Below are 113,222 nucleotides of genomic sequence, written 5' to 3'. Positions count from 1 at the left end.
GCTCCGCGACGCGCTGGTCCTCGTACGTACGGGAGGCCGCGCCCTGGAGCAGCGCCTTGGTCTCGATCACGGCATCGCGCGGCGCGGCCAGCAGCGCGCCGGCCAAGTCCCGCACGGCACCGTCGAGTTCTCCGGTGGGCACGACAAGGTTGGCGAGGCCGATACGTTCGGCCTCCGCCGCGTGGACGAAGCGCCCGGTGGCGCAGATCTCCAGCGCACGCGCGTAACCGACCAGACCGGTCAGCGGGTGCGTACCGGTGAGGTCGGGGACAAGGCCGAGGCTGGTCTCGCGCATGGCGAACTGCACATCCTCGGAAACGACCCGGAGATCGCAGGCGAGGGCGAGCTGGAAACCGGCGCCGATGGCGTGGCCCTGTACGGCGGCGATGGTGACGAGGTCGCTGCGCCGCCACCAGGTGAACGCTTCCTGGTACTCGGCGATGACCGCGTCGAGCTCTTCGTCGGAGCCACGTGCGAGGTCGAGGAAGGAAGGCTCACCGTCGAAGCCCTCGGGGCTGAACGCCTGCCGGTCCAGGCCGGCGGAGAAGGACTTGCCCTCGCCGCACAGCACCACGACCCGCACGTTGCCAGGAAGAGACCGTCCGGCTTCTGTCAACGCCCGCCACAGAGCGGGAGACTGGGCGTTGCGCTTGGCCGCATTGGTCAGGGTCACCGTGGCAACGGCGTCCTCGACGGTGAGTCGTACGCCGTCCTTGTCGAGCACAGAGTCGAGCGAAGCCATGTGGCGCCTCCGGTTCGGGTGGCAGTCGTGCGGTCAGTAAGTGACTGCACAGTAACCACCCGGGCGATCCTGCGATCGACCGGGTGACCACCGCCCAAAAACCGATGGGCCGGGCCCGCCCGAGGCGGTCAGGCCGTAGTGGCCTTCTTGCCTCGTGTCGCCCCGCCGCGTCCCCGCAGCGTGACGCCGGACTCGCTGAGCATCCGGTGTACGAATCCGTAGGAGCGGCCGGTCTCTTCGGCCAGCGCCCGGATGCTCGCACCGGAGTCGTACTTCTTCTTCAGGTCTGCCGCGAGCTTGTCGCGCGCGGCGCCGGTTACCCGGCTGCCCTTCTTCAGAGTCTCGGCCACCCGTGCCTCCTCAAGGAAGTGCGCTCTGGACTCTCATGATCACCCCTTCCCGGCTTCCTGGCCACCCATTCGGCAAGGTCCGTACAACAACGTTTGCCCGTGAGGAACCGTCCGCCGTAATCGGAGTGCAGGATTCCGGCTCTTCTCCGTCATAGGTTCGGACGAAGATCGCGGGAAAGGGGCTGGTCAGCGCGGTGGGTGGGGCGGCTGGACGCAAAGGGCCCGCCCCAGAAGGGGCGGGCCGCAATCCGGTGCATGACACGCCGGGGTACGAGAGGCTCTCACTCAGATGAAGGATCACCCGTAAGCCGAATGATCCAGTGGAAGTGGATCAGGCCCGCCAGAGCCGGGACCGGACGGGACCGGACGGGACCGGACGGGGTCAGGCGAGGGCCACGAGGTCCTTGTAGTCCGGGCCCCACAGGTCCTCCACGCCGTCCGGCAGCAGGATGATCCGCTCCGGCTCCAGCGCGTCGACCGCGCCCTCGTCGTGGGTGACGAGGATGACGGCGCCCTTGTACGTGCGCAGGGCGCCGAGGATCTCCTCGCGGCTGGCCGGGTCGAGGTTGTTCGTCGGCTCGTCGAGGAGCAGGACGTTCGCGGACGAGACGACGAGGGTGGCCAGCGCGAGACGGGTCTTCTCACCGCCGGAGAGGACCCCGGCCGGCTTGTCGACGTCGTCACCGGTGAAAAGGAACGAGCCGAGCGTCTTGCGGACCGCGACCAGGTCGAGGTCGGGCGCCGCCGAGCGCATGTTCTCCAGGACCGAGCGCTCCGGGTCGAGGGTCTCGTGCTCCTGGGCGTAGTAGCCCAGCTTGAGGCCGTGGCCCGGGATGACCTCGCCGGTGTCGGGCTTCTCGGCGCCGCCGAGCAGGCGCAGCAGGGTCGTCTTGCCCGCGCCGTTGAGGCCGAGGATGACGACGCGCGAGCCCTTGTCGATGGCCAGGTTGACGTCGGTGAAGATCTCCAGCGAGCCGTACGACTTGGACAGGCCCTCCGCCATCAGCGGGGTCTTGCCGCAGGGCGCCGGGTCCGGGAAGCGCAGCTTGGCGACCTTGTCGGAGACGCGTACCGCTTCGAGGCCGGACAGCAGGCGCTCGGCGCGCTTGGCCATGTTCTGCGCGGCGACGGTCTTGGTGGCCTTCGCACGCATCTTGTCGGCCTGCGAGTTGAGGGCGGACGCCTTCTTCTCGGCGTTCTGGCGCTCGCGCTTGCGGCGCTTCTCGTCGGCCTCGCGCTGCTGCTGGTAGAGCTTCCAGCCCATGTTGTAGACGTCGATCGCGGAGCGGTTGGCGTCCAGGTAGAAGACCTTGTTAACGACCGTCTCGACGAGGTCGACGTCGTGGGAGATCACGATGAAGCCGCCGCGGTAGGTCTTCAGGTAGTCCCGGAGCCAGACGATCGAGTCGGCGTCGAGGTGGTTCGTGGGCTCGTCGAGGAGCAGGGTGTCGGCGTCCGAGAAGAGGATGCGGGCCAGCTCGACGCGGCGGCGCTGACCACCGGAGAGGGTGTGCAGGGGCTGGCCGAGCACGCGGTCGGGCAGGCCCAGCGCGGCGGCGATGGTGGCGGCCTCAGCCTCGGCGGCGTAACCGCCCTTGGTGAGGAACTCCGTCTCCAGGCGCTCGTACTTCTTCATCGCCTTCTCGCGGGTGGCGCCCTGTCCGTTCGACATGCGCTCCTCGTTCTCGCGCATCTTGCGCAGGACCGAGTCGAGGTCGCGGGCGGAGAGGATGCGGTCGCGGGCGAGGACGTCGAGGTCGCCGGTGCGCGGGTCCTGCGGGAGGTAGCCGACCTCGCCGGAGCGGGTGATGATGCCGCCGGCGGGGGTTCCTTCACCGGCGAGGCACTTGGTGAGGGTGGTCTTGCCCGCTCCGTTGCGGCCGACGAGACCGATGCGGTCGCCCTTGGCGATACGGAAGGAAGCGGACTCGATGAGGAGGCGGGCGCCGGCGCGCAGCTCGATGCCGGAGGCGGTGATCAAGGAAAAACTCCAGGGCGGTATGGACGGCGGAAGGGACGGACGGAGAGATTTCTTCGACGCCGTCTAATGCACAAGGAGAGATGCCATAGACCCAGTCTAACGGTCGCCCGCAACTACTTTTCTGGCGCGGCCTCCGCCGCCGGGCCGGGCATTGTTCCGTCACCGGGCCGGGTGTTGCGAAGCGGTGTGCGACCGGGCGCGATCCGGCCGAGATCGTCCACGGCGACCAGTTCGGTGGTCCAGGAGGCGGCGGCGCCGCAGGGCTGCGCGACCAGCAGCGCACCGCCGGTGCGGGCGGTGCGGCGGGCGTCGAAGGCGCAGCCGGGCGCGGCGGGCAGCACCCAGCGCAGGTCTCCGTCGACGGTGCGGTACGCCGCGATGCGCTGCGGGGTGACGACCGCGAGCATTCCGGTCCCGGGGCCGAGGGGCTGGAGGACACCGGTGGCGCGGCCGGGCCCGCCGGCCGCGAGCCGGTGGGCGAGGCCGGGGACGGCGCGGTGCCAGCGGACCGTACGGCCGGTGGTGCGGGCGGTGTCGGTGACCAGCCCGTCGCTCCACAGGGCGAAGGCGTGGCCGGACGCCGGGCGCACGGCGAGAGGGCGGCGCCCCAGGCGGGTGTGCGTCCAGTGCCGCCGCCCGGTCCTCCCGTCGTACGCCTCGACCGCCTCGCCCGTGATGCGCAGGGCGGGGTCGGGGCGGGCGGCTGCGCTGTGAGCGGTGAGCCGGTCGCCGTACGGGGCGGGCCGGGCCTGGTGGGCGGCGGTGACCAGCGGCAGGGCGAGTGCGGCGGTGGCGAGGGTGAGTGCGATGCGCAGGGCGCGGCCGGGTGGGACACGGGAGGCTCGCGGGGGCCGGGCGGTCGGCGTACGGGGATTCGCGGAACCGGGGCCGGCACCAGCCGGCGCGGCCGTTGGCGTGCTGGCAGTCACGAGTCCCCCTAGCGGCGCCGCCCATGGTCAGGGACAGAACGTAGCCGCGGGCGCCGGGGGCGGGGCGGCGGGCCCGGCCGACACGGCGGGACGGGGCGGCCGCGCCCCTCGTTCGGCCCTGTCCGTGGCGCTGCGGGCGAGGGACGGAAGCGGATCGACCGGAGATCACCTCGGATCGGCCGAACGCCTGCGCCCGGCGAGAAGTCGCGTTGTCAGTGGCCGGTGCGAGACTGAGATCCACGTCACACTCCGCGCATTCGACGAGAGGATGAGGTGATCGGCATGGCCGGTGCACCGAGCATGTACCCCACGGTTCTCTACAAGGACGCCAAGGCCGCGATCAGGTTGCTGAAGGACGGCTTCGGCTTCCGGGAGGTGGCGCTCTACGAGAGCGAGAGCGGCTACGTCGAACACGCGGAACTGGCCTACGGCAACGGTGCGGTGATGGTGGGGTCGCACGGCCGGGAGGGCGTCTTCGCCAAGGCCATGGCGGACGCGGGCCCGGTGGGTGTGTACGTGGTGGTCGACGACGTGGACGCGCATCACGCGCGGGCGGTGGAGCACGGGCTGGAGATCCTGATGCCGCCGACCGACCAGGACTACGGCTCCCGGGACTACATGGCCCGGGACCCCGAGGGCAACATCTGGAGCTTCGGCACGTACACCCCGGCGATCGGCGGCTGACACCGCGAGGGGCCACGGGCGCTCGCCCCTGCCCGGCCTCGGTCCGGTCGCGCGACCGGACCGAGGGCGGACGGGAGCCCGCCGCGCGGGGAGAGGCGCCACCGAGGCCGAAGTGCGGGAGGCGGGGCCCGTCCCGGTGCTACACGCCGCCCGTGTGGACCTGGAACGCCGCCCTGCGGACCGCCTTCGCCAGGGCCGGGTCGGGGTGGGCCGCCGCCAGGGCCACCAGGACCTGGACGGTGCGGGGGTGCCCGATCGCCTGGACCTCCTCCAGCAGCGCCGGGACGGTCGACTGCACCGCCGCGTCCAGGTGGCGTACCAGCAACTGGGTCTCGCCGTGGTCCGCGACGGCCGCGGCCGTGTCGACCCACAGCCACGTCGACTCCTCGCGGGTGAGGGTCTCGTGGGCGTCCTCGGGATCGGCGCCCTCGTACTCCGCCAGCCACAGCAGGGCGTAGGGCCGCAGCGAGCTCTCGTCGGCCGCGGCCCGTACGGCGGACTCCGCCGGGGCGCCGACGACCCGCAGGGCGTCGAAGGCGAGTCCGCGCAGCAGCGCGTCCTGGCCGCGGGCGGCTTCGAGGAGCTCGGTGACGGCGCTGGAGACGGTTCGGGCGGCGAGCCAGGCACGGTATTCGGCGCGCGCCGGGCCCGGCGTCAGGCGGGCGCAGCCGCGCAGCATGTCCTCTGCGGACTGCTCGATGTTCCCCGCCGGGCTCTGCGCGGCGACGCAGATCTGTTCGAGCTTGACCCACACCGCCCAGTTGCCGAGGGCGGTCAGTGTCGCCAGCCCGGGGCCGAGGGTCAGGGCGCCGACCGCGGCCTGGCCTTCCAGGGCCCAGTCGAGGAGCCGGGGAAGGGAGACGGCGGGGGGCGGGGACGAGGGAGTGGGCACCTGGTGCGGCTGCGGTCCGTACGGGACCTCGCAGCGCTCTTCGCGCAGCTCGGCGACGCGCTGTTCGAGCAGGTCGAGCAGGGCCGGCACCTGCACCGGACCCGCCGAGAGCTGAAGGAGGGAGAGCACCTGGGGGACGGCTTCCACGACCTCGGCCACGGCGGCGGCGGCGATGCCGTCGGGCGCCGGGTGGACGATCGACCACGCGTCGAAGAGCGCGACCCAGCCGCGCAGCACGGCCGCGTCGTCACGGTCCCACGCGCGCAGCCGCCAGCCGGGCCGGGTGCGGTCGCCGTGGAGTTCGATGAGGCCGGCGAGCCTGGCCCTGTCCCAGCCCGCGCGCACCTGGGGCGCAGTCAAGTCCAGCTCGGCGCCGGCCTGTTGGACGGCGGCGGCGGAGAGTGCGCCGTCGCGGCCCGGCTCGACGCGGGACGCCGCGCCGCGCGGCGACGGCGAGGCCCAGCGTGCGACCCGTACGGCGTCGGCGAGCACGGCCCTGGCCTGACGGGCCAGTTCGGCGGGGGGCGGGGTGCCCTCGGGGGCCTCGGTGCCGGGCGGGTACGCCGGTTCGTCACGGCCTGGGGTCCGCCCTGAGAAGTCAGGGGGAGGGCAGCGGCGAGGGGTCGCGGGCGGACAAGTCGGAGCCTGGAGTCGCGCGGGGTACGGGACGTCACGGAGAGCAGTCTCTCCGCTCACGCCCCGAAAGCCCAAACGGAATCGAACTTGCCGTTCGTGGACGGCACCTGGCCGGAACCTTTCCCCACCGGAAGGTCCGGATATTCCGGGCGGCGGAAGGGGCGCGGCCTACATCAAGGGGGTGAGGAAGCGGCGCAGAACCTCTTCGTACGTGGCCGGGTCGGCATTCCACATGGCCGCGTGCGGGGCGCGCGGGGTGGTGTGGAGGACGGCCAGATCGGGGAGCAGCCGGACGAGTTCGCGCGAGGTGTGCCAGGGGGCCACGGTGTCGTCCGGCCCGTGGAAGACCAGGGTGGGGACGCGCAGCCCGCCGGGGCCGGTCGCTTCGCGCAGGCGGTCGCCGTGCACTCCGGTGCGGCCCTGCACGGCCCGGACGGCGAGCGGCAGCAGTACGCCCGGCGTGCGCCGGGAGGCCGCCAGGGCTCGCACCGTGGCCTCCCAGTCGAGGACCGGGGAGTCGAGCACGAGGCCGCTGACGCGGTCGCGGAGCGGGGACCGCGTCGCGGCGCGCACGGCCATGGCCCCGCCCGTGGACCAGCCGTGCAGGATGACGCGCTCGGCGCCGCGGCGGACGGCGTAGCGGATGGCGGCGTCCACGTCGCGCCACTCCGAGTCGCCGAGGTGGCCGAGGCCGCCCGGCGGCCTCGGGGCGCCGGCGTCGCCCCGGTAGGCGAGACCGAGGACCGGGAAGTGGTGGGCCCGCAGGAAGGGCATGAGGTTCATGGGGTGTTCCCGGGTGGTGCCCAGGCCGTGAACGGTGATCACCCAGGTGCCGCGGGCGCCCGGCAGGAACCACGCCGGCAGCGGACCGAGTTCGCCGGGCACGTCCACATCGGCGTGCTGCGCGCCGAGTGCGGTGCGCGGATCACCGACGTGGAGCTGCGGGGTGAGCCGTACCCGGGCGCCGGGAGCGAGCGTGCCGCGGGTGACGCGTTCCAGGCGGCGTACGACGGTGTCAGGGGTGTGCGGCACGTTCTCGACCACGGGGCCGACGACCGCGTGGATGCCGGGCCCCTCGATGCCGTACGTGCCGGGGCGCAGGGACGCCAGGCAGCGCCTGAGCGTGATCCGGCCCGCGGCGGTGGAGTGGACGGTGAGCCGGGGATCGGACGGCAGCGGCCGGCCGGCCCCCGCGCTGAGCGCCGCGTCGCCCGCGTAGCGGCCGATCGCGACCGCTGCCGCACCGGCGCCGATGAGTGTGGTGACGGCCGCTGCCGTCGCTGTAGCCGGGCGCACCGCTCCAGTGTCCGCATCCGGCGGGCGCGGGGCCAGTGGGCGGGGGCCGGACGGTTCCGCGGCGGGCGCCGGCAGCGCGGTGAAATGTCAGCCGCGCTGCCCGTAGCCGCGCAGCTTCTCCTGCACTTCGCGCACCTGGCCCTCGGACAGCAGGGACGGTTCCCGGCCGGGCACGGAGGCGGCGGTGAGCCAGAGCCTGCACATCCATTCCAGCTGGGCGGTGCGGTCGTATGCCTGGTCGAGCGTGTCTCCGTAGGTCACGGTGCCGTGGTTCCGGAGCAGGCAGCCCGAGCGGTCGCGCAGGGCGACCAGCATGTTCTCGGCCAACTCCGGCGATCCGTAGACGGCGTACGGGGCCGTGCGGACGGGGCCGCCGAGAGCCGCGGCCATGTAGTGCACCAGCGGCAGCTCGGGCACGAGGGTGGAGACGGCCGTGGCGTGCACGGCGTGGGTGTGGACGACGGCCCCGGCGCCCGTCGCGCGGTAGACCGCGAGGTGCATCGGGAGCTCGCTGGTGGGGGTGAGGCTGCCCAGGACCTGCTTCCCCCCGAGGTCCACCGCCACGGCGTCCTCCGGCCGCAGCCGGTCGTACGGAACCCCGCTCGGGGTGACGAGGACGAGCTCGCCGACGCGTACGGACACGTTGCCCGAGGTCCCGACGACCAGCCCTTCGCGCACGGTCCTGAGTGCCGTGGCCACCAGCTCTTCCCAGGCCCGTTCGATCGCGGTCCGCCGCTGTCCGGTCGTGTCAGCCGTGTCAGTCATGCGGAGATCCTGCCAGCGGGGGCACCGGCCTGCCGGGTGACCAGAATCTCTTCCACGGGCCCCGGGCCGCCAGAGATCGTCGCGAGGGGCCGACGGGCCCCCGAATTGCCCGGTTCGCAGCCCTTCCGGGGCTAAGCGGAATGCGCGGGAGCCGCTTCGGGTCACCACACCGCCCGACCCAGTTCACCTTCCGTTCACTCAGGTTGCCTACGTTCCACGTGCCACTGACGTCAAACGATTGCCTGGGTAAATGGAACACATCACCTTGCTGCTCGCGATTGTGATCGTGACAGCTCTAGTGTTCGATTTCACGAACGGTTTCCACGACACCGCGAACGCGATGGCTACGACCATCTCGACCGGTGCCCTGAAGCCCAAGACGGCGGTGGCCATGTCCGCCGTGCTCAACCTGGTCGGCGCGTTCCTGTCCGTGGAGGTCGCCAAGACGATCTCCGGGGGACTCGTCAACGAGAGCGGCATCACCGTAGAAGTGATCTTCGCGGCGCTGGTCGGCGCGATCCTCTGGAACCTGCTGACGTGGCTGATCGGCCTGCCGTCCAGTTCCTCCCACGCACTCTTCGGCGGCCTCATCGGCGCCACCCTGATGTCCGTCGGCGCCTCCGGCGTCAACGGCGACGTCGTCGTCACCAAGGTCCTGCTGCCCGCGATCGCCGCGCCCCTCGTGGCCGGTCTCGCCGCGCTGCTGGCCACCCGGCTGACGTACAAGCTCGCCGGCAAGGCCGACGAGAAGGCCACCGCCAAGGGCTACCGGGCCGGTCAGATCGCCTCCGCCGGTCTCGTCTCGCTCGCCCACGGCACCAACGACGCGCAGAAGACGATGGGTGTCATCACCCTCGCCCTCGTCACCGGCAACGTCATCGCCCCCGGCTCGAACCCCCCGATGTGGGTCATCGTGTCCGCCGGTGTCGCCATCGCGCTCGGTACGTACCTGGGCGGCTGGCGCATCATCCGCACCATGGGCAAGGGCCTCACCGACCTGCGTCCCCCGCAGGGCTTCGCGGCCCAGACCAGCGCCGCGACGGTCATCCTGGCCTCCTCGCACCTGGGCTTCTCGCTCTCCACCACCCAGTCCTGCTCCGGCGCCGTCATGGGCGCGGGCCTCGGCCGCAAGGGCGGCGTGGTCCGCTGGTCCACCGCCACCCGGATGTTCGTCGCCTGGGGCCTGACGCTCCCGGCCGCGGGCCTGGTCGCAGCCGCCGCCGAGTTCCTCACCGGTCAGGGCACCTGGGGCATCATCGCGGTCGGCGTGCTGCTGGTGGGCGGATCGGCCGTCATCTGGGCCCTGTCGCGCCGCAAGCCGGTCGACCACACCAACGTCACCGACGACGAGATTGGCGAGCCCGCCGGTGTGGTCACCACCGCGATGGCGGCCATCAGCGTGCCGCCCACGGCCGGTGCCCTCGCCGCCGAGGACCTCAAGACCACCATCCCGGCCCCGGCCGGCAGCTCCGCCGAGCCGGCCAGCCCGGCCGCGGTGTAAGGACAGGGACACAGCAGCATGAAGATCGACTGGGCAGCTCTCGGCTCCGTATTCGGCGTGAGCCTCGTGGCCACCGTCGTACTGGTTGGCCTGTTCACCCTGGGCATCGTGGGTCTCTCCAAGCAGGAGAGCGCCTCCGCACAGAGCGGCGGCTCCGCCGTCCTGGCCCGCACCGGCGCGTACGCCTGCTTCGCGCTGTGCGCGGCGGCCGTGACGTACGGGATCTATCTGATCGTCGTCTGACGCGCCGCCCTCAATCCGGGCAAACCGTCACAGAGACCGCCCCGCCACCGGCCCTCAACAGCCGGTGGCGGGGCGGTCTCTGTGTGCCTCAGCACACTCTCCCGTCGCAGGTCAACGGCAAGTTGACGGCGTTCGCGGAGCGTGGTGGACTTCCGGAGCCGAATACGGCGGCACGAGAGGAAGCCCGGTGCGAATCCGGCGCGGTCCCGCCACTGTGACCGGGGAAGACGAAGAGGTCCCCGGAAGCCAGGAACTCTCACCGCCGGTCACGTCGAACCAGGGCGCGGACCCTGAGTGAGGACATACCGCCATGCCCGGCTGCCGTTCAGTCATTCCTGTGAGTACGACCCGTTCGCTTCGAGGCGCATCGGCCTGCTGAGCCATGCGTGCCGATCGCATCTTCGCGTACGGCGCCACCGCCGGTCTGATCGGCGACCTCGTTCTCGGTGATCCTCGCCGTGGGCATCCGGTCGCCGGTTTCGGCCGGGCCGCGGGCGCCGTCGAGTCCCTGCTGTGGCGTGACCACCGAGGGTGGGGCGCGGTGCACACCCTGGTGTGCGCCGGAGGCGCCGCCGCGGCCGCCGCGCTCGCCTCCCGCGCCGTGCGCCGCTCCCCCGCCGCCGCCGTCGCCCTGACCGCCGCGGCCACCTGGGCCGTCGTCGGCGGTACGTCGCTGGGCCGCGAGGCCCGGGCCGTGGGCAGCGCCTTGGAGGCCGGTGACGTCGAGGTCGCCCGCGAACGCCTCCCCCACCTGTGCGGGCGCGACCCGCAGTCCCTGGACGAGCGGCAGATCGCCCGCGCCGTCGTCGAGTCCGTGGCCGAGAACACCTCGGACGCGGTCGTCGGCGCGCTGGTGTGGGGCGCCCTGGGCGGTGTGCCGGGTCTGGTGGCGTTCCGCGCCATCAACACGCTCGATGCCATGGTGGGACACAAATCGGCCAAATACCTCCGCTACGGCTGGGCTTCGGCCCGCCTCGACGACGTGGCCGGCTGGCCGGGCGCTCGGCTGACCGCCGCGCTCGCGGTCGTCGCGGGCGGCGACCCGCGCGGCGCGGTGCGCGCCTGGCGCGCGGACGCCGGCAAGCACCCGAGCCCCAACGCGGGTCCCGTGGAGGCCGCGTTCGCGGGCGCCCTCGGGGTGCGGCTCGGCGGGACGCTCTCGTACGCGGGCCGGGTCGAGCACCGGCCCGTGCTCAACGCCGGGGGCCGGCCCGTCGGCGTACCGGACATCGAGCGGGCGGCGCGGCTCTCGCGCCGCGTCGGGGCGCTCGCGCTGGCGGCGGCCGTCGGGGGGCGGCTGGCGCTCGGGGCGCTGCGGCGCGGTGCGCGCGGTGGCATACGTACAGGAAAGGGACACGCATGAGCGGTTCACTGGGGGGCGGTCTGCTCGTCGCGGGGACCACGTCCGACGCGGGCAAGAGTGTGGTGACGGCCGGGATCTGCCGGTGGCTGGTGCGCCGGGGGGTCAAGGTCGCGCCGTTCAAGGCGCAGAACATGTCGCTCAACTCGTTCGTGACGCGCGAGGGCGCGGAGATCGGCCGGGCGCAGGCCATGCAGGCGCAGGCGGCGCGCGTGGAGCCGACGGCGCTGATGAATCCCGTGCTGCTCAAGCCGGGCAGTGACCGCAGCAGCCAGGTGGTGCTGCTGGGGAAGCCGGTGGGCGAGATGAGCGCCCGGGGGTTCTTCGGGGCGTCCGGGGCAGGGGCGCAGCCGCGATCAGGCGCTGTGTCCGCCGGGAGAACTCTGTACGGGGGCCGCCAGGAAGCGCTGCTCGGGACCGTGACGGACTGTCTGCGGGAGTTGCGGGGCACGTATGACGCTGTGATCTGCGAGGGGGCGGGCAGTCCGGCCGAGATCAATCTGCGGCGTACCGACATCGTGAACATGGGCATCGCGCGCGCGGCCCGGTTCCCGGTGGTCGTCGTCGGCGACATCGACCGGGGCGGGGTCTTCGCGTCCTTCTTCGGTACGACCGCGCTGCTGAGCCGGGAGGACCAGGAGCTGGTGGCCGGCTACCTGGTCAACAAGTTCCGCGGCGACGTCTCCCTGCTGGAACCCGGCCTCGACATGCTGGAGGGGCTGACGGGCCGGCGCACGTACGGTGTGCTGCCGTACGCGCACGGCCTCGGCATCGACGAGGAGGACGGGCTGCGGGTGTCGCTGCGGGGCGCCGTACGGGAGTCGGTCGTCGCCCCGCCGGTCGGGGAGGACGTGCTGCGGGTCGCCGTGTGCGCCGTGCCGCTGATGTCCAATTTCACGGACGTCGACGCGCTGGCCGCCGAACCGGGCGTGGTCGTGCGGTTCGTGGACCGGGCCGAGGAGCTCGTCGACGCCGATCTCGTCATCGTGCCGGGCACGCGCGGGACCGTGAAGGCCCTGGAGTGGCTGCGCGAGCGCGGGCTCGCCGCCGCGCTGGCGCGGCGGGCGGCGGAAGGCCGTCCCGTGCTCGGCATCTGCGGCGGCTTCCAGCTGCTGGGTGAGCGCATCGAGGACGACGTCGAGTCGAAGGCCGGGACCGTGGACGGGCTCGGACTGCTGCCGGTGCGCGTGCGGTTCGCCGTCGAGAAGACCCTGGCGCGGCCGGTCGGGACCGCTCTGGGCGAGCCCGTCGAGGGATACGAGATCCATCACGGGGTCGCCGAAGTACTGGGCGGTGATCCCTTCCTCGACGGCTGCCGGGCCGGTTCCGTCTGGGGCACCCACTGGCACGGCTCGCTGGAGAGCGACGCGTTCCGGCGCGCGTTCCTGCGCGAGGTGGCCGCCGCCGCCGGCCGCCGCTTCGTACCGGCACCTGACACCTCGTTCGAGGCGCTGCGCGAGGAGCAGCTCGACCGCCTCGGCGACCTGATCGAAGAACACGCGGATACGGACGCGCTGCTGCGGCTCATCGAGTCGGGCGCGCCCTCAGGACTTCCCTTCATCGCACCTGGAGCGCCCGCATGAGCACTGCGACCGAGAGCACTTCGAGCACCGAGACCGAGCACACCGTGCTGTTGCTGTCCACCGCCGACACCGACCTGCTGGCGGCCCGCGCGTCCGGCGCCCCGTACCGGATCGGCAACCCGACGCGTATCGACGCGGCGGCCGAACTGCCGGCGCTGATCGAGGGCGCGTCCGTCGCCGTCGTGCGGCTGCTCGGCGGCAAGCGCGCCTGGGAGGACGGGCTCGCCGTCCTGAAGGCGTCGGGGATCCCGACCGTGCTGCTGGGCGGCGAGACGGTGCCCGACGCGGAGCTGATGGCCGAGTCGTCCGTACCGGCCGGTGTCGTCGCGGAGGCGCTGCGCTACCTCGTCGAGGGCGGGCCGGGGAACCTCGTCGAGCTGGCCAGGTTCCTGTCCGACACCGTGCTGCTCACGGGCGTGGGCTTCGCGGAGCCGCAGAAGATGCCCGAGTGGGGCGTCCACGGCACGCGCGCGTACGACGCGGACCGCCCGACGGTCGGCGTGCTCTTCTACCGCGCCCACGAGCTGTCCGGGAACACGTCCTTCGTCGACGTACTGTGCGAGCGGATCGAGGCGCACGGCGCCAACGCCCTTCCCGTGTACTGCGGTTCGCTGCGCAGCGCCGACCCGGAGCTGTACCAGGAGCTGGGCAGGGCCGACGCGCTGATCGCGACGGTCCTCGCGGCCGGCGGCACGCGCGCCAGCGACGCCTCGGCGGGCGGGGACGACGAGGCGTGGGACATCGGCGCGCTCGCGGACCTCGACGTACCGGTGCTGCAAGGGCTGTGCCTCACGTCGTCGCGCGCCACCTGGGAGGCGTCCGACGCGGCGCTGTCGCCCATGGACGCGGCGATGCAGGTCGCCATCCCCGAGTTCGACGGGCGGCTCATCACCGTCCCGTTCTCCTTCAAGGAGCAGGGCGAGGGTGACGTGCCGGTGTACGTCGCCGATCCCGAGCGCGCCTCGCGGGTGGCGGGGATCGCCGTACGGCACGCCCGGCTGGCCCGCAAGCCGAACAAGGACAAGCGCCTCGCGCTCGTCTTCACGGCGTACCCGACGAAGCACTCGCGCGTCGGCAACGCGGTCGGTCTCGACACCCCCGCCTCCGCGATCCGGGTGCTCGACGCCCTGCGCGACGCGGGCTACGGGGTGGAGGGCCACCCCGACAACGGCGACGAGCTCATCCACCGGCTCATCAACGCCGGTGGCCACGACGTGGAATGGCTGACCGAGGAACAGCTCGCCGCCGCGCCCGCGCGCGTGCCGCTCGCGGACTACCAGGCGTGGTTCGACAAGCTGGAGCCGGAACTCCGCGACGGGATGCTGGAGCACTGGGGCGAGGCGCCCGGTCAGCTGTACGTCGACGGGGACGAGATCGTGCTGGCGTCGCTCCAGTTCGGCAACGTCGTCGTGATGATCCAGCCGCCACGCGGCTTCGGCGAGAACCCGATCGCGATCTACCACGACCCGGACATGCCGCCGTCGCACCACTACATGGCGGCGTACCGGTGGCTGGAGAACAGTTTCGGCGCGGACGCGATCGTGCACATGGGCAAGCACGGGACGATGGAGTGGCTGCCGGGCAAGGGCCTCGGCCTGTCGGCGGGCTGCGGGCCGGACGCCGTGCTGGGCGAGCTGCCGCTGATCTACCCGTTCATCGTGAACGACCCCGGTGAGGGCACGCAGGCCAAGCGGCGCGGGCACGCCACGGTCGTGGACCACCTGGTGCCGCCGATGGCGCGCGCGGACACGTACGGCGACCTGGCGAAGCTGGAGCAACTGCTCGACGAGTACGCGCTGGTGAGCGACCTCGACCCGGCGAAGGCGCCCGCCGTACGGGCGCAGATCTGGACGCTGGTGACGGCGGCGCAGCTCCACCACGACCTGCATCTCGACGAGCAGCCGGACGACGACGACTTCGACGAGTTCGTCATGCACATCGACGGCTACCTGTGCGAGATCAAGGACGTGCAGATCCGCGACGGCCTGCACATCCTGGGCGGCGGTCCGGAGGCCGAGGCGCGGGTGAACCTGGTGCTGGCCGTGCTGCGGGCCTCGCAGGTGTGGGGCGGCAAGGCCAACGCCCTGCCGGGGCTGCGCGCCTGCCTGGCCGAGCACTTCGGGCTGGTCGAGAAGGAGCTGCTGGGCGAGCCGGGCGCACCGGTCAAGGTGGCGGACGGGCTGACGGCGCTGGTCGACGGTCCCGCGCGTACCGGCGCGGACGCGATCGACCTGCTGGAGCAGCTGTGCCGGCGGCTCGCGGAGGGCATGGAGGAGCGGCGCTGGGACGCGGCCGAGGCCGCAGGGCTGGTGACCGAGGTCCTGGGCGTCGAGCTGCCGGACGCGGTGGCCGTGCTGCGGTTCGCGTGCGACGAGGTCGTGCCGAGGCTGGCCCGTACGACGGACGAGATCGGCAACATCCTGCACGCGCTGGACGGCGGTTACGTACCGGCCGGGCCTTCCGGGTCGCCGACGCGCGGCCTGGTGAACGTGCTGCCGACCGGGCGCAACTTCTACTCCGTCGACCCCAAGGCGATCCCGTCGCGGCTCTCCTGGGAGGTCGGCCAGGCGCTCGCCGACTCGCTGGTGGCCCGGTACCTGACGGACACCGGCGACTACCCGAAGTCGGTCGGCCTGACCGTGTGGGGCACGTCCGCGATGCGCACCCAGGGCGACGACATCGCCGAGATCCTGGCGCTGCTGGGCTGCCGTCCGGTGTGGGACGACGCGTCGCGGCGCGTGACCGGCTTCGAGATCGTGCCGCTGGACGAGCTGGGGCGCCCGCGCATCGACGTGACCGTGCGGATCTCCGGGTTCTTCCGGGACGCGTTCCCGCACGTGGTGGGGCTGATCGACGACGCGGTACGGGCCGTGGCCGAGCTGGACGAGCCCGCCGACCGCAACTTCGTGCGCGCGCACGCCGACGAGGACACCGCCGAGCACGGCGACCGGCGGCGCGCGACGGCCCGCATCTTCGGCTCGAAGCCGGGGGCCTACGGCGCCGGCCTGCTGCCGCTGATCGACGCGCGCAACTGGCGCTCGGACGCGGACCTGGCCGAGGTGTACGCGGTGTGGGGCGGCTACGCGTACGGGCGCGGCCTGGAGGGGAAGGCGGCGCGCGGCGACATGGAGACGGCGTTCCGCCGGATCGCGGTGGCCGCGAAGAACGTCGACACCCGCGAGCACGACCTCGTCGACGCCGACGACTACTTCCAGTACCACGGCGGCATGGTCGCCATGGTGCGGCACCTGACGGGTGAGTCGCCCGAGGCGTACGTGGGCGACAGCGCGACGCCCGACCAGGTGAAGACCCGGACGCTGGGCGAGGAGACGCACCGCGTGTTCCGCGCGCGGGTGGTCAACCCGCGCTGGATGGCGGCCATGCGCAGGCACGGCTACAAGGGCGCCTTCGAGATGGCCGCCACGGTCGACTACCTCTTCGGGTACGACGCGACCGCCGGGGTCGTCGACGACTGGATGTACGAGAAGTTGTCGAGCGAGTACGTCTTCGACCCGGAGAACCGGGACTTCATGAAGAAGTCCAATCCGTGGGCGCTGCGCGGCATCACGGAGCGGCTGCTGGAGGCGGCCGAGCGCGGGCTGTGGGCCGAGCCGGACGCGGAGACCCTGGAGCGGCTGCGGGCCACCTACCTGGAGCTCGAAGGCGATCTGGAAGGCGACGACGCGTGAGCGGGCCGAAGTGCGTTCCGGGTGCCCTGAACCAGCTTGAAGTGGAGGCTTCCTCTTGAGTACGCCGTACCCCTTTACCGCCATCGTCGGGCAGGACGACCTGCGGCTCGGACTGCTGCTGAACGCCGTCTCGCCCGCCGTCGGCGGTGTGCTCGTGCGCGGCGAGAAGGGCACCGCCAAGTCGACCGCCGTGCGCGCTCTGGCCGCGCTGATGCCCGAGGTGGCGGTGGTCGCCGGGTGCCGGTTCTCCTGCGACCCCGGCTCCCCCGACCCGGCGTGCCCGGACGGGCCGCACGAGGCCGGGGGCGGCGTGTCGCGCCCCGCGCGGACGGTCGAGCTGCCCGTCGGCGCCTCCGAGGACCGGCTGGTCGGCGCGCTCGACATCGAGCGGGCGCTGGCCGAGGGCGTCAAGGCGTTCGAGCCGGGTCTGCTGGCCGACGCCCATCGCGGCATCCTGTACGTCGACGAGGTCAACCTGCTGCACGACCACCTGGTCGACCTGCTGCTGGACGCCGCCGCCATGGGCGCGTCGTACGTGGAGCGCGAGGGCGTGTCCGTGCGGCACGCCGCGCGGTTCCTGCTCGTCGGGACCATGAACCCCGAAGAGGGCGAGCTGCGGCCGCAGTTGCTCGACCGGTTCGGCCTGACGGTGGAGGTGGCCGCCTCCCGCGAGACCGACCAGCGGGTGGAGGTCGTCCGGCGCCGGCTCGCGTACGACGACGACCCGGCGGCCTTCGCCGCGAAGTGGGCCGGCGAGGAGGCGGCGCTGCGGACCCGGATCGTGACCGCGCGGGCGCTGCTGCCCGAGGTGCGCCTCGGCGACGGGGCGTTGCGGCAGATCGCGGCCACCTGCGCCGCCTTCGAGGTCGACGGGATGCGGGCCGACATCGTGATGGCCCGTACGGCGACCGCGCTGGCGGCCTGGGCCGGGCGCACCGACGTACTCGCCGAGGACGTACGGCAGGCCGCGCTGCTCGCGCTGCCGCACCGGCGGCGGCGCAACCCCTTCGACGCGCCGGGTCTCGACGAGGACAGGCTCGACGACACGCTGGAGCAGAACAGCGGCTCGGACGACGACGATCCCGACCCGGACCCCGACGGGCCCGGCGGGGGCGGCCAGCCGCCCCAGGGGGACGGTGACGGTTCACCCGAGACGCCGGACGGGGACGAACCGGGCGAGGCCGAGCCGGAGGCCGGTGAGGGGCAGCACGCGCCCGCCGCGTCGGGCGGCGAGCAGGCCGCCGCGGGCGCCGGGGAGCCGTTCCGTACGAAGACGCTGAGCGTGCCGGGTCTTGGCGAGGGGGCGGCCGGGCGCCGGTCCCGTGCCCGCACCGAGCACGGCCGTACGACCGGGGCGCGCCGGCCCCGGGGGGCGCTCACCAAGCTGCACCTCGCGGCGACCGTGCAGGCCGCCGCGCCGCACCAGCGGGCGCGCGGGCGCAGCGGACCCGGTCTGGTGGTGCGGCGGGACGATCTGCGGCAGGCGACGCGGGAGGGGCGCGAGGGGAACCTCGTGCTGTTCGTCGTGGACGCGTCCGGGTCGATGGCCGCCCGGCAGCGCATGAGCGCGGTGAAGGGAGCCGTGCTGTCGCTGCTGCTCGACGCGTACCAGCGGCGGGACAAGGTCGGGATGGTCACGTTCCGGGGCAAGGACGCCGAGCTGGTGCTGCCGCCGACGTCGTCCGTCGACGCGGCCGCCGTCCGGCTGGAGTCGCTGCCCACGGGCGGCCGTACGCCGCTGTCCGCCGGGCTGCTGAAGGCGCACGACGTACTGCGGGTGGAGCGGCTGCGGGACCCCTCGCGGCGGCCGCTGCTCGTGGTCGTGACCGACGGGCGGGCGACGGGCGGACCGGAGCCGGTGGCGCTGGCCGCCCGCGCGGCCCGGCTGCACGAGGTGGAAGGCGTCGCCTCGGTGGTCGTGGACTGCGAGTCGGGGCCGGTGCGGCTGGGGCTCGCCGGTGAGCTGGCGCGCGAGCTGGGCGGTACGGCCGTCACGCTCGACGAGCTGCGGGCCGACAGCATCGCCGGGCTCGTCAAGGACGTACGGGAAACCAACAGGAGGGCGGCCTGATGCCGCAGGGACAGCCGAGCGTCGTACCGGACGACGGACTCACCACGCGCCAGCGGCGCAACCGGCCGCTGGTCGTCGTGCACACGGGCATCGGCAAGGGCAAGTCGACCGCCGCCTTCGGGCTCGCGCTGCGCGCCTGGAACCAGGGGTGGCCGATCGGGGTGTTCCAGTTCGTCAAGTCGGCGAAGTGGAAGGTCGGCGAGGAGAACGCGCTGAAGGTGCTGGGCGCGAGCGGCGAGGGCGGGTCCGTCGCCTGGCACAAGATGGGCGAGGGCTGGTCCTGGGTCCAGCGCGACGCGCAGCTCGACAACGAGGCGGCGGCGCGCGAGGGGTGGGAGCAGGTCAAGCGCGACCTGGCGGCCGAGACGTACAAGCTGTACGTGCTCGACGAGTTCGCCTATCCCATGCACTGGGGCTGGGTGGACACCGACGAGGTGGTCGAGGTGCTGCGGGACCGCCCCGGGACCCAGCACGTCGTGATCACCGGGCGCAACGCCCCGGAGAAGCTCGTCGGGGCCGCCGATCTGGTGACCGACATGTCCAAGGTCAAGCACCCGATGGACGCGGGCCAGAAGGGGCAGCGGGGCATCGAGTGGTAGCACGTCTCGTCGTCGCGGCGCCGTCGTCGGGCAGTGGGAAGACCACGGTCGCGACGGGGCTGATGGCTGCCTTCGCGGCGGCCGGGCTCGCCGTGTCCCCGCACAAGGTGGGGCCGGACTACATCGATCCCGGGTACCACGCGCTGGCGACCGGCCGCCCCGGACGCAACCTCGACGCGTACCTGTGCGGTACGGAGCTGATCGCGCCGCTCTTCGCGCACGGCGCGGCCGGGTGCGATCTCGCCGTCGTCGAGGGCGTGATGGGCATGTACGACGGGGCTTCCGGGCACGGCGAACTGGCGTCCACCGCGCAGATCGCGAAGCTGCTGCGGGCGCCGGTCGTGCTGGTGGTCGACGCGTCGTCGCAGTCGCGGTCGGTGGCGGCGCTGGTGCACGGTTTCGCGTCCTGGGACCCCGAGGTGCGGATCGGCGGCGTGATCCTGAACAAGGTGGGGTCCGCGCGGCACGAGGAGTTGCTGCGGGAGGCACTGGACGCGTCGGGCGTACCGGTGCTGGGCGCCCTGCGGCGCGAGCGTCAGGTGCGGACGCCCTCCCGGCACCTGGGTCTCGTCCCGGTCGCCGAGCGGCGGGCCGAAGCGGTCGAGGCGGTCGCCGCGCTGGCGGAACAAGTGCGGGCGGGCTGCGACCTGGAGGCGCTGCTGGCCCTGGCGCGCAGCGCTCCGGAGCTGGGCGTGGACGCCTGGGACCCGGCGGGCCGGGTCGGGGGCGCGGTGAGCGGGCGGCCGGTGGTCGCCGTGGCGTCCGGGGCGGCGTTCACGTTCTCGTACGCCGAGCACGGCGAACTGCTCGCCGCCGCCGGCGCAGAGGTCGTGCCGTTCGACCCGCTCCGCGACGAGCGGCTGCCCGAGGGGACGCGTGGGCTCGTCGTCGGCGGCGGGTTCCCCGAGGTGTACGCCCCGGAGCTGTCCGGCAACGAGCCGCTGCGCGGGGCCGTCGCCGAACTGGCGTTGTCCGGGGCGCCCGTTGCCGCCGAATGCGCCGGGCTGCTCTATCTCGCGCGCTCCCTCGACGGGCAGCCCATGTGCGGGGTGCTCGACGCCGAGGCGCGCATGTCGGAGCGGCTGACGCTGGGGTACCGCGAGGCGGTCGCCGTCTCGGACAGTGCGCTGGCCGCCGTCGGAACCCGGCTGCGGGGACACGAGTTCCACCGCACGGCCGTCGAGCCCGGGGCGGGTGCGGCTCCCGCGTGGGGGATGCACCTGCCGGAGCGGCGGGTCGAGGGGTTCGTACAACTGGGTGTGCATGCGAGTTATCTGCATACCCACTGGGCCGCCGAGCCAGGCATGGCCAAGAGATTCGTCGAGAGGTGCACGGGATGAGCGGGTTGAGCGGCATGAGCGGGGCGAGTGGCATGAGCGGGTCGCGCACGAGGCTGACCGGGGTCGGTGTCGGTCCCGGGGACCCCGAGCTGGTGACCGTGAAGGGCGTCAACGCCCTGCGGGACGCGGCTGTCGTGGTCGTACCGGTGATGGACAGCGGCGAGCGGGGCCGGGCCGAGGCCACCGTCCTGCATTACGTCGACGAGTCCAAGGTCGTGCGGGTCGTCTTCGCGCTCAACGAGCGCGAGGACCGCACGCGGCGCGAGGCCGCCTGGGACGCGGCCGGCTCGCGGGTCGCCGAACTGCTGCGGGCGAACGGCTCGGTGGCGTTCGCGACGATCGGCGACCCCAACGTGTACTCGACGTTCACCTATCTCGCGCAGACGATCGCGGGCCTGGTGCCGGGGACCGACGTGGTGACCGTGCCGGGCATCACCGCCATGCAGGATCTGGCCGCCCGCAGCGGGGCCGTACTGACGGAAGGGACCGAGCCGTTGACGCTCGTTCCCGTGACGGCCGGTGCGGCTGTGCTCAAGGAGGCCCTGGAGGGCCCCGGGACGGTCGTGGCGTACAAGTTCGGGCGGCTCGCGGGCGAGGTGGCGACCGCGCTGCGCGAGACCGGGCGTACCGAGGACGCGGTGTGGGGTTCGGCGCTCGGGCTGCCGGAGGAATCGATTCGGCCCGCCGCCGAGCTGGCCGAGGGCGGGTCCCTGCCGTACCTCTCCACCCTCATCGCGCCCGCGCGGCGCGACGGCGGCCGCGGGGGCAAGTTGTGAGATCAGTGCGCGATGCCCACCACCAGCCAGACGAAGGCCACGCCCGCGACGGTGCACAGCAGTGTGGAGCGGGCCGGGTGGGCGTGGTGGGCCTCGGGCAGGATCTCGGCGGCGGCGAGGTAGAGCAGCGCGCCGCCGAAGAAGCCCAGATAGCTGCCGAGAAGTTCCTCCGGAAGGGTGAAGAGCAGAGTGGACGCCGCGCCGGCCACCGGGGCCGCCGCGTCCGCGAACAGCATCGCCACGGCCTTGCGGCGCGCGTTCCCGTACACACTGGTGAGCGTGTACGTGTTGAATCCGTCGGCGAAGTCGTGAGTGACGACGGCGAGCGCGACGGTCGTCCCCATGCCGTCACCGACCTGGAACGCGGCGCCGATCGCGATGCCGTCCATCAGGCTGTGGCCGACCATCGCGCCCGCTGCCGTCAGCCCCACCTGAGGCACTCGTGCTCCCGTCGCCCGGCCGCCGTCGCTGGTGGAGGCGGTTGGCGCCGCCAGGTTGTGCGCGCCGTGCGCCGCCTGGCGTCCGGCGAGCAGCCGCTCCACCAGGTGGGCCACCAGGAAGCCGCCGACGAACAGCAGGAGTGCCTGCGGTACGCCGAACACTTCGCCGCCCGCCGCGTCCATCGCCTCCGGCAGCAGTTCCAGGCCGACGACGCCGAGCATCAGCCCGCCCGCCAGGCCCAGCACGAGGTGGCGGCGGTCGGTGACGCGCAGCGCCACCCAGCCACCGAAGAGCGTCATGAGGAACGCGCCGAGCGCGACGAACACCGCCATGTGCTCTTGCTAGTCGATTGACCCCCCGCTCCGCACATCCGAGTTCACACCCGCTTCACCCCTGAATCCCGAGAGGAACCCCCTGATGGCCGATGCCCCACCGGCAAGGTGACCTTCGTGGGCGCCGGCCCCGGCGCCGCCGACCTGCTGACGTTCCGTGCCGCGCGTGCCATTTCCGACGCCGATGTCGTGATCTGGGCGGCGAGCCTCGTACAGGCCGAGATCCTGGAGCACGCGCGCGAGGGCGCCGAGATCCTGGACTCCGCCGCGATGTCCCTGGAGGACGTGGTGGCGGTGTACGAGCGGGCGCTGCGGGACGGGTTGAAGGTGGCGCGCGTGCACTCCGGCGACCCGGCGCTGTGGGGCGGCACGCAGGAGCAGGTCGACCGGTGCGACGAACTCGGCCTGGACGTCGAGATCGTGCCGGGCGTCTCGTCGTTCTCGGCGGTCGCCGCGATCGCGCAGCGCGAGCTCACGATTCCGGAGGTCGCCCAGTCCGTGATCCTCACCCGGCTCGGCGGCGGCAAGACGCCGATGCCGCCCGGCGAGGAGGTACGGGAGTTCGCGCGGCACGGCACGACGATGGCGATCTTCCTGTCGGCCGCCAGGTCCGGCCAGCTCACGGCGGAGCTGCTGGAGGGCGGGTACCGGACGGACACGCCGGTCGTCATCGCGTACCAGGTCACCTGGCCCGAGGAGTTGGTGCTGCGCTGCACCGTCGCCACGCTGGAGGAGACCGTGAAGGAGCACAAGCTCTGGAAGCACACGCTCTTCCTGGTCGGCCCCGCGCTCTCGGCCTCCGGTACGCGCTCGCACCTCTACCACCCGGGCCACTTCCACGGCTTCCGGCGGGCCGACCGCACCGCGCGGGCGGCGCTGCGCGAGGCGCGCAAGTCCGCGGGGGCGGGCGTCGAGGTGACGGCGGAGCCGGGGGCCGGGAAGTCCGGCTCATGATCACTGTTTTCGGTACGGGCACGGGCGCTCCGCTCTCCCCCGGCGCCCGTACGGCGCTCGACGCCGCCGGGCTCGTTGTCGGCGGGCGGCGCCACCTGGACGCCGCCGGGCTGCCCGACGGCACGGCCCGGGTGGTGCTGGGGCCGCTCGCGCCCGCGCTGGACGCGGTGGCGGAGCACCTCGCCAAGGAGGCGGACGGCGGCGGGGGCGGGGTCGTGGTGCTGGCCTCGGGCGATCCGGGGTTCTTCGGGATCGTGCGGGCTCTGGCGGAGCGGTTCGGTGCGCACGCCCTGGACGTACGGCCGGGCGCGCCCTCGGTTGCGGTCGCCTTCGCGCGGCTCGGGCTGCCGTGGGACGACGCGGTGGTGGTGAGCGCGCACGGGCGTGCGCTGCGTACCGCCGTGAACGTGTGCCGGGCGCACCCGAAGACGGCCGTGCTGACCGGGCCCGGCGCCGGACCCGCCGAACTGGGCGCCGCGCTCGCCCGTACCGGCATCGCGCGCACCCTCGTCGTGGCGTCCGCGCTCGGCGACGCCGACGGGGGCGAGAGCGTCGAGCGCCTCTCCCCCTGCGAGGCGGCGGCGCGCGACTGGCCGGCGACGGTCAGCGTCGTCGTGTGCCTGGACGAGTCACGGGCACTCGCGCCGGCGCAGCGGACGGTCGCCGGGCGGGGCATCGGTCCCGCCCAGTGGGCGCTGCCCGAGGCCGCGTTCGAGCACCGCGACTCGATGATCACGAAGTTCGAGGTACGGGCACTGGCGCTCGCCCGGCTCGGCCCGCGCCTGGGCGACCTGGTGTGGGACATCGGGGCGGGTTCGGGGTCCATGGCCGTGGAATGCGCGCGGCTGGGAGCGGCGGCGATCGCGGTGGAGAAGACCTGCGACGGCGTGGAACGTGTCCGGGCCAATGCCGCCGCCCACGGCGTGGACGTACAGACCGTGCACGGCGCGGCGCCGACGGTGCTGTCCCAACTGCCCGAGCCCGACGCGGTGTTCGTCGGCGGCGGCGGGCGTGAGCTGCCCGCCATCGTGGCGGCGTGCGCGCGCCGCGCGCGGCGCACCGTCGTGGTCGCGCTGGCGGCGCTCGACCGGGTGCCGGCGGTACGGGCGGCCCTGGCGTCCGCCGGGTTCGAGCCCGAGGGCGTACTGCTCCAGTCGTCGCGCCTCGCGCCGCTGCCCGGGGACGTGACCCGGCTCGCGGCCGCCAACCCTGTCTTTCTGCTGTGGGGCCACCGCCCCGCGGAACCGGCAAGTGAAGGAGCAGTTCAGTGATCGGCCTCATCTCCGCCACGGCGGCAGGCGCCGCGGCCCGCGACCGGCTGGCCGCGGCCTGGCCCGGTCGTACGCGGGTGTACGACGGCCCGGTGCGGGAGGCGGTCGGGCGCGCCTTCGCGGAATGCGACCAGCTGGTGTGCTTCCTCGCCACGGGCGCGGTCGTACGGCTCGTCGCCCCTCTCCTCTCGGACAAGGGGTCCGACCCGGGTGTGGTGTGCGTCGACGAGGCGCAGCGCCACGCGGTGTCGCTCGTCGGCGGCCACGGCGGCGGCGCGAACGAGCTGGCGCTCGCGGTGTCGGGCGTCCTGGGCTGCGCCCCGGTGATCACGACGGCCACGGACGCCACGGACATACCCGGACTGGACACCCTGGGCTGGCCAGTCGAGGGCGCGACGGCGGCGGTGACCCGCGCGATCCTGGACGGCGCCCCGGTCACGCTGGACGCGGACGCGGTGTGGCCGCTGCCGCCGCTGCCGGGGAACGTGACCCCGGCGGGCGGGGCGACACGCGTGGCGCCCGGCGCGGGCACCGGCTCGGCGCCGGAGCACGACCGCGCCGCCGGCGCGGAGCCCGCGGAGCCCGCCGTGAGCCTGGCCGAGGCGGCCGCGATCGCCGCCGTGCCGGTGGGCGGGCTGCCCGGCGCCATGGCGGCGACCGTCGCGGCCGGTGTCGTCGCCGAAGCGGCCGTCGCCGACGCGGCGCAGGAGCGGTCGCCGGACGCGCCCGCCGTGGTGCGCGTCAGCGACCGCCTGCTCGGGCTCGGGGAGCGCGAGGTCGTGCTGCGGCCGCCGTCGCTCGTCGTCGGCGTGGGCGCCAGCAAGGGCGCGCCCGCCGACGAGGTGTCCGGGCTGATCGAGGAGACGCTGGCGCAGGCGGGGCTCTCGGTGCCTTCCGTCGCCGCGCTGGCGACCGTCGACGCCAAGGCCGAAGAGGCCGGGATCGTCGAGGCGGCGGCCCGGCTGGGCGTGCCGCTGCGGACGTACGCCGCCGAGGAGCTGGCCCGTATCGACGTGCCGAACCCCTCGGGGGCTCCGCTCGCCGCCGTCGGCACACCCTCCGTCGCGGAGGCGGCCGCGCTCGTGGGCGGCGGTGAACTCCTCGTCCCGAAGCGGAAGTCGGCCCCCGAGGGCCGCGCCGCGATGGCGACCTGCGCCGTCGTCCGCAAGGAACCGCGCGGCCGTCTCGCGGTCGTCGGGCTCGGCCCGGGCGCACGTGATCTGCTGACGCCGCGCGCCCGCGACGAGATCCGGCGCGCCTCGGTGCTCGTCGGACTCGACCAGTACGTCGACCAGATCCGCGACCTGCTGCGACCGGGCACCCGGGTGCTGGAGTCGGGGCTCGGCGCCGAGGAGGAGCGGGCCCGTACCGCCGTCGCCGAGGCACGCGCCGGGCACGCGGTCGCGCTGATCGGGTCGGGTGACGCGGGGGTGTACGCCATGGCGTCGCCCGCGCTGGCCGAGGCGAGCGACGACATCGACGTCGTCGGCGTACCGGGGGTGACGGCGGCGCTCGCGGCCGCCGCGATCCTGGGGGCGCCACTCGGCCACGACCACGTCTCGATCAGCCTCTCCGACCTGCACACGCCGTGGGAGGTCATCGAGCGGCGCGTACGGGCGGCGGCGGAGGCCGACATCGTCGTGACGTTCTACAACCCCCGCAGCCGGGGCCGCGACTGGCAGCTCCCGAAGGCGCTGTCGATCCTGGCGGAGCACCGCGAGCCCACCACGCCCGTCGGTGTCGTACGCAACGCCTCACGACCGGACGGAACAAGCCGCCTCACCACGATCGCCGCCCTCGACCCGGCGACCGTCGACATGATGACCGTCGTGGTCGTCGGCAACACCGCCGCCCGCGAGATCGCCGGCCGCATGGTGACCCCGCGCGGCTACCGCTGGCAGACGGAGGGTTCGTGATGCAGAGGCTTGTCCATCCCATCGAGCAGGAGTCCTTCCGGCGCCTGCGTTCCCGCCTCGACACCTCGCACTTCGCGCCGCTGACGCGGGCCGTCGTGGAGCGGGTCATCCACTCCGCGGCGGACCTGGAGTACGCCACCGACCTGGTCTGCGACGAGCGCACGCTCGAAACCGCGCACGCCGCGCTGCACGCCGGGGCGCCGGTCGTCGTGGACGTGGAGATGGTCGCGGCGGGCATCACCCGGCGCGAGACGGTGTGCCGGCTGAAGGAGGCCGTGGCAGGCCCCGGTCTGACCCGCAGCGCGCACGCGGTCCGGCTGGCGTACGAGCAGGTCGGACCCGGCGCCCTGTGGGTGATCGGGTGCGCCCCCACCGCACTGGAGGAGCTGCTGCTCCTGAACGCCGAACCCGCGCTCGTCATCGGCCTGCCCGTGGGCTTCGTCGGTGCGGCCGAGTCCAAGGCGGCGCTGCGCGACAGCGGGCTGCCTGCCGTCAGCAACGTGTCGGAGAAGGGCGGTTCGGCGGTGGCGGCCGCCGCGCTGAACGCCCTGCTCTACACCCCTGTCACCACCCCCACCCCCCTCACCAAGGAGAACGCGTGACCACCGCGCCCCCCGCACTGCTGATCGCCGGCCACGGCACCCGGGACGACGCCGGAGCCGGAGCCTTCCGTGACTTCGTCGAGGAGCTGGGCCGGCGTCACCCCGAACTGCCCGTCGCCGGCGGCTTCATCGAGCTGTCCCCGCCGCCGCTCGGCGACGCGGTGACCTCCCTGGTCGAGCGGGGCGTCTCGCGCTTCGCGGCCGTGCCCCTGATGCTGGTGTCCGCCGGTCACGCCAAGGGCGACATACCGGCCGCGCTGTCCCGCGAGAAGGAGCGCCACCCGGGCATCTCGTACACCTACGGCCGTCCGCTCGGCCCGCACCCGGGTCTGCTGGCGGTGCTGGAGCGGCGGGTCGACGAGGTCCTCGGCGACCTGGACCGGTCCGAGGTGACCGTGCTGCTGGTGGGCCGGGGCTCGACCGATCCGGACGCCAACGCCGAGGTCTACAAGGCGGCACGACTGTTCTGGGAGGGACGTGGGTATGCGGGTGTGGAAACCGCATTCGTCTCGCTCGCCGCGCCCGACGTGCCGAGCGGGCTCGACCGCTGCACGAAGCTCGGGGCCAGGCACATCGTGGTCCTGCCGTACTTCCTCTTCACCGGGATCCTGCCGGACCGGGTGCGGCAGCAGACGCGGGACTGGGCAGAGGCGCACCCCTCGACGGGGGTCGTCTCGGCTGATGTGATCGGCCCCACCGAGGAGTTGATGGACCTCGTGATGGAGCGCTACCGCGAAGCCGTGAAGGGCGACATCCGCATGAACTGCGACACCTGCGTCTACCGGATCGCGCTTCCCGGCTTCGAGGACAAGGTGGGGGCACCGCAGCAGCCGCACTTCCACCCCGACGACGACGGCCACCACCATCACCACCACCCAGGCAGCCATGCCCACGCCCACTGACGCGGCGTCGGCCGGCGCCGCCGCTCATGATCTGCGGCATCACGGCGACGCCGAGGTGCGGGAAGGCGATCTCACCGATCTGGCGGTCAACGTACGGGCGGACACTCCCCCGGCCTGGCTGAAGGCCCGGATAGCCGCGTCCCTCGACACACTCGCGGCCTACCCGGACGGGCGGGCCGCGCGCGCGGCGGTCGCGGAGCGGCACGGGCTGCCGGTGGAGCGGGTGCTGCTGACGGCGGGCGCGGCGGAGGCGTTCGTGCTGCTCGCGCGGGCGCTCCCGGTGCGGCGGCCCGTCGTCGTACACCCGCAGTTCACGGAGCCGGAAGCGGCGCTGCGGGACGCGGGGCACGAGGTCGGGCGCGTCCTGCTGCGCGAGGAGGACGGCTTCCGGCTCGACCCGGCGGACGTACCCGAGGACGCGGATCTGGTGGTGATCGGCAACCCGACCAACCCGACGTCGGTCCTGCATCCTGCGGACACCATCACCCGGCTCGCCCGCCCCGGTCGGACCCTGGTGGTCGACGAGGCGTTCATGGACGCGGTGCCGGGCGAGCCGCAGGCGCTGGCGGGGCGTACGGACGTGCCGGGGCTCGTGGTGCTGCGGAGTCTGACGAAGACGTGGGGTCTGGCGGGTCTGCGCATCGGGTACGCCCTGGCCGGTCCGGGGACGATCGGCGCGCTGGAACGGGCTCAGCCGCTGTGGCCGGTGTCGGCGCCGGCGCTGACCGCCGCGCAGGCGTGCGTCGGTCCGGCGGCGCTCGCGGAGGCGACGCGGGCGGCGCACCGGGTGGCGGCCGACCGGGCGCACCTGCTGGCCGGGCTGGCGGAGTTCGAGGAGGTGCGGGCGGTGGAGGCGGCCGAGGGCCCGTTCGTACTGGTACGGATGGCCAGGGCCGACGCGGTACGGGTACGTCTGCGGAGCCTTGGCTTCGCGGTGCGGCGCGGGGACACCTTCCCGGGACTCGGCCCCGAGTGGCTCCGCCTGGCCGTACGCGACCGGGCGACGACGGGCCGCTTCCTCCAGGCCCTGGACCAGGCTCTGACGCTGGTGGGGCGCTGAGGCGCTTCTCCTGACCGCCGGTGTGCCGGTTGCGGTCACTTTCGGTCCGTCCCGCGTTCGAGGACCGGGGAGGACCGGGGAGGACCGGGGCAGCACGGCGGGTTCGGGGAGGGGCGGGCAGGGAAAGGTCCACAGGACCCGGCCCCGCTCGCCCCTTCCCCCGTGTCAGGCCCCGCCGTGGGAGCGCCGCTTCCTCGCCAGTGCCAGTACGCCGCCGCCCGCCGCCAGCAGCAGCGCCGCTCCGCCGGCCAGGTACGGGGTGGTCGAACTTCCGCCCGTCTCCGCGAGGTTCGCCTCGGTCGCCGTCTGGGGCTTCACGTCCGGGGCGGAGGGGGCGGAGGGGGCGGACGGGGCGGCAGGGGCCGCGGGCTCGCTCTTGGGTTCGTCCCTGGGCTCCTCCTTCACTGCCGCCGCTTTCGGCGACTGGCAGGTGGCGCCCGCGAGCGTGACCGTGCCCTCGACCTCGGCGACGTTCAGCTTGAGCGGGTTGACCGACACCTTGAGTTCGAGAGCGGTGGCAGCCGCCGTACGTGACGTCGTGTGCGTCTTCGACAGGTCGAGCGTCACCACGCCCACCGCCGGCACGTCGACCCGTGTCGGCCCGCCCGCCGACAGCGTGACCTTCTTCCCGAGCACCGTCACCGCGCCCAGCACGTTCGACTCGGCCACCGGCTGCCCGCCCGCCTCGCACAGCGCCTTCGAGGTGACCTTCTCGACCTCGATGAGCGAGAGCAGCGGCAGCCCCGGAACGTGCACCCTGGCGTGCGCCAGGTTGACGTACCCCTCGGCCTTGTGCGCGTCGGCCGTCGCCTTCGCCGTGGCCACGTCGGCGCGCAGCACGCTCACCGCCCTGCCCTGCTCCACGCCGTCCAACTGGACCGTCAGGGCGGTCTTCTCGGCGTTCCCCGGCGCCTTGACCTCGTTGAGCGCGGCCGTCAGCGGCACGTTGACGCTCTTGTTGAGCAGGGAGACGTCGAGCCCGGTACGGAGCACGACGGCGCTCGCGGTGCCCCCGCCGTCACCGCCGGTGGCGTGCGCCGCCGGGGCGGCGACGAGCAGGCTGGCGGGGCCCGTGGTCAGGGCGAAGGCGGCAGCGGAGGCTACGGACCGGCGCACGGACCGGCGTACGGACCGGGCTGCGGACCGGCGTACGGGCATGCTGAAGAAGGTGCTGTTCAAGGCGGTGGAACCCCCACAAGTGACGCGGCGCCGCCCGGCGCACTCCACGGGGACACGTGGGCGCCGGGGCGGCTGAGACACAGGAATACTTACGCACTTGGAGTGAACGGTCAGCTACCTGGGGTCACTTCACTCCATCGAGGGGTTTCCGATCCCGCATTCGAATTGAACGCCGTACGCGCGCACGTCCGTTCCCGTCGGTCAGCCCGCGACGATCCGGCCGTTCAGCACGATGTGGCGCGGTGCCGCGAGTACGCGCACGTCCGCCCGGGGGTCCTCGTCGTACACCACCAGGTCGGCGGGCGCGCCCTCCTCCAGCACCGGCCGCCCGAGCCACTTCCGTGCTCCCCACGCGGTGGCCGACAGGGCCTCGATCGCGGGGATGCCCGCCTTCACCAGCTCCGCGACCTCGTCCGCCACCAGGCCGTGGGCGAGGGACCCGCCCGCGTCCGTGCCGACGAAGACCGGGATGCCCGCGTCGTACGCGGCGCGGACGGTGTCGTACCGGCGCGCGTGCAGGTCCCGCATGTGTCCTGCCCAGCGCGGGAACTTGGCCTCGCCGCCGTCGGCGAGGTGCGGGAACGTCCCGATGTTGACGAGGGTGGGGACGATCGCGACGCCGCGCTCCGCGAAGAGCGGCACGGTGTCCTCCGTCAGGCCCGTGGCGTGCTCGATGCAGTCGATGCCCGCTTCCACGAGGTCGCGCAGCGACTCCTCGGCGAAGCAGTGCGCGGTGACCCGGGCGCCGAGCCGGTGCGCCTCCGCGATGGCCGCCTCGACCTCGCCGCGCGGCCAGCAGGCGCCCAGGTCGCCGGTCTCCCGGTCGAGCCAGTCGCCGACGAGCTTGACCCAGCCGTCCCCGCGCCGCGCCTCCCGGGCGACGTACGCCACCAGGTCGCCCGGCTCGATCTCGTGCGCGTAGTGACGGATGTAGCGGCGGGTACGGGCGATGTGCCGACCCGCCCTGATGATCTTCGGGAGGTCCTCGCGGTCGTCGATCCAGCGGGTGTCGGACGGCGATCCGGCGTCGCGGATCAGCAGCGTGCCCGCGTCCCGGTCGGTCAGCGCCTGCTTCTCGCTGGTGGCCTCGTCGACCGGGCCGTGCCGGTCGAGCCCGACGTGGCAGTGCGCGTCGACAAGACCGGGCAGCGCCCAGCCCCGCACGACGGAGACATCGGCGTCACGCACACCCGCGGGCCGTTCGTACGTGACGCGGCCGTCCACGGCCCACAGCTCGTCCCGTACGTCGTCGGGCCCCGCGAGGACCCGGCCCTTCACCCGCAGCACCATGCCATCACTCATGCACAGCACTCTACGAGGGGCCGGTTACGCTCGGCCGGGGAAGACCGACCACTGATCCACCGGCGTACACGTGAGGTACGCCTCCCCCCGACGCACCGATCCGAAGACCGAAGAGAGCCCCGCCGTGACACATCCGCTTCTGGACCTGGCCCCGCTGACCGCCGCGCACTTCGCGGCCGTCGAACGCCGGGTCGCCTCGCTGCTCTCCACCGAGCAGGACGTGGTGATCATGCAGGGTGAGGCGCTGCTCCCCCTCGAAGGGTGCATTCGCGGCGGCGCCCGCCCCGGTTCGGCCGCGCTGAACGTGGTGACCGGACCGTACGGGCAGACCTTCGGCAACTGGCTGCGCGACTGCGGCGCGGCCGTCTTCGACCTGACCGTGCCGTTCGACACGGCGGTCACCGCCGAGCAGATCGCGCGGGCGCTCGACGAGCATCCGGAGATCGACTTCGTGTCCCTGGTGCACGCGGAGGCAGCGACCGGCAACACCAATCCGGTCGCGGAGATCGGTGAGGCCGTACGGTCCCACGGCGCCCTCTTCATGCTCGACGCAGTCGCTTCGGTGGGCGCCGAGCCGATGCTTCCCGACGCGTGGGGCGTGGACCTGTGCGTGATCGGGGCGCAGAAGGCGATGGGCGGGCCGGCCGGGGTCTCGGCGGTGTCGGTGAGCGAGCGCGCGTGGGAGCGGTTCGCCGCGAACCCCGCCGCTCCGCGCCGGTCGTACCTCTCCCTCCTGGACTGGAAGCAGCGGTGGATCGACGGCGGCCGCAAGGCGCTGCTGCACGCACCGGCGCAGCTGGAGATGCTGGCGCTGGAGGCGTGCCTGGAGCGCATCGAGGCGGAGGGGCTCGGCGCGGTGCAGGCCAGGCACCTGGCCGCCGCCTCGGCCACCCGCGCGGGCGCGCTCGCGCTGGGCGGGGGCCTGGAGCCGTACGTCCGCACGGCGCGGGAAGCGGCGCCGGTCGCCACGACACTGCGCACGCCCGCCGGGGTCGACGCGTCGGAGGTCGTCGCGAAGGCGCTGGGCGCCGACCCGTCGCTGCCGCTCATCGCGGGCGGCGGGGCACTGTCCAAGGAGATGATCCGGGTCAATCACTACGGAATCGATGCCACACGGGGTGTGGTCCATTCGTCACTCGCCGCACTGGGTGCGGCATTGAGTGAATGCGGCGGGCAGGGTGTCGACTTCGATGCTGCCCGCAAGGCCGTGGCGGAAACCTGGCCCAGCGAATAGATTCCTTGAATTCAATGAACTCCGGATAACGGGAAGCTGCTTTATCAGTGCAGCTTCCCGTTTTCTTCTGCCCGCTTTCCCCGACCGTAAACGCCCGAGTTTCAACAAGGGTTCGCGGGCGTTTTGATCATGTGACTGACCCCACATTCAAAGAGATTTGCCCGGTTATTTCCGGTCAAATCGCCCGCAATTGCAGTGTGCTCGCGCTAAGTGCGGTCTCGCGCGATAACACAGAAAGAGCCCTCACCCAACCCCTTCCGACGATGCGCTTTTTGAATTTGCTCGGTAAATTTCCTCGGCATGACCGCCGCACCAGCAGACCTTGCAAGTGCCCGAAGCGAATTCCAGCAGATCGAAGCTCCGCGAGTGGAGGACGGAGCCGCGATCTGGCGCATTGCCCGCGACTCCCAGGCCCTGGACCTCAACTCCTCGTACAGCTACCTGCTGTGGTGCCGCGATTTCGCGGCGACGTCCGTCGTGGCCCGGGACCGCCCCGGCGGCGAGCCGGTCGCGTTCATCACGGGCTACGTACGCCCCGAGCGCCCCGAGACCCTCGTCGTCTGGCAGGTCGCCGTCGACCACGACCACCGCGGCCGCGGACTGGCCGGCACGCTCCTGGAGGCGCTGACCGAGAAGGTCGCCGCCCGCCTCGGGGTGAAGACGATCGAGACGACCGTGACCCCGGACAACACCGCGTCCAACCGGCTGTTCACCTCGTTCGCCGAGCGCCGGGGAGCGTCCCTGGAGCGCGAAGTGCTCTTCGACGGCGGGCTGTTCCCGGAGGGAACCCACCTGCCCGAGGTGCTGTACCGCATCGGCCCGATCACTCCCTGATACGCGCCGGTACGCCCTGACAGGCGTCTCACCCCCTCCCCCCTCGTTCTTTCACCACCCTCTCTCCCAGGAGACCGCCGTGACCATCACTCCCCCCGCCCTGAGCGTCTTCGAGACCCTGGAATCCGAGGTACGCAGCTACTGCCGCGGCTGGCCGGCCGTGTTCGACCGCGCGCAGGGCAGCCACCTGCACGACGAGGACGGCCACACGTACCTCGACTTCTTCGCCGGCGCCGGGTCACTGAACTACGGCCACAACAACCCGGTGCTGAAACGGGCGCTGATCGACTACATCGAGCGCGACGGCATCACGCACGGCCTGGACATGGCGACGACCGCCAAGCGCGCCTTCCTGGAGACGTTCGAGAACGTCATCCTGCGACCGCGCGACCTGCCGTACAAGGTGATGTTCCCGGGCCCGACCGGCACCAACGCCGTCGAGGCCGCGCTGAAGCTGGCCCGCAAGGTCAAGGGCCGCGAGTCGGTCGTGTCCTTCACCAACGCCTTCCACGGCATGTCGCTCGGCTCGCTCGCCGTCACCGGCAACGCGTTCAAGCGGGCCGGGGCCGGTATCCCGCTGGTGCACGGCACGCCGATGCCGTTCGACAACTACTTCGACGGCACCGTCGAGGACTTCCTGTGGTTCGAGCGGCTGCTCGAGGACCAGGGCTCCGGCCTCAACAAGCCCGCCGCCGTGATCGTCGAGACCGTACAGGGCGAGGGCGGCATCAACGTCGCCCGCGCCGAGTGGCTGCGCGCGCTCCAGGACCTGTGCCACCGCCAGGACATGCTGCTGATCGTCGACGACATCCAGATGGGCTGCGGCCGTACCGGCGGCTTCTTCTCCTTCGAGGAAGCCGGCATCACGCCGGACATCGTCACCCTGTCGAAGTCCATCAGCGGCTACGGCATGCCGATGTCGCTCTGCCTCTTCAAGCCCGAGCTGGACGTGTGGGAGCCGGGCGAGCACAACGGCACCTTCCGCGGCAACAACCCGGCCTTCGTCACCGCCACCGCCTCGCTCAACACCTACTGGGCCGACGGCCAGATGGAGAAGCAGACGCTGGCCCGCGGCGAGCAGGTCGAGCGGGCGCTGCTGGCCATCGCCGACGAGAACGCCGGGGCGGGCGTCAGCTTCCGGGGCCGCGGCCTGGTCTGGGGCCTGGAGTTCGCCGACAAGGACCGCGCCACGGCGGTCTGCCGCCGCGCCTTCGAACTCGGCATGCTGCTGGAGACCTCGGGTCCCCAGAGCGAGGTCGTGAAGCTGCTGCCGGCCCTCACCATCTCCCCCGACGAACTGGACCAGGGGCTGCGCATTCTGGCGCGCTCCGTCCGCGAGACCGCCTGACGGTTCTCCGCGGCAACGAAGTAACGAAGTACCAGAGAAGGGCTCAACGCACCGTGATAGTCCGATCGTTCAAGGACATTGAGGGCACCGACCGTCATGTGAAGGCCGCCTCCGGGACCTGGGAGAGCAAGCGCATCGTGCTCGCCAAGGAGAAGGTCGGCTTCTCGCTGCACGAGACCGTGCTGTACGCGGGTACGGAGACGTCGATGTGGTACGCGAACCACATCGAGGCCGTCCTGTGCACGGAGGGCGAGGCCGAGCTGACCAACGACGAGACCGGCGAGACCCACTGGATCACGCCGGGCACGATGTACCTGCTGGACGGCCACGAGCGCCACACCATGCGCCCCAAGACCGACTTCCGCTGCGTATGCGTCTTCAACCCTCCCGTCACCGGACGGGAGGACCATGACGAGAACGGTGTCTACCCGCTGCTGACCGAGGAGGTCTGAATCATGACCGACGTACTGACCGCACGCACCGAGACCCCCCGCGCCGACCTCTACCCGACGCGCGGCGCCGCCGAGGTGATCACCCCCCGCCAGGACCCGGTCGTCTGGTCGCCGCAAGGCGCGCCGGGGCCCATCGAGCCCGCCGACCTCGCGGGCTTCGAGCGGGACGGTTTCCTCGCCATCGACCAGCTCATCACCCCGGAAGAGGTGTCGCTCTACCGGGCGGAGCTGGACCGGCTGATCGGCGACCCGGGGGTGCGGGCGGACGAGCGCTCGATCATCGAGCCCAAGTCCCAGTCTGTACGGTCGGTCTTCGAGGTGCACCGCATTAGCGAGGTGTTCGCGCAGCTGGTGCGCGACCCGCGGGTGGTCGGCAGGGCCCGGCAGATCCTCGGCTCGGACGTGTACGTCCACCAGTCGCGGATCAACGTCAAGCCCGGCTTCGGGGCTTCGGGCTTCTACTGGCACTCGGACTTCGAGACGTGGCACGCCGAGGACGGTCTGCCGAACATGCGGACCGTGTCCGTCTCGATCGCGCTGACCGAGAACTACGACACCAACGGCGGCCTGATGATCATGCCGGGGTCGCACAAGGAGTTCCTGGGCTGCGCCGGTGAGACGCCCAAGGACAACTACAAGCGCTCGCTCCAGATGCAGGACGCCGGCATCCCGTCGGACGAGGTGCTGACGCGCATGGCGGACCGCCACGGCATCAGGCTGTTCACGGGCAGGGCCGGCTCGGCGACCTGGTTCGACTGCAACGCGATGCACGGCTCGGGCGACAACATCACGCCGTACGCGCGCAGCAATGTCTTCATCGTCTTCAACAGCGTGGAGAACACGGCGGTCGAGCCGTTCGCGGCGCCCGTGCCGCGGCCCGACTTCATCGGCGCGAGGGACTTCACGCCGGTGAGGTGAGACCGGGGCCGTGAGGGACGACGGTCACGCGGGGCGGGCGGGACAGGTTCGGTGGAACCGGTCACGCCCGCCCCGCGTTCTGGGCTCAGGGCTCAGGGCTCGGGCTCGGACTCGGGTCCGGGCTCGGGTCCGGGCTCGGGTCCGGGCTCGGGCTCCGCTCAGGCTGCCAGCGCCGGGTAGTCGGTGTACCCCTTGTGGTCACCGCCGAAGAAGGACGCCGGGTCCGGGGTGTTGTACGGGCCTTCGGTCCTGAGCCGGGCCGGCAGGTCCGGATTGGCGAGGAAGAGCGCTCCGAAGGCGACGAGGTCGGCGACGCCCTCCTCGACGAGCGCGAGCGAACCGTGGTCCGTGGGGCCCTCGGTCGCCGGGTTGAGGATGAACGCGCCGGAGAACTTCGCCCGCAGCTCCAGCGTCAGCTCCCGCACCTGCGGCCCGGCCTCGACCGCGTGCAGGTACGCGATGCCCAGCGGGGCTATCGCCTCGACGAGCGCCGGGTAGACGAGCTCGGCGTCGGTCTCGGCCATGTCGTTGTACGGGTTGGCGGGCGAGATCCGCAGGCCGGTCCGGTCGGCGCCGACGGCTTCGGCGACCGCCTTGGTGACCTCAGTGGCGAAGCGGACGCGGTTCTCTACGGAGCCGCCCCACTCGTCGGTGCGCAGGTTGGTGCTGGTGGAGAGGAACTGCTGGATCAGATAGCCGTTGGCGCCGTGCAGCTCGACCCCGTCGAAGCCGGCGTCGATGGCGTTGCGGGCGGCCGCCGCGAAGTCGGCGATGGTCGCGCGGACCTCGTCGCCCGTCAGCTCGCGCGGGGTGACGAAGTCCTTCATGCCCTCGGCGGTGTAGAGCTGACCGGCGGCACGAACGGCGGACGGGGCGACCGGGACCAGCCCGTCGGGCAGGAGCGAGGGGTGGCCGATGCGGCCGGAGTGCATGAGCTGTGCGAAGATCCGGCCGCCCGCGGCGTGCACCGCGTCGGTGACCTCGCGCCAGCCGGCGATCTGCTCCGCGCTGTGCAGGCCGGGGGTGAACGGGTAGCCCTGGCCGACGACGGAGGGCTGGACGCCTTCGGTGACGATCAGGCCGGCGGAGGCACGCTGGGTGTAGTACTCCGCCGTGAGCTCGGTGGGTACGCCGCCCTCGCCGGCGCGGCTGCGGGTCATCGGAGCCATCACGACGCGGTTGGCCAGTGGGGTGCCCGAGAGGTCGAACGTATCGAATGCGGTGGTCATGGCAGAAGCCTCCGAAAGAGATATGTGGTCGGCCAAGTAATCCGGCGAGAGCCACTGTAGCGCATTACTTGGCCGACCAAGGTAAAGTTGGCTCCGACAGTTCCGACAAGGAGTTCCTATGAAGGCCGACCCCGCCTGTCCCGGGCTGCCGAGCACCGCGAGCGGCGCCCCGGTCAGCCACTCCATCTCCCAGACGGCGCGGCTCCACCGCATCGCGGCGGGCAGGCTGCTGCGCGACCTCGGCCTCTACCCGGGCCAGGAGATCGTGATGATGCACCTGTGGGACGCGGGACCGGTCCGCCAGTCGGAACTGATCAAGGCGGTCGGACTCGACCCGTCGACGGTGACGAAGATGCTCCAGCGCCTGGAGCAGTCGGGCCATGTACGCCGCTGCCCCGACCCGTCCGACCGGCGGGCCGCGCTCGTCGAGGCGACGGGCACGAGCTGCGCCCTGAAAACGCAGGTGGAGCAGGCGTGGCGGCAGCTGGAGGACATCACTCTGGCCGGACTCGACGCGGACGAGCGCGGGGAACTGCTGAGGCTGCTGGGTCGCGTGGAGGGCAATCTCTGCCCGCAGGCGCGCGAGGCGGCGGCCGACGGGGCGTGCGACGCCGGAGCGTAGGCGGGGCACCGGCGACGCTCCGGCCCGGCCCGGGCCCGGCCCGGGCCCGGCCCGGGCCGCTCCGGAGCGGACCGGAGCGGACCGGAGCGGACCGGGGCCGCACTCAGTCGGCCAGCACGTCCAGCACCCGGTCCACGTCGGCCGTGGTGTTGTAGAGGTGGAACGACGCGCGCAGGTTGCCCGCGCGGACCGAGACGACGATGTCCGCGGCCGTCAGCGCGTCGATCCGGTGCGCGAGGCCCGGCGTGGAGACCACCACGGAGTCGGCGGGAATCGGGGTGTGACCGAGGGACACGAGCCCCTCGCGGTAGCGCGCGGCGAGGGCGAGGTTGTGGTCGCGCACGTTCTCCACGCCGACCTCGTCGAGGAACGCGAGCGACTGCTCGGCGCCGACGTACGGCAGGAAGGGCGGCGGCTCGTCGAACCGGCGCGCACCGCGGGCGAGTTCTCGCACGGGGCCGTACGTGCTGGTCCATATGTCCTCGCCCGCCATCCACCCCGCGTGCAGTGGCGTGAGACCCTCCTGCGCCTCCTCGGTCACGGTGAGGAACGACGCGCCGCGCGGGGCCATCAGGTACTTGTAGGCGCCGGCGACGGTGTAGTCGAAGCCGCTCGCGTCGAAGGGCAGCCAGCCCACCGCCTGGGTCGCGTCGACGAGCGTACGGGCGCCGTGGGCGGCGGCAGCGGCCCGCAGGGCCGACAGGTCGGCCGGGCGGCCGTCGGCGGACTGCACCGCGGAGACCGACACCAGCGCGGTCTCCGCGCGCACCGAATCGGCCAGGTCCTCCAGCGGCACGTACCGCATCTTGAGGTCCCCGCGCACCGCGAAGGGGTTGATCACCGAGGCGAAGTCGCCCTCCACGCAGAGGACTTCGGCTCCGGCCGGCAGCGAGGCGGCGATCAGCCCGACATGGACGGACACCGCGCTGCCGACGGCGACCCGGTCGCCGGTAACGCCGACGAGCCGCCCGTAGGAGGCGCGCGCGGCGGCCACCGCGTCGAAGCTGGAGCCGCCGTCCGGGCTGCCGGTCGCGTTCAGCTCGGCCGCGAGCTTGACCGCCTCGACGCCGCGGCGGGGCAGCAGCCCGCAGCTGGAGGTGTTGAGGTATGTCGTCTCCGGCGCGAACTCCGCGCTCACGGCTTCGGTGAGAGTAAGAGGCTTCATGCCCCCACTCTGCTACGCCGCCAACTCCCCGTCCATTGCGTATTTTTGGCGCAGAGCTCCAAGCTTCTCTTATACGTCGCCGCCTTACGCGCCGCTGGTGCTGCCGATGCCGGCGCGGCTCACCCACGCCTGCTCCAGCGCCTGCGTGAAGACCTCGGCGGGCTGCCCGCCGGAGATCCCGTAACGCCGGTCGAAGACGAAGAACGGCACACTGTCCGCCCCCAGCTCGGCGGCCTCGCGCTCGTCACCGCGCACCTCGTCGGCGTACGCGCTCCCGTCGGCCAGCACGGCGCGCGCCTCGTCGGCGTCGAGCCCGGCCTCCACGGCCAGCTCCAGCAGCACCGCCGGGTCGAAGACCGAGCGCTCCTCGGCGAAGTTGGCGCGGAAGGCGAGGTCCAGCAGCGCGTCCTGACGGCCGCGCGCCGCGGCGAGGTGCAGCAGCCGGTGGATGTCGAAGGTGTTGCCGTGGTCACGGCCCTCGGCCAGGAAGCCGAGCCCCTCGGCGTGCGCGTGGGAGGCGACCTGCTGCTCCATGGCCAGCACTTCCTCGTGCGTACGCCCGTACTTCCTGGCCAGCATGCCGGTCACCGGTTCGGTGACGCCCTTGGGGCTCGTGGGGTCGAGCTCGAAGGAGCGGTGCACCACCTCGACGTCGGCACGGTGCGGGAAGGCGGCCAGCCCCTTCTCGAAGCGGGCCTTGCCGATGTAGCACCAGGGGCAGGCGATGTCGCTCCAGATCTCGACGCGCATGTCTTTCTTCACTCCAGGTCAGAGGCGTTCTCGGGCGCACGGAGGCGCCCTCCGCTCCATCCGGCAACACACGGCGGGCGGGGCTCATTCCCGGCGGTGGTCAGACGGTGCCGGCGGTGTGCTCGGGTGGCGGAGCGCCCCGTGAGGCCGCACCGCCACCCGGGCCGCCCTACTCCCGCCGGTCGTCCACCCGTCGCGGCAGCCCTTGCGGGTTGTCGTCCCGCAGCTCCGCCGGCAGCAGCGCCTCGGGCGTCGACTGGTACGTGACCGGCCGCAGCCACCGTTCGACGGCCGTCGCCCCGACCGACGTGGACGTCGACGTCGTCGCCGGGTAGGGTCCGCCGTGGTGCTGGGCGGGGGCGACCGCCACGCCCGTAGGCCACCCGTTGACCAGGACGCGTCCCGCCAGCGGAGTCAGCTCCGCGAGAAGGTCCGCCCCGGTCGCGCCGTCACCCGCCAGCTCGTCCGTGGAGAGCTGGAGGGTCGCGGTGAGATTGCCCGGCAGCCGGGACAGCACGGCGCCGATCTCCGCCGGGTCCTCGTAGCGCGCCACCACCGTGACGGGCCCGAAGCACTCCTCCAGGAGCAGGTCGTGCGCACCCTCGGTCGCCAGCAGCCGCGCCGGTACGGTCAGGAAGCCCGCACTCACGGTGTGCTCGCCGCCCGCGCCCGGGGTCACCGGCGCTTCGGTGTCCGGGAGCCCGGCCCGTTCCCGCACGCCTTCCACGAACGCGTCCCGCATCCTGCGGTCCAGCATGACGCCGGGGTCGGTGTCGCTGATGGCGACGGTGAGGGACTTCACGAGCCGGTCGCCGGCCGCGCCGTCCGGGGCCAGCACGAAGCCGGGCTTGGTGCAGAACTGCCCCTCCCCGAGCGTCATCGAGCCCGCGAGCCCCGCCCCGAGCTGTTCGGCGCGTTCCTCCGCCGCGGCCCGCGTGATCACGACCGGGTTGAGGGAACCGAGTTCGCCGTGGAAGGGGATGGGGGCGGGACGGGCCGCCGCCGCGTCGAACAGCGCTCGTCCGCCGCGCACCGAACCGGTGAATCCGGCCGCCGCGATCAGCGGGTGCCGTACCAGTTCGACGCCCGCGTCGAAGCCGTGCACGAGGACCACCACGTCCTCGGGCAGGCCCACTTGGGCCGCTGCCCTGCGCAGTACGGACGCGCAGAGTTCGGAGGTGGCGGGGTGGGCGGGGTGCGCCTTGACCACGACGGGGCAGCCCGCCGCGAGGGCGCTCGCCGTGTCGCCGCCGGGCACCGAGAAGGCGAGCGGGAAGTTGCTCGCGGCGTAGACGGCGACGACGCCCAACGGGATCTTGTAACGGCGCAGGTCGGGCCAGGGCGGGGTTTTGGTGGCGTCCTCGTGGTCGATCCTGATGTCCAGGAAGGCGCCCTCGTCGACGACGTCGGCGAACGCCCTGAGCTGCGCCGTGGTGCGCGCGAGTTCACCGGTGAGCCGCGTCGGGCCGAGCGCGGTCTCGGCGTCGGCTGCCTCGACGACGTGCGGCGCCGCCTCGTCGAGCAGTTCCGCCGCCGTACGGAGCAGGGCGGCCCGCACCGTACGGTCGGCCAGAGCGGGCCGAGCGGCGTGCGCCGCCCGTACCGCGCGGTCGACCTCCTCTGCCGTCGCCTCCACCGCGACCTGCTCGCGCGGCTTCCCCGTTCGGGGGTCGACACTCCAGACTGGTGTTGCCTCCACCGTGGCGTCCTTCCAGCTGTTCGATATTCTGAACAGAGTTCCTGATACTGAATATGCTGGGACTCTATTAACGGACGTTCTGAACGGTCAAGAGTGGTCAAGAAGGGGCGAGGCTCAATGTCAACTGCCGATACGGGCGGTGCGCAGGTCAAATCGGCGGTGCGGACCGTGGAGTTGCTCGAATTCTTCGCCGGCCGCCCCGGCATGCACTCACTCGCCGCGGTCCAAGAGGCCGTCGGGTATCCCAAGTCCAGCCTCTACATGCTGCTGCGCACGCTCGTCGAGCTCGGCTGGGTGGAGACGGACGCCACGGGCACGCGGTACGGCATCGGCGTACGCGCCCTGCTGGTCGGTACGTCGTACATCGACGGCGACGAGGTCGTGGCCTCCGCCCGCCCCACCCTCGACCGGCTCTCCGACGACACGACGGAGACGATCCACCTGGCCCGCCTCGACGGTACGAACGTGGTGTACCTCGCGACCCGCCAGTCCCAGCACTATCTGCGCCCCTTCACCCGCGTCGGCCGCCGGCTGCCCGCGCACTCGACGTCGCTCGGCAAGGCGCTGCTCGCGACGCACACCGACGAGCAGGTGCGCAAGCTGCTGCCGGAGACCCTGCCGGCGCTCACCGAGCACACCATCACCGACCGCGAGAAGCTCATCGAGGAGCTGCACCTCGTACGCGAGCAGGGGTACGCCGTGGACCGCGAGGAGAACACGCTGGGTCTGCGCTGCTTCGGCGTCGCGATCCCGTACCGGACGCCGGCCCGCGATGCCATCAGCTGCTCGGTGCCGGTCGCCCGGCTGACGCCGGCGCACGAACAGATGGTCAAGGACGCCCTGTTCGACGCACGGGACCGGCTGACGCTCGCCACCCGGAGGCTCTGACTCCCGTCTCTCCCCCCGGCGACGGCGCCCTTGCCGTCACCTTCACCGGCCGAGCCCTCTCCCCCGCACGGGGGATGCGGATCACCACTGGGTGGGAGGTGCGGGCGCGGCCGGTCCGGGAGCGTGGGTGCCATGCCGCAGACCACGCTCGCTTCCCCGTCCCGGGGGCTTCCCCCGGTCCCCTCCGTCCGGCTGCGCGCCGCACTGCGCGCCGCCGCCGTCATCTCCTGCGTCCCGTACGTCGCGCTCAAGATCGCCTGGATCGCCGGCAGCCGCATCGGCATCCCCGACGGCAGCGTGCTCCTCGACCACCCCGGCCTGGTGGCCGCCGCCAACGGCGTCACGGTGCTGATGGACGCGGCCGTCGTCGTCCTGGCCCTGCTGCTCACCCAGGACTGGGGCCGGCGCGTCCCGGCGTGGCTCCTCGCGCTGCCCATGTGGGTGGCGACCGGGCTGCTGACGCCGATCGTGACCGGGTTCCCGCTCCAGGTGCTGGCGAAGGTGTTCACGGGCGCGCGGAGCGCACCGGCCGGCAGCGAACCGTTCCTCGCCGAATGGGTCTTCGCGATCGTCTACACCGGCTTCATCGTCCAGGGCCTCGCGTTGGGCACCTTGTTCGCGCTGTACGCCCGGGAGCGCTGGGGCCACCTGTGGCGGGGCCCGATCCGGGAACTGCCCGGCTCGGCGGTGGGACCGCGGCTGAGAGCGGCGGGTGTGGCCGCGGCCGTGCTCGCGGGGATCGTCGCCGTACCGCACGCCATTTGGGCCGCCGGTGCGACGACCGGACTGAACCGGGGCAGGATCGAGGGGCGTACGGCGGACTTCTACCTGCTCGAGGGCACCTACGTCCTGTTCGCCGCCGTCACGGCGGCCGGGGTTCTGGCGCTCGTTCTGCGGCGCGGTCACGGGCGGAGTCCGAGGACGCCCCTGGCGCTCGCCTGGGTGGGCTCGGCGGCACTCGGCTGCTGGGGTGGCTGGCTGCTCACCGCCGGGGCGCTGCCCGTGACCGATGCGGCCGATCGGTCCACCACGCTGATGCTGCTGACCTACGCTGTCCAGATGATCACCGGCCTGCTCGTCCTCGGGGCAGGAGCCTCCTTCCTGCGGGCGCGCGGCCAGTTGACGGGCGGACGGGTGGGGCGCGGGCAGGGAGGACGCGGGCAGATGGAGCAGGGGCAGGTGACGGACGGGCAGGTGACGGACGGGCACACGGCGCGCCGGCGGATACGGAGACGCGACGCGTGAGGCGGCTGTTCGGAGCGCGGGCCCGGCTGCGCTGGATCCATCTGATCCTCGGTGGTGCGCTGTCGATGCCGTACTTCCTCCTCGGCAGCGTCCTCGTCGGCCCGTTCATCGGCAACAGGAACGTGTTCACCTCCGCGTCCCTCCAGTTCGCCGCCTTCGGCGTCGCGCTGCCGATCGCCGCCCTCACCGCGTTCTTCCCCCTGGTGAGGCCCCTGTCGGTGGGAGCGGTACGGGCGTTGTGCGGGGTGCCCCGGGGACAGTTGGCCGACGGGCCCGCGCGGTCGGGGCAGGCCCGGATGCGGACCGCGGGCTGGTACACGCTGCACCTCGGGGTCGGGGGCATCATCAGCGGCATGACGCTCGCGGTTCCGCCGTTCGCGGGCACGCTGGTCATCCTGCCGCTGTTCACCTCGCTGCGCGGCGTCCCCCTCGGGCTGCCCGAAGTGCTGAACCACGCCTGGGCACTGGCGCTCGCCCCGCTCGCCGGGATCGCGATGCTGGTGGCGCTGGCGGCGTGCGCGGCACTGGCCGGGGAACTGCTGGCCCGCTGCGCCCCGGTGCTGCTCGGACCGACACCGGCCGACCGGCTCGCGGCGGCGGAGCGACGGGCCGCGGATCTGGCCGTACGCAACCGGCTGGCCCGCGAGCTGCACGACTCGGTGGGGCACGCGCTGAGCGCGGTCACGCTCCAGGCGGGCGCGGCGCGCAGGGTGCTGGACAGCGATGTGGAGTTCGTACGGGAGGCATTGACGGCCATCGAGGAGACCACCCGGCGCACGGTCGGTGAACTGGACGCCGTCCTGGGCCTGTTGCGCCAGGGTGAGGACGCCCACGGCGACCTGCCGGGGCCCACGCTGGACGTACTGGACGATCTGCTGGCCCGCAGCGGCGTAAAGGTCGCGTACGTGCAGGACGGTGATCCGGCCGCGCGGGCTCCCGAACCGGTGTCCCGCGAGGCGTACCGCATCGTCCAGGAAGGGCTGAGCAACGCCCTGAGGCACGGCGGCGCCGCACCGGTGTCGCTACGGATCGCCCTGTGCGGCGAGGAGTTGGAGATCGTGATGGAGAACCCGCTGTCCGTCAGGGCCCCGGTGGTTCGGCCCGGGGGCGGCCGGGGCCTGCCCGGCATAGCCGAGCGGGCCACCCTGCTCGGCGGCCACGCCGAAGCGGGCGCGCAGGGCGACGTGTGGCGGCTCACGGCCCGCCTGCCCGTCGGCAACGCGGGAGGGGAGCGATGAACGCGCCGGTCAGGATCGTACTGGCCGACGACGAGCGCATGGTGCGCACCGCGCTGCGCGTCATCCTCGACGCCGAGCCCGGCCTGGAGGTCGTCGGCGAGGCGGCGACCGGCGCCGAGGCCGTGTCGGTGGTGCGTGAGCTGCGGCCCGACGTGGTGCTGATGGACGTCCGCATGCCGGAGATCGACGGCATCCGCGCCACCGAGCAGATCCTCGGCGCCATGGAGGAGCCCCCGCGCATCGTCGTCGTCACCACCTTCGAGAACGACGCGTACGTGTACGACGCGCTGCGGGCCGGCGCCGCCGGGTTCCTGCTGAAGCGCGCCGCCGCGGAGGACCTGGTCCAGGCGGTGCGGCTGGTCGCGCGCAGCGACTCGCTGCTCTTCCCGTCCGCCGTCCGAGGGCTGGCCGCCGAGTACGCCGGGCGGCAGCCCGCCGCGCCGCCGCCCTGGGCCGCGCGGCTGACCGAACGGGAGGCGGAGGTGCTGCGGCTGATGGCGACGGGGCTGACTAACGCGGAGATAGCCGGCCGGCTGCGGGTCGGCCCGGCGACGGCGAAGACCCACGTGGCGGCCGTGCTGGCGAAGACGGGGGCGCGTGACCGGACCCAGGCGGTGATCGCGGCGTACGAGTCGGGCTTCATCACACCGCGCTGAGGAGGTCGCCGCCAAGATGAGGATTCTCTGAGAAACACCCCAGCGGGGAACGTAACCGCCCGTTCCGCTCGTCTCCCGTACGGGATGAACAAAACGATCAGGCACGCTTCGGTCTTCTGCCTGCTGATGGTGCTCGCCCTGCTGGTGCGGATCACCTGGGTGCAGGCATACCAAGGCCAGGCCCTCGCGGACGACAAGCACAACCGGCGGAACGTGATCGCGCAGTACGCGCAGCCGCTCGGGAACATCATCGTGGCCGGTTCGCCGGTCACCGGATCGAAGAAGACGGAGGGAAGCGATCTCGAGTACAAGCGGACCTACACGGACGGCGAGCTCTACTCGGCCGTCACCGGCTACAGCTCGCAGGCGTACGGAGCCACGCAGCTCGAAGGCATCTACAGCGACGTCCTGGACGGGACCGACAGCCGGCTGAAGAACCCGGCCGACCTCGTCATGGGCAAGCAGAGCGAGCCGGGGGACGTCGTGACGACCATCGACCCCGCCGTGCAGAAGGCGGCGTACGAGGCGCTGGGCGACAACAAGGGCGCGGCCGTCGCGATCGACCCGCGGACCGGCCGGATCCTGGGCATGGTCTCCACACCTTCGTACGATCCGTCGCGGATCAGCGGTACGAGGGACGGCGACGCCTGGGAGCGGCTGACCGGCGACCAGGACAAGCCGATGGTCAACCGGGCGCTGCGACAGCCGCTGCCGCCGGGCTCGACGTTCAAACTCGTGGTCGCCGCGGCCGCGCTGGAGGACGGGCTGCACGGGTCGGTGGACGAGCGGACGGACAGCCCGGACCCGTACACCCTGCCCGGCACGCGGACGGTCCTGCGGAACGAGAACGCGTCCGCTCCCTGCGAGAACGCGACGCTGCGCACCGCGCTCCAGTACTCGTGCAACAACGTTTTCGCGAAGCTGGCCGTCGACCTCGGCCAGGAAAAGGTGAAGGCGATGGCGGAGAAGTTCGGCTTCAACACCGAGAAGCTCGATGTGCCGGTGCGGGCCTCGGAGAGCGTGTACCCGTCCGGGATGGACAAGGCGCAGACGGCTCTGACGGGTATCGGCCAGTTCGACGTGACGGCCACGCCGCTCCAGATGGCCATGGTCTCGGCGGCCCTCGCCAACGGCGGGGAACTCGCCCAGCCGCACATGGTCTCCAAGGTGACGGACGCGGACGGCGACACCCTGGAGGACCTCGGGAACGCCGGCGGCGAGCGGGTCGTCTCGTCCTCCACCGCCGAGCAGCTGCGCAGCGCCATGGTCACGGTCGTCGAGGACGGCACGGGGACGAACGCGCGGATCGGCGGCGCCGAGGTGGGCGGCAAGACGGGCACGGCGCAGCACGGTGTCGCCAACAGCAAGACGCCGTTCGCGTGGTTCACGTCGTACGCGAAGGACAAGTCGACCGGCAAGGAGGTGGCGGTCGCGGTCGTCGTCGAGGACTCGGGTGCGGCGCGCTCGGAGGTCAGCGGCAACGGCCTGGCCGCCCCGATCGCCGAGAGGACGATGAGGGCGGCGCTCAGCCGCTGAGGAGGCCCCGGGCCGCCGGGCCGGCGATCGCGCCGCCCGGCGGCCCTGGAGCACGGCGAGGCTTCCGCGACTGCTTCGCCGTTACTGACCGGCCCAGCGTCTGACGGTCGCCTCCGCCTCGGTCCGCGCGGCGGGCGTCAGCTTCGAGATGAGCGCGCCGTGGTTGGTGTCCGGTGCGACGTAGAGGTGCGAGTCGTGCTTGCTGGGCTTGAACTGCTCGGCGCTCCACGGGTCGTTCTGCCCGTAGACGAACATCATCCGTTCGCCCCGGGTCGCCACCCAGCGGTCGACGTCCTTCATGACGCGGCCGTTGTACGCGGTACGCATGTCGGCGGGGAGCACCGAGTTGGGCTGGTAGATGTCCGGATACTTACGGACATCTCGCAAGTGCTTGAACTTCAGGTCGGCCCAGCCGAGCTCGGCGGCCGCCTGTCGGTAGTACGGTCCGCTGCCCTCGGCCCCGTTTCCCTGGTCCGCGTAGATGCTCAGACCATGGCCGAGCGACCACCGGTACAGCTCGTCGTCGGTCGCCTTTTCGGCGTCCGGGACGTCCGGGCAGTCGGTGTACGTACCGCTCTGCCAGAAGTTCCACACCTGGTCAAGCACCGAGAACTCGAAGGCGCGGTCGGCCGATCCGAGGTACGCGAAGGTGAGGTTCTGCTCCTTGGAGGTGGCCTCGAAGCGGGTCAGCATGGCGCCCCGCCGTACGAGCATCTCGCGCTGTACGGCGTCCAGAGCCGTCCGGCACTCGGGCGTCCCGACCGTCCTGAAGAAGTTCTCGTAGACACTGTCGTCACGGTTGTCCGCGTCGTTCGGTGCCACGTACGCGACGACCGCGTCCAGGTCCCCGGGGTAGAAGCGCTCGTGGTAGACCTGCGTCATGCCGCCCTTGCTCGCGCCGGTCCCGAGCCACTTCGTCCTGTAGATGCTCTTGAGCGCCTGGACGATGGCGTGTTCGTCGCTCGCCTGCTGCCAGACGTTCAGATCGCCCCAGTCGACGACCGCCGGGCGCGAGGCGTTGAAATAGCGGTGCTCCACGCTGACCTGGTTCGCGCCGAGCAGCGTGGTGATCTCGCGGGTGCCGGAGGACAGCCCGTATCCGCCGGTGTAGTGCACGACGGGCGCGGTCTCGGCCTTGTGCCAGAGCGTGAATCTCTGCTGGAAGGTGCCGCTGCCGGGGGCGCGGTGGTCGACGGGCTGCTCAAGCGTGAGCGTGTAGAAGGGGAAGCCGCCCTTGTCCGCCACCGAAACGACCGTCAGCCCCCGGACGCGCTCCAGCTTTTCGCGAATGCCGTCCACCGCAGCGCCGTCCACCGCCTCGGTACTGTCCGCCACGACCGGTGCGGCCCCGGCGGCGTGGGCCGGTTCAGCGGCGGAAGCGGGCGAAGAGGCCAGCAGACCGACGGCCGTTATGAGGCCGGCACAGAGCAGAGAAGGCAGCACCTTGGTGCGCACGCTGAAGTCCCCTCGGTCGGAGGTGATGCGATGGATGCGACGCGCCGCATGGTATGCGCTTTCGTACTGTGATCGGCCTCACTCCGGATCTTTGGCCTCCGTGTCAACCGGATGCGGGTTCCCGGGCGTATGCCCGGTGAGACCGAAGAGATCCAGGAGTGGTTGTTGACCGTCGAGGAGTTCGAAGAGTTCTACGCGCATACGGCGTCCCGCCTCATCGGGCAGCTGTACGTGATGCTCGGCGATCTGCACGAGGCCCAGGACGTCGTACAGGAAGCCTTCGTCCGGGGCTGGAGCCGGCGGCGTCAGCTCGACGGAGCCGGGGAGCCCGAGGCGTGGATCCGCACCGTGGCCTGGCGGCTGGCGGTGAGCAGATGGCGTGTGCGCCGCCGCTCGGCGGACGCCTGGCAGCGGCGCGGCGGCCCGCCGTCCGATCCGGGGCCCGGCCCCGAGCAGGTCGCGCTGGTCTCGGCGCTGCGCGAACTGCCGCCCAAGCAGCGGCGGACGGTGACGTTGCACTACCTGTGCGACCTGACGGTCGTACAGATCGCCGCCGAGACCGGTCTGTCCACCGGCACCGTCAAGACCCACCTGGTCCGGGGCCGGGCCGCTCTCTCCCACCTTTTGCAGGATCCGCGCACTGAGGAGGCCCACGGTGCCTGAGCCCCACGACCCGTTGAGGAACGCGTTCAAGGAAGCTGCCGCCTCCGGGCAGGCCCGTGCCCGGCCCGCGCCCGCCTCGGCGATCTCCGAGCGCGGCAGCCGCCGACACCGGCGACGCCTCGCGGCGGTGGCCGCCACCGCTTGCCTGGCCTTCGCCGGAACGGCCGCCGCGGCGGTGACGGCGCTGCTCCCGGGCGACGGCACGGGCACCGGTGTCCCCGCCCCCTCCCTGTCCGGCCTGCCGTCCGAGCTTCCGTCCGTCCTGCCCTCCGGCCTGCCGTCCGAGCTTCCGTCCGTCCTGCCCTCCGGGCTCCCGTCCGGGCTTCCGTTCTCTTCGACCTTCCCGTCCTCCTCCTCCACTTCGTCTCCTGCGCGCACCACTCCCCCGGTGTCCTCGCCGCCGCCCACGGGCACACGGACCGGTGAGCCGTCCGGAGAGCCGTCCGACACCCCTTCGAGCACGGTGCCCCCGGGCAGCCCGTGACCGCACCGGCGTCCGCGGACTGACCCGCCGCACCGAGCCCCCCGACCGCTCTCCCTCCCCTGCCCGCCGCATCGCCGCCGGGGCGATCCCGCATGCCCCGATGCCCGCACCAGGAGTACGACCATGGCCACGACGACCCCTCTGCGGCCCCCCGCGGAGCCCGCCCGTACTCCCGTGCGGGCAGGAACCGCACCCCACCGCCGCACTCCGACCCGCCGCACTCGGGCCGGCCGCCGGCGGACCGGCGCCGGGTCCTGGTTCAGAACCCCAACCGGAATCGGCATCGGAATCGGAACCGGCATCGGACGCGACGACCGGAATGTCCTGCTGCTGTACGTGCTCACCCGTGCCGGCATCTGGGCCACCGACTACTGCGTCCGGTGGCTGTTCGCCGAGGACCGCCGGGCCCGCGACGTACAGCCGGCGCCGACGTCGTGGGCCCAGTGGGACTGGTGGCACTACCTGCACATAGCCCAGAGCGGCTACTTCCCGGACGGGAGGGGGCCGTGGACGGACGACTGGGACAACAGGGAGGCGTTCTTCCCCGGCTTCCCTCTCGTCCTGCGCGCCGTGCACGTCGTGGTCCCCGACTGGACCGTCGCCGGCCTCCTCGTCTCCTTCGTCTCGGGCGCCGTGGCCGTGCTGGCCCTGGCCCGCATCGCACGCCTCCACTCGCCCGGCACCGAGGGCGCCCTCGGACAGCGCGCCGTGCTCTTCTTCCTGCTGTCTCCGTGCGCGGTGTTCCTGGCCGCCGGTTACACCGAGTCGCTCTTCCTCGCGCTCGCCCTGCCGGCCTGGCTCGCCGCCCGGCGCGGTGCCTGGCCGCTCGCGGGCATCCTGGCCTGCCTGGCCACCGGTGTCCGGGTCAGCGGGCTGTTCCTCGCGGCGGCGGTGGCGGTGCACTTCGTCGCCGACACCGACCTCCGCGAGCAGTGGCGCTCGATTCCGTGGATCGCGCTGCCCGCCCTGCCGCCCGCTCTCTACACCTGGTTCCTGCACGCGTACACCGGCGACTGGATGGCCTGGAACCACGCCCAGGAGCGCGGCTGGTACCGCGACTTCCACGCCCCCTGGGAGACGTGGCAGAACACCTGGCAGGCCGCCTTCGGGCACACGCAGACCACCGGCTACGCCGTCATGTTCCAGGCGGAGCTCCTCACCATGGTCGTGGGGCTGCTCCTGGTGGGAATGCTGCTGAGACGGCGCAGGTGGCCGGAAGCGGTCTACGTCGCGCTCAGCCTGTGGGCCCTCGGCACCTCGTACTGGTACACGTCCGTCCCGCGCGCCACGCTCCTGTGGTGGCCCATGTGGGTGCTGCTCGCGGCGTGGAGCCTGCGCCGCCCCTGGGTGCAGAGCGCGTACCTGTGCGTGGCCGCACCCCTGTCGACCGTCCTCGCCGTCGCCTTCCTGTCGGGACGCTGGGCGGGCTGACGGCCGACGAAGCGAAGTCCGCTGCCGACGCGGGTCACGGCTGGACCGTACGGTCCGTCATCCGGCCGGCCAGGACGGACTGCGACCCGCGCGCCCGACCACCCGGTCCAGGAGCGGCGCGTCCTCCGGCACCTCCACGGGCACGCCGAAGATCCCGTCGTCGTCCGGGGCGTCGCCGGTGGGCTCCAGCAGCTCGTACGACGACCGAAGGCTCGCGTCGTCCACGCTGTACACCTGGCCGGTGGCCCGGGCCAGGTCCCACCCGTGCAGGACGACCTCGTTGAGGGCGACGCGGCCCGCGACCTCGGCGGGCAGCGTGACGCCGCCCGCCCGGGTCGTGCCCTGCCAGGCGTCCGGATCGCGCCAAGCGGCGACGAGTTCGTCGAGCTGGCGCGGGAGGCGGGTGCGCCAGTCGTCGGCGAGCACGGGCATCCCGGCGTCGGGGGCGGTGTCCGTGGTCGGCCCCAGCTTCTTCCGTGCCGCGTCCCGGAAGGCGGCGGTGAGGCCGACGAGGTGCGCGAGGAGGTGGTGTACGGCGTACTTCTCGCAGGGGGTCGGGGCGGAGAGCCGGTCGTCGGTGACCCCGTCGAGGAGCTGGACGACCCGGCGGGCGGCCGGTTCGAAGTCGAGCGGGTACGGCGTGCGGTCCTGGACGGTCATGGGGCTGCCTCCGGTGGGCGGACGGTCTCTTCCCAGTAACGACCGCCCGCCGCCCGTGAACTCATCGGCGCGCCGGGGACCACTGCACCTTCCGGCCCCTGCTCACCCTGTCCGCACGGGCCGGGGTTCTCCGCCCGGGGCCGGGATCTCCGCACGGGCCCGGGATCACGCCGGGCCCGGGATCACGCCGGGCGGGACGCCTCGTACGCCGACCGGGTGAGGAAGGCGAGCCGTGCCCGCTTCTCCGGCAGGAAGACCTCCGGGAGGTCGACCTCCGGCATCACGATCTCCGGGCCGAGTTCGAACCCGGCCCGCTCCAGCCGCGCCACCGCCCTGGCGTTGCGCGCGTCCGGTTCCGCCACGATGCGCAGGTGCTCCGGGTCCGCGAACACGAAGCCGATCACGGCGGTCAGCAGGTTCGCCGTGAAGCCGCGCTCGGGGGCCGTCGCACCGCCCGCCGGTGCGCCCTTCCCGCCCGCGGGTCCGACGAGGATGTGCACCCCGAAGTCCCCCGGCCGGGCGTCGTAGCACTCGCTGACCCGGTCGGCCTCGGGGTCGTACGTCTGGAAGAGCGCGACGGGCGCGCCGTCCCGCAGGACCAGGTATCCGTGGTGCGTGGTGAGCGAGTCCAGGTGCGTGTAGATCTCCTCGACCTGTTCGACGGTCGCCTCGCCCATGCCCCAGAAGTGGGCCCGCTCCTCGGTGACCCAGCCGTGCAGCAGGGCTGCGTCGCGCGCCGGGTCCACGGGGACGAGGCGGACGGTCCCGAAGCCGTCGATCTCCTGCTCGTACACGGGCTCGGCGGTGATGGTCGCGGGCGTGGTCATCGGGACTCCTTGGTCAGACGGTTCCAGTCGGTGGTCACGGGGGCGAGTTCGCCCCGCAGCCACAGCGGCAGTTGGTCGTGGTGGTGCGGGTCGCCGGCGACGCCGGACGCGCCGAGTGGCACCACCCAGAGGCTGTCGTCGCGACGGGCGAGGTCCCATACGTAGCGGGCGGCCGGCCCCCGCGCGCAGCGGTCGGTGACGCCGGGGACGCTCGACGTGGACAGCACGCAGTCGTGGTCACCGGCCACGCCCGGCCATCCGCCGGGCGGCGCGGACGGCAGCGCCTGCCACGGCGCGAGGCGGTGCACGTCCCCCCAGGGCGCCGGCTCGCGGTCGTCGGCGGCGACCGCTTCGACGGCCGCGGCGACGATGCCGGGTCTGTCGATGCCGGGCAGCAGAGTGGTCGTCAGCAGGGTCTCCAGCGCGAATCCGACGCGCGACGTGAGGGCCAGCCAGGGCAGGAAGAGGCCGGGGTACGCCGGGTCCGCGACCGGCTCGGTCAGTGCGTCCAGGTCGGGGTGGGCCGCGATCCGCCGCACCACCTCGGTCCGTACGGCGGCGTACACCGTGGCGTCCGTGCTGCCCGCCTCCATCCGGCGGTCCCACGCGAGGAGCCGGTCGCGCAGCCGCGTCCCCGGCGCGCTGAGCCCTCGCAGCCCGGCGACCAGCTCCAGCAGCGGCCGGGCGGAAGCGAGATACGTGTCGGTGTGGACCGCGGCCATGTCCCCCGCTGCCCATTCCCGCGACCCGCCGAGCAACTGCCCGATGCGGTCCGCCCGGTACGGCGGGGCGAACTCGACGCCGAGCGGGGCGGCCAGGCCGCGCTGGTTGGCCATCACCGCGACGCCGTCGACGTCCGCGCGGGGCAGCGGCAGGTCCTCACCGCTCCAGGTGTACGCCGCCTCCCAGGCGGGTACGACGCGCAGCCCGTTGTCCCGGTGACGCAGCGGGACGCGGCCCGCGACCCGGTGCAGCAGCCCGCCCTCGGTGTCGGCGGCCTGTACGACGTTGACGGGCTCGACCCAGCGCTCGAACGCCCGGTCCACGTCGGCGACGGTGCGCGCCCTGAGCAGCGCGGGGAGCGCGGCGAAGCCGAGGTCCTCGTACACGCGGGCGGGGCAGCGCAGGCTGACCGTCAGGGCTTCGCCCGGACCGCCGATGATGACGGGGCCGCGTTCTGTCTCGACGACCTCGGTCTCGACGGGCTCGCCGTCCGCCACCGTGATGATCTCGGTGTGGACGGCGGCGGGCCGCCAGCCGTCCGGGCCGAGGGCCTCGACACCGTTGCCGTCGGGGGTGCGCCGCAGGCGCTCACGGTAGAGGTCCTGGTAGTCGGCCATGGCATTGGTGATCGCCCACGCCACGGTGGAGGCGTGGCCGAAGTGGGCGATGCCCGGGACGCCGGGGACGGCGAGGCCGACGACGTCGAACTCGGGGCAGGCCAGGCGGACCTGCTGGTAGACCCCGGGGTCCTCGATGAACCGGTGCGGGTCGCCAGCGATCAGCGGCGCGCCGGTGGCGGTGCGCTCACCCGTCACGAGCCAGCCGTTGCTGCCGCTGGTTCCGGGGCCGTCGGTGGCGAACAGGGTGATCGCCTCGTCGCCGAGCCTGCGGGCGACCTCGTCGCGCCACAGCTTGGTGGGGAAGCCGGCGAAGAGGATGTGCGTGGACAGCCAGATCCCGAGCGGCGTCCACGGCTCCCATGTGCCGGGAGCCAGTCCGGCGGCGGCGAACTCGGGCGCCCGCGCCGCGCCTTCGGCGAGCCCCGCGTTGACCCCTTCGACGTACCGCGTGATCCACGCGGCGGTGTCCGCGTCGAGCGCGCGGAAGCAGCGCCGGGCGGTGTCGTCCAGGCGGGACCGGCGGGCGAAGACGTCCCAGCCGACGGCGTCGGCGCCGAGGAAGGCGGCAGTGGTGCCCTGCGCGCGGTGCCGCTCGACCTCGATCTGCCAGGCGCGGTCGGTGGCGGCGTTGCGGCCCTGCGCGAAGGCGAGGTCGTGGGCGGTGTCGGCGCGGAGATGGGGAATTCCCCAGGCGTCCCGGAAGACCTCGGTGCTCACGTTGTTCCCCATCTGGAATCCACTGGTTTTAGGTAAGGCTGGCCTAACCTAATGGACCGCCTGCCGGGGAGCCAATCCGGGGTGCGGGACGGCGCCGGGCTCCCGGCCGACCGACTCCGTCGCCGACCCCCGTTGACCTGCCCGCCCCCGTCACGGGCCCGATGGCCCAAGTGGACCACCTGGCGTGCTCGTGGCGCCCGGTGCGGCGGGCCCGCCGCGCCGGCCGCGTGCTCATGGCCGCAGGGCGGCCCGCACGAGTCCGAGGTCGGCGTCGGAAGCCAACCCGGCGTGGTAAAGCCGCAGTTCGCTCGCCCCCCGCGCGGCCGCCCTGGCGGCGTCCGCGGCGAGCGTGCCGGGGCTGCCGCCCATGCCGGACACGACGCCGAGGTTGGCGGCGACGACGGTCGCGGCGCCGGGAGCCAGGCGCTCCACGAAGGGCGCGAGCAGCTCCGGGCCGTCTGCGCACGGCACCACCACACCGTCCGCGACCCCGAGGACGTGCCCGGGATCGACACCGGCGTTCGCCCCGCAGTGGTACGGCGACGGGTCGGCGTGCAGCAGCACCTGGAACCCCGGGGGCGCGGCGGCACGTACCGCCGCGACGGCCGATTCCTGGAGCGTACGGGCGGTCCGGGTGCGCCACGCGAGGGTCACGGCGGCGGCTTCGGTACCGATGAGCTTCTCCACGGCGGGCCATCCGGCGCCGGAGGAGCGCCCGCTCGCCCACGCGGGCTCCAGAGCGCGGCGGACGGCCGCCCGCAGTTCCTCGCCCGTCGAACCGAGTCCGGCGTACCCGGCCTCGCAGCCGGGACAGAAGCAGAGCGACATCAGGTACTGCGCCGCGTCGCCGAGCCCCACCCCCGCGATCTTGTCGTGCGCGTGGAGATGGGCCAGGCCGTACCAGCCGCAGGATTCCAGCTCGGTACCGCGCGCTCCGGGGCGTACGGCCGCCTCCGCCGCGAGTCGCGTCAGGTAGGCCCGGACGTCCGCCCGCGCGATGCAGGGCGCCCAGGGGTAGCGGTCGCCGTACGCGTTGACGACGGAGGTGTCCGGGAAGTCGGCGCCCAGGCGGGAGTTGTGGGCGAGTACGACCCACGAGTGCACGTCGAGTCCGGCCGCCGCGAGCGCTTCGGCGGCCTCGCCGTACGGGTCGGCACCCGGCGCCCAGTCCCCGGCGGCGTACGGCCGCAGCCTCTGCCCCGACCAGCGCTCCTCGTCCACCGGGTAGAGGACGGCGGCGTGTGCGGCGGTGACGACGCGGTGGCGGGGATGGCGCGGGGTCAGGGCGCGCGTCGAGTGGTAGGCGGAGGCGAGGGTGACCTGCTGGACGCCGAGGTCCGCGATGCGGGCGGTGGCGCCGGGGTCGCCGACGACGTCCCACGGGTAGAGGAAGGCGGCGGTCTTCACGCGCGCTCGCCACCGTCGGTGATGCCCGTAGCGGCGCCTGCGCCCGTGCCGGTGCCCGCGCCCGTGCCGCCACCGGTGCCGGTGCCCGCACCCGTGCCGCTGCCGGCTCCGCCGCCGCCTCCGATCAGGGCCCTTCCGCGCTCGATCAGCTCGGCCAGCATCTTGACGTGCGAGGGGTCCGGTTCGCTGAGCGGTGGCCGCACCTCGCCGACGTCGAGGCCGGCGAGACGCACGCCCGCCTTCACGAGCGAGACGGCGTACCCGCGGCCGAGATTGCGCAGCTCGACGAGCGGTCCGTAGAAGCCGTCGAGGAGGCGGTTCACCGTGTCGTCGTCGCCGGTGTTCAGGGCGCGGTGGAAGGCGAGCGCGATGTCGGGGGCGAAGCAGAAGACGGCGGAGGAGTAGAGCGTGACGCCGATACCCCGGTAGGCGAGGCCGGTGAGCTCGGCTGTGGGCAGGCCGTTGAAGTACAGGAAGGGGTGGCCGGGCGGCAGTTCGCGGCGTACGGCGCCGATGACGCGCTGCATCAGGTCGAGGTCTCCGTGACCGTCCTTGAGCCCGATGATGCCGGGGACGCGCGCGAGACCGACGACGGTCTCGGGGGTGAAGACGGCGTTGTCGCGCTGGTAGACGATGACGTCGAGCGAGGTGGCGGCGGCCAGTTCGGTGTAGTGGCGCAGCAGCCCTTCCTGGCCGGCGACCACGAGGTACGGGGGCATGGCGAGCAGGCCGTCGGCGCCCGCTTCCTCGGCGGCCCGCGCGTACTGGACGGCGAGCGCCGTGCCGTAACCGGCCCCGGCGACGACGGGTACCCGGCCGTCCGCCTCTGCCACGGCGGCGGCCACGCAGGTGCGGAATTCCTCCGGTGTCAGGGCGTGGAACTCGCCGGTGCCGCAGCAGGCGAAGACGGCGGCCGCCCCGGCCTCGATGCCGCCGCGTACGTGCGCGCGGAAGGTGTCGACGTCGATGCGGCCGTCCGGCCCGTACGCGGTCACGGGAAAGAAGAGCAGGCCGTCGAGTCGGCCGGCGAGCGGGGCTGAGGTCACGGGCGCTCCCTGGGCGTGCACCTTCATCCGTGCACAATTGTGATCTGCGTCTATATCCCTGAACGCCGTCACGCTAAAGCAGCCACCAGGGGCCGGTCAAGACAAGAAGCGCCGACGTGGAGGCGGATTGGGCGCCTCCGGGCGACACTTGACGGGGTTCGGCGCCACTCCCTAGCGTGTCCACGCATGTGAATGCAGTCCATGGATGCATCCGTGGTGCTGCTCCCGCGCAGCCATTTCGACCACCGCGTCATCGCGTACAGCGCCCCCGAGGAGACCTGCCGATGCCCGTACCCCGCACCGTCCTGCTGACCGGCGCCGCCGGGGGGCTCGGCACTCTGATGCGCGGCCTCCTTCCGGCGTACGGCTACACCCTGCGCCTCTTCGACGCGACCCCCATAGAAGGCGAGCCGGAGGCGATCAGCGCCGATCTGGCCGACAAGGAGGCGCTGCGCGAGGCCGTGCGCGGTGTCGACGCGGTCATCCATCTGGCGGGCATCTCGCTGGAGGCGCCCTTCGAGAAGATCCTGCGCTCCAACATCGAAGGGACGTACAACCTGTACGAGGCGGCCCGCGAGGAGGGCGTCGGCCGGATGGTCTTCGCCTCGTCCAACCACGCGGTCGGCTTCACCCCGGTCCCGGCCGAGGGCGAGCCGCTGATCCCCGTCACCACCCCGCACCGCCCGGACACCTTCTACGGCCTCTCCAAGAGCTTCGGCGAGGACCTGGCGCAGCTCTACTGGGATCTGCACGGCGTCGAGACCGTCTCGGTGCGGATCGGCTCCTGCTTCATGGAACCCAGCTCGGTGCGGATGCTGTCGATCTGGCTGAGCCCCGGAGACGCCGCCCGCCTCTTCCACGCCGCGCTCACCGCCGGGGACGTCGGCCACACCGTCGTCTACGGCTCGTCCGCCAACACCCGCCTGTGGTGGGACCTGACCTCGGCGCGGGCCCTCGGGTACGACCCGCAGGACGACTCGGAGCAGTACGCGGAGAAGCTCGTCGCGGAACACGGCGAGCTCGACCCGGACAACCCGGACCACGCCAACCTGGGCGGCCCGTTCTGCACCAGCCCGCCCCAGTGGCCGTACTGAGAAATAACGCGCGCCGGCGAGCGGCCGGCGGGCATGATGCCCCTCGTGCCACGACCTCATGGATTCGGTTACGAGCTTTTCGGCGACGGCCGCGTCACCATCACCCACCAGGGCCGGTCCGCCGGCACCCTGCGGGGCGCCCGCGCCGAGAAGTTCCTGGCCGAGGTCGCGGCGGGCGACGGCCAACTGGTCATGGCCCGCTGGACGGGGGCGTACAAACACGGCAACGAGCGGGCGGCGAAGAAGCACCCGCGCAACGCGTGGCAGTAAACGGGTGACAGTAAGGGAACGGCAAAGGCGTGCCGGTCGTTAGCTTTGGCATGACCGCAATGACCCCCGGCTCGAACATCCCGCTTCCCACCGCCCGCGTGGCCGTGGACGTAGCCGCCCCGGTGCGGCTCGACGTATCGGGCCTGCTGCTCACCGCCGACGGCAAGGTTCGCTCGGACGACGACTTCATCTTCTACAACCAGCCCGCCGGCCCGGGCGTCACCTACCGCTCCGGCGGCGGCGCCGCCCCCGACGCGATCGTGGTCGACACCTCGGCGGTCCCGCCGGGCATCGAGAAGATCGTGGTCACGGCGAGCCCCGACGCGGCGGGCCAGACCTTCCAGGGCGTCGAGCCCACCGCCACCGTGCGGGGCGCCGACGACGGTGCGGTGATCGCCACGTTCACCCCGCCGCAGCTCGGCTCCGAGACGGCACTGGTGATCGTGGAGATCTACCTCCGCAACGGGGCGTGGAAGGTACGCGCGGTCGGCCAGGGCTACGCCAACGGGCTGGCCGGCATCGCCACGGACTTCGGCGTCTCGGTGGAGGAGCCCGCCGCCCCAGCCGCCCCCGCGCCCGCCCAGGCCCCCGTGGCCCCGCCCGCGCCCCCGGTGGCCGATCCGCGGCTGGCGGCCGCTCCCGCGGCTCCCCCGGCCCCCGCGGCGCCTCCCGCCGCCCCGGCGAGCGGCAAGGTCAACCTCGACAAGGGCCGGGTCAGCCTCCAGAAGAACCAGACCGTCTCGCTGGTCAAGGGCGGCCGCCCGCTGCTGTCCCAGGTCAAGATGGGCCTCGGCTGGGAGCCCGCGTTCCGGGGCAAGGACATCGACCTCGACGCGTCCGTGATCGCGTACGACGGGAACCGCAAGCACCTCGACAGCTGCTACTTCGGCAAGCTGTCGATCCTCGGCGGCGCCGTCAAGCACTCCGGTGACAACCTCACCGGCGAGGGAGCGGGTGACGACGAGGTGATCACCGTCGACCTCGGCCGCATCCCCGCGGAGGCGACGGGACTGGTGTTCACGGTGAACTCCTTCACGGGACAGAAGTTCACCGAGGTGGCGAAGGCGTACTGCCGTCTGCTGGACGCGGCGACCGGTGAGGAACTGGTCCGCTTCGACCTGACGGGCGCCGAGCCGCAGACGGGGGTGATGATGGCGAAGCTGATCAAGCAGTTCTCTGGAGAATGGGAAATGACCGCGATGGGCGACTTCGTGAAGAGTCGCACCGTTCGCGGCATGGTCAAGCCGGCAGCCCAGGCCCTCTAGCGCTCTCGCGCCGGAGGGAACTAGAGCTTGGTCAGCTTGGTGAAGGGGCTCAGGATGCGGCCCTGGCGTCCGGCGAAGTCGATGAGAACGGCGGCTTCACCTTCGACGGCGATGACCCTCCCGAGACCGAACTGATCATGCGAAACCCGGTCGCCCACCTCGAAGACCTCGATCGGGGGGGCGTCCGCGGCGGGGACGTTGAAGGGACTGGACGGCAGGTAGCGCCGGGCTCCGGCTGACTTTGTCATTAGTTGAGAGTATGCGCCCCGCGAGGCCGCCACGCCATGCCCGTCCATGATCACTTCGCCCGGGGGCGGTCGGCGGCCCTCCCCGCCCCCGGTGACGGCGGCGCGGGGACGGCGGTGCGCGTGACGCCGCCGGAGGCGGGCGACCAGGCATTCCGGACGGAGGGTGACCGGACCGGTACGCGGCCGGAGTCCGGCCGGCCGCCCTGAGCTAAACCCGCGGAAAAGAACCTGGGCCGCGCGGCTCGCGCCGTGTCGCCCGCACCGTTTGCTGAGTGTCGATTCACACATGGCACATTGTTCCGAATCAGGCTCCACCGGGTTCCGATTCGGCCTCCGCCGGATGCCGTTCGTGATTCCGGGACCGGGGAGTCCGCGTATTCCGCGGCGCCGTCGCCCGCGGCGCGGGGCATCGCGGCAACGGAACAGCCGTCCCCCCGCGCCGCCTGCCGGGCGGCACCAATTCACCGCGAGAGGCACGTGAATTCCACCCCCGGAAGTCATCCGGAAATGATCTCCGGCCACTTCGGGAGGCGGCCGGCGACGAATTCCGGCAATGACCGCGGAGCGCTCGCCCCATGGCCGCCGCACACCCTGGTTCACCCTTTCGAATTCGCCTCACCCGAAAGTGCGGGTGGCGGACTCGACCGGCCGGACCGCAGGGGCGACGGGCAGTCGCTCCACCGCAACCGAACCGGCCGTTGTACGCGTCGCAGAGGGCATCCGGGACACTGGATCACATCACGATCACGATCGCGTACGACGACCACGACGCGTACGACCGGAGGGACCACGGCATGCCCGAGCACGCGGAGTACCGCATCGTCTCGCTGATCGGTGAGGGCGGTACGGGCCGGGTGCAGCTGGCACGCGACCCCGCCGGACGGCTGGTCGCCCTCAAGACCGTCCACGAACGGCTGACCGCCGCTCCGAGGTTCCTCGAACGCTTCCGCCGCGAGGCCGCCGCGGCTCTGCGCGTCCGCGGGCCGTTCACGGCGACGGTGTTCGACGCCGGTACGGAGGACGGGCAGTCCTGGCTGGCGGCCGAGTTCTGCGTCGGGCCGCCGATCGTGGAGACGATCACCACGACGGGGCCGCTGGGGCCGGCGGACCTCGGCACGTTCGGCTCGGCCGTCGCCGTGGCGCTGTCGGCCATCCACGGCGCGGGGCCCGCGCTCCTGGACCTCAAGCCGGCCCACGTTCTGATCACCCACCGCGGCCCGAAGATCATCGACTTCGGTACCGCGGGCCGGTCCGCGGGGCTGGACCCGGCCGGCTCGGGCTTCCTCGGCTTCGTCGCTCCCGAGCTGCTCGTGCCCGGCAGCCGGGCGGACACACCCGCCGACGTGTTCGCACTCGGCGCGCTGCTCGCGCTGTCCAGCACGGGCCGCAATCCGTTCGGGTCGGGCAGCGCCGAGCGGGTGACGGAGCGGACCCTGCACGACGCCCCCGACCTCGTCGGCGTACCGGGGGCGGAGTGGCCGGGCTTCCTCGCCGCCTGCCTGGCCACCGCCCCGGCCGACCGGCCGAGCATGCCCGAGGCCCTCGCCTGGTGCGCGGAGCGCGCCGCCCCCGTGCCGTGGTGGGAGCAGGAGGCGGCGGCCGGCCTGATCAGCGAGTACGAGGAGCACCTGGGCGAGCTCCTCGCGGTCAGCGCGGGCGACGGCGCCGCCACGGACCGGTGATGGCCAGCAGGATGCCCGGGTTCTGGATGTTGGCGTAGAGCGTCTTCCCGTCGGGCGAGAAGACGACCCCGGCGAACTCGCTGAACTGCGGTTCGGCGTCGGTGCCCACGTTGAGCTCGTTGCGGGCGATGGGGTACGTACGGCCGCTCTCCGTGGCGCCGAAGAGGTGCTGGCCGCCGTCGCCGTCCTCCGCGAGGACCAGGCCGCCGTACGGGGAGACGGTGATGTTGTCCGGGCCGTCGAACTGCCCGCCCGTACCGATCAGCACCTTGAGCGTGAGCGTGCGGCGCCTGGGGTCGTAGAACCACACCTGGCCGTCGTGCGGCTCGCCGGGGCTCTCGTCGCGGGCGTACGACGAGACGATGTACGCGCCGCCGTCGGCCCACCACATGCCTTCGAGCTTGCGGGCCCGCGTGATGTCACCGTCGTCGAACTGCTCGCGCACCGGGACCGTCCTGCCGTCCCGGTCCGGTACATCGATCCAGTCGACGCCGTAGACCGTGCCGATGCGTGTGGCACGCGACAGGTCGTCGACGAACCGGCCGCCGGAGTCGAAGCACTTGGGCGCCTGGAGGGTGCCCGCGTCGTCGGCGAGCCTGCGCAGCTGTCCCCGGCCGTGCTTGAAGCCGTGCGGCGGGACCCAGCGGAAGAGCAGCCCGTTGGGCTCCGAGTCGTCCTCGGTGAGGTAGGCGTGGCCGCGCTTGGGGTCGATGACGACGGCCTCGTGGTCGAAGCGGCCGAACGCCTTGACTGGCTTGGGGTTCAGGTTGGCACGGCGGTCGTACGGATCGACCTCGAAGACGTAGCCGTGGTCCTTGGTCATGCCGTTCTGGCCGGCCCGGTCGGAGTTCTCCTCACAGGTCAGCCAGGTGCCCCAACTGGTGCTGCCACCGGCGCAGTTGGTGGAGGTTCCCGCGATGCCGACCCATTCGGCGACCTCGCCGCCGCGGTGCACCTCGACGACCGTGCAGCCGCCGGACGCGGCCGGGTCGTACACCAGGCCCTCGGTGAGCGGCACGGGGTGCTTCCACTTGGAACGCACGCCCTTGAGCTCGTGGTTGTTGACGAGGAGCGTCGTGCCGCGCGGGCCCTCGAAGGCGGCGGTGCCGTCGTGGTTGGACGGCGTGTATTCGCCGGACTCCAGTGTCGTGACACCGGAGTGCGTGATGATCCGGTACGAGAAGCCCGCCGGGAGGGCCAGGATGCCCTCGGGGTCGGGGACGAGCGGCCCGTAGCCGGGGCCGTGCCCGCGCGTGCCGGCCTCGTCGCCCGCGTCCCCGGTGTCGGGCGCGTCGTCGGCGGCGAGCGCTCCCGGCGCGGTGGCGAGCGCCCCGACGCTGCCGACGAGCGCGACGGATGCGCCGGTCAGCGCGGAGCGTCTGGCGAAGTCCCTGCGGGTGATCGTCATGCGTACCTCCTGAGGCCCGTGAGGGGCACGTGTTTTCGGCCCCAGGCTCGCGCGCGCGTATAAACGGGGGCTGAACAGCGCCCGTCGTACGAGAGGCCACCGTCATGCACCTGCCCCCGCACACTCCTGCGCGTCTGCCCGCTTCCGGCCGCCGCGTCCTCGTCAGCGGCGCGTCGCGCGGCCTGGGCCGGGCCGTCGCCCACGCCTTCGCGGCGGGCGGCGACCGGGTCGCCGTCCACTACGGCTCGCGGCGCGAGGAAGCGCGGCAGACCCTGGAGGGGCTCCCCGGTACGGGCCATGTGCTGGTCGGCGGCGACCTGTCCGACCCGGCGGGCGCGGCGGCGGTCGCGGACCGGGCGGCGGAGGGGCTCGGCGGCATCGACGTCCTGGTGAACAACGCGGCCGTCAACGAGCGCCACCCCCTCGCGGAGACGCCGTACGACGCGTGGGCGGCCGCGTGGCAGCGCCATGTGTCCGTCAACCTGCTCGCCACGGCGAACCTGAGTCACCTCTCGGCCCGCCGGATGATCGACCAGGGCACGGGCGGGCGGATCGTCAACATCGGCTCGCGCGGGGCGTTTCGCGGGGAGCCGGACCACCCGGCGTACGGAGCGACGAAGGCGGCGGTGCACGCGCTCGGCCAGTCGCTGGCGGTGTCCCTCGCGCCGTACGGCATCGGGGTGGCGTCCGTCGCCCCGGGGTTCTTCGACACCGAGCGCGTGGCGGACCGGCTGAGCGGGGCGGAGGGCGAGGCGATCCGCGCCCAGAGCCCGTTCGGGCGGGTCGCGACGGCTCAGGAGATCGCGGGCGCGGTGGTGTGGCTGGCGTCGCCGGGCGCGGAGTGGTCTTCCGGGGCGGTGCTGGACCTCAACGGGGCTTCGTACCTGCGCACTTGAGGCAGCGGCGGGCCCTGTGCCCGGGGACGGGCCGGACAGCTTCCGTGCGGTCCGGTCCCTCCGGCGTTCGAGAGCGGGGTCCGTGGCAGCGGCCCCGGTTGCGGGAAGGGGCGGAGAGGGACGGGAAGGGGCGGGGAGGGGCGGGGAGGGGAGGGGAGGGGGTCGGCGCCGAAGCGACCCGCGGCCCTCCTCACACACCCGCGCCCCGCCCGACGCACGCGCGCCCCCACCCCCACTCACCCGCGCCGCACACTCCACGCACCCGCGCCGCCATCCCTCAACCCGCCCGGCGGGACCTCGCCTTGAACGCCGCCTTGCGTGCTTCCTTCGCCGCCTTCTTGTCCGGGTGCAGTCGGCCCATCGCCTCCAGGACGTCCGCCGTGGCCGGGTGGTCCACCCGCCACGCCGCGTCGAAGAAGCCGCTGTGCCGGCCGGTCAGCCCCGCCACCAGGCCCTGGAGCTCGTCCGGTTCGCCGGCCGCGTCGAGCTGCGCCGCGATCGTGTCGATCGCGAGCCAGAAGATCATCGGCTCGGGCGGCGGCGGCACGTCCGACGCGCCGTGCTCGGCGAGCCAGACCCGCGCCAGGCCGCCCAGTTCCGCGTCGTCGAGCACCTCGCGGACCGCGTCCTCCGCCTCCTGGCCGACCAGCGACAGCGCCTGCTGACTGCGCAGCCTGCGCAGCGGCGCGCCCTTGTCGGTACCCCGCGCTGCGGCGAGCAACTCCCGCGCCGCCGCCGCCGGTTCGCGCCGGGCCAGCCACAGTTGCGTCTCGGCGCCGGCCGACACCTCGGGGAAGTACGCGATGCCGTCGAGCAGTGCCTCGGCGCCCTTGTCCGCGAGATCGCCGACCGCGGGCGCGTCCATGCCCGCTTCGAGCATGCGGGCCCTGACCCCGTACAGACCGAGCGGGGTCAGCCCCACCATTCCGTACCGGGACACGTCCTCGTCGTCGACGGGCGGCTCGGGCTCCGCTCCCTCCTCCGCCATCAGCGCCTCGTCCACCGGCCGGTAGACGACGAGCCCGATCGGCTCCAGTACCCGGAACTGGTCGTCGAGCCGCATCATGGCGTCCGACACCTGCTCCAGTACGTCGTCGGTGGGCTCGCCCATGTCCTCCGGCACGATCATCGAGGCGGCGAGCGCGGGCAGTGGAACCGGCCCTTCCACCGCCCCCTCGGAGACGGTCAGCAGGTACAGGTTCCCGAGCACGCCCTCCAGGAACTCCGCTTCCGCCTCCGGGTCCCAGTCCAGCGCGTCGAGGTCGATCTGTCCGTCCTCGTCGATGGCTTCGGCGAGGTCGTCCAGGACCGGCGCCGTCGCGTCGGCGAAGACGGCGTCGAAGGCGTCGAGCCAGATGGCGAGTACGTCCTGGGGGCTTCCGGCGGTGAGCAGCGTCAGGTTCTCCCCGGCCGTGACGGCGGCGACCGCGTCGGCGTCACCTTCCACGCCCTCCACGCCTCCGGCGCCCTCCTCGGCGTCCGTCACCTCGACCAGCCCCGTGTCGACGGCGAGCCGCCATGCCTCGCTCGCCTCGGCCGCACCCTCCTCGTCGGCGCTGAGCCCGAGGTGCCCGGCGGCCTTCGGGAGTTGCTCGTCGACGAGTTCGCCGCCCGCGCCGACCCGGGTCGCGGGACCCGCCCACCGGGCGAGCCGCGCGGCACGTGCGAGCAGCGGTGAGGTGAGCGCCTCCCGCGCCAGTTCGGCGTCGGAGTGGAGCCGCACCGGCGGCAGGGTCGGGCGGTCACCGGACATCTGGGGGTTCTCCTTGGCGCATACGGGTCGGGCGGCCCCCAGCGTAGACGTAATCGCCCCTGCACCACCGGCTTCATGTACCCGTCAGGACCCGTACACCCGGCGGCCCTTGACAACCCCCCGGCCCACACAAGAGATTGACGCGCGTAGAACCACGCGTAGAACCACGCTTCACCCCTCATCCCTCGTACTCGGAGCCACGTGATGACAGCCCGTTCCTCCTCCCTCCCGAGATCCGCCGCGGTCGCGGCCGTCGTAGCCTCCGCACTGGCTGCCGGCCTTCTGGCGAGCTCGTCCTCCGCGTCCGCCAGCGCCACCGTCTCCGCGACCGCGCCCGCGCAGACCCGCATTCACGACATCCAGGGCACGACCCGGATATCCCCGCTCGTGGGGCAGCAGGTCACCGACGTGTCCGGCATCGTCACCGGTGTCCGGACGTACGGCTCGAAGGGTTTCTGGTTCCAGGACACCGAGGCCGACGCCGACGCGGCCACCAGCGAGGGCATCTTCGTCTTCACCGGCTCCGCGCCCACCGTCGCCGTCGGCGACGCGGTCAAGGTGTCCGGCACGGTCGGCGAATACATCCCCGGCGGCACGGCCTCCGGCAACCAGTCGCTCACCCAGATCTCCAAGCCGGCCGTGACCGTGGTCTCCTCGGGCAACGCGCTGCCCGCGCCGGTCGCCGTCTCCGCGAAGTCCGTTCCGTCCGCGTACGCCCCCGAGGGCGACCCGGCGGCGGGCGGCAGCATCAACGCGCTGCCGCTGAACCCGTCGGCGTACGCCCTGGACTACTACGAGTCGCTGGAGGGCACCAGCATCCGCATCGGCTCGTCGCGCGTGGTCGGTGCGACCGACCCGTACGCGGAGCTGTGGGTCACGGTGAAGCCGCACGAGAACGACAACCGGCGCGGCGGCGCGGTCTACGGCTCGTACACCTCGCAGAACACCGGCCGGCTCCAGATCCAGCAGCTCGCGCCCGTGTCCCAGCAGCCGTTCCCGAAGGCGAACGTCGGCGACGTGCTCTCGGGTACGACCGAAGGCCCCCTGGACTTCAACCAGTTCGGCGGCTACACGCTGACCGCCCGTACGCTCGGCACGGTCACCGACCGGGGCCTGGAGCGCGAGTCGACCCGGCCGCAGCGCCGCGGCGAGCTGGCGGTGGCGACGTACAACGTCGAGAACCTGGACCCGGGCGACCCGCAGGACAAGTTCGACGCGCTGGCGGCGGCGGTCGTGGACAACCTCGCCTCGCCCGACATCCTCGCCCTGGAGGAGATCCAGGACGACAACGGCGCCAAGAACGACGGCACGGTCTCCGCCGAGGAGACGCTGAAGAAGTTCACGGCCGCGATCGCCGCCGCCGGCGGTCCGTCGTACGCCTGGCGCACGGTCGACCCGGTCAACAACAAGGACGGCGGCGAGCCCGGCGGCAACATCCGCCAGGTGTTCCTCTTCAACCCCGAGCGGGTCGCCTTCACCGACCGCGGGGCCGGCGACGCCACCACCGCGACCGCCGTCGTACAGGAGAAGGGCCGCGCGGCCCTGACCCTCTCCCCCGGCCGCATCGACCCGGCGAACGCGGCCTGGGAGAACAGCCGCAAGCCGCTGGCCGGCGAGTTCACCTTCCGCGGCCGTACGGTCTTCGTCATCGCCAACCACTTCGGTTCGAAGGGCGGCGACGAGGGTCTGGCGTCGCACCACCAGCCGCCGGTGCGCAAGTCGGAGGTCAAGCGGCTGGAGCAGGCGCAGTCGGTGAACGCGTTCGTCAAGGACATCCTGAAGGCGCAGCGCAACGCCGACGTGCTCGTCCTCGGTGACATCAACGACTTCGAGTTCTCGGCGACGACGAAGGCGCTGACGGCGGACGGCGCGCTGTACCCGGCGGTCAAGTCTCTGCCGCGCTCGGAGCGTTACTCGTACGTCTTCCAGGGCAACAGCCAGGTCCTGGACCAGATCCTGACCAGCCCGTCGATCGGGAAGTTCAGCTACGACAGCGTGCACATCAACGCGGAGTTCGCCGAGCAGAACAGCGACCACGACCCCCAGGTCCTCCGCTTCCGCCCGTAGCCCTCAGGGCGCCGGCCGCCCGTAACCCTCAGGGGACCGTGCGTTCGTGGTCCTCAGGACGCCTCCCGCACGCCCGCGCTCAGGCTGAGCGCGGGCGTGTAGCGCTTCACCCCGCCGCCGGTCACCCCCGGGTAGCCGTGCACCTTCTGCCACTGCGGTGTCACCGCGCCCACGCCGCCGGTCCCGCCCAGCGCCTCGATGTGCGCCTCGGCGCTCTCCCACTCGGCGTAGTTGAGGACGCGCGTCCCGTCCGTACTGACGTGGAAGTGCCCGGCGATCCCACCCGGGTGCAGGCCGGGGTCCGTCGCCAGCGCCTCGAACACGGTGTCCACCCAGTCCCGCTGACGGGCCGCGTCGGGCCCGTCGAACTCGACGTCGACGATCACGACGCAGCCCGGCTCGCGGTCTGCTCCGCCGGGCGCGAGTTCAGTGCTCCGGTACATCTCGTAGGCACGCAGCTCCACCCGCTCGATCCCGGGCACGGCCGCGTCGATCTCGGCGTTGCGCTCGTCCCGGAAGGTGGCGACGAACGCGTGGTAGTCCTCCAGGCCGCGCCACTGCGAGTAGTGCAGCAGGGTGTCATCGTCCTCGCCGGTGTACACGCTGTACGACAGCAGTCCCGGGTCCGGCCACGGGCGGCTCCGCCACGTCTTCGAGACAGCCTCCACGGCGGCTTGCCGGCGCTCGGGCGTACCGGTCCGCCAGGTACTGACCAGCACGACTCCGGCGTCCGAACGCCCTATCTGAGGACGGGTGTTGACCTGTGCGCCTCGTACGGACATGGCTTGGCCTCCTCACTCGACGCGCCGGTTCGGCGCGTTCTCGTGCTCACCATCCTCAAACCCGAAGCGCGGTTGAGGTCAAGCTTCGCCACGACGGCCGCGAGCCCGCACTCTGACGCCGGCCCGGGATCAGCCGGTGGCGGCCGCGTGCCAGGCGGTCAGGGTGAGTTCGTCCACCGTACGGACATCGCTGCCCTCCAGCGGAAACCTCCGCGCCGCCTCGCCGGCGGCCGGGGCGATCCTGAGGGCAGACGCCTGCTGGAGCCGTCCGGTCTCGGGATTGCTCGTCCAGGAAAGGAGCGACCGCACGCTTTCACCCGCGGCGAGGATCACCAAGGTGGGGCCCTTGTCGGTGCCCATGTACGAGGAACCGCGCTTCACCCAGACGTCCAGCACCTTGCCGTCGGTACCCAGTGCCTGCACGCTCGGGTAGCCGAAGACCTGGTAGGGGTCCTTGCCGCAGTTGGTCAGGGTGAGCCCGACGGCCCGGTGGCCGAGGGCCGCCTGCACCTCGCCCATGGACACTTCGGGGGCGTCGGACGAACAGCCGGCCCCCCGTGGCTCCGCCGAGGGGGAGACGGGAAGCGGCGGGGCAGGGGCGGCCGTGGCGCTCCGCGCCGGAACCGGCTTCGCCGCAGGGGTCGGCTTCGCCTCCCCCTCGCCGTCGGGTACGAGGAACGCGCACCCCGACAGCGCCAGCATCCCCGCGACCGCCCAGACGACTGCCGCACCGGCTCCGCGCATGCCCACGTCTCCCCACACTCCCCCACCCGGTTGTCACAGCAAGTGTCCGCCACCTCCGCCCTCGCCTGGTCCGCCTCCACCGCACACAGCCGTGGCGGACTCCCATTGTTTAGCAATGCTTGCCGCGGACCGAAGAAAATCTAAGTGGACCTTCACCGTTGGGCCGACGAGACTTCCCGTATGACCGCAGCAGGCCCTTTCGGCCGCGCCCTGTGCGCAATGATCACGCCCTTTACCCCGGCAGGGGCCCTGGACCTCGACGGCGCCCAGTCGCTCGCCGACCGCCTGGTGTCCGGGGGCGGCTGCGAGGGGCTCGTCCTGAACGGCACCACCGGCGAGTCCCCGACCACCACCGACGCCGAGAAGAGCGCGCTCGTACGAGCCGTTTCGGAAGCGGTAGGTGACCGGGCGTCGGTTCTGGCGGGCGTAGGGAGCGCCGACACCCGCCACACGGTCGAACTGGCCCGGGCGGCGGAACGTGCGGGCGCGGACGGCCTGTTGGTGGTCACGCCGTACTACAGCCGTCCGCCGCAGGACGCCGTGGAGGCCCATTTCCGGCGGGTCGCGGACGCGGTCGGCGTACCGCTGATGCTGTATGACATCCCCGGCCGTACCGGCACCCGCATCGAGGTCGAGACCATGCTGCGGCTCGCCGGGCATCCGCGCATCCGCGCGGTCAAGGACTGCGCTTACGACCTGCTCGCCGCCGCCACCGTTCTCGCGCGCACGGATCTCGCCTACTACTCGGGCAGCGAGGAACTGAACCTGCCGCTCTACGCGGTGGGCGGCGCGGGCTATGTCAGTACGGTCGCCAACTGCGCGCCCCGCGCCATGCGGGCCGTCCTCGACGCCTACGACGCCGGGGACACGGCGGGCGCGGCCCTCGCCCACCGGCGCACGGTGCCCCTCATCACGCTCGCGATGGCATCGGGCCTGCCCGGCACCGTCACGGCGAAGGGGCTGCTCGGCGCGCTCGGGCTGCCGGCCGGCCCGGTCAGGGAACCGCTGCGGCCCGCCGGCCGGGAGACGGTCGACGGGCTGCTCAAGGCGTACGAGGAGCTGACCGGGCTGCGTCAGCCCGCCATGTAGGTCCGGCCGAGGACCGTCGCGTGCTCCAGGACGTCCTCCAGCGGGTCGTCGATCTGGCCGGTGGAAATCAGCATCACCCGGGGCCCGTTGTGCCCGTTGTTGTGCGTCTCGTCGGCGTGCGCGGCCGCTGCGGGCAGCCCCACCGCCATGAGAACCGCGCCGCATCCGGTGATCCAACGAGCCAGTACCCGTGCCTGTTGTGCCGTCATGCCGTTCCCTCGCCCTGATTCGTCGTCCGGTGTGCCGAGCCGATTGTCCGCCCTGCTTATCCACCCGAACGGCCCACAGGTAACGCAAGGTCATCCGTGTGAGTGCGGTTCAGACGGCGCGTACGGCGTACAGAGACGCGTCCGGTACGGCGGCAGCTCGCGGACACCATGCGCCGCGCCCGTCGGCGACGGGCGACGCCGACTTCGTCGAGCCGAAATCAAGCCCTGAGTTACCGAAGCGACCCGCGCCGAAGGCGACCGGTGTGGGCAGCAGCAATAGGCCGCAGAACAACGCCACGCTCGGTGACCAGAAATACGCAGATCGCAATTGCCCGCTTCGACACCACGGTCACTGGCACGACTGAGCGAATGAGCGAATGATGGAACTGCGAGCAGGCCCCCACCAAGGCACGCCGGGGGCTCAGATGTGCAGGAGATCATCATGGCCGAGAAAAACCAAGGAAAATGGGGAAGGTGCCACACATACCTCATAGCTCCGATCGCGGCCATCGCCCTCATCACCATGCCCGCCGTCTCGAGCAGCGGCGCGGAAGGAAACGTCAGCGGCGTACAGGCTCTCACCGCAACGACCTTGTGTGACGAGAGGCCGGAAAATCCCAAGCAGAAGGCACAGGAGCCGGGGATCGGGGACCCCGTGCGTGACGGCAAGTTCGAGTTCACCGTCACCAAGGTCATTCCGGGGGTCGAGGAAGTCGGCGACGAGTTCGACAAGAAGGCCCAGGGTCAGTTCGTCCTCGTGTGCATGGACGTCGAGAACATCGGCGACGAGGCGCAACTCTTCGATGGAAGTGCTCAAAAGTTGTTCGACGCGGAAGACCGCGAATTCAGTGCGGACACGACGGCAGCCGTATACCTGGATGAAAGCCAGTCGTTCCTCAATGAAATCAATCCGGGCAACAAGGTGAAGGGCATAGTCGTGTTCGACGTTCCCAAGAACGTCAAGCCCGTCAAAATTGAGCTGCACGACTCATTTTTCAGCGGCGGAGTGGCAGTGAATCTCAATCCTTCGTAACTGTGCCGTAGGTGAATCGGCGACCGGTCGGCATCAAGTCCGAGGAGTCGGCTGTCACACTCCAGAGCGCCCTTCTGGGGCCGTCTCGGGACCCGGAAGGGCGCTCATTGCTGATCAGCGCCGACGTAGTCGTACGTGATCAGTTGTGGCTGTGGAGGATCTCGTTCAGGCCGCCCCAGACCGCGTTGTTCGGGCGGGCCTCGACGGTGCCCGTGACCGAGTTGCGGCGGAAGAGGATGTTGCTGGCGCCGGAGAGCTCGCGGGCCTTGACGATCTGGCCGTCGGGCATGGTGACGCGGGTGCCCGCCGTGACGTACAGGCCGGCCTCGACGACGCACTCGTCGCCGAGCGCGATGCCCACGCCCGCCTCGGCGCCGACCAGGCAGCGCTCGCCGATGGTGATGCGGACGTTGCCACCGCCGGAGAGGGTGCCCATGGTGGACGCGCCGCCGCCGATGTCGGAGCCGTCGCCGATGACGACACCCGCCGAGATGCGGCCCTCGACCATGGAGGTGCCGAGGGTGCCGGCGTTGAAGTTGACGAAGCCCTCGTGCATGACGGTGGTTCCGGAGGCCAGGTGCGCGCCGAGGCGGACCCGGTCCGCGTCCGCGATACGGACGCCCGCGGGGGCGACGTAGTCCGTCATGCGCGGGAACTTGTCGACCGAGGTCACCTGGAGGTGCAGGCCCTCGGCGCGGGCGTTCAGCCGTACCGTCTCCAGCTGGTCGACGGCGACCGGGCCGAGCGAGGTCCAGGCGACGTTGGCGAGGAGACCGAAGACACCGTCGAGGTTCTGGCCGTGCGGCTGGACCAGGCGGTGCGACAGGAGGTGCAGGCGCAGGTACGCGTCGTGGGCGTCCAGCGGCTTGTCGTCGAGCGAGGCGATGACCGTACGGACGGCGACGACCTCGACGCCGCGGCGGGCGTCCGGGCCGAGGGTCTTCGGCGCGGAGGCGCCGAGCAGCTCGGCGGCGCGCTCGGCGGTGAGGCGCTCGGTGCCGGCGGGGCCGGGCTCGGCGACGAGCTCGGGGGCGGGGAACCAGGTGTCGAGGACGGTGCCGTCCGCGGCGAGGGTGGCGAGGCCGGCGGCGACAGCGCCGGTGGTGCGAGTAGCAGTCGTATCGGTCATGCCCGAACGCTAACCGGCTCGGGCGTGTCGAGGCGAACCGGTCCCGGATGCCGGGCGCCCGCCCCCCTGGGCGCCGGCCCGGTCCCGGCCCTCAGCCGCCGGACGGGTTCGTTTTCCCCGCTCTATCGCCCGCGCCCGCCTGCTCCGTATGCGGAGACATTCCTCGTGCGGCTGACTTCGGCCCGTCCGGCGCTGGGGGGCCGGGGTCCGGGGCAGCGCCCCGGCTCGGGTCGGGGAGGGGCGGGCCGTGGGACGGGCCGGCCGTCGCGCGGCCCGGCCGCCCCGCCGCGATCACCGCACCGCCCGCCGCCAGCGCCAGCGCCGCGCTCAGCGGCCAGAGCAGGGCGGGCGCCGTCGCGTACAGGGCGCCTCCCAGCGGTGGGGCGAGGATGACGCCGCTGACCGAGACACCGGCGTACAGGCTCTGGAACCGGCCCTGCGCGTGATCGGGCGCATGGTCCGCGACGTACGCCGTCGCCGGGGTCTTGTAGAGGATCTCGCCCGCCGTGAGCAGCAGCATCATCGCCAGGGCCACCGGGACCGAGGCGCCCAGCGTCAGCGCGCCGTAGCCCAGGCCGACCAGGACCAGGCCGGCGCCCACGATCGTCAGGGGCGCATGCCCGCGCAGGACGACGGTCGCCGGGAGTTCCAGGCAGAGGATGACCGCTCCGTTGACGGCGATCAGCCAGCCGTACGCGCGGGTGTCCATGCCGTGGTCGCCGAGGAAGACCGGGACGGTGGAGAACAGCTGCCGGTAGACGATGTCCGCGAAGAAGACGGACACGAGGAGGACGAGGACGGCCGGGCGCGCCCGCAGCTCCCGCCAGACACCCGGCGCGGGCCGGCTCTCGTGGCGCCGGGCGGCGGGGCGGGCCAGGGGAAGGACCATCGCCGCGTACAGAGCGAAGAGCAACGTGCCGATGCCGTCCGCGACGAAGATCACCGTGTACGAGAACTCGGCCGACACCAGCGCCCCGAGCGGCGCCCCGACCGTGAAGCCCGCGTTCCCGGCCACCCGCATCACGGCGAAGCCCTGGCGGCGCGAGCCGTCGGGCACGGAGACCGCGATGAGTGCGGAGTTCGCGGCGCGCACGGCGCCCTGGGCGTACTGGGCCAGCGGCAGCACGGCGTACAGGAGCGGGTCCGGCAGGGCGGGCAGCGCGACCAGCCCGGCGCCGGCGAGGACGGATGCGGTCAGCAGTGTGCGCCGGTGGCCGAAGCGGTCGCCGAACCAGCCCGCGGTGAAGTTTCCCGCGACCAGGCCCACGCCCCCGATGCCGCTGATGACGCCCGCCTGTGCGACGGCCAGGCCGCGCTCGTCCGTCAGGTACACGAAGAGATAGATGAAGGTGAAGGCGACGGCACTGTTGAAGAAGATGCCGAACGCCAAGTGCCGTACGGCCTTGGGTACGTCCCGAAGTGACCCCAACCTGCCCCGCCCCCTGCGTGCGTACGAGTGCGTTCCCTTTGGGAACTCACTGGACTATGCCAGCATGAGAGCCATGGCACAACGCACCCGCCTCGACGACGCCGACTGCGCCATCGCCCGGGCCCTCGACGTCGTCGGCGACTGGTGGACCCTGCTGATCGTGCGCGACGCGGCCCGCGGGGTGCACCGCTTCGACGCGCTCCAGGCGGAGACCGGCATGTCCCGCAAGGTGCTCGCCGAGCGGCTGCGGCTGTTGGTCGACGCGGACGTACTGACGCGCGAGGCGTACCAGGACCGGCCCGTCCGGTACGAGTACCGCCTCACCCGGCGCGGCCGAGCCCTGCTGCCCGTACTGATCTCCCTCCAGGACTGGGGCGACACCTGGCTGCTCGGAGACGGCGAGACGACGGCGACAGCGGCGGAGGTCTCACGCGAGGCCGAGCGCGTGCACGGACTCGTCGGCACGCGCCTGCCGGAGCTTCGGCTCCTCGACCTGAACGGCGACTCGCGCGACCCGGTCGCGGACACGCCGTACACCGTCCTGTACTGCTTCCCGGGCGCGTACGCCCGCCCCGAGTCGTATCCGCCCGGCTGGTCCGAGATCCCCGGCGCCCCCGGCTGCACCCTGGAATCCCGCACGTTCCGCGACCGGTCGGCCGAGTTCACCGCCGCCGGGGCGAGCGTGCGCGGGGTTTCCGTCCAGCGCCCGGACGAACAGCGGGCGTTCGCCGACTCGGAGCGGCTGGACTTCCCGCTGCTGTCGGACGCGGACCTGACCCTGGCGGCCGCGCTGCGCCTGCCGACGTTCCGGGCGGCGGGCGTCAGCCGTCTGAAGCGGCTGACGCTGGTCGTGGAGCGCGACCGTACGGTCCGTCAGGTCGCCTACCCGGTCACGGACATCGTGGCGGGCGTCGAGACGGCGCTGGCCACCGTCAGGTCCGGCCCGCGATGACCCGCGCCAGCATCTCCCGCGCGTACACCGCGTCGTACTCCACGCCCGTCAGCAGCACCTGGAGACAGATGCCGTCCATCAGTGCCACCAGCGCCCGCGCCGTGACCGGGTCCGTGCGCGGCGCCAGCCGGGCGGCCAGGCCCTCGCACCATTCGGCGGCGACGGGGCGCAGGGCGGGCCGACGGAGCGCGGCCAGGTAGAGCTCGTACTCCAGCTCCACGCCGGTACGGTCCCCGGACAGCCACTCCCCCAGCAACCCGGCGAGTTCGCCGGCGAGATCGGCCCGCGGGTCGTCGAACGCGCCGCGCGCGCCCACCGCCTTCGCGAAGCCTTCGCCCGCCTGCCGCAGCGCGGCGACCAGCAGTTCGTCGAGGGTCGTGAAGTGGTACGTCGTCGAGCCGAGCGGCACATCGGCCTCGGCCGCGACGGACCGGTGGCTCAGCCCGGCGATGCCCTTGCTCGCGACGACCCGTATCGCGGCGTCGACGATGCGTTGCCGGCGCCCGGGGTCGTAGCGGCGGGCCATCAGTGCGCGCCGCCGACGTTGAGGAGGATTACGCCGACGATGACCAGACCGATTCCCACCAGCTTGACGGCGTTCGCGGACTCCCCGAGGAAGAGCATGCCGATGGCGGCCACCGCCGCGGTCCCGACGCCCGCCCAGATCGCGTAGGCGGTGCCCACGGACATGGACTTGAGGGTCTGCGCGAGCAGGGTGAAGGCGAGCAGATAACCGGCTGCCGTGCCCAGTGAGGGCCACAGTCTGGTGAATCCGTCGCTGTACTTCATGGCCGTCGTACCGGCCACCTCCGCCGCGATGGCGGCGGCCAGCAAGACGTAGGGCGTGGGCATGCGTACGACTGTACACATACGTGTGTACGGCTGTACGCATCGACGGGCGCAACAACTCCGTTCCACCGGGCGACAGCCACCGGATACGGTGTAGCGCCCGGTCAGGGCCTGGAACGCAACGGAGTGAGAGTGGCGCACGATTCGGGCTGGAACGGCCCCCACGGCGGCGGACCCCACGCAGGACCCCCTTACCCCCCGCCACCCGGCTGGGGCGGCGGCTGGATGCCGCCCCCTCCCCCGCCCAAGCCCGGGGTGATCCCGCTGGCGCCGCTCTCGCTCGGGGACGTCATCGGCGGCTCCATGAGCACGGTGGGCCGTTACTGGAAGCAGCTGTTCGGCATAGCCGTGCTGATGTACGGCGGAGCGCTCCTGGTGACGCTGGCGGCCGTGCTGGTCGCCTACTCCGCGACGAGCGACACCCTGAGCAAGGTGGTCGACATCGACGAGTACGACGAGTCGTTCGGCTCCGACGTCGCGGCGCCCCTGATCGTCGCGTTCGCCCTCGTGTGCGTCGTCGCCGTCCTGGCCATGGTGGTCGCCAGCGCGGCGATCATGGCAGCCTGCCCCGCCGTGCTCCAGGACGCGATACTCGGCCGCCGTACGACACTCGGCACGGTGTGGCGGCGCTCCTGGGGCCGGGTGCCCGCGGTGATCGGCGCGATGCTGCTGCCCTGGCTCGTCGCGGCGTTGGTCATGGGCGTCTTCCTGGGCAGCTACGTCCTGCTGATCGTGTCGTTCACCTCGGACGACGTCCCCGGGGCGTGGGTCGCGTTGGGCTTCGTCCTGATGCTGGCGTGCTTCCCCGTGGCGGTCTGGGTGTGGGTGACGTTCAGCCTGGCCCCGGCCGCCGTCGTCTTCGAGTCCCAGCGGCCCGTCGCCGCGCTGCGCCGCTCGGCCCGGCTAGTGAAGGGCTCCTGGTGGCGGATCTTCGGCATCAGCGCGCTGGCCTGGCTCATCGCCACGGTCGCCGGCTACATCGTGCAGTTCCCGCTCACGATCATCGGCATGTTGACGAGCATGCCCGGTATGGCCGGGGCGGGAGCGGACCCGAGCGCCGGGGAGGCCCTCACCGCGATGGCCGGCTACCTGCTGTTCATCATGCTGGGCAGCATCATCAGCCAGATCATCGCCACCACCTACCCGCAGGTGGTGACCGGCCTGCTCTACGTCGACCAGCGCATCCGCAGGGAGAACCTGGCCCCGGCCCTCGCCGAGGCGGCGGGGGCACCGCACTGACGCACGGCATGCGAGAGGCCCCCGGCGCACTGCCGGGGGCCTCTCGCATGCCGTGCTCGACGTACGCCTCGTACGTCGCAGGTGTCTCAGACGTTGAAACCGAGCGCGCGGAGCTGCTCGCGGCCGTCGTCGGTGATCTTGTCCGGGCCCCACGGCGGCATCCAGACCCAGTTGATCTTCAGCTCGTTGACGATGCCCTCGGTCGCCGACTTCGCCTGGTCCTCGATGACGTCGGTCAGCGGGCAGGCCGCGGACGTCAGCGTCATGTCGAGCGTGGCGATGTTCGCGTCGTCGACGTGAATGCCGTAGATCAGGCCGAGATTGACGACGTCGATGCCCAGCTCGGGGTCGACCACGTCGTACAGGGCCTCGCGGACCTCCTCCTCGGAGGCGGGCTTGGTCGTGACGCTCTCGGTGGGTGCAGCGTTCTCGCTCATGCGGTCTTCCTCTCGGCGCCGTCGCCCAGTGCCTGGGACGTCGCGTCCTTCCATGCCATCCAGCTCAGCAGAGCACACTTCACGCGCGCCGGGTATTTCGAGACACCGGCGAACGCGACCGCGTCCTCCAGTACCTCCTCCATCGCGTCGTCCGGCTCGATCTGGCCCTTGGACTGCATCAGCTCCAGGAAGGTCGCCTGGATCTTCTGGGCCTCGGCCAGCTCCTTGCCGACCAGCAGATCGTTCAGCACGGAGGCGCTGGCCTGGCTGATGGAACAGCCCTGGCCCTCGTACGAGACGTCGGCGACCGTCGCACCGTCGTACTTCACGCGCAGCGTGATCTCGTCGCCGCACGTCGGATTGACGTGGTGCACCTCGGCGTCGCCGTCCCGCAAGCCCCGCCCGTGCGGGTGCTTGTAGTGGTCCAGGATGACTTCCTGGTACATCGAATCAAGCTTCACGATCCCCAGCCCTTAACCGAAGAAGTTCCGGACGTGCTCCAGGCCGTCGACCAGGGCGTCGACCTCGGCCGGCGTGGAGTACAGATAGAACGACGCTCGCGTGGTCGCAGGAATTCCGTACCGCAGGCAGACGGGCCGCGCGCAGTGGTGTCCGACCCGGACCGCGATGCCCAGCTCGTCGAGGACCTGGCCCACGTCGTGCGGGTGGATGTCGCCGAGCGTGAACGAGATCGTCGCGCCGCGGTCCTCGGAAGTCGTCGGGCCGATGATCCGCAGGCCCTCGACCTCCGAGAGGCGCTTGATCGCGTACTCGGTGATCGCGTGCTCGTGGGCGGCGATCTTGTCCATGCCGATCGCGCTGAGGTAGTCCACGGCCGCGCCGAGGCCGACGGCCTGGGCGATCGGGGGCGTACCGGCCTCGAACTTGTGCGGAGCGGGAGCGTACGTCGACGAGCTCATCGACACGGTCTCGATCATCTCGCCGCCGCCGAGGAACGGCGGAAGGTCCTCCAGCAGCTCCTGGCGTCCCCACAACACGCCGATGCCGGTCGGGCCGACCATCTTGTGTCCGGTGAAGGCCACGAAGTCGGCCTGGAGCGCCTGTACGTCGAGGGGCATGTGCGGCGCCGCCTGCGAGGCGTCGATGCACACCAGCGCGCCGACCTCCTGCGCGCGGCGGATGATCGTCTCGACCGGGTTGACCGTGCCCATGATGTTCGAGACCAGCGTGAAGGAGACGATCTTCGTCTTCTCGGTGATGATCTCGTCGATGTCGGACAGGTCGAGGCGGCCGTCGTCGGTGATGCCGAACCACTTCAGCTTCGCGCCGGTGCGCTGCGAGAGCAGCTGCCACGGGACGATGTTGGAGTGGTGCTCCATCTCCGTGATGACGATCTCGGTCTCGGCGTCCACGCGGTAGGGCTCGTCGGCCCAGCCCAGCATGTTCGCCACGAGGTTGAGCGACTCGGAGGCGTTCTTCGTGAAGATGACCTCGTCGCGGCTCGGCGCGTTGATGAAGGCGGCGACCTTGTCGCGGGCGCCCTCGTACAGCGCCGTGGCCTCCTCGGCGAGCACGTGAACGCCGCGGTGGACGTTGGCGTTGCTCTGCTCGTAGTACGCGTTCAGCGCGTCGAGGACCTGGCGCGGCTTCTGCGAAGTCGCCGCGTTGTCCAGGTAAACGATCTTCTTGCCGTCGTGGATCGTGCGATCCAGGATCGGGAAGTCCTTGCGGATCGCCTCGGTGTCGAGAAGGCCCGGCAGCTGTGTCACGCGACGTCCTCCTCTGAGGTCGCTCCGCTCACGGGGGCGCCCTTCGTGTACTCCTCGTAGCCCTCGGCCTCGAGCTTGTCGGCGAGCTCCGGGCCACCGGACGCCACGATCCTGCCCTTGGCGAAGACGTGCACGAAGTCCGGCTTGATGTAGCGCAGGATGCGCGTGTAGTGCGTGATCAGCAGCGTGCCGACCTCGCCGCTCGCGTGGACGCGGTTGACGCCCTCGGAGACCTGGCGCAGGGCGTCGACGTCGAGGCCGGAGTCGGTCTCGTCGAGGATCGCGATCTTCGGCTTGAGGAGCTCCAGCTGGAGGATCTCGTGGCGCTTCTTCTCACCGCCGGAGAAGCCCTCGTTGACGTTGCGCTCGGCGAAGGCCGGGTCCATCTGGAGGGTCTCCATGGCCGTCTTGACCTCCTTCACCCACGTACGCAGCTTGGGGGCCTCGCCGCGGATCGCCGTCGCCGACGTACGGAGGAAGTTGGAGACCGAGACGCCGGGGACCTCGACCGGGTACTGCATGGCGAGGAACATGCCGGCGCGGGCGCGCTCGTCGACGGACATCGCGAGGACGTCCTCGCCGTCGAGGGTGACGGTGCCGCTGGTGATCGTGTACTTGGGGTGACCGGCGATCGAGTACGCGAGGGTGGACTTGCCGGAGCCGTTGGGGCCCATGATGGCGTGGGTCTCGCCCTGCTTCACGGTCAGGTCGACGCCCTTGAGGATCTCCTTGGAGGAGTTGTCGGCCTCGACGGAAACGTGCAGGTCGCGGATTTCAAGCGTTGCCATGGGTGTCTCAGGACTCCTGTGTGACGGAGACGAGCACATCGTCCCCTTCGATCTTGACGGGGTATACGGGGACGGGGCGCGTCGCGGGAAGGCCGGAGGGCTTGCCGGTGCGGAGGTCGAAGCTGGAGCCGTGCAGCCAGCACTCGATCATGCAGTCCTCCACCTCGCCCTCCGAGAGGGAGACGTTCGCGTGCGAGCAGATGTCGTTGATCGCGTACACCTCGCCCTCGGTACGGACGACGGACACCGGTGTGCCGTCGAGCTCCACCCGTTTCGGGGTGTCGTCCTCCAGCTCACTCAGCGCACAGGCTTTGACGAAGGCCATCAGACGGACGCCTCCAGCTCCGCGTCGATCTTGGCGAGGAGGCGTTCCTCGACGTCGGGCAGACCGATCTGCTGGACGAGCTCCGCGAAGAAGCCGCGGACGACGAGACGGCGGGCCTCGTCGGCCGGGATACCGCGCGACATGAGGTAGAAGAGCTGCTCGTCGTCGAAGCGGCCGGTCGCCGAGGCGTGGCCGGCGCCGGCGATCTCGCCGGTCTCGATCTCCAGGTTCGGCACCGAGTCGACGCGCGCGCCGTCCGTGAGGACGAGGTTGCGGTTCATCTCGTACGTGTCCGTGCCTTCGGCGGCGGCCTGGATCAGCACGTCGCCGATCCACACGGCGTGCGCGCCGTCGCCCTGGAGCGCGCCCTTGTAGGCGACGTTCGACTTGCAGTGCGGGGTGTTGTGGTCGACCAGGAGGCGGTGCTCCTGGTGCTGGCCCGCGTCGGTGAAGTACAGGCCGAAGAGCTCGGCCTCGCCGCCGGTTCCGGCGTACTGCACCTGGGGGCTGAGGCGTACCAGGTCGCCGCCGAAGGTCACCACGACCGACTTGAAGGAGGCGTCGCGGCCGATCAGCGCGTTGTGCTGCGAGACGTGTACGGCCGTGTCGTCCCAGTCCTGGACGGACACGACGGTCAGCTTCGCGCCGTCGCCGACGACGAAGTCGACGTTGGCGGCGAGCACGGCGTCACCGGTGTGGTCGATGACGACGACAGCCTCGGCGAAGGCACCCAGCTCGACGACCTGGTGGCCGTAGGCGGTGCCGCCCTGGCCGTGGACGGCGATCCGGATGGGCTCGGTCAGTACGGCTTCCTTGGGCACCGAGACGACCGAGGCCTTCTCGAAGGAGCTGTACGCCTGAGCGGCCACGCGGTCCACCGGGGTGCCGGCCTTGCCGGGCCGCGCGTCGGAGCGGTCCACCGTCTCGACGGTGACGCCCTCGGGGGCGCTCACGTCGACGGTGAGTACGCCGCCGGACTCCGCGGTGCCGTCGTGCAGCCCGCGCAGGCGCTCCAGCGGCGTGAAGCGCCACTCCTCCTCGCGGCCGTGCGGCACGGGGAAGTCCGCCACGTCGAAGGACGGCGGGGCGCTCATGCGCGTGGCGACGGTGGACTCGGCGGCCACCGCGATGGACCCGGCGGTCGTGGAACCCACCGGAATGTTCTGAGCCTCAGCCATGGCTGTCGTAGTGCTCTCTCTCTGGGTCAAGGAATCTGTCGCTGCGGGGCGGGACGGCGGCCTTGCGGCCTTAGCCGACCGAGCCCTCCATCTGAAGCTCGATCAGCCGGTTGAGCTCCAGCGCGTACTCCATCGGCAGCTCCTTGGCGATCGGCTCGACGAAGCCGCGCACGATCATCGCCATGGCCTCGAACTCGGTCATGCCGCGGCTCATCAGGTAGAAGAGCTGGTCCTCGGAGACCTTGGAGACGGTCGCCTCGTGGCCCATGGACACGTCGTCCTCGCGCACGTCGACGTACGGGTACGTGTCCGAGCGGGAGATCGTGTCGACGAGCAGCGCGTCGCAGAGCACGTTGGACTTCGAGCCCGCGGCGCCCTCGCCGATCTCGACGAGACCGCGGTAGGAGGTCCGGCCGCCGCCTCGCGCCACCGACTTGGAGACGATGTTGGAGGACGTGTTCGGCGCCATGTGGACCATCTTGGAGCCGGCGTCCTGGTGCTGGCCCTCGCCCGCGAAGGCGATCGACAGCGTCTCGCCCTTGGCGTGCTCGCCCATCAGGTAGACGGCCGGGTACTTCATCGTCACCTTGGAGCCGATGTTGCCGTCGACCCACTCCATGGTCGCGCCCTCGTACGCCACGGCGCGCTTGGTGACCAGGTTGTAGACGTTGTTCGACCAGTTCTGGATGGTCGTGTAGCGGCAGCGGCCGCCCTTCTTGACGATGATCTCCACGACGGCGCTGTGCAGCGAGTCGGAGGAGTAGATCGGGGCGGTGCATCCCTCGACGTAGTGGACGTACGCGTCCTCGTCGACGATGATCAGCGTCCGCTCGAACTGGCCCATGTTCTCCGTGTTGATGCGGAAGTAGGCCTGGAGCGGGATGTCGACGTGCACACCCTTGGGTACGTAGATGAACGAGCCGCCGGACCACACGGCCGAGTTCAGCGAGGCGAACTTGTTGTCTCCGACCGGGATGACCGTGCCGAAGTACTCCTGGAAGAGCTCCGGGTGCTCCTTCAGCGCGGTGTCCGTGTCGAGGAAGATGACGCCCTGCTCCTCCAGGTCCTCACGGATCTGGTGGTAGACGACCTCGGACTCGTACTGGGCCGCGACACCGGCGACGAGGCGCTGCTTCTCCGCCTCGGGGATGCCGAGCTTGTCGTACGTGTTCTTGATGTCCTCGGGCAGGTCCTCCCAGGACTCCGCCTGCTTCTCCGTGGAGCGCACGAAGTACTTGATGTTGTCGAAGTCGATGCCCGACAGGTCGGCGCCCCAGCTCGGCATGGGCTTCTTGCCGAACAGCTTGAGACCCTTCAGCCGCAGCTTCAGCATCCACTCGGGCTCGTTCTTCTTCGCCGAGATGTCGCGGACGACCTCCTCGGAGAGGCCGCGCTTGGCCGTGGCGCCTGCCGTGTCGGAGTCGGCCCAGCCGAATTCGTACGTACCCAGGCCCTCGAGTTCGGGGTGGGCAGTCTCCGTGGGGAGAGTCATGCGGGGTTCCTCCCGGCCGTACTTGCAGAAGATGAAGATGCTGAACGTGTGGTCTGGCCTGTGCTGCTGCCGCTGGAGCCGCGCGGAATGAACGTCGTGCACACCCCGTCGCCGTGGGCGATGGTGGCCAGACGCTGCACATGTGTTCCGAGCAGTTCGGAGAAGAACTCGGTCTCCGCCTCGCACAGCTGCGGATACTGCTCGGCGACATGGGCGACCGGGCAGTGGTGCTGGCAGAGCTGCTCTCCGACCGGTGCGTTACGCGCCGTAGCAGCGTACCCGTCGGCGGACAAGGCCCTGGCAAGCGCCTCGGTCCGCTCCTCGGGCGGTGCGGCCTCGACCGTCTCCCGGTACGCCCCGGCCTGGGCGGCGAACCGGGCGCGGGCGAACGCGGCGACCGCCGCCTCGCCCTTCTCGCCGCCGCCGGCCGCCTGGGAGATCCAGTGCAGGGCGTCGGCCGCGAGCTTGTCGTAGGACTGGTCGAAGGCGTCCCTGCCGCAGTCGGTGAGCGCGAAGACCTTGGCGGGCCTGCCCCTGGTCCTGGTCCCGTACACGCGCTGCTCGCGGGGCTCGACGACGTTTTCGGCGACGAGCGAGTCGAGGTGGCGGCGGACGGCGGCCTGGGTGAGCCCGAGGCGCTTCGCGAGATCGGCGGCGGTGGACGGGCCGTGGTCCAGGACTGACCGCGCGATCCGGTTGCGCGTCGAGCGCTCACCGGTCGCGAGCTCCTCCTGGGGAGGCTCAGTCGAACTCACACCGTATTTCACAACGTCATTGTTGCGTAATTCGCCGGAGCGTGACAACCCGCGTCCTGATCAAGCTCCGGTGGGCTGCATCACTTAGGTACACCTAACTTGACCTGCGGAAACGATCAGACCCGAGTCGGCGGACGACCGTCGGCCGCCCACGGTCACGGTGGGAACGGAAGGGACTTTTCCGGCACTACGCCCTGGTTGACCAGGCGCTTTCCCTCCTTGACCGGAGCCCCCGGCCACCGCCGCCGGCACCCTCCCTAGACTTCCTGGCATGAGAAGCGAGACCGCCGAGGTCGCCGTCCGGGTCACAGGACTGGTCAAGCGGTACGGAACCAGGACCGCGGTCGACGGCCTCGACCTGGACGTCCGCCCGGGCGCGGTCACCGCCGTCCTCGGCCCCAACGGGGCCGGCAAGACCACCACCGTCGAGACCTGCGAGGGCTACCGCAGGCCGGACGCCGGGACGGTCCGCGTACTCGGTCTCGATCCGGTCGCCGACGCGGCCGAGCTGCGCCCCCGTATCGGGGTGATGCTCCAATCGGGTGGCGTGTACTCGGGGGCCCGGGCCGACGAGATGCTGCGCCACGTGGCGAAGCTCCACGCCCACCCGCTGGACGTGGACGCGCTCGTCGAGCGCCTCGGGCTCGGCGGCTGCGGCCGTACGGCGTACCGGCGGCTCTCCGGGGGACAGCAGCAGCGGCTCGCACTGGCGATGGCCGTCGTCGGCCGTCCCGAACTGGTCTTCCTGGACGAGGCGACCGCGGGCCTCGACCCGCAGGCCCGCCGGTCCACCTGGGACCTCGTACGCGAGCTGCGCACCGACGGCGTCACCGTCGTCCTCACCACCCACTTCATGGACGAGGCCGAGCAGCTCGCGGACGACGTCGCCATCATCGACGGCGGCAAGGTGATCGCCCAGGGCAGCCCCGAAGAGCTGTGCCGGGGCGGCGCCGAGAACACCCTGCGCTTCACCGGGCGCCCCGGCCTCGACATCGCGTCCCTGCTCAAGGCGCTGCCCACGGACACCCTCGCGGCGGAGCTGACGCCCGGGACGTACCGGATCACCGGCAAGGTCGACCCGCAGCTGCTGGCCACCGTCACCTCCTGGTGCGCCCAGCACGGCGTGATGCCGGACGGCATCTCCGTCGAACGGCACTCCCTGGAGGACGTCTTTCTCGAACTGACCGGTAAGGACCTCCGTTCATGAGCACCGGTACGTACACACCCCGGCCCGGAGCGGCACCGCTGCTCCGGATGATCACGGCGCAGACCCTCTTCGAGACGAAGATGCTGCTGCGCAACGGCGAGCAGCTCCTGCTCACGGTGATCATCCCGGCGCTGCTGCTGGTGCTGTTCTCGGCCGTCGACATCATCACCGTGCCCGTGGAGACGGCGGGCGGCTCCGGCGAGGCCGTCGACTTCCTGGCCCCCGGCATCCTCGCGCTGGCCGTCATGTCCACCGCGTTCACCGGGCAGGCCATCGCGACGGGATTCGAGCGCCGGTACGGCGTGCTGAAGCTGCTGTGCACCTCTCCCCTGCCCCGCTGGGCACTGATGACGGCGAAGACGCTGTCGGTTCTGGTGACCGAGGTGCTCCAGGTCGTCCTGCTGACGGTGATCGCGTTCGGCCTCGGCTGGTCCCCGCACGGCAGCCCGTTCTCCGTCCTTCTCCTCCTCGTTCTCGGTACGGCGGCTTTCTCGGGCCTCGGCCTGCTGATGGCCGGCACGCTCAAGGCGGAGGCGACGCTGGCCGCCGCCAACCTCGTCTTCCTGCTGCTCCTGGTGGGCGGCGGCGTGATCGTGCCGCTCGACAAGTTCCCGGACGCGGCCCAGGCGGTCCTCGGGCTGCTGCCGATCTCGGCCCTGTCGGACGGCCTGCGCGACGTGCTCCAGCACGGCGCGGCCGTCCCGTGGGGGGCGCTCGGAATCCTCTCGGTGTGGGCGGTCCTGGGGCTCGGCGCGGCGGCCCGCTTCTTCCGCTGGGAGTGAGACGGGCCGGCGGCCGGCGCGGGCAGTGAGATACGCCCCGTTTGGGCCCCCCTCGTGAATTCCTGCACAAGCCCCGTCCTACGATGGTTCCCGTGTTGACCCCCCTCGCCCTCATCGCGCGGCGCTGGACGCCCACCCCCCGTACGCTCCGGCGCGCCGCGCTCTCCGCCGTCGTGATGAGCGTCCTCATCATCGTCACCGGTGGTGCGGTACGCCTGACCAGCTCCGGCCTCGGCTGCGACACCTGGCCCAAGTGCACCGACGACAGCCTCTTCGCGACGCCCGAGCAGGGCCTCCACGGCGCGATCGAGTTCGGCAACCGCCTGCTGACGTACGTCCTGTCGGCGGCGGTCGGCTGGGCGATCATCGCGGCGCGCTCCACGAAGCCGTGGCGGCGCGGTCTCACCCGCCTCGGCTGGGTCCAGTTCTGGGTCGTGATGGGCAACGCCGTCCTCGGCGGCATCACGGTCTGGGCGGGGCTGAACCCCTGGACCGTCGCCGGTCACTTCCTCCTGGCGAACGCCCTGCTCACGGTGGCCGTGATCACCTGGCAGCGCACCCGCGAGGGCGACACCGCGCCCCGCCCGCGCGTCCCACGCCCCGTACGGAAGCTGTCCTGGGCCCTCCTCGTCACCTCGGGCCTGCTGATCACCCTCGGTACGACGGTGACCGGCTCCGGCAAGCACGCCGGCGACAGCAGCGACGTACCGCGCATGCCGTGGGACTGGGCCGACGCGGCCCACCTGCACGCCGCGGCCGCCTGGGTCGTCTGCGCGCTGGCCGTCGCCATGTGGCTGGTGCTGCGCGTGGTGGACGCCCCGGACGACACCCGGGCGCGCGCCCGCGACCTGCTGATCGTCCTGCTCGCGCAGGGCGGCATCGGTTACGTCCAGTTCTTCACCGGGGTCCCCGAGATCCTGGTCGGCGCCCACATGCTCGGTTCGGCCCTGATGTGGATCGCGGTCGTGCGCCTGGCCCTGAGCCTGCGCGAGCGCCCGCTCGAAGCCCCGGCCCCGGTGCCCGTCCAGTCCGGCTCAGCGGTGTCCGCCACCGTCTGAGGAGCCGTCCACCAGTCCGTAGACGCGGCGGGCGTTGCCCGCCGCGATCAGCCCGGCGACCCGTTCGGCGTCCACCCGCGACCAGGCACCGTCGCCGACCCACCCGCCGAGCACCCTGCTCAGCGCCTCGCGGAACAGCCGTGCTCCCACCACGTGCAGCTCGGGCAGTCCGCGGGCGCCGCTGGAGAAGAGCAGCTTGCCGAAGGGCGCCAGCTCAAGGATCTCGGCGAGTACGGCAGCCGCCCGCGCCCCGGTGTGCGCGAGTGCGGGGCCGAGGTCGGCGTACACGTGCGGGAAGACGCTCGCGAGGTGCGCGGCGTGCCGGTGGTACGGATAGCCGTGCAGCAGCACCAGGTCGGTGCCGAGGCCCGCGGTCGCGGCGGCGAAGTCGGTGAGCAGCATCGGATCGGTACGGTCGATCCGCAGGCCGGGGCCGGCCGTTCCCGCCTGGAGTTGCAGCGGCAGCCCGGAGGCGACGGCGATCCACAGCAGATGACGCAGCACCACGGGATCGGTGAGTGTGCCGCCGGCCCGGCGCCCGGCCAGCCAGCGCCCCACCGCGCCCCGCACCTCGCCTGGCCCCGGCGGATGCGGCGCGAGGGCGAGTCCGTGCCGTACGCCTGCCACGGAGGTGAAGGCCACGGCGGACCGTGCCGCGCTGTGCACGGCCTCGGCGAGGTTGGCGAGGAAGCCGTCGACGGTGCCGGAGGTGTCGGCGACCTGTTCCGCGAGGAGTTCCAGGCGCACGATCTCGCGGGCCTCGGCGGCGCCGGCCGCCGCGATCTCACCGGGCCCCGTGAGGTCGCCCGGCAGCCCGGTGTCCACCAGATAGGTGGAGATACCGCTGCCTCTGAGCAGCCGTCTGCCGGTTTCCACCACGCCCAGCTCCCTGCGCCGCGCGAGGTAGTGGGCGGGCGGGCAGTGCGGTTCGAGGCCGAGCAGCGGCGGGCACCAGCGGCGTACGGCGAAACCCGTCTGGGTGTCGAAGAACGTGGTGCCGGGTGCGGGCAGCGCGGGGGTCCGGCCGAGGTAGGTCTCGAAGGTGCCGAGACCCAGCTCCGTACGGAGCACTCCATGGCAGTACTGATCCACCAGGGAAGGCGTTTCGATCATCCGGGGCTCCTGTGGTGGACGTACTTCCACAGGTTCTAACGGGTGACCCCCGCGTCAGGTGTTGCTAGGCGGACGGCTGAGCGCTCGGCGTGGGCGTGTCGGCCGGGCCGTTGGACGGGCCGCCGACCTGAATGCCGGCCATCCGGCTCCACTCGTACGGCCCCGTGCGCACCTTGGCGGCGAACTCGCCGTCGAAGGACTCGTGGAGGGTGATCCCGGCCTTCTCGGCCGCGTTCTGCGCGACGGCGTGGGTCGGGGCGACGAGGTCGCCCCAGCCGCCGTCCTCACCGACGAGCACGATGCGGGTGCCCATCTGGCCGAGGTACGCGAGCTGTCCCTCGGCGCCGCCGTGCCGCTTGGCGAAGGCGGTGATCTCCTTGGCGAGCTTCGCCGCCTTGCGCTCTGCCTGCTTGGTGTCTGCCATGACCCCGATGCTACCGACGGGTAGATCGGGGGTCTACAGCAGTCCGCGCGGCGCTGGTCACTACCGAAGGAAGGGGTCCACCGCGACGGCGACGAAGAGCAGCGAGACGTAGGTGATCGACCAGTGGAACAGCCGCATTTCCTTGAGCTTGGCACCGGTCACGCCGGCCTTCGCGCGGGCCTGGAGCCCGTGCGCCTCCTTGAGCCACCAGCCACCGGCCACGACGGCGACCGTCGTGTAGAACCAGCCGGTGTAGCCCAGCGGGGTCAGCAGCAGCGAGACGGCGACCATCACCCAGCTGTAGGCGACGATCTGGCGGGCCACGACCGTGTTGGTGGCGATGACGGGGAGCATGGGAACGCCCACCCGCGCGTAGTCCTCCTTCACCTTCATCGACAGCGGCCAGTAGTGCGGCGGCGTCCAGAAGAAGATGACCATGAAGAGGATGACGGCGGCCCAGGAAATCGAGTTCGTGACGGCGGACCAGCCGATGAGGACCGGCAGGCAGCCCGCGATGCCGCCCCAGACGATGTTCTGCGCGGTGCGCCGCTTGAGGATCATCGTGTAGACGACGACGTAGAAGAGGAGCGCTCCGAGCGAGAGCGCGGCGGACAGCCAGTTGACGAGCAGCCCGAACCACAGGGTGGAGATCACGGCCAGGCTGATGCCGAAGACGAGGCATTCGGCGGGGCTGACCATGCCGGTCACGAGCGGCCGCTGCGACGTGCGGTCCATCAGCGCGTCGATGTCGCGGTCGATGTACATGTTCAGCGCGTTGGCACCGCCGGCCGACAGGTAGCCGCCGAGGCAGGTCACCAGGACCAGCCACAGGTCGGGAACGCCCTGCTCGGCCAGGAACATCACCGGGACGGTGGTGATCAGCAGCAGTTCGATGATCCGAGGCTTGGTCAGTGCCACGAACGCTTTGACCCGGGCTCCGAACGGCCGATGGCCCCCCGGGCTGTGAGTCAAGGCGACCCCTGCGGGTCGGGACTCGACGGCCGTCACGCACACCCCTGACAGAGAAATCCAGCAAGCTCCGGGCGTGAAGGCCCGGTAAAGACTTGCGCGTACCACGCCACTCTAGACGTTGCCCAGACGTCGATCTCCGCCGGGGTGGGGTCGTGTTGAGCAGCGCCGGGACGGGGTCCGTACAACAGGACGTGAACACCGGGAGGCGAAGTCTCCCACCCGCCCGCACGCTGGGCTGTGTCCGTTTTTGCCCGAGGCCGTCCAAGCCCTGGACTCGAAAAGAGGCGTGTTCTCGCGGGGGTAGGCTCGACTACGCCCGGTGCGCTACCAGTCGCCGGGATTCGACATGTGGAGAGGAGCCCTGACTCAGGGTGAGCACCAAGCCGACCACCACAGATCTCGAGTGGACCGAATTGGACCAGCGGGCTGTCGATACCGTCCGCGTCCTGGCCATGGATTCCGTACAGAAGGTCGGCAACGGCCACCCTGGTACGGCCATGAGCCTCGCCCCGGCCGCGTATGTGCTGTTCCAGAAGCTGATGCGCCACGACCCCAGTGACGCGAACTGGACCGGCCGCGACCGATTCGTCCTCTCTCCCGGTCACTCCAGCCTGACGCTCTACATCCAGCTCTACATGGCCGGCTACGGCCTGGAGCTGGACGACCTGAAGGCGTTCCGCACCTGGGGCAGCCTGACACCGGGTCACCCCGAGTACGGGCACACGACCGGTGTGGAGACGACGACCGGCCCGCTGGGCCAGGGCATCGCCAACGCCGTGGGCATGGCGATGGCCGCCCGCTACGAGCGCGGTCTGTTCGACCCGGAGGCCGCCGAGGGCGCCTCCCCGTTCGACCACACCATCTGGGCGATCGTCTCCGACGGCGACCTGGAGGAGGGCATCTCGGCCGAGGCGTCCTCGCTCGCGGGCCACCAGAAGCTCGGCAGCATCGTCGCCCTGTACGACGACAACCACATCTCGATCGAGGGCGACACCGAGACCGCCTTCTCCGAGGACGTGCTGAAGCGGTACGAGGCGTACGGCTGGCACGTGCAGCGCGTCGAGCAGAACGCCAACGGCGACTTCGACGTCAAGGCGCTGTACGCGGCGCTGAAGGCGGCGCAGGACGAGACCGAGCGCCCGTCGATCATCGCGGCGCGCACGATCATCGCCTGGCCCGCCCCGAACGCGCAGGGCACCGAGGCCTCGCACGGCTCGGCGCTGGGCGAGGACGAGATCGCGGCCACCAAGCGCGTGCTGGGCTTCGACCCCGAGCAGCACTTCCAGGTCGACGACGACGTCTTCGCGCACGTCCGCAAGGCGGCCGAGCGCGGCCGTGAGGCGCACGCCGCCTGGGACAAGCAGTTCCAGGAGTGGCGCAACGCCAACGCCGAGCGCGCCGCCACGTTCGACCGCATCGCCGCGGGCAAGCTGCCCGAGGGCTGGGAGAAGTCGCTCCCCCTCTTCGAGCCCGGCAAGGCCGTCGCGACGCGTGCCGCGTCCGGCAAGGTCCTTCAGGCGCTCGGCGCGGTCATCCCCGAGCTGTGGGGCGGCTCCGCCGACCTGGCCGGCTCGAACAACACGACGATCGACAAGACGTCGTCGTTCCTGCCCGTCGGCAACCCGCTGCCCGAGGCGGACCCGTACGGCCGTACGGTCCACTTCGGCATCCGCGAGCACGCCATGGGCTCGACGATGAACGGCATCGCGCTGCACGGCAACACCCGCATCTACGGCGGCACCTTCCTGGTGTTCTCCGACTACATGCGCCCCGCCGTCCGCCTCGCCGCGCTGATGAAGCTGCCCGTGACGTACGTCTGGACGCACGACTCCATCGGTCTGGGCGAGGACGGCCCGACGCACCAGCCGGTCGAGCACATGGCCGCGCTGCGCGCCATTCCCGGCCTGAACATGGTCCGCCCGGCCGACGCCAACGAAACGGCGATCGCCTGGCGCGAGATCCTCCGCCGCAACGACGCTCCGCACGGTCTGGCGCTGACCCGCCAGGGTGTGCCGACGTACGAGGCCAACGAGGACGCCGCGCGTGGCGGATACGTGCTCGCCGAGGCCGAGGGCGGTCAGCCGCAGGTCGTGCTGATCGGCACCGGTTCCGAGGTCCAGCTCGCCGTCGAGGCGCGCGAGCAGCTCCAGGCGGCCGGTATTCCGACCCGTGTGGTGTCGATGCCCTCGATCGAGTGGTTCGAGGAGCAGGACCAGGGGTACCGCGACAGCGTGCTGCCGCCGTCCGTCAAGGCCCGTGTCGCGGTCGAGGCGGGCATTGCCCTGACCTGGTACCGGTACGTCGGTGAGGCCGGCCGCATCGTCTCGCTGGAGCACTTCGGAGCTTCCGCGGACGCCAAGGTGCTCTTCCGGGAGTTCGGTTTCACCGCGGACGCGGTCACGGCTGCGGCCCGGGAATCCCTGGCTGCCGCAGCGCGCTGACGCCGGTATATACGACAAGTAGGAGATGCAACTCTCATGACAGACGCACTCAAGCGCCTCTCCGACGAAGGCGTCGCGATCTGGCTTGACGACCTTTCGCGCCAGCGGATCACGTCCGGCAACCTCGCCGAGCTGATCGACCAGCAGCACGTCGTGGGCGTCACGACCAACCCTTCGATCTTCCAGAAGGCGATCTCCGAGGGCCACGGTTACGACCAGCAGCTCGGCGACCTGGCCGCCCGTGAGGTCACCGTCGAAGAGGCCATCCGCATGATCACGACGGCTGACGTGAGGGACGCCGCCGACATCCTGCGGCCGGTCTTCGACGCGACCGGTGGCCAGGACGGCCGGGTGTCGATCGAGGTCGACCCCCGGCTGGCGCACAACACCAGGGCGACGACGGCCGAGGCCCGCCAGCTCGCCTGGCTGGTGGACCGTCCGAACACCCTCATCAAGATCCCGGCCACCAGGGCGGGCATCCCGGCGATCACCGAGACCATCGGTCTGGGCATCAGCGTCAACGTGACGCTGATCTTCTCGCTGGAGCGCTACCGCGAGGTCATGGACGCCTACCTGGCCGGTCTGGAGAAGGCGAAGGCCGCGGGCCTGGACCTTTCGAAGATCCACTCGGTGGCGTCGTTCTTCGTGTCCCGTGTGGACAGCGAGATCGACAAGCGTCTGGACGGCATCGGCACGGACGAGGCCAAGGCCCTCAAGGGCAAGGCCGCGCTGGCCAACGCCCGGCTCGCGTACCAGGCGTACGAAGAGGTGTTCAGCAGCGACCGCTGGGCCGCACTGGACAAGGCCAACGCCAACAAGCAGCGTCCGCTGTGGGCCTCGACCGGCGTCAAGGACCCGTCGTACAAGGACACCCTGTACGTCGAGGACCTCGTCGCCCCCGGCACGGTGAACACCATGCCCGAGGCGACGCTGGAAGCGACCGCCGACCACGGCCGGATCACGGGCAACACGATCGCCGGTACGTACGAGCAGGCGCGCGCCGAGCTCGACGCCGTCGAGAAGCTCGGCATCTCGTACAACGACGTGGTGCAGCTCCTCGAGGACGAGGGCGTCGACAAGTTCGAGGCGTCCTGGAACGACCTGCTCAAGTCGACCGAGGCGGAGCTCAAGCGCCTCGCCCCTTCGGAGGGCTAAAAATTGTCCAGCAGCAATCCGCTGCGTGACGCACAGGACCGACGGCTCCCGCGTATCGCGGGGCCGTCGGGCCTGGTCATCTTTGGCGTCACGGGCGATTTGTCACGTAAAAAGTTGATGCCTGCCGTCTACGACCTGGCCAACCGCGGCCTGCTGCCGCCGGGCTTCTCGCTCATCGGCTTCGCCCGTCGCGACTGGGAGAACGAGGACTTCGCGCAGGTCGTCCACGACGCCGTCAAGGAGCACGCCCGTACGCCCTTCCGCGAGGAGGTCTGGCAGCAGCTCATCCAGGGCATGCGGTTCGTCCAGGGCGACTTCGACGACGACAACGCGTTCGAGACGCTGAAGTCGACGATCGCGGAGCTCGACAAGGCGCAGGGCACCGGCGGCAACTTCGCCTTCTACCTGTCCGTGCCGCCGAAGTTCTTCCCCGCGGTCGTCCAGCAGCTCAAGAAGCACGGGCTCGCCGACCAGAAGGAGGGCTCCTGGCGCCGGGCCGTCATCGAGAAGCCCTTCGGGCACGACCTGGCCTCCGCGCAGGAGCTGAACCGGATCGTCCACGAGGTCTTCCCGGCCAACGAGGTCTTCCGGATCGACCACTACCTGGGCAAGGAGACGGTCCAGAACATCATGGCGCTGCGGTTCGCCAACCAGATGTTCGAGCCGCTCTGGAACCGGTCGTACGTCGACCACGTACAGATCACCATGGCCGAGGACATCGGCATCGGCGGCCGCGCCGGCTACTACGACGGCATCGGCGCCGCCCGCGACGTCATCCAGAACCACCTCCTCCAGCTGCTCGCCCTGACCGCCATGGAGGAGCCGGCCTCCTTCGAGGCCGACGCGCTGGTCGCCGAGAAGACCAAGGTGCTGGGCGCGGTCAAGCTTCCCAAGGACCTGGGCGCGGAGACCGTGCGCGGGCAGTACGCGGCGGGCTGGCAGGGCGGCCAGAAGGCCGTCGGCTACCTCCAGGAAGACGGCATCGACCCCAAGTCGAAGACCGACACCTACGCGGCCATCAAACTGGAGATCGACAACCGCCGCTGGGCGGGCGTCCCCTTCTACCTCCGTACGGGCAAGCGCCTCGGCCGCCGCGTCACCGAGATCGCGGTCGTCTTCCAGCGCGCCCCGCACTCCCCCTTCGACCACACGGCCACCGAGGAGCTGGGGCAGAACGCCCTGGTCATCCGGGTCCAGCCGGACGAGGGCGTCACGGTCCGGTTCGGCTCGAAGGTGCCGGGGACCGCGATGGAGGTGCGGGACGTGTCGATGGACTTCGCGTACGGCGAGTCCTTCACCGAGTCCAGCCCGGAGGCGTACGAGCGCCTGATCCTGGACGTCCTGCTCGGCGACGCCAACCTCTTCCCGCGTCTGGAGGAGGTCGAACAGTCCTGGCGGATCCTCGACCCGATCGAGGAGTTCTGGGACAAGCACGGCAAGCCCGCGCAGTACCAGGCCGGTACCTGGGGCCCGGTCGAGGCGGACGAAATGCTCGCACGAGACGGACGGAGCTGGCGTCGGCCATGAAAATCGACCTGACGGACACCACGTCCAGCAAGATCAACAAGGCTCTGGTGCAGGGCCGCCGCGCCATCGGCACGCCGGCCGTCGGCATGGTCCTGACGCTGGTCATCGTCACCGACGAGGAGAACGCGTACGACGCGCTCAAGGCGGCGAACGAGGCGTCCCGCGAGCACCCCTCGCGCACCCTCGTGGTCATCAAGCGGGTCTCGCGCTCGCCGCGCGACCGTGCCAAGGCGCGCCTCGACGCCGAGGTGCGGGTGGGTACGGCGGCGGGCACCGGCGAGACGGTCGTCCTGCGGCTGTACGGCGAGGTCATCGACCACGCCCAGTCGGTGGTGCTTCCGCTGCTGCTGCCCGACGCACCCGTGGTGGTGTGGTGGGCGGCCAACGCGCCGCTCGACCCGGCGAACGACCCGCTCGGCGCGCTCGCGCAGCGCCGGGTCACGGACACCTACGCCGCCGAGCACCCGGTCGAGGAGCTGTCGGCGCGTGCCGACGCGTACACGCCCGGGGACACCGACCTGTCGTGGACGCGCATCACGCCGTGGCGCTCGATGCTCGCGGCCGCCCTGGACCAGGTGGAGTGCGAAGTCACCTCGGTCGAGGTGGAGGGCGAGGAGTTCAACCCGAGCGTGGAGCTGCTCGGCATGTGGCTGGCGGACCGGCTGAGCGTACCGGTGAAGCGTTCCGTGTCCTCCGGTCCGGGCCTGACGGGCGTGCTGATGGAGACCAACTGCGGGCCGATCAAGCTCGGCCGGGCGGACGGTTCGCTGGCGTCCCTGTCCATCGAGGGGCAGCCGGACCGCGCGGTGGCGCTCAAGAGGCGGGACACCGCGGAGCTGATCGCCGAGGAGCTGCGCAGGCTGGACCCGGACGACACCTACGCGTCGGCGCTGAGGTTCGGGGTCGAGCGGCTCAGTGAGCAGAGCGGCGCGGAGAAAAGCGCGGAGAAGGCCAAGCCGGAGGCGGACAGGCCCGCCGCCGCGAAGAAGTCCGCTGCCTCTTCGGCCGCCAAGAAGGCGGCGTCGAAGTGAGAGCACCTCAGCTTGTCGTCCACCACGACAAGGAGCTGATGGCACAGGCCGCCGCGGCCCGGCTGATCACCAAGGTCGTGGACGCGCAGGCCACGCGCGGCTCGGCGTCGGTCGTACTGACCGGTGGCCGCAACGGCAACGGTCTGCTGGCCGCGCTGGCCTCGTCCCCGGCGCGGGACGCGATCGACTGGTCCCGGCTGGACCTGTGGTGGGGCGACGAGCGCTTCCTCCCCGAGGGGGACCCGGAGCGCAACGTCACCCAGGCGCGCGAGGCGCTGCTGGACGCGGTGCCGCTGGACCCCTCCCGGGTGCACGCGATGCCGGCCTCGGACGGTCCGTACGGCGACGACGCGGACGCTGCGGCGGCCGGGTACGCCGCCGAGCTGGCCTCGGCCGCGAGGTCCGGCCCGGGGGCGGAGGACCACGGCCCGGTACCGACGTTCGACGTGCTGATGCTGGGTGTGGGTCCCGACACCCATGTCGCCTCCCTGTTCCCGGAGCTGCCGGCGGTCCGTGAGACGGAGCGCATGGTGGTGGGCGTCCACGGCGCCCCCAAGCCCCCGCCCACCCGGGTCACCCTGACGCTGCCCGCGATCCGCGCGGCGCGCGAGGTGTGGCTGCTGGCGGCGGGCGAGGACAAGGCGAGGGCCGCGGCCGTCGCGCTGTCGGGCGCCGGGGAGATCCAGGCCCCGGCGGCGGGGGCGTACGGCCGTCGCCGCACGCTGTGGCTGCTGGACGACGCGGCGGCGTCCCGGCTGCCGCGCGATCTGTATCCGCCGGCGTCCCCCTGACGGGGACCCGGCGAAGACATGACGAGGGCCCGGCCCGCCTGACGGCGGCCGGGCCCTCGTCATGTACGGCGGCTACTTCACCGAGCCCGCCATGACGCCCTGCACGAAGTGGCGCTGGAAGGCGAAGAACACGGCCACCGGCACGACCAGGGAGAGGAACGCGCCGGGCGCCAGTACGTCGATGTTGCTGCCGAACTGGCGTATCTGCGACTGGAGTGCCACGGTGAGCGGCTGCGAGGCGCTGTCCGCGAAGAGCAGCGCGACCAGCATGTCGTTCCACACCCACAGGAACTGGAAGATGGCCAGGCTGGCGATCGCCGGCCGGCCCACCGGCAGCACCAGCTGGGCGAAGATCCGCCATTCGCTGCCGCCGTCCATCCGCGCCGCCTCCAGCATCTCGCGCGGGATCTCGGCGAAGTAGTTGCGCAGCAGGAAGATGGCGAAGGGCAGCCCGTACGCGACGTGGAAGAGCACGACGCCCGGGATGGTGCCGAAGAGTCCGAGCTGCCCGAACAGCTTGGCCACCGGCAGCAGTCCGACCTGGACCGGCACCACGAGCAGGGCCACCACCACGAGGAAGAGCGCGTCCCGGCCCGGGAACTCCAGCCAGGCGAAGGCGTACGCGGCCAGCGCGGACAGTACGACGACCAGTGTGGTGGCGGGCACCGAGATGAGCACGGTGTTCCAGAACGCCTGCGTGATGCCCGTATCGGCCAGCAGCGTGCTGTAGTTGTCGAGCGAGAGCTGCCCCGGCTCGGCCAGTGCGGTCCACCAGCCGCTGCCCGCGTTGTCCCGCTCGGTGCGCAGCGAGGACAGGAAGAGACCGGCCAGCGGTGTGATCCAGATCAGCCCTGTGACGACGAGCACCGCCTGGACGACTCCGCTGCTCAGCCTGCGGGTCAGCCGCGCGGGCCAGGTCCGGGGCCGCTTGTCAGTGATGACGGTCATGACTGACTCCTGCGGAAGCGGCGGACGTTGAAGAGCATGGCGGGCACGACGAGCACCAGCAGCAGCACGCCGAGCGCGCTGCCGAGACCCTGGTCCTGGCCGCCGCCGAAGGACACCAGCCACATCTGGGTGGCCAGTACGGTGGCCTCCTCCTGCACCGGGCCGGGCGCGATGATGTAGACGAGGTCGAAGACCTTCATCACATTGATCACGAGGGTCACGAAGACCACGGTCAGCACGGGGGCGAGCAGCGGCACCGTGATCCGGCGGAAGATCTGCCACTCGTTCGCGCCGTCCATCCGGGCCGCCTCCAGGGTCTCCCGGGGCAGTGCGGAGAGCCCGGCGCCGATGAGCACCATCGCGAAGCCGGTCCAGATCCACAGGTACGCGCCGATGACGGCGGGCGTGACCAGTGCGGGGCCGAGCCAGGAGATGCCCTCGTACGGCGGGGCGAAGTTCTCTGCGGGCAGCCGGAGTCCGTACGAACCGGCGGCCAGGCCGGCGAAGCGGAACGAGCCGTCGGCCGCGGTGGTGGCCCGCGCGGCCACCTTGCCGTCCCGTACCGCCTCGACCTCCATGTGCGGCAGGCCGCTCTCCTTCGCGTCGACCTTGCCCTGTTCGCCGCCCCCGCCGGGGGTGAAGTCGAGCCAGACGACACCGCGCAGCTCGTCCGGGCCGGCTTCGGCGCCCGCCGCGCCCAGAGCGGGTGCGGCGCCCGCGGGCAGTTCGCCGGGCCGTACGCCGACGAGTCCGAGGGCGACGGTGTGCCCGGGACGGCTCTCACCGGTCGTACGGAACGATCCGTCACCGGCCTTCGCGAGTCCTTGCCCGTCGCGGGCGCGGGCGGTGGGATAGGACGAGGAGTCCTGGAACGTGTCGTGGACGCCGACGGCCACCGCGTTGAGGACGCCCCGGTCGGGGTCCTCCTCGTACGCGAGCCGGAAGATGATGCCCGCGGCGAGGAAGGAGACCGCCATCGGCAGGAAGAGCAGCAGCTTGAAGGCGGTCGCCCAGCGGACCTTCTCGGTGAGTACGGCGAGGATCAGGCCGAGGCCGGTCAGCAGGGTGGGCGCGACGACCACCCAGAGGGTGCTGTTGCGGATGGCCTTGAGCGTCGCCGGGTCGCGGAACATCTCGGTGTAGTTGTCGCCGCCGACGAAGCGGGTGCCCGTGGCGTCGAAGAAGCTGCGCCCTACGGAGAACAGCATCGGGTAGACGACCAGTACGCCGAGCAGCAGCAGGGCGGGCAGGGCGAACACCACGGCCACGAACCAGCGGCGGCGGGTGGCGCTGCGCCGGGGAGCGGTGGGCGGCGGGCCGGCCGGGGCCGGGCCGGCCCGGCCCGGCGCGGGGGTGGTGAGGGCGGTCATCGCGGTCGCCCTCAGTTCTTCTTGAAGGCCTTGGCCGCCGCGGCTTCGAGCGCTGCCGCGGTGTCCTTCGGGTCGGCGGGGTCGCGCAGGAAGTCCTGGAGGATCTTCCACTCGCCCATGCCCTTGGTGCCGCCGAAGGCCGCCGGAGCCTGGTCGGACATGTCGAAGCGGACGGTGTCACCTGCTTCGACGAGCGACTCGGCGATCTCGCGCGCGGTGTCGTCGCCGTAGGCGGACGGGTCGGTCTTCTTGTTGGGCGAGAGGAAGCCGCCCTCGGCAGCCCAGACCTCGGCCGCCTCGGGGGTGGCGAGGAAGTCCATGAGCGCCATGGCGGCCTTGCGGTTGCGGCCGTCCTTCAGCACCACCGCGGCGTCCCCGCCGCTGACCACGGGCGCCTTGCCGCCGTCGACCGCAGGGAAGGGGAAGAAGGTGGCGTCCTCCCCGATCTTCCTGCCGTACTCCTCCTTCGCTATGGAGCCGACGAAGTCGCCCTCGAAGACCATCGCGGCCTCGGGGTCGTCGCCGAAGACCTGGCCGACGGAGCTGGGGAAGTCGGTGCTCAGCGCGCCCGGCCGGCCGCCCGCGAGGAGGTCCTTGCCGGCGAACAGCTCGCCCAGGGTGGTGAGCGCCCGTACGACGCTGGGGTCGGTCCACGGCAGCTTGTGGGCGGCGAGTGCGTCGTACTTCTCGGGTCCCGCCTGGGAGAGGTAGATGTTCTCGAACCAGTCGGTGAGCGTCCAGCCGTCCTCTCCGGCCACCGCGAAGGCGGGCAGTCCGGAGTCGGCGACCGTGGCGGAGCTCTTCAGCAGCTCGGCGTACGTCTTCGGCGGCTTCACGCCCGCCTGGTCGAGGGCGTCCGGGCTGTACCAGACCGTCGACTTGTGGGCGGCCTTGAAGTAGAGGCCGTAGAAGGTGCCGTCGACGGTTCCGTAGTTCTTCCAGACCGGGGCGAAGTTGTCGGTGACCGTCTGTTCGGTCTTCTTGCCGAGCGGCTGGAGCCAGCCCTTCTGGGCGAACTGCTTGAGCACGCCGACCTGAGGGACCATCACCACGTCGGGGGCGTTGCCGCCCTCGATCTTGCTGCCGATGACGGTGGAGACGTTGTCGCCGGTGGAGATGAACTCGACCTTGGCGCCGGTCTTCTCGGAGAAGGCGTCGAGCACCTTGCGGAAGTTCTTCTGTTCGGTGCCGGACCAGACACCGGCGACGGCCACCTTGCTGCCGTCGAGGTTCTTGCCGCCGCTGCCGGCGGGGGCGACGTCACCGCCGCCGCAGGCGGTCGCGCCGAGAGCGAGGGCGAGCGCCGAGGAGCAGGCGGCCACGGTCCGTCGTTGCAGTCTCATCATGGCTGTTCCTTCCGAAGGGGTGGAGGGGGACGAGGGGTCACACGGTGGCACTGTCGCTGATCCACCAGGCGGCGGTGGATCCGGGCAGCACACCGTTGAGGCAGGGGCCGCTGGCCAGCAGCGGGGTTCCGGCGACCGGGGCGGGGACGGGGCCGGTGCCGAAGTTGACGGCGCACACCAGTCCGTCGCCCCGGACGAAGGCGAGCACCTCGGGCGGGCTCTCCAGCCAGCGCAGGCCGCCTTCGCCGAACTGCGGCAGTCCGCGCCGCAGTTGCAGTCCGTCGCGGTACAGGTGCCAGAACGAGCGGGTGTCGGCCAGTGCCCGGTCGGTGGCGTGCTCGGCGAACCACTCGGGCTGCGGCAGCCACGGCCTGGCGCCTTCCGCACCGGAGCTGAAGCCGAACGGTGAGGCGTGTCCGGACCACGGGAGCGGGACCCGGCAGCCGTCACGGATGCGCTTGCGGCTGCCCGTGCGGCGGAATATGGGGTCGGTGAGGACGTCGTCCGGCAGGTCGACGACCTCGGGCAGGCCCAGTTCCTCGCCCTGGTAGATGTACGCCGATCCGGGCAGCGCCATCATCAGCAGCGCGGCCGCCCTGGCGCGCGCGGAGCCGAGGCCGCTGCCCCCGGTACCGGACTCGCCGTAGCGGGTGACGGTGCGTACCTGGTCGTGGTTGTTGAGGACCCAGGTGACGGTGGAGCCGGTGCCCGCGATGTCCTGCATGGCCCCGGAGATGATCTTCTGGAAGGCGTCGGCGTCCCAGGGGGCGCCGAGCAGGTCGAAGAAGAACGCCTGGTGCAGCTCGTCGGGGCGTACGTACTGGGCGTGCTCCCGGGGGGTGGGTACGGAGACCTCCCCCACCAGCAGCCGGTCCCGGCCGTCCACGGCGGCGTACTCCTCGCAGACCGCCCGCCAGTGGCGCCACACGTCGTGCACCTCGGGCTGGTTCCAGGCGAGCGGGTTGACGGAGTCGCGGGTCCGCTCGTCGGCCTCGGGGTCCGGGGAGTCGGGGAGGTCGGGGTGCTTGAAGAGTCCCGCCGCGACGTCGATGCGGAAGCCGTCGACGCCCCGGTCCAGCCAGAAGCGCAGGACGTGGTCGAAGTGGGCGCCGACCTCCGGGTTGCGCCAGTTCAGGTCGGGCTGCTCGGGGGTGAACATGTGGAGGTACCACTGGCCGGGCGTGCCGTCCTCCTCGACGACGCGCGACCAGGCCGGGCCGCCGAACATCGCCCGCCAGTTGTTGGGCGGCTCCTCGCCGCCCGGACCCCGGCCGTCGGCGAAGTGGAAGCGGGCGCGGGCCGGGCTGCCGGGTGCGGCGGCCAGTGCCTCGCGGAACCAGGCGTGCTCGCTGGAGCAGTGGTTGGGGACGATGTCGAGCAGCACCTTGACGCCGAGCCGCCGGGCCGCCGTGATCAGCAGGTCGAACTCGTCCAGGTCGCCGAAGACGGGGTCGACGTCGCAGTAGTCGGCGACGTCGTAGCCGTGGTCGTGCTGCGGCGAGGGGTAGAACGGGCTCAGCCAGATGCCGTCGACCCCGAGCTTCTTGAGGTACGGCAGCCCCGCCCGTACGCCGGCCAGGTCGCCGATGCCGTCGCCGGTGCTGTCCAGGAAGCTGCGGACGTACACCTGGTAGATCACCGCGTCGCGCCACCAGTGGGGCGCGAGGCGAAGGGGGAGGCCGTTGTCGGCCGGGGCAGTGAGCATCACCCGTGGACCTGTTCCTACTTGTGCGTGCGGGAGCACCCAGAGCAGGCCCCCCGTTATGCATGCATGTTAAGTAGGCATGACGAGAGGGTGTCAACGATGAGACAGAAAGCTGCCCGGAGTTACGTATGTATGTCCCGATAATCGATACGCCTCAGATACCTAACACGTAACTAGAGACGCCGAGTGGAGAGAGCTTCAGCCCCTGCGGGCCACGGCCCGAAGCTCCCGGGCCAGCCGTTCGACGGCCTGCTCCGGGCTCTGGCGCAGCGCCAGCACGTCATGGGCCACCGCCTGCACCGCCAGGCTCACCTGGTCGTAGCGCGGGCTCTTGGGCCGGGGCTCGGCGGCCAGCACGCTCCTGCGCAGGGTCGGCAGGTACGGGTACGCGCGCACCAGTCGCGGATCGTCGTACAGGGCGGCCCGCACCGGCGGCAGCGACCCTTCGGTGAGCACCTTGCGCTGCACGGGTTCGCTGGTCAGGTAGGCCATCAGGTCGGTGGCCGACCGCTGGTGCCGTGAGTGGGCGTTGACCGCGAGATTGGAGCCGCCCAGCACACTCGCGCCCGGACCGTCGGGCCCCGGCAGCGGCGTCACGCCGAACCTCCCGGCGACGCCGGAGTCCTTGCCGCCGGCCGCGGAGTGCACGTACGGCCAATTGCGCAGAAAGAGCAGCCGGCCGTCCTGGAAAGCCTGCCGCGACTCCTCTTCCTTGAAGCGCAGCGCCTCTTGCGGAATCCAGCCGTCCCGCACGCCCCGCGCCAGGAAGCCCAGACCGGCGCGGGCGGCGGCGGAGTCCACGGTGACGCGCTCGCCCTCGTCCCGGAGGAACGACCCGCCCGCCGAATGCACCGCCTCGGTGACATTGACGGCGAGCCCCTCGTACGGCAGGAACTGTCCGGCGTACCCGTCGATTCCGTACTTCGGGGCGATCGTCCGGGCCTGCCGCTCCAGGTCCGCCCATGTGCGCGGCGGCTGCTCGCCCGCACGCCGGAGGAGGTCCTTGCGGTAGTAGAGCAACCCGGCATTGGTGACATAAGGGACGGCGTACAGCTGCCCGTCGAAAGTGGCGGTGTCCACCACCGGAGGCAGGAAGGCGTCCAGCGGGAAGCGTCCGCGCTCGACCGGGGCGATCCACCCGGCGGCCGCGAACTCCGTGGTCCAGGCCACGTCGATGTTGAGCACGTCGAACCGGCCACGGCCGGCGCGCAGTTCGGTGATCATCTGCGCACGGGTCTCGTCGGCCGCGTCCGGCAGCTCGACGAGGGTGACCTTTTCGTCCGGATGTGTACGGTTCCAGCCGTCCAGCAACGGCCCCAGATAACCGGTCAGATCACCCGCCGTGGCCAGCGTCATGGGACCGCGCCCGTCCCGGCCGTCCGGCGGCCCTCCGGCTCGCGCGCCACCACCCGCGTAACCGGCCATGATCACGGCGACGACGAGGAGCCCCCTACCGGCGGCTCGTATCCACCGCATAGGTTCGCTCCTTGACCGGCGTCATTCGTCCTTGAGTGGCGTCAGGGGCCATGTATACCCGTTAGGCATGGGCGATACTAGAGCCCGACCATCAACACCAGGGCGATACGGGCCACACTCCGACGGCGGTCGGGTCCGGCCGCGACGAGCAGGTACGCGAAGACGTACGGAGCGGGGAGGAGGAGAGCACGCGTGCGCCTGCCCCTTCTCGCCCTCCTCGCCCGCGGGCCCGCCCACGGATACGAGCTCAAGCAGGGGCTTGAGCAACTGCTGGGTGCCGCGTACCCTCAGCCGAACGTCGGCCAGATCTATGTCACGCTCGGCCGGCTGGAGAAGTCGGGCCTGATCGAGGGCGAGGAGATCGCCCAGTCGAACCGGCCCAACAAGAAGATCTACCGGCTGACCGACGCCGGGCGGGAAGCGCTGCATGTCTGGTTCGAGGACCCGACCGACGAGCCCCGCGTACGGGACGAGTTCTTCATGAAGCTCGCCCTCGCACCGGCGTCCGGCATGGCCGACCAGATCACTCTCATCAACAAACAGCGGCGTCAGTACCTCAACACCCTGCGGGATCTGTCGAAACTCGCCGCGACCGAGGACCGGGACAACCGGATCTCCCAGCTGCTGATCGAGGGCGCGATGCTGCATCTGCAAGCCGACCTCGACTGGCTGGAACGCTGTCAGGAGGAGCTGGAATGAGCGACGAAGCACATGCCGTTCCGGCGTCCCGTCCCGCTCCCGCTCCTGTTTCCCCTCCCGTTCCCGCTGCTCCCGCTGCGGTCCTGCGCGCCGAGGGGCTCGTCAAGTCGCATCACGGTGAAGGCGCCCCGGCCCATGCGGTGCGCGGCGTGGACCTCACGATCCGCCCGGGCGAGTTCGTCGCGGTTACCGGCCCGTCGGGCGCCGGGAAGTCGACGCTGCTGCATCTGCTCGGCGGTCTCCAGCGGCCGGACAGCGGCAGCATCTGGCTGGACGGCGTGCGCGTCGACGGGCACAGCGAGGCGCGCTGGGCCGTGCTGCGCCGGCGTCGTATCGGCGTGGTCTTCCAGTTCTTCAACCTCGTCTCCAACCTGACCGTCGCGGACAACATCGAGCTTCCGGCCCTGCTCGCCGGCAGCAGCGCGCGCCAGGCCCGTACCGAGCGCGCGAACCTCCTCGCCGAGCTGGGCCTCGAAGGCAAGGAGCGCAGCATGCCGGGCGAGCTGTCCGGCGGCGAGCAGCAGCGCGTGGCCCTGGCCCGCGCCCTGGTCAACCACCCCGGTCTGCTGCTGGCCGACGAGCCGACCGGCAGCCTGGACAGCAAGGGCACGCGCGAGGTGATGCGGCTGCTGTCGCGCTTCCACCAGCGCGGTCAGGCCATCCTGCTGGTCACCCACGACCACCGGCTCGCCAGCACGGCGGACCGCGTCGTCAGCTTCTTCGACGGACGCATCGCCGACGACGCGGCACTCGGCGCCGGGACCGGCGGCCGGGGCGTTTCGAGCGTCCTGGAACTGAAGGACTGACGACGGTGCGGGCCACCTTGCGCTGGGCACACGCCGATCTGCGCACGCACCGCGGCGAGGCGCTTTTCATCGTTCTCGCGACCGCCGGGATCATCGTCTCGCTGCTCCTGGCGGGCGCGCTCCTCAGTTACGCCGCCAACCCCTGGCAGCGCGTGTTCAACGAGTCGCGCGGCGCCCACGTGTGGATCCACACCAGCCCGTCCGCCGACGTGGCGCGGCTGGCCCGACTCGACGGTGTCGACGCGCTCTCCGGTCCGTATCGCACCGCACGTACGACCGTGCGGTCGCAGGGCGCCGAGGCCGCTGTCGAGCTGCGCGGCGCCGCCCCGGACCGCCCGGAGACGGGCCGCCCCCTGGTCGCTTCGGGGCGCTGGCTCGACCCGGGCACGGCGGGCGGCATCGTCCTGGAGAGCAGCGTGGCCCGCGCCCTGTGGGCCGGGCCCGGGGACACCCTTTCGCTGCCGGCTGCCGACGGGGCGTCCGTACGCCGCCTCACCGTGGTCGGTGTCGCGGACAGCGCGGAGTCGCCGTACCGGCCGGGCGACCGGCCGGGGACCGGCTGGGTGCTGCCCGGCGAACCGGCGCTCACGGACGCGCCGGACGAGCGCACCGGGCAGGTCGTCGGCGTACGGCTCGACCATCCGGACGACACGGACTTCGCCGTGCAGCGGGCGGTCACCGCGCTCGGCGCCGACGAGGTCACGGAGGTCTCCAACTGGCACCAGGCACGGGCCGAGGCGCAGAGCGACAGCCGGCTGCTCGGCCTGCTCCTGGGCGTCTTCGGCCTCGGCGCACTGCTGGCCGCCGCGCTGGCGGTGACCGGCGCGATCAGCACCCGGGTGCGCGGCCACCTGCGGGACATCGCCGTCCTGAAGGCGATCGGCTTCACTCCCGGGCAGGTGGTACGCATCTTCCTGGTCCAGCACCTCGCCTTCGCCCTGTCCGGTGTCGTCCTCGGGACGGCGCTCGTGGAGGCACTGGGCGCCCGGACTCCGGGCCGGATCGGCGAAGCGGTCGGCGTGTGGCGGGACCTCCCCGGCCACACCGCGGTGCTCCTGGCCCTCCCCGCCGCCACTCTCCTGTTCATCGGCGCCGCGACCGGCCTCGCCGCGTGGCGGGCGGGGCGCGTGCCGCCCGTACCGGCGCTGCGGGGTGCCGGGCCGGTGGGCGGCGGGCTGCCGGGCGTGGCCCGGCGCGCGCTGCGGCTGAACGTCCCGCCCGCCGCCGTACTGGCCTGGCACAACGCGTTCGGTCACCGGGCCCGTTCGCTGGCCTCGGTCGTCCGGCTGGCGCTGCCGGTCCTGCTGGTCACGGTCGCGCTGAGCGCCTGGTCCACGTTGGACAGCTTCCAGGGCAGGGCGGGAGGCAACGGTGCGGCGGGGGAACTGACGGCTCGCGCGGCGGACGGTCTGAAGGACCGCGAGGTACGGACCGTCCTGGACGCGGAGCCGGGCATCGCCGCGGTGCACCCGGGCGTGGAGGTCGCCGCGCTGGTTCCGGGCCAGACGGGCACGATAGCCCTGCGCGGTCTCGGTACGCGGGCGGACCCGTACCCCTTCGCTCCCGTCGAGGGGCGGGCGCCGCAGGGTCCGGACGAGGCGGTCGCGGGCCAGGGGCTGCTCGACCACCTCGACATCGGGGTCGGTGACTGGGTGCGGATGACGGTCGGCGGCCGGCCACAGATCCTGCACATCGTGGGCCGGTCCATCGAGCCGGAGAACGCCGGCCGGGTGGTCACCACGGACCTCGACACGCTCCGGGAGCGCGACCCCTCGCTGGAACCCGCCTTCTACCAGTTGCGGTTGCGCCCGGACGCGGACACGGCGGCGGTGGGCGAACAGCTGTCGCTCGCTCTGGGCGGCCGCCTGGATGCCGCCCGGGCGACCGGGCCGGGCGACGGGCTGAGTCCCGCACGGGGGGTGGTCGTCGGCCTGATCGCGGTGCTGGCGCTGATCGGCCTGACGGAGCTGCTGACCATGATCGGTGCGGGCGTGCGCGAGCGTGAGCGGGATCTGCTCGCGCTGAAGGCGATGGGGCTGACCCCGCGCCAGGTCACGTCGATGATCGTGACGTCCGCCGCCTTGACGGCGCTGGCCGCCGCGCTGGCCGGTACGGCGCTGGGCGTACTGCTGGGCGGCGGGCTGATCGACGCACAGGGGCGGTCGAGCGGGATCGGCGCGGGCATCGCCCAGGCCCCGTCCGTGCCCGCCCTGCTCGTGGTGGTGGCGACAGCGGTCCTGGGAGCGATGGCGGCCTCCGCCCTCCCCGCCACGCGGGCGACCCACCGCCGCCCGGCGGACACCTTGACCACAGCGGCCTGAGCCCCGCCGCCGGCCGAGGAAGACCGTTACCACAGCGGCCCAGGCCCACCACCGGAAGGGGCGGGCGTGGGGAAGGTTTGGCAGGGCTACGCGTGGTCAGCCCTCCGCGCGGCGGTCCAGGAACGGGCCCAGCAGCCCCGGCACCGCGTCGTCGGCGAAGCCCAGCCCCTCACTCTCCCCGGCGTCGTAGACGGAGTACGCCCCGGCCCCGGCGGCGGTGGTCGCGGTGAGCGTGACCAGCCCGGCCCGGCGCTGGAAGACGGACTGCTTGACCGTCCAGCCGATCACCCCGCCGCGCTGCAACGCGACCGTCGCACGCCGGACCGACCCCGACCGCGCCACCAGGTACCCGCCGCTCATGCCGTGCCCCAGGCTCCGGTACGCGTCCCTGCCCAGCAGCACGGCCACCGGCAGCACCACCACCGCGCACCCCGCCGCGACGTACAGCAGGACGTCGGTCAGCAGGACACCGAGAAGGGCGAGAACAAGCACCGGGGCCAGCGCCGCGCCCACCGCCCAGCGCAGCCGGCGCGTGCGCGCGGCGGGCGGGTGCGGCGTGAGGCGGGCCGTGCGCGTCGGCGAGGCGGCCTCGCGCAGGATGTACGCCGCCACGGCCTCCGCCGTATCCCGGGGCGCGGCCGGCAGGAGCGTCCTGTGATCCGCGTGGCCGCTGTCCTCCCCCGCGGCCAGTCCGGTGGCGACCGCGTCCACCCGCGCGGCGCCCATGGTCCGTACGCCGAGCGGCTCGACCAGCTCCAGACCCCGCAGCCTGCGCTCCTCGATGGAGAGGGACCGCGTGGTGAACAGGCCACGGCGGACCCGCAGCGTGCCGCCGGGCTCCCGCTCCAGCCGGTAGTTCCACCACATCTCGATCCACAGACCGAGCGCCCCCACCACTCCCGCCGCGCACGCCCCCGCGACAAGCGCCACGATCACCCAGACCACCGGTGTGTCCAGGAACCGGTCCCGCACCCAGCCGATCACCTTCCCCTGCGCGCCGAACCAGTCGCTGACCTGGAGCAGCGCGCCCACCGCGGCGCCTCCGAGCGCCGGGGCGACGAAGGACACCGGGGCGTATCTGATCCAGGCGGGGTCGAGCACCGCCAGTTCGCCCTCACGGTGGGCGCCCGGCACGGCGGTTGCCGCCACCCGGTCCAGCAGTTCCCTGCGCAGCCGTTCGCCCTCTTCGCGCGTGACGGCGTCCAGTTCGAGGGTCGACTCGCCGGCGCCGGTGTTCTCGCCCGTACCGATACGGACCTTCACCAGCCCGAGGACCCGCAGCAGCACATCCGCCGTCAGGTCGACGCTGCGGATGCGCTCGCGCGCCAGCGAACGGCGCTTGACCAGCAGCAGGCCGGTGTGGAGTTCGGCGCGGTCGGCGCCGATGCGGTAGCGCGTCCGGCGCCACCGGACGTAGTCGAGCGCGGAGCCGCCCACCACCAGCAGCGCGGCTCCGCCGAGCACCCAGGCGAACGCCTGCCACACCGGCCTGCCGCCCGCCAGCCCGATGAAGGCGGGCAGCCCCGCGCCCGTCGCGACGCCCGCCATGACGAGAGCGGCGACCAGGACAGTGCGCGGGGCGAGCCGCCGCCAGCCGTCGCCGCTGGCGGGCCGCGTCCCGTCCGCCGAGCCGCCTCCCGAAGGCGGCGGGCCCGCGGGAACGTTCACGTCGCGTCCCCGGGCGTGGCCCGTGTGATCAGGGTCAGCTGCTCGGCGAGCCGGGCGGCCAGCTCGTGGTCGAGCCCTTCGATCTTCACCGCCCCCTTGGACGACGCGGTGGTGACGATGACCGTGGCGAGTCCCCACGCCTGTTCCAGCGGGCCGCGTATGGTGTCGACGGTCTGGATCCGCGACATCGGCGCGATCCGCCACTCCTGCCAGAAGTAGCCGGTGCGTACGTACACCGCGTCGTCCGTGACCTCCCAGCGGTGTACCCGGAACCACCACAGCGGCAGGAACACCGTGCAGGCCAGTCCGAGGACCGCGACCACGCCGGCGGCAAGCAGCAGCCACGGCCGTGCGGGCGCCACGAAAGCGCCCACCACGGCCGGTACGGCAGCCGGCACCGCGGTCAGCAGCAGGCACTGGGCCCGCCACCAGCCGACGACCCGCCGGTCGAGCGAGTTGTTCGGCGGCCTGAGCCGCACGTTCCCCGTCCCCCCGGTCATCGTCCCCGGCCTCCCCGTCCGTCGTCTCAGCGACCGCGCAGTGCGCGGTACTTGGCCGCCAGGGTGGCCGTCGAGCTGTCCAGCCGGTCGCCGCCACCACCCGCCGCGCCGGCGGTCGATGTCACCGTCCCGGTCAGTACCGGCTCGATCTTCTTCGCGAGGACCTTGCCGAGCTCGACGCCCCACTGGTCGAACGAGTCGATGTCCCAGACGGCGCCCTGGACGAACACCTTGTGCTCGTACAGCGCGATCAACTGGCCCAGCACGGAGGGTGTGAGTTCGTCCGCGAGGATCGTCGTCGTCGGGTGGTTGCCGCGGAACGTCTTGTGCGGCACCAGGTCCTCCGCCACCCCTTCCGCGCGCACCTCCTCGGGCGTCTTGCCGAAGGCCAGCGCCTGCGTCTGTGCGAAGAAGTTCGCCATGAGCAGGTCGTGCTGGGCCTCCAGGCCGGGCAGCAGATCGGCGACCGGGCGGGCGAACCCGATGAAGTCCGCGGGGATCATCTTCGTGCCCTGGTGCAGCAACTGGTAGTAGGCGTGCTGACCGTTGGTGCCCGGCGTGCCCCAGACGACGGGGCCCGTCTGCCAGTCGACCGGATTGCCCTCGCGGTCCACGGACTTGCCGTTGGACTCCATGTCCAGCTGCTGGAGGTACGCCGTGAACTTGCTGAGGTAGTGCGAGTACGGCAGCACCGCGTGTGCCTGCGCGTCGAAGAACGCGCCGTACCAGACGCCCAGCAGGCCGAGGAGCAGCGGCGCGTTCTCGGCGGCGGGCGCGGTGCGGAAGTGCTCGTCGACGAGGTGGAAGCCGTCGAGCATCTCGCGGAAGCGGTCCGGGCCGATGGCGATCATCAGCGACAGGCCGATGGCCGAGTCGTACGAGTAGCGACCGCCGACCCAGTCCCAGAACTCGAACATGTTGGCGGTGTCGATGCCGAAGTCGGCGACCTTCTCGGCGTTGGTGGACAGCGCGACGAAGTGCTTGGCGACGGCGTCGTTGTCCGCGCGCAGGTTCGTGAGCAGCCAGTTCCGCGCCGATGTGGCGTTGGTGATGGTCTCGATCGTCGTGAACGTCTTGGACGCGATGACGAACAGCGTCTCGGCCGCGTCCAAGTCCCGCACGGCCTCGTGCAGATCCGCCCCGTCCACGTTCGACACGAAGCGGACCGTGAGGTCCCGGTCGGTGAACGAGCGCAGCGCCTCGTAGGCCATGGCGGGCCCGAGGTCGGATCCGCCGATGCCGACGTTGACGATGTTCTTGATGCGCTTTCCGGTGTGGCCCGTCCACTGCCCGGACCTCACCCGGTCGGCGAAGGCGGCCATCTTGTCGAGCACCTCGTGCACGACGGGGACCACGTTCTCCCCGTCGACCTCGATCACCGCGTCGAGCGGGGCCCGCAGGGCGGTGTGCAGCACCGCCCGGTCCTCGGTGGTGTTGATCTTCTCGCCGCGGAACATGGCGTCCCGCAGCTCCGCGACCCCGGCCGCTCCGGCCAGTTCGCGCAGCAGCCCCAGTGTCTCGTCCGTCACCAGGTGCTTGGAGTAGTCGAGATGGAGGTCGCCGACCCTGAGCGTGTACCCGGCGCCCCGCTCCGGGTCGGCTGCGAACAGTTCTCGCAGATGCGTCTGGCCAAGCTGCTCGCGGTGCTTCGCGAGCGCGGCCCACTCGGGCATCTGATTGAGCCTCGTACGGCCTTCTGCGTTCATCCGGACATCAGCCCACTTCTTCTCGTACCTGCGTGCATGCCCCGCTGCTCCTCCAACCTAATTGATCAGAGCGGCCAGCGATGCTATGGCCGCCGCGAAGAGCGCCGCCGCCAGCAGGGCGGGGGCGTTCAGCCCCCAGGTGGCCGCCGCCGCGCCGCCCAGCAGCGCACCGAGCGGTGCGCCGGCGACCGCGAGCGTACGGAACGCCGACCCGACGCGCCCCAGCATGGCCGCCGGGCTGCGCTCCTGCATCAGCGTCACCTGATTCGTGTTCCACACCAGCCCCATGAGTCCGAACAGCGCCATCGCCGCGATCGTCACCCACACCTCGCGGACCAGGCCCATCGCGACCAGGCAGCCGATCTGCACGGCACCGGCCGTGAACACACTGCGCACCCGCCCCAGGCGCGTGGAAAGCCTCGCGGCCAGCAGCCCGCCCGCCACGCTGCCCACGCCGTACGCCATGATGGCCGCCGCGTAACCGCCCTGGCCGGCGTCGAGCCAGCCGGTGACGTGGAGGACCAGGGTGGCGATGAGCGCCGCCATCCCGATGTTGCAGAGCGTGGTGGCGACGCAGATCCCGCGCAGCACCCGGTCGCGCCACAGCTGCCGCAGGCCCTCGGCGATGTCCCCGCGCAGTGTGCTGCCGGCCGGTCTCGGCGCCTGCTCGGGCGCCGTCACCCGCAGCGAGGCGATCAGCACGGCCCCCAGGACGTACGTCGCGGCGTCCGCGGCGTACGGAACGGCGGCGCCCGCGAGCAGCAGCACCGGCACCAGCGGCGCCGCCAGGAAGCCGCCCGCGATCTGCTGCCCGGTCAGCAGCCGGGCATTGGCACTGCCGAGCGCGGCCTTGGGCACCAGCGAGGGCAGCAGGGCCGTGGCCGCGTTGTCGAAGAGCGTCTGGAGGGTGGTGAGCGCGAAGGCGAGCGCGATCAGCAGCGCGATGGAGGCGTGGCCCAGGGCTACCGCCACCGCGAACGCGGCCATCAGGACCGCCCGCACCAGATCCACGGCCCACATGGCCCGGCGCTGGTCGACCCGGTCCGCCACCGCGCCGCCGAGCAGCCCGAACAGCAGCCACGGCAGATAACCGCACGCCGTCACCAGCGCCACCAGCACCGGGTCGGAGGTCAGCGAGGCGGCCAGCAGCGGCATCGCGGCCGTGCGCAGCGAATCGCCGAACTTCGAGACGACAGCCGCTGTCCACAGCCGTCCGAACCCCCCGCGCCAGGCCGGAGCCCGCACGTCCGTCGGTGCCTGCCCGGCGGCCGTGTCCTCGCTCGTCGCCACAACTCCCCCTCGGTCCGCTGTCTTTCCAGACCGTAGGCGGTGCCACTGACAATCGGCCCGCGGCGGCATCCGGACGGCGTCCGAGCGGGCTCGGGGAAGGTGCCCGGACGGCATCCGGGGCGAAGTCGGGAGCGGAATCCGGACGCCGGCGGGGAAGGCACCCGTAAACGCGGTCCGGCCGGTCACCCGAAGGTGTCCGGCCGGATCGTGAGCCTAGATTTCGCCGCGCAGTTTCGCGAGCGCCTCGGCGAGAATCGCCTCGCCGTCCGCGTCGCTGCGCCGTTCCCGTACGTACGCCAGGTGCGTCTTGTACGGCTCGGTGCGCGGCGGAGCCGGCGGATTGTCCCGGTCCTGTCCGGCCGGGAACCCGCAGCGCGGGCAGTCCCAGGTGTCCGGGACCTGAGCGTCACTGGCGAAGCTCGGCTGCGTCTCGTGCCCGTTCGAGCACCAGAAGGAGATGCGGAGGCGGGGCGCGGACTCGCCGCGCTCAGCCTCGCCCATCGGCCCCGCTCCGACCCGGCTTCCCCGGATCGCGTTGCCACTTGCCACGGTCGTAACTCCCTGCGTGATGGTGCTGCACGGCATCAATCAGCGGCTACCGCCGCGGAGTCGTCAAACAGCTCAGCCGCGAGCGCCCCAGTTTTACGTAGGGCCCAACGCGCGTCCAGTAACCGGAGTTACCACCGCGAGCGAGCCGCGGGCCCCATGATAAGCCGCGTACCCGCCTCCGTACCGGACGACGGGTCAGCTGTCCAGCTTCATCAGCAGACCGAGCACGATAATGCAGGCAAACCACATCA

At 71.9% G+C, this 113,222-nt stretch carries 102 protein-coding genes, 2 pseudogenes and 1 riboswitch (2 of these 105 only partly in view); of the genes and pseudogenes, 52 read left to right on the top strand and 52 right to left on the bottom strand.

From position 1 onward, the window contains the following. The 4 genes from AS594_RS26570 to AS594_RS47295 form a co-directional block, all read right to left on the bottom strand. Window positions 1-742: the 5' portion of an enoyl-CoA hydratase/isomerase family protein gene (locus AS594_RS26570; protein ID WP_069929380.1), read on the bottom strand. 50 nt of this gene lie to the left of the window's left edge; 742 of the gene's 792 nt are visible here — the first part of the coding sequence; its start codon is at window positions 740-742; its stop codon lies beyond the left edge, outside the window. A gap of 128 nt (window positions 743-870) precedes the next feature. After that, the gene (locus AS594_RS26565; protein WP_010987827.1) at window positions 871-1,092 is read right to left on the bottom strand and encodes a helix-turn-helix domain-containing protein; all 222 of its coding nucleotides are present in this window, start codon (window positions 1,090-1,092) and stop codon (window positions 871-873) included. Window positions 1,093-1,474: 382 nt separating this feature from the next. Beyond that, entirely contained in the window at window positions 1,475-3,073 is a 1,599-nt protein-coding gene (locus tag AS594_RS26560; protein ID WP_069929379.1) for an ABC-F family ATP-binding cassette domain-containing protein, read from the bottom strand. Between the two features lie 113 nt (window positions 3,074-3,186). Beyond that, on the bottom strand, window positions 3,187-4,002 hold the full coding sequence (locus AS594_RS47295) for a hypothetical protein (RefSeq protein WP_276207421.1): 816 nt from the start codon (window positions 4,000-4,002) through the stop codon (window positions 3,187-3,189). Between the two features lie 282 nt (window positions 4,003-4,284). Here AS594_RS47295 and AS594_RS26550 point away from each other — a divergent pair, with 282 nt between their 5' ends. Beyond that, window positions 4,285-4,686: a VOC family protein gene (locus AS594_RS26550; protein ID WP_079144816.1), complete on the top strand. Its 402-nt coding sequence runs from the start codon at window positions 4,285-4,287 to the stop codon at window positions 4,684-4,686. A gap of 139 nt (window positions 4,687-4,825) precedes the next feature. Here the strand turns inward: AS594_RS26550 and AS594_RS26545 are convergent. From AS594_RS26545 to AS594_RS26535, 3 genes and pseudogenes are all read right to left on the bottom strand, one after another. Continuing rightward, window positions 4,826-6,153 (bottom strand): annotated as a pseudogene (locus AS594_RS26545) (hypothetical protein). Between the two features lie 229 nt (window positions 6,154-6,382). After that, window positions 6,383-7,510: an alpha/beta hydrolase family protein gene (locus AS594_RS26540; RefSeq protein ID WP_069929376.1), complete on the bottom strand. Its 1,128-nt coding sequence runs from the start codon at window positions 7,508-7,510 to the stop codon at window positions 6,383-6,385. 87 nt (window positions 7,511-7,597) lie between these two features. Further along, window positions 7,598-8,275 (bottom strand): class II aldolase/adducin family protein, encoded by a 678-nt coding sequence (locus AS594_RS26535; RefSeq protein ID WP_069929375.1) that lies wholly within the window; start codon window positions 8,273-8,275, stop codon window positions 7,598-7,600. Between the two features lie 250 nt (window positions 8,276-8,525). On the opposite strand from AS594_RS26535, the gene AS594_RS26530 reads away from it, so the two are divergent. The 9 genes from AS594_RS26530 to cobI all read left to right on the top strand — a co-directional run bounded on the left by AS594_RS26530 (window position 8,526) and on the right by cobI (window position 21,437). Next, the gene (locus AS594_RS26530; RefSeq protein ID WP_069929374.1) at window positions 8,526-9,776 is read left to right on the top strand and encodes an inorganic phosphate transporter; all 1,251 of its coding nucleotides are present in this window, start codon (window positions 8,526-8,528) and stop codon (window positions 9,774-9,776) included. An 18-nt stretch (window positions 9,777-9,794) separates the two neighbouring features. Next, window positions 9,795-10,019 carry a hypothetical protein gene (locus tag AS594_RS26525; protein WP_069929373.1) on the top strand — a complete coding sequence of 75 codons (225 nt, stop codon included), beginning with the start codon at window positions 9,795-9,797 and terminating at the stop codon, window positions 10,017-10,019. A gap of 176 nt (window positions 10,020-10,195) precedes the next feature. Next, window positions 10,196-10,275, top strand: a riboswitch (cobalamin riboswitch). Between the two features lie 126 nt (window positions 10,276-10,401). Further along, a complete protein-coding gene (locus tag AS594_RS26520) occupies window positions 10,402-11,382 on the top strand; it encodes a cobalamin biosynthesis protein (protein WP_069929372.1) in 981 nt (326 codons plus the stop codon). Beyond that, a complete protein-coding gene (locus tag AS594_RS26515) occupies window positions 11,379-12,962 on the top strand; it encodes a cobyric acid synthase (protein ID WP_069929371.1) in 1,584 nt (527 codons plus the stop codon). The genes AS594_RS26520 and AS594_RS26515 overlap by 4 nt, the downstream gene beginning before the upstream one ends. Further along, on the top strand, window positions 12,959-16,651 hold the full coding sequence (gene cobN / locus AS594_RS26510; protein ID WP_069929370.1) for a cobaltochelatase subunit CobN: 3,693 nt from the start codon (window positions 12,959-12,961) through the stop codon (window positions 16,649-16,651). Before AS594_RS26515 ends, cobN begins: the two co-directional genes overlap by 4 nt. Before the next feature lie 55 nt (window positions 16,652-16,706). Beyond that, on the top strand, window positions 16,707-18,722 hold the full coding sequence (locus AS594_RS26505; protein ID WP_069929369.1) for a putative cobaltochelatase: 2,016 nt from the start codon (window positions 16,707-16,709) through the stop codon (window positions 18,720-18,722). After that, entirely contained in the window at window positions 18,722-19,321 is a 600-nt protein-coding gene (gene cobO / locus AS594_RS26500) for a cob(I)yrinic acid a,c-diamide adenosyltransferase (protein WP_069929368.1), read from the top strand. Before AS594_RS26505 ends, cobO begins: the two co-directional genes overlap by 1 nt. After that, a complete protein-coding gene (locus AS594_RS26495) occupies window positions 19,315-20,661 on the top strand; it encodes a cobyrinic acid a,c-diamide synthase CobB (RefSeq protein WP_069929367.1) in 1,347 nt (448 codons plus the stop codon). Before cobO ends, AS594_RS26495 begins: the two co-directional genes overlap by 7 nt. Before the next feature lie 32 nt (window positions 20,662-20,693). Then, window positions 20,694-21,437 carry a precorrin-2 C(20)-methyltransferase gene (cobI, locus tag AS594_RS26490; RefSeq protein ID WP_069929366.1) on the top strand — a complete coding sequence of 248 codons (744 nt, stop codon included), beginning with the start codon at window positions 20,694-20,696 and terminating at the stop codon, window positions 21,435-21,437. Between the two features lie 2 nt (window positions 21,438-21,439). Here the strand turns inward: cobI and AS594_RS26485 are convergent, their stop codons facing one another. Beyond that, window positions 21,440-22,210, bottom strand: coding sequence for a ZIP family metal transporter (locus AS594_RS26485; protein ID WP_069929365.1), 771 nt, complete (start codon window positions 22,208-22,210; stop codon window positions 21,440-21,442). Between the two features lie 108 nt (window positions 22,211-22,318). Here AS594_RS26485 and cobM point away from each other — a divergent pair, with 108 nt between their 5' ends. From cobM to cobC, 6 genes are read left to right on the top strand one after another with little or no spacing between them, the layout of a single operon-like run. Continuing rightward, window positions 22,319-23,164, top strand: a complete 846-nt coding sequence (cobM, locus tag AS594_RS26480) for a precorrin-4 C(11)-methyltransferase (protein ID WP_069935430.1) — start codon at window positions 22,319-22,321, stop codon at window positions 23,162-23,164. Next, a complete protein-coding gene (locus tag AS594_RS26475) occupies window positions 23,161-24,435 on the top strand; it encodes a bifunctional cobalt-precorrin-7 (C(5))-methyltransferase/cobalt-precorrin-6B (C(15))-methyltransferase (RefSeq protein WP_069929363.1) in 1,275 nt (424 codons plus the stop codon). Before cobM ends, AS594_RS26475 begins: the two co-directional genes overlap by 4 nt. After that, a complete protein-coding gene (gene cobJ / locus AS594_RS26470; protein WP_069935429.1) occupies window positions 24,432-26,351 on the top strand; it encodes a precorrin-3B C(17)-methyltransferase in 1,920 nt (639 codons plus the stop codon). The genes AS594_RS26475 and cobJ overlap by 4 nt, the downstream gene beginning before the upstream one ends. Then, complete coding sequence (locus AS594_RS26465) at window positions 26,351-26,953, top strand: precorrin-8X methylmutase (RefSeq protein ID WP_069929361.1); 603 nt, start codon at window positions 26,351-26,353, stop codon at window positions 26,951-26,953. The genes cobJ and AS594_RS26465 overlap by 1 nt, the downstream gene beginning before the upstream one ends. Continuing rightward, a complete protein-coding gene (locus AS594_RS26460; protein WP_069929360.1) occupies window positions 26,950-27,855 on the top strand; it encodes a sirohydrochlorin chelatase in 906 nt (301 codons plus the stop codon). The genes AS594_RS26465 and AS594_RS26460 overlap by 4 nt, the downstream gene beginning before the upstream one ends. After that, a complete protein-coding gene (gene cobC / locus AS594_RS26455) occupies window positions 27,839-28,915 on the top strand; it encodes an Rv2231c family histidinol phosphate aminotransferase CobC (protein ID WP_069929359.1) in 1,077 nt (358 codons plus the stop codon). The genes AS594_RS26460 and cobC overlap by 17 nt, the downstream gene beginning before the upstream one ends. A gap of 165 nt (window positions 28,916-29,080) precedes the next feature. Here cobC and AS594_RS26450 read toward each other — a convergent pair whose 3' ends face one another. Together AS594_RS26450 and AS594_RS26445 are read right to left on the bottom strand one after the other, a co-directional pair. Then, window positions 29,081-30,094, bottom strand: coding sequence for an SCO1860 family LAETG-anchored protein (locus AS594_RS26450; RefSeq protein WP_420877843.1), 1,014 nt, complete (start codon window positions 30,092-30,094; stop codon window positions 29,081-29,083). A 201-nt stretch (window positions 30,095-30,295) separates the two neighbouring features. Beyond that, window positions 30,296-31,396, bottom strand: a complete 1,101-nt coding sequence (locus AS594_RS26445) for an amidohydrolase family protein (protein WP_069929358.1) — start codon at window positions 31,394-31,396, stop codon at window positions 30,296-30,298. A 124-nt stretch (window positions 31,397-31,520) separates the two neighbouring features. Between AS594_RS26445 and AS594_RS26440 the strand changes: the two genes are divergently transcribed. From AS594_RS26440 to thpD, 5 genes are all read left to right on the top strand, one after another. After that, window positions 31,521-32,630 (top strand): pyridoxal-phosphate-dependent aminotransferase family protein, encoded by a 1,110-nt coding sequence (locus tag AS594_RS26440; protein ID WP_069930800.1) that lies wholly within the window; start codon window positions 31,521-31,523, stop codon window positions 32,628-32,630. Window positions 32,631-32,930: 300 nt separating this feature from the next. Further along, window positions 32,931-33,464: a diaminobutyrate acetyltransferase gene (gene ectA / locus AS594_RS26435; protein ID WP_079144394.1), complete on the top strand. Its 534-nt coding sequence runs from the start codon at window positions 32,931-32,933 to the stop codon at window positions 33,462-33,464. Between the two features lie 79 nt (window positions 33,465-33,543). Further along, window positions 33,544-34,812 (top strand): diaminobutyrate--2-oxoglutarate transaminase, encoded by a 1,269-nt coding sequence (ectB, locus tag AS594_RS26430; protein WP_069929356.1) that lies wholly within the window; start codon window positions 33,544-33,546, stop codon window positions 34,810-34,812. 53 nt (window positions 34,813-34,865) lie between these two features. Then, entirely contained in the window at window positions 34,866-35,264 is a 399-nt protein-coding gene (locus tag AS594_RS26425; RefSeq protein WP_069929355.1) for an ectoine synthase, read from the top strand. A gap of 3 nt (window positions 35,265-35,267) precedes the next feature. Next, entirely contained in the window at window positions 35,268-36,182 is a 915-nt protein-coding gene (gene thpD, locus AS594_RS26420) for an ectoine hydroxylase (RefSeq protein WP_069929354.1), read from the top strand. Window positions 36,183-36,340: 158 nt separating this feature from the next. On the opposite strand, the gene AS594_RS26415 is transcribed toward thpD, so the two are convergent. Further along, window positions 36,341-37,411: an alkene reductase gene (locus AS594_RS26415; protein WP_069929353.1), complete on the bottom strand. Its 1,071-nt coding sequence runs from the start codon at window positions 37,409-37,411 to the stop codon at window positions 36,341-36,343. Window positions 37,412-37,529: 118 nt separating this feature from the next. On the opposite strand from AS594_RS26415, the gene AS594_RS26410 reads away from it, so the two are divergent. Next, window positions 37,530-38,033: a MarR family winged helix-turn-helix transcriptional regulator gene (locus AS594_RS26410; protein WP_069929352.1), complete on the top strand. Its 504-nt coding sequence runs from the start codon at window positions 37,530-37,532 to the stop codon at window positions 38,031-38,033. A gap of 103 nt (window positions 38,034-38,136) precedes the next feature. Here the strand turns inward: AS594_RS26410 and AS594_RS26405 are convergent, their stop codons facing one another. From AS594_RS26405 to AS594_RS26395, 3 genes are all read right to left on the bottom strand, one after another. Further along, complete coding sequence (locus tag AS594_RS26405) at window positions 38,137-39,198, bottom strand: aminotransferase class V-fold PLP-dependent enzyme (RefSeq protein WP_069929351.1); 1,062 nt, start codon at window positions 39,196-39,198, stop codon at window positions 38,137-38,139. 84 nt (window positions 39,199-39,282) lie between these two features. Next, on the bottom strand, window positions 39,283-39,948 hold the full coding sequence (locus tag AS594_RS26400; RefSeq protein ID WP_069929350.1) for a DsbA family oxidoreductase: 666 nt from the start codon (window positions 39,946-39,948) through the stop codon (window positions 39,283-39,285). A 169-nt stretch (window positions 39,949-40,117) separates the two neighbouring features. Continuing rightward, window positions 40,118-41,647, bottom strand: a complete 1,530-nt coding sequence (locus AS594_RS26395; RefSeq protein ID WP_079144395.1) for an aldehyde dehydrogenase (NADP(+)) — start codon at window positions 41,645-41,647, stop codon at window positions 40,118-40,120. A gap of 117 nt (window positions 41,648-41,764) precedes the next feature. Between AS594_RS26395 and AS594_RS26390 the strand changes: the two genes are divergently transcribed. The 5 genes from AS594_RS26390 (at window position 41,765) to AS594_RS26370 (ending at window position 47,210) form a co-directional block, all read left to right on the top strand. Beyond that, window positions 41,765-42,535 (top strand): IclR family transcriptional regulator, encoded by a 771-nt coding sequence (locus AS594_RS26390; RefSeq protein WP_069929348.1) that lies wholly within the window; start codon window positions 41,765-41,767, stop codon window positions 42,533-42,535. 132 nt (window positions 42,536-42,667) lie between these two features. Next, on the top strand, window positions 42,668-43,780 hold the full coding sequence (locus tag AS594_RS26385; protein ID WP_069935428.1) for a hypothetical protein: 1,113 nt from the start codon (window positions 42,668-42,670) through the stop codon (window positions 43,778-43,780). Then, window positions 43,777-45,018, top strand: coding sequence for a sensor histidine kinase (locus tag AS594_RS26380; protein WP_069929346.1), 1,242 nt, complete (start codon window positions 43,777-43,779; stop codon window positions 45,016-45,018). The genes AS594_RS26385 and AS594_RS26380 overlap by 4 nt, the downstream gene beginning before the upstream one ends. After that, window positions 45,015-45,674 carry a response regulator transcription factor gene (locus tag AS594_RS26375; RefSeq protein ID WP_069932161.1) on the top strand — a complete coding sequence of 220 codons (660 nt, stop codon included), beginning with the start codon at window positions 45,015-45,017 and terminating at the stop codon, window positions 45,672-45,674. Before AS594_RS26380 ends, AS594_RS26375 begins: the two co-directional genes overlap by 4 nt. An 84-nt stretch (window positions 45,675-45,758) precedes the next feature. Continuing rightward, window positions 45,759-47,210 (top strand): peptidoglycan D,D-transpeptidase FtsI family protein, encoded by a 1,452-nt coding sequence (locus tag AS594_RS26370; protein ID WP_069929344.1) that lies wholly within the window; start codon window positions 45,759-45,761, stop codon window positions 47,208-47,210. An 81-nt stretch (window positions 47,211-47,291) separates the two neighbouring features. Here the strand turns inward: AS594_RS26370 and AS594_RS26365 are convergent, their stop codons facing one another. Then, on the bottom strand, window positions 47,292-48,665 hold the full coding sequence (locus AS594_RS26365; RefSeq protein ID WP_069932162.1) for an alpha/beta hydrolase family protein: 1,374 nt from the start codon (window positions 48,663-48,665) through the stop codon (window positions 47,292-47,294). Window positions 48,666-48,794: 129 nt separating this feature from the next. On the opposite strand from AS594_RS26365, the gene AS594_RS26360 reads away from it, so the two are divergent. The 3 genes from AS594_RS26360 to AS594_RS26350 all read left to right on the top strand — a co-directional run bounded on the left by AS594_RS26360 (window position 48,795) and on the right by AS594_RS26350 (window position 51,243). Continuing rightward, window positions 48,795-49,328 (top strand): SigE family RNA polymerase sigma factor, encoded by a 534-nt coding sequence (locus AS594_RS26360; protein ID WP_167368047.1) that lies wholly within the window; start codon window positions 48,795-48,797, stop codon window positions 49,326-49,328. Next, window positions 49,321-49,812 (top strand): hypothetical protein, encoded by a 492-nt coding sequence (locus AS594_RS26355; RefSeq protein WP_069929342.1) that lies wholly within the window; start codon window positions 49,321-49,323, stop codon window positions 49,810-49,812. The genes AS594_RS26360 and AS594_RS26355 overlap by 8 nt, the downstream gene beginning before the upstream one ends. Before the next feature lie 123 nt (window positions 49,813-49,935). Then, window positions 49,936-51,243 carry a mannosyltransferase family protein gene (locus AS594_RS26350; RefSeq protein ID WP_079144396.1) on the top strand — a complete coding sequence of 436 codons (1,308 nt, stop codon included), beginning with the start codon at window positions 49,936-49,938 and terminating at the stop codon, window positions 51,241-51,243. A 57-nt stretch (window positions 51,244-51,300) separates the two neighbouring features. On the opposite strand, the gene AS594_RS26345 is transcribed toward AS594_RS26350, so the two are convergent. The 5 genes from AS594_RS26345 to AS594_RS26325 form a co-directional block, all read right to left on the bottom strand. Then, window positions 51,301-51,903: a TIGR03086 family metal-binding protein gene (locus tag AS594_RS26345; RefSeq protein ID WP_069929341.1), complete on the bottom strand. Its 603-nt coding sequence runs from the start codon at window positions 51,901-51,903 to the stop codon at window positions 51,301-51,303. Between the two features lie 182 nt (window positions 51,904-52,085). Further along, window positions 52,086-52,730 (bottom strand): GNAT family N-acetyltransferase, encoded by a 645-nt coding sequence (locus AS594_RS26340; protein ID WP_069929340.1) that lies wholly within the window; start codon window positions 52,728-52,730, stop codon window positions 52,086-52,088. After that, window positions 52,727-54,802, bottom strand: a complete 2,076-nt coding sequence (locus tag AS594_RS26335; protein ID WP_069929339.1) for a penicillin acylase family protein — start codon at window positions 54,800-54,802, stop codon at window positions 52,727-52,729. Before AS594_RS26335 ends, AS594_RS26340 begins: the two co-directional genes overlap by 4 nt. Before the next feature lie 219 nt (window positions 54,803-55,021). Next, on the bottom strand, window positions 55,022-56,197 hold the full coding sequence (locus tag AS594_RS26330) for a hypothetical protein (protein WP_069929338.1): 1,176 nt from the start codon (window positions 56,195-56,197) through the stop codon (window positions 55,022-55,024). Beyond that, window positions 56,194-57,243, bottom strand: coding sequence for a 5-dehydro-4-deoxyglucarate dehydratase (locus AS594_RS26325; RefSeq protein ID WP_079144819.1), 1,050 nt, complete (start codon window positions 57,241-57,243; stop codon window positions 56,194-56,196). Before AS594_RS26325 ends, AS594_RS26330 begins: the two co-directional genes overlap by 4 nt. Window positions 57,244-57,527: 284 nt before the next feature. Between AS594_RS26325 and AS594_RS26320 the strand changes: the two genes are divergently transcribed. The 3 genes from AS594_RS26320 to AS594_RS26310 are packed head-to-tail and all read left to right on the top strand — an operon-like array spanning window position 57,528 to window position 59,872. Next, window positions 57,528-58,337 (top strand): NAD-dependent epimerase/dehydratase family protein, encoded by an 810-nt coding sequence (locus AS594_RS26320; protein WP_069929337.1) that lies wholly within the window; start codon window positions 57,528-57,530, stop codon window positions 58,335-58,337. A gap of 45 nt (window positions 58,338-58,382) precedes the next feature. After that, window positions 58,383-58,607, top strand: a complete 225-nt coding sequence (locus AS594_RS26315) for a hypothetical protein (RefSeq protein WP_069930797.1) — start codon at window positions 58,383-58,385, stop codon at window positions 58,605-58,607. Window positions 58,608-58,657: 50 nt separating this feature from the next. After that, the gene (locus AS594_RS26310) at window positions 58,658-59,872 is read left to right on the top strand and encodes a TerD family protein (protein WP_176733092.1); all 1,215 of its coding nucleotides are present in this window, start codon (window positions 58,658-58,660) and stop codon (window positions 59,870-59,872) included. A gap of 20 nt (window positions 59,873-59,892) precedes the next feature. Here AS594_RS26310 and AS594_RS26305 read toward each other — a convergent pair whose 3' ends face one another. Then, a complete protein-coding gene (locus AS594_RS26305; RefSeq protein WP_028814330.1) occupies window positions 59,893-60,120 on the bottom strand; it encodes a hypothetical protein in 228 nt (75 codons plus the stop codon). 36 nt (window positions 60,121-60,156) lie between these two features. Here AS594_RS26305 and AS594_RS44770 point away from each other — a divergent pair, with 36 nt between their 5' ends. Then, entirely contained in the window at window positions 60,157-60,327 is a 171-nt protein-coding gene (locus AS594_RS44770; protein ID WP_167368046.1) for a hypothetical protein, read from the top strand. 587 nt (window positions 60,328-60,914) lie between these two features. Beyond that, window positions 60,915-61,802, top strand: a complete 888-nt coding sequence (locus tag AS594_RS26300) for a serine/threonine-protein kinase (RefSeq protein WP_167368045.1) — start codon at window positions 60,915-60,917, stop codon at window positions 61,800-61,802. Here AS594_RS26300 and AS594_RS26295 read toward each other — a convergent pair. Next, window positions 61,768-63,210, bottom strand: coding sequence for an alkaline phosphatase PhoX (locus tag AS594_RS26295; protein WP_069929334.1), 1,443 nt, complete (start codon window positions 63,208-63,210; stop codon window positions 61,768-61,770). The genes AS594_RS26300 and AS594_RS26295 overlap by 35 nt on opposite strands. 104 nt (window positions 63,211-63,314) lie before the next feature. On the opposite strand from AS594_RS26295, the gene AS594_RS26290 reads away from it, so the two are divergent. Beyond that, window positions 63,315-64,106, top strand: coding sequence for an SDR family NAD(P)-dependent oxidoreductase (locus AS594_RS26290; protein ID WP_069929333.1), 792 nt, complete (start codon window positions 63,315-63,317; stop codon window positions 64,104-64,106). Between the two features lie 277 nt (window positions 64,107-64,383). On the opposite strand, the gene AS594_RS26285 is transcribed toward AS594_RS26290, so the two are convergent. Next, a complete protein-coding gene (locus AS594_RS26285) occupies window positions 64,384-65,859 on the bottom strand; it encodes a hypothetical protein (protein WP_069929332.1) in 1,476 nt (491 codons plus the stop codon). A 204-nt stretch (window positions 65,860-66,063) separates the two neighbouring features. Here AS594_RS26285 and AS594_RS26280 point away from each other — a divergent pair, with 204 nt between their 5' ends. Continuing rightward, complete coding sequence (locus AS594_RS26280) at window positions 66,064-67,926, top strand: endonuclease/exonuclease/phosphatase family protein (RefSeq protein ID WP_069929331.1); 1,863 nt, start codon at window positions 66,064-66,066, stop codon at window positions 67,924-67,926. A gap of 53 nt (window positions 67,927-67,979) precedes the next feature. Here AS594_RS26280 and AS594_RS26275 read toward each other — a convergent pair whose 3' ends face one another. Both AS594_RS26275 and AS594_RS26270 read right to left on the bottom strand, forming a co-directional pair. Further along, window positions 67,980-68,708 carry an antibiotic biosynthesis monooxygenase gene (locus AS594_RS26275; RefSeq protein ID WP_069929330.1) on the bottom strand — a complete coding sequence of 243 codons (729 nt, stop codon included), beginning with the start codon at window positions 68,706-68,708 and terminating at the stop codon, window positions 67,980-67,982. A gap of 129 nt (window positions 68,709-68,837) precedes the next feature. Further along, window positions 68,838-69,452, bottom strand: coding sequence for a DUF4232 domain-containing protein (locus AS594_RS26270; RefSeq protein ID WP_107393236.1), 615 nt, complete (start codon window positions 69,450-69,452; stop codon window positions 68,838-68,840). A 180-nt stretch (window positions 69,453-69,632) separates the two neighbouring features. Between AS594_RS26270 and dapA the strand changes: the two genes are divergently transcribed. Then, complete coding sequence (gene dapA / locus AS594_RS26265; protein ID WP_069929328.1) at window positions 69,633-70,541, top strand: 4-hydroxy-tetrahydrodipicolinate synthase; 909 nt, start codon at window positions 69,633-69,635, stop codon at window positions 70,539-70,541. On the opposite strand, the gene AS594_RS26260 is transcribed toward dapA, so the two are convergent. Continuing rightward, window positions 70,526-70,750, bottom strand: coding sequence for a hypothetical protein (locus AS594_RS26260; protein ID WP_069929327.1), 225 nt, complete (start codon window positions 70,748-70,750; stop codon window positions 70,526-70,528). The two genes, dapA and AS594_RS26260, sit on opposite strands and share 16 nt — an antisense overlap. Before the next feature lie 442 nt (window positions 70,751-71,192). Here AS594_RS26260 and AS594_RS26255 point away from each other — a divergent pair, with 442 nt between their 5' ends. Beyond that, complete coding sequence (locus AS594_RS26255; RefSeq protein WP_069929326.1) at window positions 71,193-71,783, top strand: DUF4352 domain-containing protein; 591 nt, start codon at window positions 71,193-71,195, stop codon at window positions 71,781-71,783. 139 nt (window positions 71,784-71,922) lie between these two features. Here the strand turns inward: AS594_RS26255 and dapD are convergent, their stop codons facing one another. Together dapD and AS594_RS26245 are read right to left on the bottom strand one after the other, a co-directional pair. Then, on the bottom strand, window positions 71,923-72,912 hold the full coding sequence (gene dapD, locus AS594_RS26250; RefSeq protein WP_069929325.1) for a 2,3,4,5-tetrahydropyridine-2,6-dicarboxylate N-succinyltransferase: 990 nt from the start codon (window positions 72,910-72,912) through the stop codon (window positions 71,923-71,925). 91 nt (window positions 72,913-73,003) lie between these two features. Continuing rightward, window positions 73,004-74,341: an MFS transporter gene (locus tag AS594_RS26245; RefSeq protein WP_069932163.1), complete on the bottom strand. Its 1,338-nt coding sequence runs from the start codon at window positions 74,339-74,341 to the stop codon at window positions 73,004-73,006. 73 nt (window positions 74,342-74,414) lie between these two features. Here AS594_RS26245 and AS594_RS26240 point away from each other — a divergent pair, with 73 nt between their 5' ends. Further along, the gene (locus tag AS594_RS26240; RefSeq protein WP_069929323.1) at window positions 74,415-75,293 is read left to right on the top strand and encodes a winged helix-turn-helix transcriptional regulator; all 879 of its coding nucleotides are present in this window, start codon (window positions 74,415-74,417) and stop codon (window positions 75,291-75,293) included. On the opposite strand, the gene AS594_RS26235 is transcribed toward AS594_RS26240, so the two are convergent. Beyond that, window positions 75,274-75,819 carry a TetR/AcrR family transcriptional regulator gene (locus tag AS594_RS26235; protein WP_069929322.1) on the bottom strand — a complete coding sequence of 182 codons (546 nt, stop codon included), beginning with the start codon at window positions 75,817-75,819 and terminating at the stop codon, window positions 75,274-75,276. The genes AS594_RS26240 and AS594_RS26235 overlap by 20 nt on opposite strands. After that, entirely contained in the window at window positions 75,819-76,145 is a 327-nt protein-coding gene (locus AS594_RS26230; RefSeq protein WP_069929321.1) for a DMT family transporter, read from the bottom strand. Before AS594_RS26230 ends, AS594_RS26235 begins: the two co-directional genes overlap by 1 nt. Window positions 76,146-76,367: 222 nt before the next feature. Between AS594_RS26230 and AS594_RS26225 the strand changes: the two genes are divergently transcribed. Further along, window positions 76,368-77,381 carry a DUF7847 domain-containing protein gene (locus AS594_RS26225; protein WP_069930796.1) on the top strand — a complete coding sequence of 338 codons (1,014 nt, stop codon included), beginning with the start codon at window positions 76,368-76,370 and terminating at the stop codon, window positions 77,379-77,381. 86 nt (window positions 77,382-77,467) lie between these two features. On the opposite strand, the gene AS594_RS26220 is transcribed toward AS594_RS26225, so the two are convergent. From AS594_RS26220 to AS594_RS26185, 8 genes are all read right to left on the bottom strand, one after another. After that, window positions 77,468-77,818: a metal-sulfur cluster assembly factor gene (locus AS594_RS26220; protein ID WP_069929320.1), complete on the bottom strand. Its 351-nt coding sequence runs from the start codon at window positions 77,816-77,818 to the stop codon at window positions 77,468-77,470. After that, a complete protein-coding gene (gene sufU, locus AS594_RS26215) occupies window positions 77,815-78,279 on the bottom strand; it encodes a Fe-S cluster assembly sulfur transfer protein SufU (protein WP_069929319.1) in 465 nt (154 codons plus the stop codon). The genes AS594_RS26220 and sufU overlap by 4 nt, the downstream gene beginning before the upstream one ends. Window positions 78,280-78,291: 12 nt before the next feature. After that, a complete protein-coding gene (locus AS594_RS26210) occupies window positions 78,292-79,548 on the bottom strand; it encodes a cysteine desulfurase (RefSeq protein ID WP_069929318.1) in 1,257 nt (418 codons plus the stop codon). Next, the gene (sufC, locus tag AS594_RS26205; protein WP_069929317.1) at window positions 79,545-80,336 is read right to left on the bottom strand and encodes a Fe-S cluster assembly ATPase SufC; all 792 of its coding nucleotides are present in this window, start codon (window positions 80,334-80,336) and stop codon (window positions 79,545-79,547) included. Before sufC ends, AS594_RS26210 begins: the two co-directional genes overlap by 4 nt. Window positions 80,337-80,343: 7 nt before the next feature. Beyond that, the gene (locus AS594_RS26200; protein WP_028813879.1) at window positions 80,344-80,661 is read right to left on the bottom strand and encodes a bifunctional 3-phenylpropionate/cinnamic acid dioxygenase ferredoxin subunit; all 318 of its coding nucleotides are present in this window, start codon (window positions 80,659-80,661) and stop codon (window positions 80,344-80,346) included. Then, window positions 80,661-81,839 carry a Fe-S cluster assembly protein SufD gene (sufD, locus tag AS594_RS26195; RefSeq protein ID WP_069929316.1) on the bottom strand — a complete coding sequence of 393 codons (1,179 nt, stop codon included), beginning with the start codon at window positions 81,837-81,839 and terminating at the stop codon, window positions 80,661-80,663. Before sufD ends, AS594_RS26200 begins: the two co-directional genes overlap by 1 nt. A gap of 70 nt (window positions 81,840-81,909) precedes the next feature. Beyond that, window positions 81,910-83,331, bottom strand: a complete 1,422-nt coding sequence (gene sufB / locus AS594_RS26190) for a Fe-S cluster assembly protein SufB (RefSeq protein WP_069929315.1) — start codon at window positions 83,329-83,331, stop codon at window positions 81,910-81,912. Beyond that, a complete protein-coding gene (locus AS594_RS26185) occupies window positions 83,328-84,086 on the bottom strand; it encodes a helix-turn-helix transcriptional regulator (RefSeq protein WP_107357883.1) in 759 nt (252 codons plus the stop codon). The genes sufB and AS594_RS26185 overlap by 4 nt, the downstream gene beginning before the upstream one ends. A 271-nt stretch (window positions 84,087-84,357) precedes the next feature. On the opposite strand from AS594_RS26185, the gene AS594_RS26180 reads away from it, so the two are divergent. The 3 genes from AS594_RS26180 (at window position 84,358) to AS594_RS26170 (ending at window position 87,133) form a co-directional block, all read left to right on the top strand. Further along, window positions 84,358-85,293: an ABC transporter ATP-binding protein gene (locus AS594_RS26180; protein WP_069929313.1), complete on the top strand. Its 936-nt coding sequence runs from the start codon at window positions 84,358-84,360 to the stop codon at window positions 85,291-85,293. Beyond that, window positions 85,290-86,075 (top strand): ABC transporter permease, encoded by a 786-nt coding sequence (locus AS594_RS26175; RefSeq protein WP_069929312.1) that lies wholly within the window; start codon window positions 85,290-85,292, stop codon window positions 86,073-86,075. The genes AS594_RS26180 and AS594_RS26175 overlap by 4 nt, the downstream gene beginning before the upstream one ends. 83 nt (window positions 86,076-86,158) lie before the next feature. Continuing rightward, the gene (locus AS594_RS26170) at window positions 86,159-87,133 is read left to right on the top strand and encodes a COX15/CtaA family protein (RefSeq protein WP_069929311.1); all 975 of its coding nucleotides are present in this window, start codon (window positions 86,159-86,161) and stop codon (window positions 87,131-87,133) included. On the opposite strand, the gene AS594_RS26165 is transcribed toward AS594_RS26170, so the two are convergent. The 3 genes from AS594_RS26165 to AS594_RS26155 all read right to left on the bottom strand — a co-directional run bounded on the left by AS594_RS26165 (window position 87,110) and on the right by AS594_RS26155 (window position 89,684). Further along, on the bottom strand, window positions 87,110-88,246 hold the full coding sequence (locus AS594_RS26165; RefSeq protein WP_069929310.1) for an amidohydrolase family protein: 1,137 nt from the start codon (window positions 88,244-88,246) through the stop codon (window positions 87,110-87,112). The genes AS594_RS26170 and AS594_RS26165 overlap by 24 nt on opposite strands. Window positions 88,247-88,310: 64 nt before the next feature. Next, window positions 88,311-88,670 (bottom strand): hypothetical protein, encoded by a 360-nt coding sequence (locus tag AS594_RS26160; protein ID WP_069929309.1) that lies wholly within the window; start codon window positions 88,668-88,670, stop codon window positions 88,311-88,313. A gap of 60 nt (window positions 88,671-88,730) precedes the next feature. Further along, complete coding sequence (locus tag AS594_RS26155; RefSeq protein ID WP_079144399.1) at window positions 88,731-89,684, bottom strand: heme o synthase; 954 nt, start codon at window positions 89,682-89,684, stop codon at window positions 88,731-88,733. A 329-nt stretch (window positions 89,685-90,013) separates the two neighbouring features. Between AS594_RS26155 and tkt the strand changes: the two genes are divergently transcribed. From tkt to pgl, 5 genes are read left to right on the top strand one after another with little or no spacing between them, the layout of a single operon-like run. After that, window positions 90,014-92,083, top strand: coding sequence for a transketolase (gene tkt, locus AS594_RS26150; RefSeq protein ID WP_069929308.1), 2,070 nt, complete (start codon window positions 90,014-90,016; stop codon window positions 92,081-92,083). A 36-nt stretch (window positions 92,084-92,119) separates the two neighbouring features. Continuing rightward, the gene (gene tal / locus AS594_RS26145) at window positions 92,120-93,238 is read left to right on the top strand and encodes a transaldolase (protein WP_069929307.1); all 1,119 of its coding nucleotides are present in this window, start codon (window positions 92,120-92,122) and stop codon (window positions 93,236-93,238) included. 3 nt (window positions 93,239-93,241) lie between these two features. Then, entirely contained in the window at window positions 93,242-94,765 is a 1,524-nt protein-coding gene (zwf, locus tag AS594_RS26140) for a glucose-6-phosphate dehydrogenase (protein ID WP_069929306.1), read from the top strand. After that, entirely contained in the window at window positions 94,762-95,796 is a 1,035-nt protein-coding gene (gene opcA / locus AS594_RS26135) for a glucose-6-phosphate dehydrogenase assembly protein OpcA (protein ID WP_069929305.1), read from the top strand. The genes zwf and opcA overlap by 4 nt, the downstream gene beginning before the upstream one ends. After that, complete coding sequence (pgl, locus tag AS594_RS26130; protein WP_069929304.1) at window positions 95,793-96,587, top strand: 6-phosphogluconolactonase; 795 nt, start codon at window positions 95,793-95,795, stop codon at window positions 96,585-96,587. Before opcA ends, pgl begins: the two co-directional genes overlap by 4 nt. A gap of 72 nt (window positions 96,588-96,659) precedes the next feature. Here the strand turns inward: pgl and AS594_RS26125 are convergent, their stop codons facing one another. The 5 genes from AS594_RS26125 to AS594_RS26105 all read right to left on the bottom strand — a co-directional run bounded on the left by AS594_RS26125 (window position 96,660) and on the right by AS594_RS26105 (window position 103,432). Beyond that, window positions 96,660-97,535, bottom strand: coding sequence for a carbohydrate ABC transporter permease (locus AS594_RS26125; RefSeq protein ID WP_069929303.1), 876 nt, complete (start codon window positions 97,533-97,535; stop codon window positions 96,660-96,662). Further along, window positions 97,532-98,905: an ABC transporter permease subunit gene (locus AS594_RS26120; protein WP_069929302.1), complete on the bottom strand. Its 1,374-nt coding sequence runs from the start codon at window positions 98,903-98,905 to the stop codon at window positions 97,532-97,534. Before AS594_RS26120 ends, AS594_RS26125 begins: the two co-directional genes overlap by 4 nt. 11 nt (window positions 98,906-98,916) lie before the next feature. Then, window positions 98,917-100,248: an ABC transporter substrate-binding protein gene (locus tag AS594_RS26115; RefSeq protein WP_420877841.1), complete on the bottom strand. Its 1,332-nt coding sequence runs from the start codon at window positions 100,246-100,248 to the stop codon at window positions 98,917-98,919. Window positions 100,249-100,288: 40 nt separating this feature from the next. Next, window positions 100,289-101,956: a glycoside hydrolase family 13 protein gene (locus AS594_RS26110; RefSeq protein WP_069930794.1), complete on the bottom strand. Its 1,668-nt coding sequence runs from the start codon at window positions 101,954-101,956 to the stop codon at window positions 100,289-100,291. 198 nt (window positions 101,957-102,154) lie between these two features. Continuing rightward, entirely contained in the window at window positions 102,155-103,432 is a 1,278-nt protein-coding gene (locus AS594_RS26105) for an ABC transporter substrate-binding protein (protein ID WP_069929300.1), read from the bottom strand. A 192-nt stretch (window positions 103,433-103,624) separates the two neighbouring features. Between AS594_RS26105 and AS594_RS26100 the strand changes: the two genes are divergently transcribed. The 3 genes and pseudogenes from AS594_RS26100 to AS594_RS26090 all read left to right on the top strand — a co-directional run bounded on the left by AS594_RS26100 (window position 103,625) and on the right by AS594_RS26090 (window position 107,258). Beyond that, window positions 103,625-104,131: a PadR family transcriptional regulator gene (locus AS594_RS26100; RefSeq protein WP_069929299.1), complete on the top strand. Its 507-nt coding sequence runs from the start codon at window positions 103,625-103,627 to the stop codon at window positions 104,129-104,131. A 155-nt stretch (window positions 104,132-104,286) separates the two neighbouring features. Next, window positions 104,287-104,937 (top strand): annotated as a pseudogene (locus AS594_RS26095) (ABC transporter ATP-binding protein); the annotation flags it as partial. A 5-nt stretch (window positions 104,938-104,942) separates the two neighbouring features. After that, window positions 104,943-107,258: an ABC transporter permease gene (locus AS594_RS26090; protein ID WP_069929297.1), complete on the top strand. Its 2,316-nt coding sequence runs from the start codon at window positions 104,943-104,945 to the stop codon at window positions 107,256-107,258. 96 nt (window positions 107,259-107,354) lie between these two features. Here the strand turns inward: AS594_RS26090 and AS594_RS26085 are convergent, their stop codons facing one another. The 6 genes from AS594_RS26085 to secG all read right to left on the bottom strand — a co-directional run. After that, window positions 107,355-108,926 (bottom strand): PH domain-containing protein, encoded by a 1,572-nt coding sequence (locus AS594_RS26085; protein WP_420877840.1) that lies wholly within the window; start codon window positions 108,924-108,926, stop codon window positions 107,355-107,357. Further along, window positions 108,923-109,426 carry a PH domain-containing protein gene (locus AS594_RS26080; RefSeq protein ID WP_069929296.1) on the bottom strand — a complete coding sequence of 168 codons (504 nt, stop codon included), beginning with the start codon at window positions 109,424-109,426 and terminating at the stop codon, window positions 108,923-108,925. The genes AS594_RS26085 and AS594_RS26080 overlap by 4 nt, the downstream gene beginning before the upstream one ends. Before the next feature lie 26 nt (window positions 109,427-109,452). Then, a complete protein-coding gene (pgi, locus tag AS594_RS26075) occupies window positions 109,453-111,132 on the bottom strand; it encodes a glucose-6-phosphate isomerase (protein WP_069929295.1) in 1,680 nt (559 codons plus the stop codon). Between the two features lie 57 nt (window positions 111,133-111,189). After that, complete coding sequence (locus tag AS594_RS26070) at window positions 111,190-112,422, bottom strand: MFS transporter (protein WP_069929294.1); 1,233 nt, start codon at window positions 112,420-112,422, stop codon at window positions 111,190-111,192. A 213-nt stretch (window positions 112,423-112,635) separates the two neighbouring features. Next, window positions 112,636-112,971 (bottom strand): RNA polymerase-binding protein RbpA, encoded by a 336-nt coding sequence (locus tag AS594_RS26065; RefSeq protein ID WP_010352468.1) that lies wholly within the window; start codon window positions 112,969-112,971, stop codon window positions 112,636-112,638. 195 nt (window positions 112,972-113,166) lie between these two features. Next, window positions 113,167-113,222, bottom strand: partial view of a preprotein translocase subunit SecG gene (gene secG / locus AS594_RS26060; RefSeq protein ID WP_069929293.1) — the end only. Its footprint extends 175 nt past the window's final position; only the last 56 of its 231 coding nucleotides appear in the window; its start codon lies off the right edge, out of view — the gene reads right to left on this strand; its stop codon occupies window positions 113,167-113,169.

Source organism: Streptomyces agglomeratus, from assembly GCF_001746415.1.
Classification (GTDB): domain Bacteria; phylum Actinomycetota; class Actinomycetes; order Streptomycetales; family Streptomycetaceae; genus Streptomyces; species Streptomyces agglomeratus.
Note: the sequence above shows the minus strand (reverse complement) of the source record. Positions and strands in the feature narration are given on the sequence as shown.

Bases quoted from the DNA above. Each gene is read 5' to 3' on its own strand.
- AS594_RS26535 (WP_069929375.1), bottom strand. From the start codon at position 8,275: ATGACTGACACGGCTGACACGACCGGACAGCGGCGGACCGCGATCGAA.
- AS594_RS26080 (WP_069929296.1), bottom strand. From the start codon at position 109,426: ATGACCGGGGGGACGGGGAACGTGCGGCTCAGGCCGCCGAACAACTCG.
- AS594_RS26515 (WP_069929371.1), top strand. From the start codon at position 11,379: ATGAGCGGTTCACTGGGGGGCGGTCTGCTCGTCGCGGGGACCACGTCC.
- AS594_RS26530 (WP_069929374.1), top strand. From the start codon at position 8,526: ATGGAACACATCACCTTGCTGCTCGCGATTGTGATCGTGACAGCTCTA.
- AS594_RS26390 (WP_069929348.1), top strand. From the start codon at position 41,765: ATGTCAACTGCCGATACGGGCGGTGCGCAGGTCAAATCGGCGGTGCGG.
- AS594_RS26270 (WP_107393236.1), bottom strand. From the start codon at position 69,452: ATGCGCGGAGCCGGTGCGGCAGTCGTCTGGGCGGTCGCGGGGATGCTG.
- cobO (WP_069929368.1), top strand. From the start codon at position 18,722: ATGCCGCAGGGACAGCCGAGCGTCGTACCGGACGACGGACTCACCACG.
- ectA (WP_079144394.1), top strand. From the start codon at position 32,931: ATGACCGCCGCACCAGCAGACCTTGCAAGTGCCCGAAGCGAATTCCAG.
- AS594_RS26465 (WP_069929361.1), top strand. From the start codon at position 26,351: ATGCAGAGGCTTGTCCATCCCATCGAGCAGGAGTCCTTCCGGCGCCTG.
- AS594_RS26200 (WP_028813879.1), bottom strand. From the start codon at position 80,661: ATGGCCTTCGTCAAAGCCTGTGCGCTGAGTGAGCTGGAGGACGACACC.
- AS594_RS26340 (WP_069929340.1), bottom strand. From the start codon at position 52,730: ATGACCACGCCCGCGACCATCACCGCCGAGCCCGTGTACGAGCAGGAG.
- AS594_RS26405 (WP_069929351.1), bottom strand. From the start codon at position 39,198: ATGAAGCCTCTTACTCTCACCGAAGCCGTGAGCGCGGAGTTCGCGCCG.
- AS594_RS26320 (WP_069929337.1), top strand. From the start codon at position 57,528: ATGCCCGTACCCCGCACCGTCCTGCTGACCGGCGCCGCCGGGGGGCTC.
- AS594_RS26235 (WP_069929322.1), bottom strand. From the start codon at position 75,819: ATGGCCCGCCGCTACGACCCCGGGCGCCGGCAACGCATCGTCGACGCC.
- AS594_RS26410 (WP_069929352.1), top strand. From the start codon at position 37,530: ATGAAGGCCGACCCCGCCTGTCCCGGGCTGCCGAGCACCGCGAGCGGC.
- cobN (WP_069929370.1), top strand. From the start codon at position 12,959: ATGAGCACTGCGACCGAGAGCACTTCGAGCACCGAGACCGAGCACACC.
- AS594_RS26160 (WP_069929309.1), bottom strand. From the start codon at position 88,670: ATGGCAGACACCAAGCAGGCAGAGCGCAAGGCGGCGAAGCTCGCCAAG.
- AS594_RS26520 (WP_069929372.1), top strand. From the start codon at position 10,402: ATGCGTGCCGATCGCATCTTCGCGTACGGCGCCACCGCCGGTCTGATC.
- AS594_RS26350 (WP_079144396.1), top strand. From the start codon at position 49,936: ATGGCCACGACGACCCCTCTGCGGCCCCCCGCGGAGCCCGCCCGTACT.
- AS594_RS26170 (WP_069929311.1), top strand. From the start codon at position 86,159: ATGGTTCCCGTGTTGACCCCCCTCGCCCTCATCGCGCGGCGCTGGACG.
- AS594_RS26105 (WP_069929300.1), bottom strand. From the start codon at position 103,432: ATGCGGTGGATACGAGCCGCCGGTAGGGGGCTCCTCGTCGTCGCCGTG.
- AS594_RS26280 (WP_069929331.1), top strand. From the start codon at position 66,064: ATGACAGCCCGTTCCTCCTCCCTCCCGAGATCCGCCGCGGTCGCGGCC.
- AS594_RS26485 (WP_069929365.1), bottom strand. From the start codon at position 22,210: ATGGCGGTGTTCGTCGCGCTCGGCGCGTTCCTCATGACGCTCTTCGGT.
- sufC (WP_069929317.1), bottom strand. From the start codon at position 80,336: ATGGCAACGCTTGAAATCCGCGACCTGCACGTTTCCGTCGAGGCCGAC.
- AS594_RS26370 (WP_069929344.1), top strand. From the start codon at position 45,759: ATGAACAAAACGATCAGGCACGCTTCGGTCTTCTGCCTGCTGATGGTG.
- AS594_RS26400 (WP_069929350.1), bottom strand. From the start codon at position 39,948: ATGCGCGTCGAGATCTGGAGCGACATCGCCTGCCCCTGGTGCTACATC.
- tal (WP_069929307.1), top strand. From the start codon at position 92,120: ATGACAGACGCACTCAAGCGCCTCTCCGACGAAGGCGTCGCGATCTGG.
- AS594_RS26285 (WP_069929332.1), bottom strand. From the start codon at position 65,859: ATGTCCGGTGACCGCCCGACCCTGCCGCCGGTGCGGCTCCACTCCGAC.
- AS594_RS26475 (WP_069929363.1), top strand. From the start codon at position 23,161: ATGATCACTGTTTTCGGTACGGGCACGGGCGCTCCGCTCTCCCCCGGC.
- AS594_RS26345 (WP_069929341.1), bottom strand. From the start codon at position 51,903: ATGACCGTCCAGGACCGCACGCCGTACCCGCTCGACTTCGAACCGGCC.
- AS594_RS26260 (WP_069929327.1), bottom strand. From the start codon at position 70,750: ATGACGGCACAACAGGCACGGGTACTGGCTCGTTGGATCACCGGATGC.
- AS594_RS26175 (WP_069929312.1), top strand. From the start codon at position 85,290: ATGAGCACCGGTACGTACACACCCCGGCCCGGAGCGGCACCGCTGCTC.
- AS594_RS26525 (WP_069929373.1), top strand. From the start codon at position 9,795: ATGAAGATCGACTGGGCAGCTCTCGGCTCCGTATTCGGCGTGAGCCTC.
- sufB (WP_069929315.1), bottom strand. From the start codon at position 83,331: ATGACTCTCCCCACGGAGACTGCCCACCCCGAACTCGAGGGCCTGGGT.
- AS594_RS26310 (WP_176733092.1), top strand. From the start codon at position 58,658: ATGACCGCAATGACCCCCGGCTCGAACATCCCGCTTCCCACCGCCCGC.
- AS594_RS26295 (WP_069929334.1), bottom strand. From the start codon at position 63,210: ATGACGATCACCCGCAGGGACTTCGCCAGACGCTCCGCGCTGACCGGC.
- AS594_RS26255 (WP_069929326.1), top strand. From the start codon at position 71,193: ATGGCCGAGAAAAACCAAGGAAAATGGGGAAGGTGCCACACATACCTC.
- AS594_RS26550 (WP_079144816.1), top strand. From the start codon at position 4,285: ATGGCCGGTGCACCGAGCATGTACCCCACGGTTCTCTACAAGGACGCC.
- AS594_RS44770 (WP_167368046.1), top strand. From the start codon at position 60,157: ATGCCCGTCCATGATCACTTCGCCCGGGGGCGGTCGGCGGCCCTCCCC.
- AS594_RS26415 (WP_069929353.1), bottom strand. From the start codon at position 37,411: ATGACCACCGCATTCGATACGTTCGACCTCTCGGGCACCCCACTGGCC.
- opcA (WP_069929305.1), top strand. From the start codon at position 94,762: ATGAAAATCGACCTGACGGACACCACGTCCAGCAAGATCAACAAGGCT.
- dapD (WP_069929325.1), bottom strand. From the start codon at position 72,912: ATGACCGATACGACTGCTACTCGCACCACCGGCGCTGTCGCCGCCGGC.
- AS594_RS26115 (WP_420877841.1), bottom strand. From the start codon at position 100,248: ATGAGACTGCAACGACGGACCGTGGCCGCCTGCTCCTCGGCGCTCGCC.
- AS594_RS26180 (WP_069929313.1), top strand. From the start codon at position 84,358: ATGAGAAGCGAGACCGCCGAGGTCGCCGTCCGGGTCACAGGACTGGTC.
- dapA (WP_069929328.1), top strand. From the start codon at position 69,633: ATGACCGCAGCAGGCCCTTTCGGCCGCGCCCTGTGCGCAATGATCACG.
- AS594_RS26240 (WP_069929323.1), top strand. From the start codon at position 74,415: ATGGCACAACGCACCCGCCTCGACGACGCCGACTGCGCCATCGCCCGG.
- AS594_RS26305 (WP_028814330.1), bottom strand. From the start codon at position 60,120: ATGACAAAGTCAGCCGGAGCCCGGCGCTACCTGCCGTCCAGTCCCTTC.
- AS594_RS26110 (WP_069930794.1), bottom strand. From the start codon at position 101,956: ATGCTCACTGCCCCGGCCGACAACGGCCTCCCCCTTCGCCTCGCGCCC.
- AS594_RS26120 (WP_069929302.1), bottom strand. From the start codon at position 98,905: ATGACCGCCCTCACCACCCCCGCGCCGGGCCGGGCCGGCCCGGCCCCG.
- cobI (WP_069929366.1), top strand. From the start codon at position 20,694: ATGAGCGGGTCGCGCACGAGGCTGACCGGGGTCGGTGTCGGTCCCGGG.
- sufD (WP_069929316.1), bottom strand. From the start codon at position 81,839: ATGGCTGAGGCTCAGAACATTCCGGTGGGTTCCACGACCGCCGGGTCC.
- AS594_RS26125 (WP_069929303.1), bottom strand. From the start codon at position 97,535: ATGACCGTCATCACTGACAAGCGGCCCCGGACCTGGCCCGCGCGGCTG.
- AS594_RS26275 (WP_069929330.1), bottom strand. From the start codon at position 68,708: ATGTCCGTACGAGGCGCACAGGTCAACACCCGTCCTCAGATAGGGCGT.
- cobC (WP_069929359.1), top strand. From the start codon at position 27,839: ATGCCCACGCCCACTGACGCGGCGTCGGCCGGCGCCGCCGCTCATGAT.
- AS594_RS26445 (WP_069929358.1), bottom strand. From the start codon at position 31,396: ATGAGTGATGGCATGGTGCTGCGGGTGAAGGGCCGGGTCCTCGCGGGG.
- AS594_RS26335 (WP_069929339.1), bottom strand. From the start codon at position 54,802: ATGGGGAACAACGTGAGCACCGAGGTCTTCCGGGACGCCTGGGGAATT.
- AS594_RS26290 (WP_069929333.1), top strand. From the start codon at position 63,315: ATGCACCTGCCCCCGCACACTCCTGCGCGTCTGCCCGCTTCCGGCCGC.
- AS594_RS26360 (WP_167368047.1), top strand. From the start codon at position 48,795: ATGCCCGGTGAGACCGAAGAGATCCAGGAGTGGTTGTTGACCGTCGAG.
- thpD (WP_069929354.1), top strand. From the start codon at position 35,268: ATGACCGACGTACTGACCGCACGCACCGAGACCCCCCGCGCCGACCTC.
- AS594_RS26230 (WP_069929321.1), bottom strand. From the start codon at position 76,145: ATGCCCACGCCCTACGTCTTGCTGGCCGCCGCCATCGCGGCGGAGGTG.
- pgi (WP_069929295.1), bottom strand. From the start codon at position 111,132: ATGAACGCAGAAGGCCGTACGAGGCTCAATCAGATGCCCGAGTGGGCC.
- AS594_RS26300 (WP_167368045.1), top strand. From the start codon at position 60,915: ATGCCCGAGCACGCGGAGTACCGCATCGTCTCGCTGATCGGTGAGGGC.
- AS594_RS26375 (WP_069932161.1), top strand. From the start codon at position 45,015: ATGAACGCGCCGGTCAGGATCGTACTGGCCGACGACGAGCGCATGGTG.
- AS594_RS26385 (WP_069935428.1), top strand. From the start codon at position 42,668: ATGCCGCAGACCACGCTCGCTTCCCCGTCCCGGGGGCTTCCCCCGGTC.
- AS594_RS26225 (WP_069930796.1), top strand. From the start codon at position 76,368: ATGCCGCCCCCTCCCCCGCCCAAGCCCGGGGTGATCCCGCTGGCGCCG.
- AS594_RS26165 (WP_069929310.1), bottom strand. From the start codon at position 88,246: ATGATCGAAACGCCTTCCCTGGTGGATCAGTACTGCCATGGAGTGCTC.
- AS594_RS26220 (WP_069929320.1), bottom strand. From the start codon at position 77,818: ATGAGCGAGAACGCTGCACCCACCGAGAGCGTCACGACCAAGCCCGCC.